Genomic DNA, 114769 nt, shown 5'->3' on the forward strand with positions numbered 1-114769 from the left:
CGCGACCAGGGAGGACATCGTCTTGATCGCGGTCTGGAAGTGCGCCGACTTCACGTGCGCCTCGCCCGCCTCCGCCGAGGCGAACGCTTCGAGCAGGACGAACTGGTCGGGGTTCTCCACGCTGTACGACCAGTCGAAGAACAGGTTTCCGGGCTCGGAGCGGGTGGCGAGGGTGAACTCCTCCATCGCGGGGAGCCAGTTGTCGCGTTCGGCGACGAGGACGGTGAACTTGACGGCGATGAAGATCATGGCTGCTCCTGGTCGGGCCGTACGGGAACGCGCCGCCGGGCGCCGGTGGCCCCGACGACACCGCGACCAGGGTGACATACGGCACCGCACCGCACCCTTCGGGCGCACCGGACCGCTGTCCGACCGCCCTCGCCGCCGGCGCGTGCGGGTCCGCGCGGTCCGCGCCACGCGGTGTGCGCCCCGGCGGACGCCTGTCGGCAGCCGCCCCGCCGAGGGCTCAGCGGCCCCCGAGCTCCCGGTACCGCGCGGTCAGCCGCCCCGCCCCCTCCTCGGTCAGGGAGCCGAAGAGCCGCAGCCGGGAGATCCCGCCGTCCGGATAGATGTCGAGGCGCACCCGGGTGCCGCGCACCGGGGTGTCCAGGACGAAGCGGTGGTCGGTGTCGGGCTGGAGCCGGGTCCGGGGCAGGAGTTCGGTCCACTCTCCGTCCGCTCCGTCCTCCCCGTCGCGCACCCGGAGGGCTGCCCAGCCGGCCGCGTTGCCCTTGAGGTAGGCGGTGTCGATCTCGACCGCCCGGATCTCCGCCTGGGCGGGCAGCGCGTAGCGGATCCAGTCGTTGCCCCTGTCCCGGCGGCGGCGGGTCTCCCAGCCGTCGTCCATCTTCTGGGAGCGGCCGGGTCGGATGCTGTTCGTGGCCGGGGAGTAGAAGCGGTCCGAGGCGTCCTCCACCCGGCCGCCGTTCTCCAGGGCCAGCAGGTCGAAGGTGCCGAGCGCGGTGAGCCAGGCGGGGTCGGGCGCGACCTCTCCGTGGACCCGTAGCCGGGCGATGCCACCGTCGGGGTACTGGCAGATCCGCAGATGGGTGAAGCGCCCTCCGGCATCGACCGTGAAGCCGTTGGCGGCGTGACCGGCGATCTGCGTGCGGGGCACCAGCGTCGTCCACGTCACGTCGGGTGCCCGCAGCTCCTCGGGCGAGGGGGCACCCGGCAGCGCGGTCGCCTCCACCGAGACGGCCCGCGGGTAGTTGCCGCGGAAGTGGGCGGTGTCGACGACCAGTCCCCGCACGAGGCCGGGGGCGCCGAGCCGTACCAGCGCCCAGTCGTGGTCGTCGTCCTCTGGGTGCGGGCGTTCGGCGCTCTCGCCGCGCCGGCGACGGGTCTCCCAGCCGTCCATGATCTTGCCCTTGTGCCCGAACCGTTCGGGGTCGAAGACCGCGGGTCCCGGCTTCAGCAGGTTCTCCCGTTCGGCGAAGAACTCGTCGTTGGCGGCGATCACCCCGCCGCCGAGCTGCCGGGCCGCGAGGTCGACGAAGTGGCTGAAGGGGAAACCGGCGGGCCCCGGGGTGCGGTAGTCGGCGTACGGATCGCCCCCCGCGTACGGGTGGGCGTCACCGGTCCAGCGCGGCGTCTCGGGCTCCGTCATGGTCAGTGGTTCCTTTCGAGCAGACGGCCGGAGGGGGCCGCGAACACGCCGTCGCCGAGGATCCGTTCGCCCCGCAGCCAGGTCGAGGTGACGACACCGTGCAGGGTCCGGCCGGCGTAGGCGGTGACCTGGTTGCGGTGGTGGAGGGCAGTGGGATCGACGGTGAAGGCCGCTTCGGGGTCGAGGACGGCGAAGTCGGCGTCCCGACCGGGTTCGATGGCTCCCTTGCGGTCCAGTCCGGCGAGGCGGGCGGGGCCGGCGGACATCCAGCGCACCACGTCGTCGAGGGTGTGGCCGCGGCGGCGTGCCTCGGTCCAGAGGGCGGGCAGCCCCAACTGGAGGGAGGAGATGCCGCCCCAGGCGGTGGCGAAGTCGGGAGTCTTCAGATCGGCGGTGCACGGCGAGTGGTCGGAGACGACGCACTCGATGACGCCGTCGGCGAGCCCTTGCCAGAGCACGTCCTGGTTGGCCGCTTCCCGGATGGGCGGACAGCACTTGAACTCGGTCGCCCCGTCCGGTACTTCCTCGGCGGTGAGGGTGAGGAAGTGCGGGCAGGACTCGACCGTGATGCGGACGCCCTCGCGCTGCGCCTCGGCGATGAGCGGCAGCGCGTCACCGGAGGAGAGGTGCAGGACGTGCACGCGGGCGTCGAGGCGCTTCGCGTGCGCGATCAGTCCGGCGATGGCGTCGTTCTCGGCCGCGCGGGGGCGGGACGCCAGGAAGTCGGCGTACGCGGGGCCGACGCGGTGCGGGGCGGCGTCCAGGTGACCCGGGTCCTCGGCGTGCACGATGAGCAGCCCGCCGAAGTCGGCGATCTCCGCCAGGGAGCGCCCCAGCCGCTCCTGGTCCAGGTGCGGGAACTCGTCGACGCCGGACGGGGAGAGGAAGCATTTGAAGCCGAAGACGCCGGCCTCGTGGAGAGAACGCAGATCCTTGGCGTTCGCCGGGATCGCGCCGCCCCAGAATCCGGTGTCCACATGGATCTGGGGAGCCGCCACCCGCTGCTTGGTCCGCAGGTGCCCGACCGTGGTGGTCGGCGGGAGGGAGTTGAGCGGCATGTCGAGAAGGGTCGTGATGCCTCCGGCGGCCGCCGCCCGGGTCGCGCTGCGGAATCCTTCCCACGCGGTGCGCCCGGGGTCGTTGACGTGCACATGGGTGTCGACGAGCCCTGGCAGCAGGGCCTTCTCGCCGAGCTCCTCCAGCCGGACGCCCGCCGGCACCTCGGTGTCGTGCGGCAGGACCGCATCGATCCTCCCGGCCAGCACCGCCACCACCGCGGGCCGGGTGCCTCCGGGGGTGACGACCCGCGTCGAGCGGAGCATCAGGCCGCCGCCCGGGCTCCCGCCGCCGTCGTGCTCGTTCCGCAACTCCGCACCAGGCACCCGTGCTCCTCGCCCCGCCGGCGCCGGAACGCCTCAGCGATGTCAACGAACTGTTGAAGGAGTCTTCATGCGCGATTCTCCTCCGTCAAGCCCCTCCCGCCCCGGCAGGACCCCGCGCGGGAGCCCACTGGAAGGCCACCGAACAGCCCTCCGGCTTTCCGCAGGGCAGAAACGACCTCTCGTCAGGTGAAAGACGAGACGGCGCGGCGGCGCCCTCCCCGGGTCGCCCGACGCACCCGCCGGCACCGGGACCGACCGTCCTGACCGGCACATACGCACGGTCGCGGGCGGTGTGCGAACGGCAACGGGCCGGTAGGCTGCTCCACTCGCCCTCCGCTTCGAAAGGACCGTTGACGTGCCGCCGTCCGACGCCAGCTCCCCCGACTCCCGTACCGCCGGTCCCAGCGGCGGGGTGCAGTCCCTGGAGCGCGCCTTCGACCTGCTGGAGCGCATGGCGGACGCCGGGGGCGAGGTGGGCCTGAGCGAGCTCGCCACGAGCAGCGGGCTGCCGCTCCCCACGATCCACCGCCTGATGCGCACCCTGGTGGTCTGCGGATACGTGCGCCAGCAGGCCAACCGCCGCTACGCGCTGGGGCCCCGGCTCATCCGCCTGGGCGAGTCGGCGTCCCGGCTGCTCGGCACCTGGGCGCGGCCCCACCTCCAGCACCTGGTGGAGGAGACGGGCGAGACCGCGAACATGGCGCTGCTCGACGGCGACGAGGTGGTGTACGTCGCCCAGGCGCCCTCGAAGCACTCGATGCGGATGTTCACCGAAGTGGGCCGCCGCGTGCTGCCGCACTCCACCGGCGTCGGCAAGGCGCTGCTCGCGCACACCTCGCCGGAGGAGGTACGGGCGTTGCTGGCGCGCACCGGGATGCCCGCCGCCACCGAGAAGACGATCACCACGCCGGACGCCTTCCTGGAGGCGCTGGAGCAGGTCCGCCGCTCCGGGTACGCCGTCGACGACAACGAGCAGGAGATCGGGGTGCGCTGCCTCGCGGTGGCCGTACCCGACTCCCCCACCGCCGCCGCGATCTCCATCTCGGGCCCGGCCGGCCGGGTGACCGAGGCGGCGACGGAACGGATCGTCCCGATCCTCCAGCGGACGGCGAAGGAACTCTCCGAGGTCCTCACGGCGAGCGGTTAGCGGCCACCGCCCTTTCCTGCACGCGCCGGGCGCGCGGAACGCGGTGGGGCGGGCATGCCGGGCGGCCACCGGCATGCGGAACCCATTGCCCACGACGGAGGGCGGCGGGGCACCCTGGCCCCGCCGCCCTCCGTCGTACGGCCTCCCGCCAGGGGCAGCAGGTGCGTCACCCGCGCGGCGGCTCCCCGAAGAGATCGACCGCGTTCCGTACCGCGCGGAGTCCGGGCGCCAGGGCGCTCACGGAGCCGATCGCCCCGGCGATCAGCAGCAGGGAACGGCGGAGCCGGGGGATCTCCGGTACCCCGCCGGCCGCCATGGCGTCCAGCGCGGCGAGTTCCTCCTCCGCGATCCCCCGGTCGGAGAACTCCGCGGGGTGGCCGGCCAGCTCGCGACGGAGCCGGGACACCACTGTCCGCAACTCCGCGACCCTGGGGTCCTCGCTGCTCCCGGTCACCCGCTCCTGCTCCACACTTCGCAACAACGCATTCCCCCTCGCACGCCGTCCTGCTGTATGCGTTCGGTCCCGGAGCGTGGTCAAGTGCGCCGGGGTGGAGGCAAGTTAACGCCATCGAAGGTGGCCGGCGCCACTCAGTGACGAGAAATCAGGGTTACCCCTGAGAGTGGTTCCGACTTCGCCCGCACCAGCCGAGCGGCGGCCTTTTCGGTGGTATGCAGGAGCCATGGTTGCTGTTCGGAAGAACTCCCTGGTCACCGGGGTGCTGCTCGCCGCCGGAGGCGGCCGCCGACTCGGCGGACGCCCCAAGGCGCTCCTCTCCCACCGGGGGCGCCCGCTCATCGAACACGCCGTTCGATCCCTGCGCGACGGCGGCTGTGACCGGATCGTGGTGGTGCTGGGCGCCGCCGCCGACGAGGTGCGGGCCCGGTCCGTGCTCACCGGGTGCGCGGTCACCGTCAATCCGCGGTGGGAGCAGGGCATGGGCACTTCCCTGCGTGCGGGTCTCGCCGCGCTGACGGACACCGGGGCGCAGGCGGCGCTCGTCCTCCTCGTGGATCAACCGGGCATCGGCGCCGAGGCGGTCTCCCGGGTACGGACGGCCCACACCTCGCGGGCGAGCCTGGTGGCCGCCGCGTACGACGGGAAGCGCGGGCATCCCGTCCTCCTCGGCGCGGAGCACTGGGCCGGCGTGGCCGAGGCCGCCGACGGGGACCAGGGAGCCCGCGCCTACCTCCGGGAGCACCGCGCGGGGCTCACACTCGTGGAGTGCGGGGACGTGGCCCGCCCGTACGACATCGACACGCCGGAGGACCTGAGACACCTGGCGGACCCCGGCACACAGGGCGGATGACCGCGCTCGCGGGGCCGTGTCCGAGGCGACGCACCACCTGCCCCCGACGATTGAAGTTCCACCATGAGGAAACTACTATCCACGCACCAGAAGCCCCAGAAGGAGTGACCGCTCATGTCCGGACCGGTGCCGTCCCCCCTGGCCGTCGTCGACGCCGAACCCCTGCCCCGGCAGGAGGAGGTACTGACCGACGCGGCCCTCGAGTTCGTGGCCGAGCTGCACCGGCGGTTCACCCCCCGCCGCGACGAGTTGCTGGCCCGCCGGGGTGCGCGGCGCGCGGAGATCGCCCGTACGTCCACGCTGGACTTCCTGCCCGAGACGGCCGCCGTCCGCGCCGACGACTCCTGGCGGGTGGCGCCCGCACCGGCGGCCCTGGACGACCGCCGGGTGGAGATCACCGGCCCGACGGACCGGAAGATGACGGTCAACGCGCTCAACTCCGGCGCCCGGATCTGGCTCGCCGACTTCGAGGACGCCTCGGCCCCCACCTGGGAGAACGTCGTCCTCGGCCAGCTCAACCTGATCGACGCCTACGAGCGGCGCATCGACTTCACCGACCCGCAGTCGGGGAAGACGTACGCCCTGCGGCCCGCCGGGGAGCTGGCGACCGTCGTCACCCGCCCGCGCGGCTGGCACCTGAACGAGCGTCACCTCCAGCTCGACGGAGACCCGGTGCCGGGCGCGCTGGTCGACTTCGGCCTGTACTTCTTCCACAACGCCCAGCGGTTGATCGACCTCGGCAAGGGGCCGTACTTCTACCTCCCGAAGACCGAGTCCCACATGGAGGCCCGGCTCTGGAACGACGTCTTCGTCTTCGCCCAGGACCGCCTCGGCATCCCGCAGGGCACCATCCGCGCGACCGTGCTCATCGAGACGATCACCGCCGCGTACGAGATGGAGGAGATCCTCTACGAACTGCGCGACCACGCCTCCGGACTCAACGCCGGACGCTGGGACTATCTCTTCTCCCTCGTCAAGAACTTCCGTGACGGCGGCGCGAAGTTCGTCCTGCCGGACCGCAACGCGGTCACGATGACGGCACCGTTCATGCGCGCGTACACCGAACTCCTGGTCCGCACCTGCCACAAGCGGGGCGCGCACGCCATCGGGGGCATGGCGGCCTTCATCCCGTCGCGCCGGGACCCGGAGGTCAACAAGGTCGCGTTCGAGAAGGTGAAGGCGGACAAGGACCGCGAGGCCGCCGACGGCTTCGACGGTTCGTGGGTCGCCCACCCGGACCTGGTGCCGATCGCCCTCGCCTCCTTCGACGCGGTGCTCGGCGGGAAGCCGAACCAGAAGGACCGGCTCCGCGAGGACGTGTCGGTGGCTGCGGCCGACCTGATCGCCGTCGACAGCCTGGACGCCCGCCCCACGTACGACGGCTGGCGCAACGCCGTCGCGGTCGGCATCCGCTACATCGAGGCGTGGCTGCGCGGCGTGGGAGCCGTTGCCATCTTCAACCTCATGGAGGACGCGGCCACGGCGGAGATCTCCCGCTCGCAGATCTGGCAGTGGATCAACGCGGACGTGGTCTTCGAGAACGGCGAACACGCCACCGCGGAGCTGGCGCGCGAAGTCGCCGCGGAGGAACTGGCCACCGTCCGCGCCGAGATCGGCGACGAGGCCTTCGCGGCCGGTCGCTGGCAGCAGGCCCACGACCTGCTGCTCCAGGTCGCGCTGGACAAGGAGTACACGGACTTCCTCACGTTGCCCGCCTACGAGCAGCTGCGCTGATCCCGTCCGCTGCGAGGCCGGTCGGGAGGCTGCTCGGTCACCCCGCCTCGCAGCGGATCTCCGCCCACACCGTCTTGCCCGGCGCCCCCGGGCGGGGCACGGTCCCCCAGCGCTCGGCGAGCCGCGAGACCAGGAGCAGCCCTCGGCCCGACTCCTCCTCGGCGTGCGGCTCGCACGGGGCGCCGGGTGAGGGACACCGTTCGGCGCGGGTGTCCGTCACCTCGATCCGCAGGGTTCGGCCCTCCACTTCCATGAGCCGCAGATGGAAATCGCGTCCTTCCACACGTCCGTGACGCACCGCGTTCGCAGCGAGTTCGGCGGCGATCAGAGAAAGGCTGTCGTTGGCGTCCGACGCGTAGGGATGCCCCCATTCGTGGAGCCGGAGCGAGACGAGCCGGCGGGACAGCCGGGCGCCGCGCGGAGTCGAGGAGAATCGCATCGCGAATTCCCTAAGCGCGGAACAGGTTTCAACCATTGCCCCGAGAGAGGTAATTGCTTCGTTCATGGGGAAAAGCCTCACGCCGTCCGCATACCGTGACCAGGACTGACACGCTGACGGCCCAGGGCTGTACGCGGCGGTACACACCCTGTACACGCGACGGCGCGTGAGGCCGCGGGGCGGAGCGATCGTGGAGGCAGGCGTCATGCCGGAGCAGCAGCAACCACCCGAGGCGTACGAGAGCGGGACGGGCATCCTGGCCGTCTTCGGACGCCAGCTGAAACTGTTCCGGGTGGCGGCCGGCCTGGAACGCGCCGAACTCGGTACCCGGACCGGGTACTCCGCCTCCACCATCGCCGCGTTCGAGCAGGGACGGCGCATCCCGCCGCCGAAGTTCATCGACCAGGTGGACGAGGTCCTCGGGGCTCACGGCGTCCTGCGCACCGGCAAGGAGGAGGTGGCGCGCGCCCAGTATCCGGCGTTCTTCCGGGACGCCGCCAAGATCGAGGCCGAGGCTGCAGAGCTCGCCGCTTACGACACCCTGGTGGTGAACGGACTGCTCCAGACCGAGGAGTACACCCGCGCGCTGCTGAAGGAGCGGCGCCCGCTCCTCGACGAGGCCACCATCGAACAGCGGGTGGCAGCGCGCCAGGCGCGCCAAGAGATCTTCCACCGCTGGCCCGCCCCGCTGCTCAGTCTCGCCATGGAGGAGTACGTGGTCACCAGAGGACTGGGCGGCCGAGAAGTCCGACGAGGTCAGCTCGAACACTTGCTGCTGATCGGCGAGAAGCGCAACGTCGAGATCCAGATCATGCCCGCGGACCGCGAGGACAACGCGGGGGTGGACGGACCGTTCACCGTCCTCACCCCGCAACACGGTGAGCCGGTCGGCTACCTCGAAGTGCAGGGCCGGAGCACACTGGTGAGCGAGCGGGTGGAGGTCCGTGCCCTCTCGGCCCGCTATGGGATCATCCGAGCCCAGGCCCTCACCCCGCGTGAGTCCCTGGCCTTCATCGAGAAACAGCTGGGAGAGGTATGAACGTCCACGTCACCACGGGTGGTTCCGTCCCCACGCTTCGCTGGTTCAAGAGCAGCCACAGCGGCGCCGAAGGCGGGCAGTGTCTGGAGGTCGCCGCCTCCACCGGCACCGTCCACGTCCGCGACTCCAAGCAGCGCACCGGGCCCACCCTGACGGTCACCCCGGACGCCTGGGCGTCCTTCGTCACCGCGACCGCACGTGACTGACGCCGGCACGGACCTGCGGAGAAGGAGGGGAGAGGGATGAACGGCCACGTCACCACGGGTGGTTCCGTCCCCGCGCTGCGCTGGTGCAAGAGCAGCCACAGCGGCGCCGAAGGCGGGGATTGCGTGGAGGTCGCCGCCTCCACGAGAACCGGCACCGTCCACGTCCGCGACTCCAAGCAGCGCACCGGGCCCACCCTGACGGTCACCCCGGACGCCTGGGCGTCCTTCGTCACCGGGACGGCACGGGACTGAGTCGCCGCCCCCCACGGGCCCTCACGACGGGCCGGCCGCTCCGCCCCCGCTGGTGTGCGGGGGCGGGGCGGCCGGTGCGACGCTCGGGGCGCCGCCAGGGTCAGGCGGTGTGCGGGTGGATCAGACCAGGTCGGGGTACTGGTTCCAGCCCCCGGTGCCGATCTGGACGCGGGCCTTGAGCGGCGTCTTGGTGACGCCGGTGCCCGCGTAGAAGAACAGCTGGCCCTTGGAGTTCGACGCCAGGAGGTCGGCGATGCCGTCCCCGTTGATGTCGCCCGGGGCGGCGAGGTTGGTGTACTGGCTCCAGGCGCTGCCGCCGACCTGGACGCGCGCGCCGAACGGCGTGGCCGCCTTGCCGGTGCCGGGGTAGAGGAACAGCCCGGCAGAGCTGCGGGCCAGGAGGTCCGCACGCCCGTCACGGTTGTAGTCGCCGGCACCGACCAGCTTGTTGTACTGGCTCCAGCCGCTGCCGCCGATCTGGACACGGCCCTTCAGCGAAAGGCCGTCGCCGTTGCCGGCGTAGAAGTACAGCGCGGTGGAGCTGCGGGCGATCAGGTCGCTCTTGCCGTCACCGTTCAGGTCGCCGGGACCGACGACGAGGTTGTACGACTTCGAACCGGCGGCGATCTCCGGGTCGTTCTCCGCGTAGACGGCCGTGTTGTACAGGTGGCCGTCGTACGTGCTGTGCTCGATCAGGTCCGAGTACCCGTCGGGCCGGAGCGCGACGCTGTGGGTGAGGCGGCTGACCGAGCGGGTCCAGCCCGTGCCGACGAGGTACTTCGTCGAGAGCTTCCCGAGGCCGGTGCCCTGGTAGTAGTACACGGTGCCGTTGCTGGTGCGGGCGAAGACGCCGGACTTGCCGAACGCCGCCATGTTGCCGGCACCGGCCAGCTGGGCGACCCCGCCCCAGTTGGTGGTGCCGGAGGTGAACCGGGCCTGGAAGAGGCCGTTGCCCTTGCCGTCGTAGAAGTACTGCTTGCCGTCGTAGCCGCGGGCGACGAGGTCCGCGGTGCCGTTGCCGTTGTAGTCGGTGCCTCCGGTGATCTGGTTGTACTGCAGCCAGCCGGTGCCGCCGATCTGGATCGAGGTCTTGAACGGGTAACCGGAGACACTGCCGTTGCCGGGATACAGGTAGAGCCCGGTGGCGTTGCGGGTCACCAGGTCGGCGATACCGTCACCGTTGAGGTCGTCCGCGCCGACCAGCTGGTCGAACTGGCTCCAGCCGGCGCCGCCGACCTGGATGCCCTTGCCGAAGTTGCTTCCGGTCCCCGGGAAGAGGAACAGTCCGGCGGTGCTGCGGGCGAGCAGGTCGGGCTTGCCGTCTCCGTTCAGGTCACCCGGAACGACGAGCTTGTTGTACGCCTGCCAGCCGCTGCTGAGCGTGGTGTACGAGCTCAGGCCGTCCTGGAGGGTCGCGTTGACGCCACTGTGGAGCCGGAGCGCTCCGGTGGGCGTGAGCGTGAGCAGGTCGGCCTTGCCGTCGCCGGTCATGTCACCCGGCAGCATCAGGTCCTTGACCTGGGCGGTCTCCCCGGAGAGGACGGCAGCACCGTCGTAGCCCCAGTCGGTCCACACGTCTCCCGAGTCCATGCGGTAGGCACTGTCGCCGGTGCCGTCGCCGTCGAAGTCGGCGCGCTGGGCAGCCCTGTTGTCGACCGCGGAACGGGCCGTCATGTTGTGCCGCTCGGGTGCGGCCGCGTTCTCACGGCCCGGGATCGTGAACGTGGGGCGCGTGTGGGTGGTGTGCGGCACGGTGACCGTGCCGGGGGTCGCGGCGTCGTTCCCGGCCGCGTGTGCGGTGATCGTCATCGAACCGCTGACCATCAGAGCGGCGCAGACGATCGCTGCCGCTGTGGCCGTCTTCCGGGTCCGCCGGGACCCGGGTATTGCGGGGTTGGGCATTCTGCCTCCTGTGGAAATGACGACTCCACGGAGAGCGGCGCACGTGCCGGAGCCGACTCACGCGTCACGCGGAGCCGGATGTGATGGTGCCGTCGACGTGCCTTCGGTGTCGGTCGTGACCACCGGAGCACGGCATGACGGAAACGGAAAACCCCCCACCAGCGGTGGCGCCCCTCCCCAGGGTCGTGCAGTAGATCTATCTCCAGAAGGGCACCTCAGGCAAGTCCGTTGTCGGGCCGGATCCCGTTCCTCACGCATTCCCGATCGGATCTCCCCGGGCGGAATTCGGGAGGGAAACGGGCAGGTCGCACGTTAACGACGGGGAATGCGCAGCCGAAGAGGCGGAGGCGTCGTGGAGAAGGGACCGCGACCGCGGGCACCCGCCGGAACGCCTCTCTCACGTCCATACCGCACCGAGGGCGACGAATCCGCAGATCAAAACGGACAGGATCGCCAGCAGCGGCCAGACGAAGCGGAGATACCTGTCGTAGCCGATCTTGGCCAGCGCGACGCCGCCGATGGTGACGGCGGTCGTCGGCACCCAGAGGTTCATCCAGCCGCTCGCCGCCTGCCACGCCGTCACCACCACCGCGCGGGGGACGCCCGCGAAGTCGGCGAGGGGCGCGAGGATCGGCATGGCGAGGGTCGCGTGCCCGGAAGTGGAGGGGATCAGGAAGGCGAGGGGCAGGTTGACGATGAACACGACGACGGCGAAGAGCCCGGACGAGACGCCCGACACCACGCCTTCGATGGAGTGCAGCACCGTGTCGGTGATCTGCGAGTTGTTCATGATGACGGTGACTCCGCGCGCCAGCACGATGACGAGCGCGGGCGAGATGAAGTCCGCCGCGCCCTGTACGAGGGTCGCGCTCAGCCTCTGCTCGCCGAACCGGGCCACCACGCCCACGACGACTGCCGCGACCAGGAAGAGCGCGGCCAGCTGCGGGAAGGACCAGCCGAGTTCGAAGCCGTACGGCGTGGCGTCGGCGTCCCCGGTGAGGGCACCGGACCACGGCACCACGGAGAAGATCATGAAAGCGAAGACCACCGCGACCAGGACGAGGATGGCCTGGTGCAGGCGGGTGAGCGGGGGCGGTTCCCCGGACTCCGCCGCCGACTGCTCGCGGTCGCCGGGCAGGAAGCCGGAGAGGGAGCGGTCGGGGTCCCTGCGGACCCGGGAGCCGTACCGGACGACGTAGGCGATGGTGACGGCGGTCAGGACGATCCACATGAGCCCGCGCAGCACGATGCCGTCGCCGAGCGAGATGTCGGCGGCGGACGAGGCGACGCCGGTGGCGAAGGGGTTGACGGTCGAGCAGAGCACCCCGATGCCGGCGCCGAGGATGATCGTGCCGGTCGCGACCATGCGGTCGTAGCCGAGGGCGAGCATCAGCGGCACGATCAGTCCGTAGAAGCCGAGTGTCTCCTCGGCGAAGCCCTCCACCGTGCCGAGCAGAGAGAAGACCAGCATGACACCGGCGATGAGGAGCGCGCCCCGCTCCCGCAGCCGGTGGGCGAGCCGGCCGATGCCGCGGTCGAGCGCTCCGGTGGCGAACACGACGGTGATGAACGCCCCGATGGCGATGACGAAGAGGAAGACGCCCGCACTGCCGTAGAGCTCGCCGGCGAGATCCGGTCCGACCTCGCCGGTCTCCGCGTCCCGGATTCCGTACAGGCCGTTGACGGGCGAGAGGAAGAGGTCGCTGAGCCGGTCGGCGAAGCTCTGGCCGGACGGGACCCGGTGGTAGGTGCCCTGGACCGGCGCACCGGCGGCATCGCGGTCGTACGCCCCGGAGGGGATGAGGAAGGCGAGCGCCCAGACGGCCAGGGTGACCAGGGCGAGGACGGTGAGGGCGCTCGGGAAGGTGAACTTCTTCTCGGCCGGGGGCTTCTCGCCACGGTCGGCGCCGCCCGTCATCGTGCTCATGCGGCGCCACCGGCGGTGCGGTGTCCGGCCGCGAACTGCCGCGGGAAGGCGGTTTCGGCGATCACCGCCGAGCGCGGTTCGCAGAAGAGCCCGCGTTCGTTCGGGGCGTGCGGGTCGCACAGGTTGTCCTCGGCGCCCAACAGCAGCACCTCCGCACCGGGCGCCGCCCGGGCCGGACCGTTCACCAGCGGGATCGAGCCGCCGCTCGCGAGGAAGGCGGGTTCCCGGCCCCAGCCCTCACGCAGCGCGGTGAGGGCCGTCCGGTGGGCGGGCCCGCCGGCCGTCAGCCGTTCCGGATCGGCGGCGGGAGCGTCCGTCAGCGCGTCGACCCGGGTGCTCAGGTCCATGGTGCACATTCCTGTTCCTCATGTACTCGCGTCCGGGGTTCCGGGTCGGGACCGTGCGCGGTCCCGCCGCGTCCGGACACGCCCCAGGGATCAATGGACCACAGGGCGGACGCTCCCGCGCGTCCGCCGGTCGTCGAACCGGATCGCAGACCGTGGCGGGAGTACGGCGCCGGGCGCCCGCACGCGCCCGGCTGCCCCTCAGCCGCCGAGGACGAGGGTGCGCTGCGCGGAGAAGTCGCCCCACTTCCCGTCCGGCAGTTTGGCCCGGATCTTGACGGAGTGCCTGGTGCCTTCCGGTTCGGTGAGCGTCAGCTCGTAGGTGGCGCGGCCCTTCGGAGGGGTGCCGCCCCAGACGACGGTCGTGGTGGCCTTCCCGTCGAGGTACAGCTCGTACGCGGGAATCACCCCGCCCACCTCGGGCTGGTCCCAGGAGAGCGCGACGGCGTAACTGCCGGGCTTGCCCGAGGTCTCCGTGCGCAGACCGGTGGGGGCGGTACTGGCGGGGGCGCCGGGAGCGGACGCGGTGGTGACGTCCACGGCCCGGCTGTCGGCCGAGGACTTGTCGGAGGCGTCGCGGGCGCGGACCGTGAAGGTGTAGACCGTGCCGGGGCGCAGACCGGTCAGCCGCGCGCTGGTCACGGTGGCGGAGACGCTGTGGATACGGGAGTCCTCCTGGTAGACGTCGTAGGAGGTGACGCCTATGTCGTCCGTGGCGGCCGTCCACGACAGGGTCACACCGTCGGTGCCGACCCCGGTGGCGCGCGGTGGTCCGGGGACCGTGGGTGCGTCCCGGTCGTCGGGCGGGGTGGGCTGGGTGGTGACCGGCACCCCGGGTCCGGGGCCGGAGAGGTTTCCGGCCGCGTCCCGGGCGCGGACGGTGAAGGCGTACGCCGTGGATGCGGTCAGCCCGTCGACGTCGATCATGCGTTTCGCGGCGGGGACGGTCCTGACCCGGGTTCCCTCGCGGTAGATCTCGTACCCGGCGACCGCCGTGTCGTCCGAGGACGGTTCCCACATGACGTGCACGGAGGTGGAACTGCTCGCTTGCGCGGTCACGCCCTGCGGGGTGGTGGGCGCCGTGGTGTCGGTGGCCTCCGCAGAGCCGCCGCAGCCGGCGAGGAGGCCGAGGAGGAGTGGGGCGGCACAGGTCGACACGACGCGCGTGGGGGGACGTTGCACGGTGCTGCCGCCTTTCGTCGGGGCATTGGTCCAGACCTGTATGGCACGGCGGGCGGGCGGATCACAAGAGGGGTGCGCGGATCGTTCCGCAATGTGCCGGTGTGCCCCGCGGCCGACCGGCGCCCGGGCACCGGCACGTGATCGTGGAGCCCGGGAATCGGGGCGAAGCGCGGCGGGGCCCGGAACGCCGGTCCCGGAGCCGGCCCGGAACCCCGCCGCGCTTCCTCCGGGCCCGTCAGCAGGCGATGGCGTACCAGACCGGGGTCCAGTTGACCGTCGTCGACTGGTAGGCGGTCGAGGAGAACAGGTAGTTCTGGTTCTTGTCGTAGAAGTAGGCCACGGTCCCCGGGGTCTGGTTGTTGACGAGGGCGCCGTTCCCGGTCAGGTTCGGGAGTTGGTAGAGGGTGTTGCACTTGGTGTAGGCGAAGCTGTTGCCGTTGGCTCCCTGTCCGCACACGTAGGTGTAGGAACAGGAGAGCGCGGCGGCGGCGGACTTCACCGCGGCGGGTGACTCCACCGCCCGCTGCCGGGCACCTGCCAGCGCCTGGGCCGCGAGGGCGGATTCGTCCGGCCGGGCGGACGCCGACGCCGGCCCCGTCAGCCCGAACAGCGAACCGGCGACGAGCGTCGCGGCGGCCGTCAGGGTGGCGGCGGTCTTCCGTACTGCCATGAGCGGTCTCCTGGATCTCCCGCCCCGGAGAGAGACGGGTACGAGGTGGTTTCGGCCCCCGGCGCCTCGTCGGCCAAGGCCGGGAGCCACCCGGGGGCGACGCGAGACCTACCCGCCGCTCCCCATGGTAACCATGAGTGACAAAGAGGTCACTCAAAGGAGTCGCGCGCACCGCGCGAGCCACCGTCCCCTCATCGTGTGAGCCGGGACCCGGCCGACGAAGTTGCATGAACATGCATCGCGGTGCATACTTTTCCTATGTCTAAGGTAATGACCTCTCTGCCCGTCGGGGAACGCGTCGGAATCGCCTTCTCCGGCGGCCTCGACACCTCCGTCGCGGTCGCGTGGATGCGCGACAAGGGCGCGGCGCCGTGCACGTACACCGCCGACATCGGCCAGTACGACGAACCCGACATCGCCTCCGTGCCCGGACGCGCCCACGCCTACGGGGCGGAGATCGCCCGGCTGGTCGACTGCCGGACCGCCCTCGTCGAGGAAGGGCTTGCCGCGCTGACCTGCGGGGCATTCCACATCCGCTCCGGCGGGCGCGCCTACTTCAACACCACCCCGCTCGGCCGGGCGGTCACGGGCACCATGCTCGTGCGCGCCATGCTGGAGGACGACGTCCAGATCTGGGGCGACGGCTCCACCTTCAAGGGCAACGACATCGAGCGGTTCTACCGCTACGGCCTGCTGGCCAACCCGTCGCTGCGCATCTACAAGCCGTGGCTGGACGCCGACTTCGTCACCGAACTCGGTGGTCGCAAGGAGATGTCCGAGTGGCTGCTCGCCCACGGCCTGCCCTACCGGGACAGCGCGGAGAAGGCGTACTCCACCGACGCCAACATCTGGGGCGCCACCCACGAGGCCAAGACCCTCGAACACCTGGACACCGGCCTGGAGAGCGTCGAGCCGATCATGGGCGTGCGGTTCTGGGACCCGTCCGTCGAGATCGCCACCGAGGACGTCACCGTCGGCTTCGAGCAGGGCCGCCCGGTGACCATCAACGGCAAGGAGTTCGCCTCCGCCGTCGACCTGGTGCTGGAGGCCAACGCCATCGGCGGCCGCCATGGGCTCGGCATGTCCGACCAGATCGAGAACCGGATCATCGAGGCCAAGAGCCGCGGCATCTACGAGGCGCCGGGCATGGCCCTGCTCCACGCGTGCTACGAGCGCCTCGTCAACGCGATCCACAACGAGGACACCCTCGCCAGCTACCACAACGAGGGCCGCCGCCTCGGCCGCCTGATGTACGAGGGCCGGTGGCTGGACCCGCAGGCGCTGATGATCCGCGAGTCGCTCCAGCGGTGGGTCGGCATGGCCGTCACCGGCGAGGTCACCCTGCGCCTGCGGCGCGGCGAGGACTACTCCGTCCTGGACACCGCCGGACCGGCGTTCAGCTACCACCCGGACAAGCTCTCCATGGAGCGGACCGAGGACTCCGCCTTCGGTCCGGTCGACCGGATCGGTCAGCTGACCATGCGGAACCTCGACATCGCCGACTCCCGCGCCAAGCTGGAGCAGTACGCCGCCATCGGCATGGTCGGCACCTCCCACCAGGCGCTGATCGGCGCGCAGTCCGCGTCCACAGCGCTGATCGGCGCGATGCCCGAAGGCAACGCCCAGGAGATCGCCTCGCGCGGGGAGGCCCCCGGCGGCGACAAGCTCCTCGACAGCGCCGCCATGGAGTTCGGCGCCGACTAGGGGTCCGGTCCAAGGGCCGGTCGAAGGCTGTCCGCGTGTGTGCGGGAGGGGCCCGGCGTGTTCCGCCGGGCCCCTCCCGCGTGCTCTCCCCCGCGCCGGGTCAGCTGGTGAAGAACTCGCTGATCTGCTGGGCGACCTGGTCCGCACGCGTCTCGTGCATCCGGTGGCCGCCGGGCACGGTGATCAGGCGGCAGTCGGGGATGCGCGACGCCACCTCCGGCAGGAGTGCCTGCGGCAGGGTGCTCTCGGGCCCGCCCGCGATGATCATGGTGGGCGCGACGATCTCACCCAGCCCTTCGGCCCACTCCGGATCCGGATCGGCCAGCTGGGCGTGGACGGCCGGTACGGCGTTCTCGTCGTAGTCGACCGGTCCCTCCGCCCGTCCGGCCGGCCCAGGGTCCCCGGGGAAGGGCGCGGGCATCTCCACCAGCACGAGCCGCTCGACCCGGTCGGCGTGCTCCTGGGCCAGCAGCAGGGCGACGGTGCCGCCCATGCCGTGGCCCACCAGTCCGACCCGGTCGAGCTCGCACTCGTCGAGGAAGCCGACCACGTCGTCCCGCATCTGCTCGAATGCGTACTCGTCCGGCCAGTCGCTCTCACCGTGCCCGCGCAGATCGAGGGCGTACACCCGCCACTCGGCGCCGAGCAGCGTCCCGGCGGCCTCCCAGTCGGCGGACGAACCGCCGAGACCGTGCAGGAGAACGACCGGCGAACCGTACTGGTCTCCCCAGGCCCGGTACGCCAGCCGCACGTCGCCCACATCCACAACAGACTGATCTTCCATACCCTGACGCTACAGCCGGTGGCCTGGGTCGAACGCCCTCGCCCCGGCCTGGCAGGCTTGGGGGGTGAACCGCACCGCCAGGGCCGCCGCCCGCCGCCTCCTTCCGTACGCCGCCTCCGCCCTGCTGGCCGCCACGCTGCTGACCGGATGCTCCGGCGCGGGCGAGGAACCCGAGAAGGGGCTAGACGACCCGGCGAAGAAGCAGATCGCCATGGAGCTGGTCTCCAGCGCCGAGAACTCCACCCTGGACTGGCGGGGCCAGTACGCGTACATCGAGGACATCCACGACGGTCGCGGTTACACCGGCGGCATCATCGGCTTCTGCTCCGGCACCGGGGACATGCTCGACGTGGTGGAGCGGTACACGGGGACGCGCCCCGGCAACGCCCTCGCCCGCTTCCTCCCCGCCCTGCGGGCGGTCGACGGCACGCCCTCGCACGCCGGGCTCGGCACACCGTTCACCACGGCGTGGACCGCCGCCGCGAAGGACTCCGCCTTCCGCGCCGCGCAGGACGCGGTACTGGACGAGGGGTACTTCGGCCCGGCGGTGGACCGGGCCGAGAAGGACGGACTCAGCGCCCTGGGCCAGTTCATCTACTACGACGCGTACGTGATGCACGGCGCCGGCGACACCGAGGGCACGGTCGGCTTCAGCAGTATCCGCCGCAAGGCGCTGGCCGCCGCCGACTCCCCGGCCGGGGGCGGCGACGAGGAGGAGTACCTCAACGCCTTCCTCGACGCCCGGGTCGCCGCCATCGGCAAGGAGCCCTCGCACACCGACACCAGCCGCGTCGAGACCGCCCAACGCCGCTTCGTACGCGAGGGGAAGCTCCAACTGGAGACCCCGCTGCGGTGGAAGGTCTACGGGGAGAGCTTCCGGATCGACTGAGGCGGTGCTTCTGGGTCCCGGTCCGTGACGAGGCCGGTCAGGGCTCCGGGCACCCCTTACTCTGCTGCGATGACGGACACCGAGCTGATCGTCGACCTGCGCGGCCGGCCGATCGGGACACTCGACGACTTCTGGGACGCGGTGAGCGGGCCGTGCGGGCTGCCGGAGTGGTTCGGCCGGAACCTGGACGCCTGGTCGGACACGATCGGAACCCGGGGGATCTCCGGGGTGATCGACAGCCACGACACCCTGACCGTGCACGTCGACCGGGAAGGGCTCTTCGACGGGAGCCGGCCGCAGGCCGATGCCCTGGCCGGCATCTTCGACGGAGAGCGCAACCGTCTCGTCGTGCATGCCCCGGCCTGACGGGCGGACCGGCGTCGGAGCCGGCCCGGCCGTGCGACGGGCCGGCGTTCCCGGCGCCCTCGGTGCGGCGGCGCCCCGCGTCTTCTTGACCCTCACACCGTGTCAGACGGTGGACTCGGAGCCATCATGTTCATCATCGGAGACTTCGCCAGGCACGGCCACGTGTCGGTCCGGATGCTGCGCCACTACGACGCGACCGGGCTGCTGCGCCCGGCCCACGTCGACCCGTCCAGCGGCTACCGCCACTACAGCGCCGGCCAACTCGCCCGGCTCAACAGGATCATCGCGCTGAAGGACCTCGGGTTCACCCTCCAGCAGGTCCGGGACATCGTGGACGAGAGGGTCGGCGCGGAGGAACTGCGCGGGATGCTGCGGCTGCGGCGGACCGAACTCCGCACCGCGGTGGCGGCCGCGGAAGCACGGCTGGTCCAGGTCGAGGCGAGGCTCCGGGCGATCGAGAGCGAGGGGCACATGCCCACGAACGACGTTGTCATCAAGAGCGTTCCGGCCATCAGGGTGGCGGAGCTGACCGCGACGGCGGACAGCTACGGTCCCCAGGACATCGGGCCGGTCATCGGGCCGCTCTACGAGGAGTTGTTCCGGCGCCTGGGTGCGGCGGACGTCACCCCCACGGGCCCCGGTGTGGCCTTGTACGAGGAGGCTCCGGAGGGCGGTGGCAGGATCACCGTCCATGCCGCGGTCCAGGTCTCCGTCCCGCTCCGGGACGCTCCCTTCCGCGTTCTCGACCTGCCCTCCCACGACCGGGTGGCGACCATCGTGCACCGCGGCCCGATGGACACGGTGCTCCCCACCGCCCAGACCCTTGCCCGCTGGATCGACGCCCACGGCTACCGGGCGACCGGGCACCCCCGCGAGGTCACCCTGGAGTGCCCCGAGAACCGCGACCACTGGGTCACCGAACTGCAGACGCCGGTGACCCGGGCCTGACGAGCGCACCCCGCACCCCGCGGGACCTGGCCGGAGCCCCCTACCGCGCGGTACGGGGCTCTGCCCGCACTTCCGGCGCCCCGGTACCGGTCGCTCTGGTCCGAGCGGGTGACGCGGCGGTCCGTGCCGGGGCCGGGCGGCAACCGGGCCGTGAAAGGCCTGATAGGAAGCTCGCGGCAGAGCAGACGATCCACATGTCTCCGTTGGAGGACAGGTGCCCCACGCCCGGTTCGACGCAGTCCGACGTGCTCGCGGAGATTCCCGTGGACCCGGCACTCCGGCCGGACCCGCCGGAATCGGGTGGAGCCTCGTCCCGGCCGTCGCCGTGGCGACCGCCCTCGGACTCGCCCTCGCCACCGTCCCGTGCGCCGCCCTGGCCGATTCCCCCTCCCGCGGGGTGTCTCCCGGCGGCCGGGCCTCCCGGACCGTCGCGGCGGTCGGACTGGACGACCCGGCGAAGAAGGAGATCGCCATGCAGGTGGTCTCCAGCGCGGAGAACTCGTCGCTGGAATGGCGGGACCAGTACCGGTACATCGAGGACATCGGCGACGGCCGCGGTTACACCGCAGGCATCGTCGGCTTCTGCTCCGGCACCGGCGACATGCTGGGGGTCGTCGAGCTCTACACCGAGCGCGCCCCGGGCAACCTCCTCGCACCCTTCCTGCCCGCGCTGCGTGAGGTCGACGGCACCGACTCGCACCGGGGTCTCGGCTCCCGGTTCACCGCGGCCTGGGAGAAGGCCGCGGTGAACGACCCCGTCTTCCGTGAGGTGCAGGACGACGAGCGGGACCGGGTGTACTTCGACCCGGCGGTCGAGCAGGCGAAGGCCGACGGGCTGGGCACTCTGGGCCAGTTCGCGTACTTCGACGCGCTCGTCATGCACGGCGGGGGCGACGACGGCGCGAGCTTCGGCGCCATCCGCCGACGCGCCCTCGCCTCCGCCCACCTGCCGTCGCGGGGCGGCGACGAGACGGTGTACCTGCACGCGTACCTCGACGCGCGGGTGTGGGCCATGCGGCAGGAGGCCGCCCACTCGGACACCAGCCGGGTCGACACCGCCCAGCGGGTCTTCCTGCGGAACGGCAACCTCCGGCTGAACCCCCCGCTCGACTGGCGGGTGTACGGGGACAGTTACCACATCGGCTGAGGACCGGCCACGGTCTACGACCGCGCGGCGCGCGCGAGGCGTCTGGCCTCCTCGCGGGTGGCGACGGCGATGGCGTCCTCGTCCACGGTCGTCAGGCGGCCGTTCTCCACGACCGGCTTGCCGTCGACCAGCGACAGGGTGACGGGCGCCGCCGCACCGAGGACGAGCGCGGCGACCGGGTCGGCGATGGAGGCGTGGGCGAGGGTGTCCATCCGCCAGAGCACCAGGTCGGCGAGTTTCCCCGCTTCGAGGGAGCCGATCTGGTCACCGCGGCCCAGCACCCGGGCGCCGCCGTGCGTCCCGAGCCGCAGCGCCTGACGTGCCGTCAACGCCCGTTGCCGGTGCGGTCCCAGCCGGTTGACGAGGAGGGCGTTGCGCAGTTCGGTGTGGAGTTCGCCGGACTCGTTCGAGGCGGTGCCGTCCACGCCGAGCCCGACCGGCACGCCGGCCGCGAGCATGTCGGGAACCCGGGCGATCCCGGCTGCCAGCCGGGCGTTGGAGGAGGGGCAGTGCGCCACGCCCGTACCGGTACGTGCGAACGCGGCGATGTCCGCGTCGTTCATGTGGACGCAGTGGGCCATCCACACGTCCTCGCCGAGCCAGCCGGTGGACTCGAAGTAGTCGGTCGGCCCCATCCCGAACAACTCCTTGCAGAACTGCTCCTCTTCGACGGTCTCCGAGCCGTGGGTGTGCAGACGGACCCCCTTGGAGCGGGCCAGTTCCGCACCGTGGCGCATCAGTTCGGTGGAGACGGAGAACGGGGAGCAGGGTGCGACGGCGATCTGGGTCATCGCGTCGAACGAGGCGTCGTGGTGGGCGTCCACGGTCGCGGCGGTGGCTTCGAGCGCGGCGTCGAGGGTCTCCACCGCGAAGTCCGGCGGGAGTCCGCCGTCGCTCTCGCCGCGGTCCATGGAGCCTCTGGCGAGCGTGAACCGTACGCCCGTGTCGCGGGCGGCGCCGATGATCGCCCCGGACAGGTCGCCGGAGCCCCGGGGGAAGACGTAGTGGTGGTCCATCGCCGTGGTGACACCGCCGCGCGCCATCATCGCGAGCGAGCCCTGTGCCGCCGCGCGGACCATCGGCTCGTCGATGCGGGCCCAGGTCGGGTAGAGCGCGACGAGCCAGTCGAAGAGGTGGGCGTCGGTGGCGAGACCCCGGGTGATCCACTGGTAGAAGTGGTGGTGGGTGTTGACGAGTCCGGGGGTGACCAGGTGGCCGGTGCCGTCGATGCGGCGGACCACACCGGTGAGACCTTCGGGGGCGCGGCCCGCGCCGACGGACTCGATGCGGTTCCCAGCGACGACGACGTGGCCGTGGGAGAACTCGGTGTCGTACGCGTCGACGGTGGCGATCGCGCAGTTCTCGATGACGAGGCGCTGGAGCCCGGCCGGATCGGTCATCGTGTGTCCTTCCGTGAGGGCCGAAATGGGCTGGTGGGCGGTGGCGGGGGCGGGAAGGGCATGGCGGAGCGGCTCAGAGGCTGGTGAGGTCGGCCGGGATGGTCTGCTCGGCGCCGGCGCGCAGCACGGTGGCCTCGATCAGTCCGTAGGGCCGGTCGGCGGCGAGGTAGACCGCGCCGTCCTCCGAGACGTTCTCGAGCCCGAACGGCTCCAGGTCCACCAGGAAGTGGTGCTTGTTCGGCAGCGAGAAGCGGATCTCGTCGATCTCGTCTCGGTTCTCGATGACCCGCGCGCCCATCTGATGGAGCGTCTGCTGGAGGGAGAGGGAGTACGTCTCGGCGAACGCCAGCAGCACGTGGGCGCGGGCCTGCTGCCAGGACTCCTCCCAGCGGGGCATCTCCTCGGTGGCGTCGGACCAGTGGTACCGCCACCGGGCGGAGACGTCGGTGGCGAGGATGCGGTCGTACGCCTCCTCGAGGGTGGTGTACCGGTCCTTGGCGAACCCCCAGAACTCGGAGTCGGTGGAGTTCAGGACGGTGAGTTCCTTGAGCCCCGAGACAACCTCCCACCGCTCGCCGTCGTAGGTGATCTGCGCGGTGCGGATCTCCTGCCCCTTGCGGACGAAGGAGTGGCGCGGGCGGTCCGGGTCCGTGGCGGCGGGGTCCTCGATGCGCTCCCAGGCGTACTCCTCGATCCGGACGCGCGCCCGGGTGATCGCCGGCTGGGAGGAGACGAAGTGGCGGGCGAGGTGGATGCCGAACTGCTCGGCGGAGTCGATGCCGTGCTCCTTGGCGAACGCGTACACCGTGTTCTTCATGGTGTCGGTCGGCAGGACGTGGGCGTTGTCGCCCGAGACGTGGACCTCCCGCAGGTCGCCGGAGAGGGAGACCGAGACGTTGAGGTCCTTGATGTGGTGGGTGCTGCCGTCCCGCACGATCTTGACGACACGGCTCTCGGCCTTGCCGTACTGGTTCTGGCCGAGGACGACGGCGCGGGAGAGGGGGGCGGTACCGCCGGAGGGTTGCTGCTCGGGAGTGTTCACGGGCTACCGAAACCTTTCTGCGGGAAGCGGGAGGCGGCGCCGTCAGGGTGCGGGCCCGGGGCGTACGGATACGGCGGTCGGGGCGTGGTGCCGACGGATACGGCGGTCGGGGCGTGGTGCCGACGGATACGGCGGTCGGGGCGTGGTGCCGACGGATACGGCGGTCGGGCGGGTGCTTCCGGCTTCGGCGGACCGCCCCGGCGATACGGGGGGCGGAGCGACCCCCTCGCGGTGGCTGAAGGAGTGGGCCGGACGCGGTGGCCCTCAGCTCCCCCGGTAGACGGAGTAGCCGAACGGGCTGAGCAGCAGGGGCACGTGGTGGTGCTCGCCGGGACGGACGGTGAAGACGATCGCCACCTCCGGAAAGAACGCTCCGCCTTCCATGGGCCCGGCGGCGGAACTTCCCTTCTCCTGTGCGGAGTAGGCGCCGGTGTCGAACTCCAGGCGCACCTGTGCGGCGTCCTCGGGAAGGGCGGGCAGATCCGCGCATCGGCCGTCCGGGTCGGTCAGCGAACCGCCGAGCGGAGTCCAGCCGGCGGTGGCGTCGGCCCGGGTGGAGACACGGACGGGGACGGAGGCCGCGGGGCGGCCGACAGAGGTGTCCAGGACGTGCGTGGACACCGTGGCGGTGGTGTCGGTACTCAGGACCGTCACTCCCCTTCGGTCAGGAGGCGGGTCAGCCGGATACGGTTGATCTTGCCCAGCTCGGTGCGGGTCGTCGCGTTCTCCCGGTCGGGCGTGTTCGTCGTCCGGGTCCGCAGGGCGTCGCGCATCTGCTCACCGGTGGCGCCGGTGGCGCAGATCAGGAAGACGTGTCCGAAACGCTCCTGGTAGGCCAGGTTCAGCTCCAGCATCTCGGCCCGGAGCGCCTCCGAGGCGTCCGTCATTCCCCGCTGCTCCCGCTCGGAGGCGGGATCGCCGGGTTTCGGCCGTCCGATCGGCGGGTGGCCGGCCATCGCCTCGGCCAGGTCGCCCGGGGAGAGCGCCGCGGTCGCCGCGTCGCTCGCGGTGAGCAGGTCGTCGGCGGTCGCGTACGGATGCCCGGTGAGCAGAGCTCTGCCCCAGGCCGTGCTGGAGCAGATCTCGTGCAGTACGCGGGCGACTTCGTCGTGCGCCAGGGCGTTGAACCGGGCCAGGCCCGGTGGCGAGCTCGACTCCACGGAGCCTCCGCGCTGTTCGTCGCTGTGCGTCGTACGGGGTGCGAACAGCTAACGCCCCTGCGCGACACCACGTCAACACTTTGTTGAAATTGACCTGACGGGCGGGCGAGCCGGTTCCCGTCCGGACGGCCCGTCAGACGCCCTTCTCCCGGTTGAGGTAGTTGTAGACGGTGAACCGGCTGACACCGAGAGCGCTCGCCACCGTCTCCACCCCGTGCCGCACGGTGAAGGCGCCCCGGGCCTCCAGGGTGCGGACCACGGACTGCTTGGCCCGGCGGTCCAACTCCGCCAACGGCCCGCCGTACGTCCGTTCCATGGCGGAGAGGATGTGGTCCAGCGAGTCGGAGAGCTGGGGCAGCCGTACCGCCAGGACGTCCTTCCCCTCCCAGGCGAGCACCACATCGTCCGGCCGGGCCTCGGCGGCTTCCAGCAACTCGGCGCCCAACGCGTCGGCCAGGGGCTGCACGGCGACGGCCAAGGGGTGGTCCGGTACGGCGGCACTCACCGCTCCCCCTCACCGATCACGTTGACCTGGAGCGTGATCCGGGTCGCGCCGGCGGCGAGAGTGCGCCGGAGCAGTTCGTCCACGGCCGTCAGCACCACGTCCGCGCCGCCCTCCGCCGTGTTGCCGAACGGACCCACGTCCACCGCGTCCAGCGGCGCCGTGCCCACGACCTCGCGGGCCACCGCCGCGTGCGCCGGGATCTCGTCGAGATCGAAGGGCTCGGTGGTGAATTCCACCCTCAGACGCACGGTGCCTCCCTGGAGTCGCGGCCGGTGTGCGGGCCGCCCCGGCCCCGACTGTAACGCGGGGCCGCGCGCGGTCTCGCCGGTCTGCAGGAGCGGCTGCCGCTCGGGCCGCTTCGGGCGGAAACAGCGCGGACCGGCTGACCGACGGCCCCTGCCGGAGGACGATGTACGGGCACGGGGAGGCCGAGGGACGCCCCCACGGACCCGACCGGGCACCGCGCGGCCCGGCCCTCGGCCGGCCCGAGCACCCCGCCCACCACGCCCGAAGCTCCGGACCCGCCCTGCCGTCATCCGCCTCCTCTGCCCGCCCCTCGCCCCTCGCCCCTCGCCCGCAGAACGCCGCGCCGGTCTCCGGGCGGCGGCCGAAGGAGACCTTGTGGAACCCGCGCACGTGCGCTGCCCCGTCTGTCTGCGCGACCACACGTTCGTGACGCCCGTCCACTCCTGTCCCTGCGGTGCCCCGACCGCCCTGCGGCCGGTGCGCGGCGCACCCGTCACCGCGGTCACCCAGCGCGTCTGGGAGGAGTGCTGGGTCGTCGCGCGGTGCTTCGCCTGCGGGCGCGACGACCACTGGCCGCAACCGGAGCTCGGATGCCCCTGCGGTACGGTCCTGCGCGTCCCGGTCGTGCGTGCGGAGTCGCCGGCCGCCCCCGGCACGGAACCGGAGACCGGAGCCGGTACGCGACGGGGGGACGGGATCGATGCGCCACCCGTGGTCGACCCCGGCACCGGCCCCGGCACGGAAGCCGGGTCCGCCGCCGGACCGGAGCCGGAGGCCGCGCCCTCCGCCCGCGTCCCCCTCCCCCGTGCCGCGGCTCGTTCTCCGCGCCCGCCGTTCCGGCCGCTGCCGATCCACACCGCCCGCGACGCGGTGACGGTGGCGGGTCTGTACCTCGGCTGGCTCGGCTTCCAGGGGATCGTCCAGCCGCCCGAACGCCCCGCCTCCCGGGTCGATCTGCGGGCCGAGGGAGCACTCGCGCAGGTGGAGACCTCGACCCTCGCGACCGGGGTGCGGGAGATCGAGTGCCTCTGGCTGAACGCGCTCAGCGAGTCCGTGACCGGTGTCTTCTTCTCCCTCTCCGGATACGAGGACGCCGCCACCCGGCGCGCGGATCTGGTGTCGATGCCGCTGTTCGCGATCGACTCCACCGGCACCCCGCAGCCGGCCAACCGCGCCGCCGAGGAGCTCCTGCGCGCGGGGGCGTAGACGGTGTCCGGCGGTGTCCGAGGAGCGCGGCGGAACGTCGCCCGGCACCCGGCCGACTTCCGGCGTCCAGGTACCCGGGCGGGCCTCCGCTCGCCATACTGGCCGTATGCGCATCCGCTCCGCCAGACGCTCCGATCTCCGCCGCCTCCAGGACATCGAGCGCGCGGCGGGAGAGCCGTTCAGAGCCCTGGGAATGGCAGACGTCGCCGACGACGAACCGCCCTCCCTCGCACTGCTGGAGAGCTACCGGGCGGCCGGGCGCTGCTGGGTGGCAGCCCATCCCCACGCCCGTGAGGACGACCGGCCCGTCGGCTATCTCCTCGCGGATCCGGTGGACGGCGCCGCCCACATCGAACAGGTGTCGGTCGATCCCTCGGCGGCCCGGCTCGGCATCGGCCGGGCACTCATCGATCACGTCGCCGCGTGGGCGGAGGAACAGGGCCTCGCCGCGCTCACCCTGACGACCTTCGCCGACGTCCCGTGGAACGCGCCGTACTACGCGCGCATCGGGTTCACCGTGCTGCGCGAGGAGGAACTCACCGACGGGCTGCGGCGGATCAGGGCCGAAGAGGTGGACAGCGGCCTGCACCTGCGGCCCCGGGTCTGCATGCGCCGCGCACCGGCCCGGATCGCCCTGCCCAGGCCCGTCGCCCCGACGGCGGTCGCCCGGCCTGCGGGCCGGGGCCAGCGGGCCGACGTTGTCAGTGGCGAACGCTAGCCTGCGAGCATGGCTTTGACCGACCGTCACCTGTCCTCCGACCGGACCCTCCCCGCCGACCCGGCGCCGGCGCCCGGCCACACCGACGACGCACGCCCCGGCGGCCGCACCGGCCCGTCCGCCGACGAGACCAACGCGGCCATCCGGGCCCTCGTCGACTCCCGCGCCGGACGCGACTGGTCCTCCGAGGCGTACGAGGTCCTGCTCATCGAATGGGCGGCCGCGACCCGGGACCCCGGGCGGCCCGAGGTGGTCGAAGCCGCCTGAGGTCCTGGCGGGCCGCCCTGGTGCCGGGCGGGTCAGCGCAGGTCGCCCTCGGCGTACTCCGTCCCCTCCGCCCGGGCGGTCCGCTCGCGCAGCTCGACCCGGCGGATCTTGCCGGAGATGGTCTTGGGCAGCTCCGCGAACTCCAGCCTGCGCAGGCGCTTGTACGGGGCGAGGACGGCGCGGGAGTGCGCGAACAGCACCTTGGCGGTGTCCGGTCCGGGTTCCCAGCCCTCGGCGAGTACGACGTACGCCTTCGGCACGGAGAGCCGGAGCGGGTCGGGGGCGGGCACGACCGCTGCCTCCGCGACCGCCTCGTGCTCCAGGAGGGCGCTCTCCAGCTCGAAGGGCGAGATCTTGTAGTCGGAGGACTTGAACACGTCGTCCGCGCGGCCGATGTAGGTGATGTATCCGTCCTCGTCGCGGGCGCCGATGTCCCCGGTGCGGTAGTAGCCGCCCGCCATCGCCTCCGCCGTACGCTCGGGGTCGCCGCGGTAGCCGGTCATCAGGCCCACCGGCGCCGCTGCGAGGTCGAGCGCGATCTCCCCCTCGGTGGCGCCGGGTTCGCCGGTGAGCGGGTCGAGCAGCTCGACCCGGTAGCCGGGGGTGGGGCGGCCCATCGAGCCGGCCTTCACCTGTTGGCCGGGTGAGTTGGCGACCTGGACCGCGGTCTCGGTCTGCCCGAAGCCGTCCCGGACGGTGACGCCCCACGCTCGCCGTACCGTCTCGATGACCTCGGGGTTGAGCGGCTCCCCGGCCGCGACGACCTCGCGCGGCGGGTGCGCGAGCTGGGTGAGGTCGGCCTGGATGAGCATCCGCCAGACGGTGGGCGGCGCACAGAAGCTGGTGATGCCCGACCGGTCCATCTCGGCCATCAGGCGGGCGGCGTCGAAACGCTGGTAGTTGAAGATGAAGACGGTGGCCTCGGCGTTCCAGGGGGCGAACAGGTTGGACCAGGCGTGCTTGGCCCAACCGGGCGAGGAGATGTTGAGATGGACGTCTCCGGGCCGCAGCCCGATCCAGTACATGGTCGCCAGGTGACCTACGGGGTAGGACACATGGGTGTGTTCCACCAGCTTCGGGCGGGCGGTCGTGCCGGAGGTGAAGTAGAGCATCAGCGGCTCGTCCGAGGCGGTCGGCCGGTCCGGTACGTACACCGGGGAGTGTTCGCCGACGCCGGCGTAGGAGCCCCACCCCTCCGGGACCCCGGAGCCGTCGCCGCGCGCCGGGTCCCCCACCGCCAGGCGCGTGTAGGAGCCCGGGACCCCGTCGAACTTGGCGGTGTCCTCCGCGCGCACGATCACGTGGCGGACCCGGCCCCGCTCGACGCGGTCACGCAGGTCGAGCGGTCCGAGCAGCGGGGTGGCGGGGATGACCACGGCGCGCAGCTTCATCGCCGCGAGCGCGGTCTCCCACAACTCGACCTGGTTGCCCAGCATCACGAGGATGCGGTCGCCCTCCCGCACGCCCTGGGCGGCGAGCCAGTTGGCCGCCTGGTTGGAGCGGGCCGACATGAGGGCGAACGACGTCTCGGTGCGGCGGCCGTCCTCCTCCACGATGTGCAGGGCGGTCCGGTCGTTTCCCCGGGCGATCACGTCGAACCAGTCGAGCGCCCAGTTGAAGTGAGCGGCGCGGGGCCAGCGGAATCCCGCGTACGCGGTCGCCCAGTCCTCGCGGTGCTGGAGCAGGAAGTCCCGGGCGGCCCGGAACGTCTCCGTCGCGCTGTCTGCCGACATGTGTCCTCCTCGGTGCGGACCGGACCGGTCGTTTCCGGTGATTCAACCAGTCACGCCGGCTTCGGGACCCCCGCGGGGGTGGGCGGTCCGCTCGGACCCGGGGTCCGCCCCGGGACCCGGGGGCCGCACGGTCCGGCCGCTCCGCTCACTCTCCGAAGTCCACGAAGCCGGCGAAGCGGACGTCGTGCTCCGCGGCCTCCGTCATCACGCTCAGCAGGTGTACGGCCTCCTCGGCGACCGCCTCCCGGTCCGCGCGGCCGAGTACGCCCAGTGGTTGCACGGTGGCGGTCGCCCGGTCGCCCGTAGCGTCGAGGCGCCAGATCGCGGCGAGGAATCCGTCGACGAGCACGGTCCCGTACGCCTGGTTCCCCTTGCCGTTGCGTCCGGCGAACCCGGCCGGGATGATCCGGGTGCGGTCGGCGTGGCCGAGGAGGACGTTGTCGAACTCGGGCAGGAAGCGCGGCGGGGCGGGGGTGTCGGGGTCCGGGCGCGGGGCGTCGGGGAGGTCGAAGAGCTCGACGCCGTTCCCGTCCCGGAAGGTGCGGAGCCCCGGCCTCAGCCGGTCGAAGACCTCGCGCGTCCGGGTGAGTCCGGCCCAGACCTGGAAGTCCTTGACGGAGGCCGGCCCGAAGGCGCCGAGGTAGCGGAGCGCGAGGGCGTCGAGATCCGGGGTCCCGGGTGCGGGGCGGCCGAGCCAGTGCTCCAGGGTGGTGAGGGTGACCTGCCCGCTCCGCCCCCAGAGGCCCCGCGGGGTGGTCTGTGCCAGCGGGAGTGCGCAGCGGGCGGCCACGGTGAGGGCGAGCGGATCGGCGCCCGGCCATGCGGAGAGGAGTTCCGTGCGCAGCTCCGCCACGGTGCGGGGCCGTTCCTCGACCAGCGCGCGGGTGATCGCCTTGAGCCGGTCGAGGTCCACTCCGGCGAGCCCCCGGCGGAAGAGTTTCAGTTCGCGGTCCCGGGCCGGCTGGACGAGCGGCCGGACGGTGAGCGCGTCGTCGGCGGTGTGGGTGTGGATCGTGGAGCGCAGGGTGACGATCCGTACGACCTCGCGCGACTCCATCAGCCCGGAGAGGCCGGCCGGGTCAAAACCTTCGAGGCGCGAGAAGAGCTGGAAGTAGGGCGGTCGGGTGTTCTGCGCCTGGAGTCCGACGAGGTGGGCGACGGCGTCCTTCGGGCCGAGCGCCGACCGGGCGAGCAGGAGCTGGCGGTGGAGCGTGGCCCGGTTCAGTGCCCTGGCGGTGAGGACGGCCGGGCGCGGGGGCCCGGCTGCGGGGCGGCGTCCGGGAGGGTTCGTCTGAGCGGCCATGTCCGGCACGGTACGCGGACTCGCGGACAGTTCCGGTCCGCGAGGAAAGATCGCGTCCGGCGCGGGTGCGCCGGCGGCCGGAGCGCACGCCGGGGAACTCCTCCGGCACGCCGGCCGTACGCGGCCGACACTCTCGGGCGGACGGGGTGACCGGGGTCAGGGCTTTCCCGCCCGCATGATGGAGGCGTGATCAGCGTTCTGTTCGCCATCCTGACCGCGCTCAGCAATGGGGCCGCCTCGGTCTTCCAGCGCCGGGCAGCCGCCACCGCGCCGGACTCCTCGGCGATGCGGCTCTCCCTCTTCCACCATCTGCTGCGCCAGAAGGTGTGGCTCGCGGGCATCGGGCTGGTGATCGTCGCGGCGGTCTGCCAGGCCGTGGCCCTGGCGACCGGGCCGATCGCGGTGGTGCAGCCGATCTTCGTGATCGAGCTGCCCTCCACCCTGCTGCTGGCCGGCGTCGTGATGCGCGTCCGGGTCCCGCGCCAGGTCTGGTACGGAGTCGCCGCGGTGACGGCCGGTCTGGCGCTGGGCATGGCGTCGGCGGCCCCGGGCGGCGGCCACGACACCGTACGCGGCTCGCACTGGGCCATCGCGCTGGTGCTGACCGGTCTCTTCGAGGCGGCGCTGATCGTGGGGGCCCTGGCATCCCGGCGCAATGTCCGTGCCGCCCTGCTCGGGCTCGCCGCCGCCTGCGGTTACGCGCTGACGGCCGCGCTGATGAAGGACGCCATGGCCCGGCTGGAGGGCTCCGGCGGGGTGTTGCGGCTGTTCTCCTCCTGGCAGCTCTACGCCACGGCCGCGGCCGGTGTCGGCGCGCTCTTCCTGCTCCAGAACGCGCTGCAGGCGGGCACGCTGGTGGCGGTCCAGCCGATGCTGACCCTCGGCGACGCGCTGATCAGCATCCTGTACGGGGTGACGCTCTTCGGGGAGACGCTGCGCACCGGCTGGTGGCTGCTGCCGGAGGTGGTCGCGCTCGTCCTGATCGCCCTGGGCTGCCTGGAACTCTCCCGGTCGCCGCTCGCCTCCGGGAAACCGCTGCCACCGTCCCGGGTGAAGTGACGGAGGACCGGCGGCGGGCGCGGGTCACGCGCCGCCGGTCGACCCGGATGCCTTCCGCGTCCGCCCGGCGTCCCGGCGCCCCGCCACCACGTCGGCGATCGCGGCCAGGAGGCCGGCGCAGACGAAGGCGACCGAGACGATGAGGCCGTGGTCGTAGGCGGTGGCCCAGCCGTCGTGGGTGACCTGGGCGAAGAAGACGGAACCGACTGCGGCGATGCCGATCGCGGAGCCGACGCGCTGGCCGGTCTGCAGGGTGCCGCCCGCACTGCCCGCGTTCGCCACCGGGACCTCGGAGAGGGTGAGCGTCTGGTTGGGGGCGATGACCAGACCGCTGCCGAGTCCGCCGAAGAGCAGCGGGGCCGCCATCGCCCATCCGGCGTTCTGCCCCGGCACCTGGTGCACGGCGAGCGCCGTCCCCGCCAGCCCGATCGCGACCATGGCCAGCCCCACGACGACCAGCGGGCGGCCGAAGCGGCCGACGAGTCGCCCGCCGATCGTGGCGGCGACTCCCGAGCCGATCGCGAACGGGGAGATGGCCAGACCGGCCTGGAGGGCGCTGTAGCCGAGGCCGGACTGCAGATAGAGCGTGGTGACGAAGAAGATCGAGGTGAACCCGGCGAAGTACAGCAGGATCAGCAGGCAGCCCAGCCAGTAGGAGCGCAGCCGGAACAGCGCCAGGTCGAGGACGGGCCGTGTCTTGCCGCCCGCGCAGCGCGCCTCCCAGGCCACGAACGCGGTGAGCAGCGCCGCGGCGAGGACGAGGAGCAGCCACTTCGTGCCGCCGTGCCACTGCTGGGACTGGACGAACGGCAGCAGCAGGCAGAGCACGCCCGTGCCGAGCAGCACCACGCCGACCGGGTCCAGGTCGCGGGCGCGCACCCGGCCGGCCGACGGGGTGTCCGGCAGCAGCCGGCGGGCCAGCAGCAGGCAGACCACACCGATCGGCAGGTTGACGTAGAACACCCAGCGCCACCCCTCGTCGGCGCCGGCCAGCTGGATCAGCAGCCCGCCGAGCAGCGGTCCCACGGCGGTGGAGATGCCGACGACGGTGCCGAACATCCCGAAGGCGCGGCCCCGCTCGCGTCCGGAGAACATCTGCTGGATGAGGGCGGAGATCTGGGGTGAGAGGAGACCGCCCGCGCACCCTTGGACCAGTCGGGCGATGACCAGCCAGAGGCTGGACTGGGCGGCCCCGCAGGCGGCGGAGGAGAGGGTGAACAGGGCGAGCCCCACCATGAACACCGCCCGACGCCCGCGGGCGTCGCCGAGGCGGCCCGCAGGGATGAGGAAAAGGCCGAAGGCGAGGGCGTAGCCGGAGAGTACCCACTGGAGGTCGGACTCCGGGGTGTGCAGCCCTTCCTTGATGGAGGGCAGCGCCACGTTGACGATCGACACGTCCAGCAGCGTCATGAATCCGGCGACCAGGCAGACCGCGAGGGCCCGCCAGCGCTGGGGGTCGGGCTCCTGCCGTCCGGCGTCGCCAGGACCTGAGGGGGAACCGGGAGGCGTACCGCGTCCCTGCGGACCGGGACGCGCCGCGCTCGGAGTCATGCTTCGGACCCTAGGCGGGCCTCCCGCATTCCTCATCCCGGCCCGCTCGGACATGCGGTCGGACATCTCTTCGGGCGTCACTTCACGGGGTTCGTCCGGCACGGGTCGCTCGTGCCCGCTCCCTCCGCCCGCACACCCTTCCGGGCGGTGTCCGGCGGATCATGGCCGGACACCTCCGGCCCCGCACACCCGTGCGGCTTGCTTCCGGCCGGTCACCCGTCCGGCCCGCACGCCGCTTCCGCCCGCCCGTCCGCCGTACGCACGCCGCTCCGGCCCTCTCGTACGCCGCTTCCCGCCTGCCCGCCCGCCGTACGCCCGTCGCTCGGCGACTCTCGCACGCATCGCCGAGGGCACGCCGCGCACCGGCAACTCACCCACACGATGCGGGGAATTAACCTCTGATGCCTTGTCATGCCTGTTCTACGCGCATAGCTTTCTGCTCTCACTACACCTTTGGGGGCAGTACCCGTGCAGATATCCAGAACCCGTTCGGCCGCGCTGGCCGGTGTCGTCGCCGTCGCGCTGTCGGTGACGGCCCTGCCCGCCGCCCTCGCCGCCCCGTCCGCCGGCGCCGTGATCTCGGAGGTCTACGGCGGCGGAGGCAACTCGGGTGCCACGCTCACCCGCGACTTCATCGAGCTGGGCAACGCGGGCAGTACGGCGTTCGACCTCTCGGGCTACAGCGTCCAGTACCTTCCCGGGACCCCCTCCGCCGGCTCGCTCTGGCAGGTCTCCCCCCTCACCGGAGCCGTCGCCCCGGGCGGCCGCTACCTCGTGGCCGAGGCCGCCGGTACCGGCGGCACGGTCGCACTGCCCACCCCCGACGCCACCGGCACCGTCGCGATGGCGGCGGGCAGCGGCACGGTCGCCCTGGTGGCGGGCACCGCTCCCCTCACCTGCAAGACGGCCGCCGACTGTGCGATCGACACCCGGATCGTCGACCTCGTCGGGTACGGCTCCGCCGTCGTCCGCGAGACCAGCCCGTCCCCCGCCCCGTCCGCGACCTCCTCGGTGGCCCGCACCGCCTCGCTGGCCGACACCGACGACAACGCCGCCGACCTCTCCGCGGGCGCCCCGACCCCCGTCAACACGGCCGGCCAGACCTCCGGCGGCGGCTCCACCGACCCGGAGGAGCCGGGCGAGCCGACCGAGCCGGGCACCGTCCGGGTGCACGACATCCAGGGCACCACCCGCCTCTCGCCGCTGGACGGCAGGACCGTCACGGCGGTACCGGGCGTCGTCACCGGCGTCCGCACGAGCGGCTCGCGCGGGTACTGGCTGCAGGACACCGCGCCGGACGCGGACCCCCGCACCGGCGAAGCCGTCTTCGTCTACACCGGCTCCGCCGCCCCGGGCGTCGTCGCCGGGGACGCGGTCCTGGTCAGCGGCACGGTGGACGAGTACTACCCGGGCACCGGAACCCAGTCCGTCACCGAGATCACCGCCCCGAGAACCACGGTGCGCTCGCACGGCAACGCGCTGCCCGCGCCGGTCGTGCTCGACGCGTCCTCGGTACCGGCGGCGTACACGCCCACCGCGGGCGGCGGCTCGATCGAGGCGCTCCCGCTGGAGCCGGCCACCTACGCCCTCGACCTGTACGAGTCCCTCGAAGGCGCCCGGGTGCGGATCGTGGACACCCGGGTCGTCGGCGCGTCGAACTCCTACGGCGAGATGTGGGTGACGGTCAAGCCGAACGAGAACCCGAGCGCCCGCGGCGGCACGCTCTACACCTCGTACACCGACCAGAACACCGGGCGCATCGAGGTGATGTCCCTGGATCCCGCGCGACCGGTCCCCACCGCGAACGTGGGAGACGTGCTCTCCGGCGCCACCACGGGCGTGCTCGACTACGTCTCCTTCGGCGGTTACGCCCTCCAGGCCACCGAGGTCGGCACGCTGACCGACAACGGGCTCCGTCGCGAGGTCACCCGCAAGCAGAGGAAGAAGGAACTCGCGGTCGCCACGTACAACGTGGAGAACCTGGACGCGCTCGACGGCCAGGCGAAGTTCGACACCCTCGCCTCGGGCGTGGCCGTCAACCTCTCCTCGCCGGACGTGGTCTCCCTGGAGGAGATCCAGGACGACAACGGTGCGGCGAACGACGGCACGGTCGGCTCCGAGGCGACCCTGCGGCGCTTCACCGACGCGATCGTCGCCGCCGGCGGCCCGCGCTACTCGTGGCGCTACATCGCCCCCCAGGACGGCGAGGACGGCGGCGAGCCCGGCGGCAACATCCGCAACGTCTTCCTCTTCAACCCGAAGCGGGTCACCTTCGTGGACCGCCCGGGCGGCACCGCGACGACCGCCGTCACCGCGGTGGACACCCGCAAGGGCGTCCAGCTCTCCGCCTCGCCCGGCCGGATCAACCCGGCGAGCTCCGCGTGGGCCGACAGCCGCAAGCCGCTGGTGGGCGAGTTCCGCTTCGGCGGCGACACCGTCTTCGTCATCGGCAACCACTTCGCGTCCAAGGGCGGCGACCTGCCCCTGCACGGCAAGAACCAGGAACCGCAGCGCAGTTCGGAGGTCAAGCGCATCCAGCAGGGCGCCGAGGTCAACACCTTCGTCAAGGCGCTGCTGGCCGCGGACAAGTCGGCCAAGGTGATCACTCTCGGCGACCTCAACGACTTCGCGTTCTCCCCGGCGGTGGCCGCGCTGACCGACGGCAGGGTGCTCAAGCCACTGATCACCACGCTGCCCGCGAACGAGCAGTACAGCTACGTGTACGAGGGCAACTCCCAGACGCTGGACCACATCCTGACGAGCCCCGGCATCCGTCGGCTCGACTACGACGTGGTGCACATCAACGCGGAGTTCGCCGACCAGGCGAGCGACCACGACCCGCAGATCGTCCGTGTGAACCTCGGCGGCGGTCCGGCCGGGCACGACGACAGGAACCACGGAAAGGACAAGGGGCACGGCAAGGGGCACTGACCCCGCGCCGTGCCCACGGAGGGCCGTCCGCTCGCGGGCTGCCCTCCGTGGGGCCCTCGGCCCACTCGGTAGGTGGCGGGTGGGAACCGGCCACTCGCCCCGCGGAGGACCGGCACGTGGTCCGCGCGGGGGAACACCGGCCCCGCTTCCGGAGCGGCTCGACCCACTGGCGAGGAGTTCGGCCGAACCGCTGGCGTTCGGCTCCGCCGTCGATCCGGCGAGCGGCTCCCCGGTCCGGCTGTCCCAGCAGCCCCAGCCGGCGGCGTAACCGGCCGGCGGTGTCTCAGGACGCGGACCGGCGTCCCCGCGCGGCGTACGCCTGCCGGCTCGACGGCCCTGGCCCGCGGTCGGCGGGGAGCGGACGGTCCGTGAAGAAGTGGGCCGCCAACTCGGCCACGTCGTCGGCGCGTTCGAGGACCACCCAGTGGTCGGCGTCGGCGAGGGTGAGGAACCGGCTGCCCTCGACGGTCGCGGCGAACTCCCGCTGGCGCGCCGGGGAGGTTACCGTGTCGTGCTCGCCGGCGAAGACGAGCGCCGGCACCCCCCGGAGCCCGCCGGAGAAGTCGGGCCGGTCCCCCAGCGCCCGTACCAGGGAGTCCGCCGCGTGCGGCGAGGTGCGCAGGGCGTGCAGGAAGGACCGTCGTACGTAGCGCTGGGCCAACGCCCCCCGGTGGACGTACCGTTCGGGGTCCGTGCACATCAGCGCCTCGGCCGCCAGGGTGGCGAGTCCGTCCGGGTCGCCCGCCGCCATCCGTTCCACCGCCCGCTGCCAGTGGTCGCGTTGGGCCGCGGAGATGTGTGTGGGGACTCCGCCCAGCGCGAGCCGGGCGACCCTGTCGGGGTGGTGGCGGGCCCAGTCGAAGGCGATCGCGGTGCCGTAGGAGAAACCGAAGAGGTTGATCCGCGGGGCGCCGAGATCCTCGACGATCCGGGTGACGGCCTCCCGCAGCAGTCCGGCGCTCGGCCCGGGCGGCAGCGCGCCGGCGCTGCCCATACCGGGGAGGTCCGCGGTCACCACGTCGGCGAGCGGGCCGAGGTGGTCGTCCATCTGGGGCCACCCGTACATCCCCTGGAGCGCACCGCCGAGCACCACGACCGGCTCGGTGACGGCGGCCGCGGGCCGGGGGGCACCGGAATCACGCGGGGCTGGCGGGCCCGCGGGGGGAGCGCCGTGCGCCGCCCTGTCCGGGCCGGCATCCGGGCCCGGCACCAGCGGCGCGGGTGCTCCCCGGCAGGTCAGCCGGCGGTAGCCGAACGGCACCCCCCGCACCGTCAGCGAGCGGATGATCTCCTCGCCCATGATCGGCCTCCTTCCGCCTCAGGCCCGGCCGAGGATGAGGGCCGCGTTGTGGCCGCCGAAGCCGAGCGAGGTCTTCGCGGCATACTCGAACGTGTGCCGCCTGGCCTCCTTGCCCACCACCTCGACCGGGATCTCCGGATCCGGGGCCTCCAGGTTGACGGTCGGCGGCACGAGCTGGTGCTGGAGCGCGAGGACGGTGAGGGCGGTCTCGATGCCGCCGGCGGCTCCCAGGGTGTGGCCGGTCATCGCCTTGGTGGAGGTGACGAGGGCCTGGTCGCCGAGGACCCGGTGGAGCACGGTCGCCTCGATCAGGTCGTTGGCCACGGTCGACGTGCCGTGCGCGTTGACGTGGCCGATGTCCCGGCCGGTGAGCCCGGCGTCGGCGAGGGCGGTGCGCAGCGCGCGTTCGACGCCCAGCCCTTCGGGCTCGGGCGCGACGGTCGAGAAGGCGTCGCTGGCCGCCCCGTACCCGCTGACCCGGGCCCGGACCTCGGCGCCCCGGGCGCGGGCGTGCTCGGGGTGTTCCATGACCAGGAGCCCGGCGCCCTCGCCCACCACGAAGCCGTCCCGGTGGATGTCGAAGGGGCGGCAGGCGGAAGCCGGGTCGTCCCGCCGGGTGGAGACCGCCTTCATCTGGCAGGCGCTGGCGATCAGCAGACGGGAGCAGACCGACTCGGCGCCGCCCGCGATCACGATGTCGCAGGCGCCGGTGCGCAGCAGTTGGTGCGCCGTCCCGATGGCGACGGTGCCGGAGGAACAGGCGGTGGAGACGGCCAGACTGGGACCGTGGACGGCGAGGTCGAGGGTGACGCTGCTGGCGGCGCCGTTGACGACGACGAGGGGGGCGAGCTTCGGTGAGACCCGGCGCGGGCCGCGCTCGCCGAGGATGGAGTGCTGTTCGTCGTAGAAGGGGAGGCCGCCGTGGGCCGAGCCGATCACGACACCGACCCGGGCGCTCTCCCAGACCGAGGGGTCGAGTCCGGCATCGGCGACGGCCTCGCGGGCGGCGATGACGGCGAGTTGGGAGAAGCGGTCCATGAGCCGCTGGGCGGCGACGCCGAGTTCGGCGCGGGTGTCCAGACCGGTGACGGTGTAGAAGAAGTCGCAGGGCAGGCCCTCGAGTTCACTCCGGTGCGGCACCGAGGGGCCGGCTCCCTCGCCGCGGACACCGAGCCAGGAGGCTTCCGCTCCGACCCCGGCGGCGGTGACCAGGCCGATACCGGTGACGGCGGCGTGGAAGGGCTCCGGGCGGGGGCGCGTCCACCGCCCGGGGGCCGGGCGGCCCGTCATGCGGTGACCTTCTCGTGCACGGCGGCGACGAGCCGGCCGACGGTGTCGCGGGAGGTGAGCTCGACGTCCTCCAGGTCGACGTCCATCCGGTCCTCGATGAGCAGCCTCAGCTCTTCCAGCGCGAGGGAGTCCAGGCGTAGCCGGCGGAGCGGCACATCCTCCCCGATCGACTCGGGGTCGGTGCCGAAGTTCGACACCAGCAGGTCGGTGATGTGGTCCGAGGTGCTCATGGCGCGCTCCTCCGCTCGGGGACGCGGTGACGCCTGCCGCGTGGGGGATGAGGTGGGCCATCGGGGGACGCCGGCTGCTCCGAAGGGCCCTTTATACGCCTTCGCGGAGCATGATCGGCCCCGCGTTCCCCCGTGCGGTGGGGGTCTGGGCAGGTGTACGAATCCCGGAGTGCCTCCGGGGCGGTGACCGCCGTCCCGGAGGTGCCCCGAGCGGTTCACGGACCGACGCCCAACGCCCCGGGTTACGACCCGCCTTGGCCCCGTACACTCCGCGATCATGACAACGGAATCGCTGCCCGTGAAAGCCTCGGCGACCGAGGACCCCGCTCTCTTCACGACCATGTCCACCATGCGCGCCATGCGCCGCCTCTCGCCGGAGCCGGTGCCCTTCCCGACGCTGGAGCGGTTGGTCCAGGCGGCCGTCTGGGGCCCCAGCGGCGGCAACATGCAGGCGTACGAGTACGTCGTCGTCACCGACCGGCTGGTGATGGCGGAGCTGGCACCGCTGTGGAAGCGGTGCGTGGACGCCTACCTGGCGACGACCGGGAAGTACGCCCCCCGGGGCATGGACGAGGCGGCGTACGGCCGGATGGTCGCGGCGATCGAGTACCAGCGCGACCACTTCGCCGAGACGCCCGCGCTCGTCGTGCCGTGTTACCGGTTCCCCGAGCCCCGCCTGGACGAGGAGGGCCTGATCGCGTCCGCGGTGGCACTGGGCCCGGTGGCGAGCGAGCGCCTGATGGCCACCCAGGAGCGCTTCCAGGCGCTGGCGGAGGGCTCCTGCGTCTATCCGGGGGTGCAGAACCTGCTGCTGGCCGCCCGGGGACTGGGTCTCGCGGCCAACGTGACCATCTGGCACCTGATGCTGGAGCAGGAGTGGAAGGAAGCGCTCGGCATCCCCGAGGAGATGCGGACCTTCGCCGCCATTCCGGTGGGGTGGCCGAAGGGGAACTTCGGCCCCGTTCGCCGCCGCCCGGTCGCCGAGGTACTGCACCGCGACCGCTGGTAGACCCGAGTTCCGCGGCGTCCGCCTCCCCCTGCGGGGGGCGGACGCCATGCTGTGCTGCCGTTACGTCAGTTCTGTTGCTCCGATGGGGTGTTGGTCCGGCGAGCCGCACACGGGCGTCGTTGTCATGCATTCTTCAGATGGATAGCCTGAGCCCGCTCGGCAGCCCCGGCCCACCCCACCGGACCGAGGGCCTCCTCTCCCCCCACACCCCTGCAGGAGCAGACATGCCCAGACGCCCCGCGGACCTGACCGGCGCCCCCTCGCCCGCCCCCGGACGCCCCGTGGTCTCCGCGCGCCGTCGCGCCTCGGCCCTGGCGGCCCTGACCGTCGCGGCCGTCGTCGCGGCGGGGCAGCCCGCCCTCGCCTCCGCCGCACCGGACCCGGCCGGCGGCTCCCTGAACCGGGCCTTCGCCCGCGCCTCCACCGAATACGGCGTGCCCCGCGACCTGCTCGCGGCGGTCGGCTACGGCGAGACGCACTTCGACGGGCACCACGGACTCCCCAGCCAGGACAACGGCTACGGCGTCATGCACCTGGTGAGCAACCCGACCAACCGGTCCCTGGAGAAGGCCGCGGCCCTCACCGGCCTCCCCGCCGCCCAGCTGCGCGAGAACACCGAGAAGAACGTCTTGGGCGGCGCCGCCGTACTCCGGGCGCACGCCGACTCCCTCGGCCTCGACCGGACCGAGCGGCTCGACGTCGACGCCTGGTACCCGGCCGTCGCCGAGTACGGCGGTGCCACCGGGCCGGCCGCCGCGCTCTACGCCGACGCGGTCTACTCCTTCCTCGCCGGCGGCCTGCGGGGGAAGACCCCCGAGGGCGAGGAGATCACCGTCACCTCGCGTCCGGTCTCCCCGGAGAAGGGCGCCCTCGCACCGTCCGACGTCAGCACCCGGTCGGCCGACTATCCCTCCGCGCTCTGGGTGCCCGCCGCCTCCACCAACTACAAGGCGGGCCGGACAGCGGACATCGACAAGGTCGTCATCCACGTCACCCAGGGGTCGTACGCGGGCTCCATCAGCTGGTTCCAGAACCCCGCGGCCGTGGTCAGCGCCCACTACGTGATCCGGTCCTCGGACGGCCAGATCACCCAGATGGTGCGTGACAGCGACACCGCCTACCACGCGAAGAGCGCGAACGCCTCGGCCCTGGGCATCGAGCACGAGGGGTGGATCGACGACCCGACCTGGTTCACCGACGCGATGTACCGCTCCTCGGCGGCGCTCACCCGCTACCTCTGCGACCGTCACGGCATCGCGAAGGACCGGGCGCACATCATCGGGCACAGCGAGGCCCCCGGGAACGACCACACTGACCCGGGCGCGTACTGGGACTGGACCCTCTACATGCAGCTGGTCGGCGGGACCACCGGCGGGGCCGCGGACGCGCTGAGCTTCCCCTCGTACACGGCCCAGCAGTCCGGCTCCAGCGGCGCCCAGGTCAAGGCGGTGCAGCAGCTCCTCAACACGCAGGGCTACGAGGCCGGTCCGGTGGACGGGGTGTTCGGCTCCGGCACCCGGACGGCGGTCCAGGCCTTCCAGCGGGCCCGCGGACTGGACGCGGACGGCATCGTGGGCGCCAGGACCTGGACGGCCCTGCTCTCGGCCGGCACCACCCCGGTCCTGCGGCAGGGCAGCACCGGGGACGACGTCCGGCGTCTGCAGCGGGCGCTGACGGCGGCCCTCGGTTCGACCGTCCCCGTCGACGGTACCTTCGGGCCGGGCACCGCCACGGCCGTGCGCAGCTTCCAGACCGGCCACGGGCTGACGGTGGACGGCATCGTCGGCGGGGCCACCTGGACGGCCCTCCAGTCGGGCAGCTGACCCCGGAGGGACATGCGGACGTGCGGAGGCGGGCCGGCGGCGGACGCCGGTCCGCCTCCGCACGTCCGCCGCCGGGGTTCCCGCGCGTGCGCTCCCGCGACCGGTCCGCGCACCGTCGCCGCGCGGACGCCGGGCGCCCCGGCGGGTGGCTCGGACTACCGCCCCGTCGGCCCGGCTCGGTAGGGTACGGCCCATGTTCCTCCTCCGTGCCTAGGACACCGCCCCGCGTCCGCTCCCACCCCGTGGCAGCGGCACTCCGGTGTCCCCGCACGCCCGCGGCGCCCTCGCGCGCGCCGCCTCTTCGAGGAACGACCATGTCTTCGCCTTCGTACGGTGCCGTCCTCGGCACGCCCCTCGTCCGTTCGGCTTTCGCCGCCTCCCTGGTGGGACGCCTCTCCTACGGGGCGGTCCCGCTCTCGCTGATGCTCGCCGTCAACGGTGCGGCCGGCTCCTACGCGGTGGCGGGGACCGCCCTGGCGCTCTTCGGCGCCGCCAGTGTGGTCCTCTCCCCCGCCCGGGCCGCCCTCGTCGACCGGTACGGAACCCGCCGGGCCCTGCCGCCGATGGCCGGGGTCTACGCCGTCCTGCTCACCCTGCTGGCCCGGGAGACGTGGCGACCGGGGGCGGCCTCCTGGTGGCTCGTCGCCCTGTCGGTGGCCGCCGGGTGCTGCACTCCCCCGATGGGACCGGTGATGCGCGCCCTGTGGAGCGGCCTGCTCACCGACCGCGATCTGCTGCGCCGGGCGTACAGCCTGGACGCGGTGTCCGAAGAACTGCTCTACGTCGGTGGCCCGTTGCTGGTCGGACTGCTGGTCGTCCACACCGGCCCGGCGGTGGGCCTCGCCCTGGCGGCCGGCCTGGTCCTGGCGGGGGCGTTGACGCTCGCCCACTCCCCGGCCGTCCGGGCGGCGGAGGGCCGGGCCGTACGGGGCGAGGAGGCGGGCGAACGTGCCGACGGCGCCGTCGCCCGGTCCTCGCCGCTCCGGGTGGCGGGGCTGCGCCACGCGATGACGGTCATGGCGGGCGTCGGGCTGGGCCTGGGCGCCATGGACCTGCTGGTCGTGGCGTTCGCGCAGGACCGCCCGCAGGCCGCCGCCCAGGTGCTGGCCGCCCTGTCGGCCGGCAGCGCCGTCGGCGGGCTCGCCCACGGCGCACTGGCCACGACGGACGGGGGCCGGACGCGGGCGGCCGTGCTGACCGGGGCGTTCGGTGCGGCGCTGGCCGTCGCGGGGCTCTCGCCGCACGTGGTCGTGCTGACGGTGGTGGCCGCGGTGGCCGGGCTCTTCGTCTCGCCGGTCCTGACGACCGCGTATCTGCTGGCCGACGCCTCGGTCCCGGACAACGCCCGTACCCGTGCGGGTGCCTGGGCCAACACCGCTTTCAACGCCGGGAGTTCGCTGGGGGCCGCCGGAGCGGGGCTGTGCGTCGACCGGCTGCCGACGACGGTGTGCTTCGCCCTGGCCGCGCTGCCCGCGCTGGGGGCGGCGGTGGCGGTCGCCGGAGGGGCGCGCGGACGCGCTCCCGCGGGCAAGGGGCGGACCGCCCCCGCCGCGTGACCGGGGCGCGGGGCACGCACGCGGGTGGGCTCCGCACCCCGGGCGAGGGGTGCGGAGCCCACCGGTCGTTCTCAGCGTCTGGCGGTCACTTCAGGCCGAAGGCCCGAATGATCTCCTCGTCCACCGCGAGGCCGTCCGGACCCTGTGCGTGCGCCTTGAGGGAGACCGAGGAGGCCCCCCTCCCGGGCGGGGTGAACGTCGTGGTCCACCGGCCGGCCGCCGTCCGGCGGAGCTTCACCGGCTTCCACGTGTCGCCGTCGTCGTAACTGACCTGGAGGGTGGCGCCGGTGGCCCTCACCGCACCGTCCAGCCAGGCCTGCGTCCCGGCGTCGAGGCCGAGTTCGACCGGGGCGCCCGCCCTGACGTCACCGGCGAGGTCGGTGTCGACGTCGAAGTCCAGTTGGATCAGCGGGATGTCGACCTGCGCGTAGCCGCCCTCACCCGCTGCGAGCGCCCCCGAGCGGAACGACCACTCGCTGTGGGTCCGGGTGGAGGTCTTCCAGGTCCCGGCGTCCCGTCGGGAGTCGAGGACCAGCCGGTAGGGCAGCTTCTCGGGCGACAGGTCCCAGGCGAAGCCCGCCCGGCCCGCGCCCTCCTTGATCAGGGTGTTCCCCTGGTAGAAGGCGAATTCGGTGGTGTCGTACTCGTCCATGGGCATCGTGCCGGAGTGGCCCTCGCCCGAGTCGGTCCACGGGGTGATGTTGAACTGCACGTCGTTGTAGGACGTACGGAACGGTCCCCAGAAGCCGGTGCCGAGGCGCGGTCCGGTCACCGGTGCGAACCACTCGTCGCGGTAGGTGCGGCCCGCCGTGTAGTCGAGCGAGGCGCTGCGCATCTCGGCGGCGATGTCGGTCCGCGTGGCGTTGAGGACCGAGTGGTCCTCGTACCAGAAGGAGTCGCCCGGAAGCGGGGTGACCCACTCCTCGCGGACCGCGGGGTACTGCTCGTACTCCGCGAATCCGACGCCCGGGCCGTACTCCGGGATGTCGTAGCGGTAGCCGGCGCCGAGCGTCTTCCGGGCTCCGTAGAAGGTGTTCTCCACCTTGGCGAGCCGGCCCGCGGCGGGGGCGAACTCCAGGGATCGGTCGGGGATGGCACCGTCGTGGCGGTCGACGAGGTCGTAGAGGTAGTCGGCGAACCGCTTCTGGTGCACGCCGATCTTCTGGCCGCGCTGGGCGGCCCTGATCAGGGACCGGCCCGCGACGGCCTGTGCGGAGACGACCGGGATCGCCGAGTCGGTGCCCCACTCGGTGTAGGACTCCATGGCGACCCCGCGCGCGTCGTTGACGACGAAGAGCACTTCGGCTCCCGCCGCGACCGCGTGGGCGAGCCGGTCGGCCGGGGCGACGGCGTCACTGCGGGTGATGACCACGGCCTTGCCCCTGGCCCGGAGTCCACGGTAGGCGGCGGTGCTTCCGTCGCCCGCGTAGACCGCGTCGAGCTTCTGCTCACGGTCCTCGGCGACGACCGAGCCGATCTGGGGGGTGACCGGGACGTCGTCGCCGTCGGCCGTGACGTCGACGTTCTCCTCGCCCAGTCGCCAGCGGGTCAGGAAGCTGAAGCTGCCTCGGGTGACCTTCCCGGTGGGCGCGGCCCACAACTCGTCGTAGGTCAGGGGGATCTGGTAGAGGTCGCGCTGGACGAGCCCGCTGGGGGCCGTCCGGGCCATGTCGTAGCGCAATTGGCGGGTCTCGGTCTCCTGCGGCGCCCTGGCACTGATCTTGCGGGCCTTCGACGCGTCGAGCGTGATGGTCCGCGGGCCGGTACCGAGGATCGTCTCGGGGGCGGCGAGGAAGGCGAGCGCCCGGGAGTCGGCACGGTCACCGTCGACGTCGAGTGCGGTCCAGGCGGTGTAATTGCCCGGGGGGAGCCGAAGGGTGGTGTCCCCGTCGACGTCGACGACGTTCAGCTGGGGGTCTTCGAGGGCCGCGTACACGACCCGGCCCGCCGCCGGTGCGCCCGCACGGTCGCGGAGCTCGATGGTGAGGTCGTAGCGCTCCTCCTCCTTGGACACGGCGAAGCCCGTGTGGGCCACGGTCGCCCCGGTCGTGTCGGTGGCGAGCACCTGGCCCGAGAAGAGGGTGCCCGCGTCGACCCAGGACGGGTCGATCGAGAGCACGGCTTCGGCGGTGGACCCCGCCGGGACGGTCAGCTCCGGGGTGGACAGGGTGTACGCCGGGGAGTCGGAGTCGGTCGCCAGGTGCAGCGTGACGTCCTGCTCACCGGAGTTGGTGTACGTGAGGGTGCGCCGGGCCACCTCGTCCGAGGCCCCGTGCGGCCAGGCGTAGTCGGCGACCTCGACGGAGCCGGTGGCCTCGATCGTGGTGTCGATCGCCGCCTTCACGTCGACGCGGCCGGTCCCCTGCTCGTACGGGGTGTGGGCGGGCAGCCGCCGGGACGAGCTCATCAGCGTGTCCTTGATGCGCGTGCCGGACCAGTCGGGGTGGCGCTGCTTGAGGATGGCGGCGGCGCCGGCGACGTGCGGGGTCGCCATCGACGTACCGTCCATCGACTGGTACATGCCCTCGATGCCGGGTACCGACTGGGAGGCGGCCGCGTTGATGCCGACGCCCGGGGCGGAGATGTCCGGTTTCAGGCCGTGGGTGGTGACCAGCGGACCCATGGAGGAGAACTCCGCGCGGTCGTCCCGCTTGTCGACGGCGGCGACGGTGAGCGCCGTGGCGGCCGAGCCGGGGGCGCTGATGGTGCCGGCGCCGTAGGAGTTGCCGGCCGCGACGACGAAGAGCGGGCCGCCGTCGGCCGACAGTGCGTCGACCGCCTGCGCCATGGGGTCGCTGCCGTCGTCCGGAACAGGGGCCCCGAGGCTCATGGAGACGACGTCGGCGCCTTCGGCCTTCGCCCACTCCATCGCCTCGATGATGCCGGAGTCGGCGCCCTCACCGGTGTCCCCGAGCACCTTGCCGATCAGCAGACCGGCGCCGGGGGCGACGCCCTTGTTGAGGCCGTCGGACGCGGCGCCGGACCCGGCGACGGTGGACGCCACGTGCGTGCCGTGGCCGTTCTTGTCGTCCACCCCCTCGCCGGGGACGAAGCTCTTCGACTCCAGGATGCGGTCCTTGACGTCCGGGTGGTCGGCGTCGATGCCGGTGTCCAGGACCGCGACCTTGATCCCCGTGCCGTCGTACCCCCGCGCCCACGCGGCGGGGGCGTTGATCTGCGGTACCGACTCCGACAGTTGCGCCTTCGCCCGTCCGTCGAGCCAGAGCTTGGTGATTCCCCCGTCCAGCGAACGCGCTTTGTCCGTACGGGAGATGGCGTCCCAGAAGGTGCGCGCCCCGGCCTTCTCCGCCGTGAGCGCCGCCCCGTGGATCGACTCCAGAGTACGTACCTTCCTCGCGCCGTCCGGCGCGGCGGGCAGCGAGCGCGCGAGGGCCGCCGGGTAGGTGGCGATCAGCGGGATGCCAACGGTGCGCTCGTCGTCGTACCCCATCTCGACCAGTGCGGAGATGTCGAAGAGCCGGCGGTCGAGCCTCCCGGCGACGAGGAGGGAGGTCGCCTCGTCGGGCAGGACGTAGAGGTGCTCCCCGGCCTGCTGCACGTGGACGCCGCCGGTGGCACCGTCCGGGCGGTCGACGGTGACGGTCGCTCCGGTTCCGGCACCCTCGACGTAGTGCACGACGTCACCGGTGACGAGGGTGATGTCGTGGCTCTGCGGTTCGGCCGGCTGCGGGGCGTGCGCGCCCGGCCCCCGGGGAGCCGCGGAAAGGGGAGCCGCCGAAGCGGAACCGGCGGCGGGGAGCATGACACCGCTCACCAGCGCGACGGAGGTCGCCATGAGCAGGAGCGTGCGTCCCTGGCGGGCGGGTCTCGCCCGGCCGGAAACGGAGGGTACTGAAAATGTCATGGTGCTGATCTACCGGCAAAGGGCTGCGACCGAGCGGTTTCCCTCTGGCAGGAAACCGCCGTGGCGACTAACCGCCAGACGGGGGACGTGCGTTCACGGCGGCAATGTCCACGCCTGCGGCATTCGGCGGGCGGCCCGGCTCGTGATGGATCGGTGTGCGGGCGCCGGTGAGCCGGGTCCCGCTGCCGCCGTGCCGCTCGGCGACGATCTCGGCCATGATGGAGAGAGCCGTCTCCTCGGGCGTCCGTGCCCCGAGGTCCAGCCCGATCGGCGAGTGCAGCCGCCCCAGTTCGCGCGCCGTGAGGCCCTCCTCCCGCAGGGCCGCCTCCCGGTCCCGGTGGGTGCGCCGGGAGCCCATGGCGCCGACGTAGCCGACTGGCAGCCGGAGCGCGGCCTTCAGCAGCGGCACGTCGAACTTCGGGTCATGGGTGAGGACACAGAGTGCGGTGCGTGCGTCGACCTCGGTCGTGGCGAGGTAGCGGTGCGGCCAGTCGACGACGATCTCGTCGGCCTCGGGGAAGCGCGCGGCGGTGGCGAAGACGGGGCGGGCGTCGCAGACGGTGACCCGGTACCCGAGGAAGGCCGCCGCGCGGGTCAGGGCGGAGGCGAAGTCGACGGCTCCGAAGACGATCATGCGGGGCGGCGGCACGCTCGACTCCACGAGCAGGGTGACCGGCCGCCCGCACAGGGAGCCGTCCGCGCCGACGGTCACCGGGCCGGAGCGCCCGGCCGCCAGCATCGCCCGCGCGTGCGCGGCGACGGCCCGGTGGAAGCCGTCCTGAAGCGACGGATCGTCCATGTCGCTGCACAGCGGTGCGTTGTGCTGAGCGGCGTCCACCACCAGTCCCCGCCCCAGGAGTTCGTCCGGCCCGTGGGTGACCCGGGCGAGGGCGGCGGGCCGGCCGGCCGCCGCCGCGGCGAGCGCCGCCGCCGCGACCGGCCGCCCGGGGTCGCCCGCCCGTACCGGCACGACCAGCACCTCGATGGTCCCGCCGCAGGTGAGACCCGCCGCGAAGGCGTCCTCGTCGCTGAAGCCGAACCGCTCGCGCACGGTGACCCCGTCGTCGAGGGCCTGCCGGCACAGCTCGTACACCGCCCCCTCCACGCAACCGCCCGAGACCGATCCGACCGCCTCACCCGTCCGGTCGACGGCGAGCGCGGCACCCGGCTGCCGGGGCGCGCTCCCGGTGACCGACACGACCGTGGCGACGGCGAACTCCCTTCCCTGCACGGCCCATCGGTGCAGTTCGGCGGCGATGTCCAGCACGGCTCTCTCCTGACGGGGTGGTGACGGCACGGGTGTGGGCTGCGGCGTGGACGGCGGCGCTGCGCCGAGGAGCGCGCTCAGGTGCCCGTGAGGTGCTCGGGTCGGACCGGGGTCCGGTCGAGCGCCAGTCCCGTGGCCGCCCTGATGGCCGCGAGGACCGCCGGGGTGGCCGAGAGGGTGGGCGCCTCGCCGACGCCCCGGAGCCCGTACGGGGCCTCGGAGTCGGCCAGTTCGAGTACGTCGAGGGGGATCGGCGGGGTGTCGAGGATGGTCGGGATCAGGTAGTCGGTGAAGGAGGGGTTGCGGACCCGCGCGGTCTTCGGGTCGACGAGGATCTCCTCCATCACCGCGACACCGAGCCCCTGGGTGCTGCCGCCCTGGATCTGACCGGCGACGGCGAGCGGGTTGAGCGCCCTGCCGACGTCCTGGGCGCAGGCGAGTTCGACGACCTTGACGAGGCCGAGTTCGGTGTCCACCTCCACGACGGCTCGGTGCGCGGCGAAGGAGTACTGCACGTGGCCGTTGCCCTGGCCGGTGTACCGGTCGAAGGGCTGGGTGGGCCGGTGCCGCCACTCCAGCTCCACCTCGATCACCTCGTCCCCCAGCACGTCGGCGAGGCCGGCGAGGGACTCACCGCCGTCGGTGACGACCTCGCCGTTCTCCAGGAGCAGTTCGGCCGTGTGCCAAGCCGGATGGTACGTACCGAACTTGCGGCGGCCCAACGCCAGCACCCGCTCCCGGACGGCCTCGCAGCTGTTCTTGATCGCGCCACCGGTGACGTACGTCTGGCGGGACGCGGAGGTGGAGCCGGCCGAGCCCACCCGGGTGTCGGCGGGCTCGACGGTGACCTGGCCCACGCCGAGTTCGGTGCGCGCGATCTGGCCGTGCACGGTGACGCCGCCCTGGCCGACCTCCGCCATGGCGGTGTGCACGGTGGCGACGGCCTCGCCGTTGATGACCTCCATCCGGACCCGGGCGGTGGAGTAGTCGTCGAACCCCTCGGAGAACCCCACGTTCTTCAGCCCGACGGCGTATCCCACGCCCCGGACGACTCCCTCGCCGTGGGTGGTGTTGGAGAGCCCGCCGGGCAGCGCCCGGACGTCGACGGGGCCCGCACTCGTCCCGCTCCCGGCCGTCAGCCACTGGCGTTCGGGCGGCAGCGGACGGGACTTCACCCGGCGGAGCAGCTCGGCGACGGGCGCGGGCGAGTCGCAGGGCTGGCCGGTGGGCAGCAGGGTGCCCTGCTCCATGGCGTTGAGCTGACGGAACTCCACCGGATGCAGGCCGAGTTCGGCGGCGAGCTTGTCCATCTGCGCCTCGTAGGCGAAGCACGCCTGTACGGCTCCGAAGCCGCGCATCGCCCCGCAGGGCGGGTTGTTGGTGTAGAGGGCCAGCGCCTCGACGTCGACGTCGTCGACCGCGTACGGTCCCACCGAGAGCGAGGCGGCGTTGCCGACGACGGCCGGTGAGGACGAGGCGTACGCCCCGCCGTCCAGCACGATGCGGCACTTCACGTGGGTGAGCTTGCCGTCGCGGGTGGCGCCGTGTTCGTAGGTGAGCCTGGCGGGGTGGCGGTGCACATGGCCGAAGAAGGACTCGAAGCGGTTGTAGACCATCTTGACGGGCTTGCCGGTGCGCAGCGCGAGGAGGCAGGCGTGGATCTGCATGGACAGGTCCTCACGGCCGCCGAAGGCGCCGCCGACGCCGGACAGCGTCATCCGGATCTTCTCCTCGGGGAGTCCGAGGACCGGTGCCATCTGCTTGCGGTCGGAGTGCAGCCACTGGGTCGCGACGTAGAGGTCCACACCGCCGTCCTCGGCGGGCACCGCGAGCCCCGACTCGGGGCCGAGGAAGGCCTGGTCCTGCATGCCGAAGACGTACTCGCCGCGCACGATCACGTCCGCGCGGGCCGCCGCTGCGGCCGCGTCGCCGCGCACGACCGGCTGGCGGTGCACGACGTTGGGGTGCGGGACGTGATCGCTGTAGTGGTCGTCGCGGTCTTCGTGGAGGAGGACGGCGCCGGGTGCGGTGGCGGACGCCTCGTCGGTGACGACGGGCAGCTCCGCGTAGTCGACGCGGATCTTCGCAGCGGCGCGGCGGGCGGTCTCGGGGTGGTCGGCGGCGACCAGCGCGACCGGTTCGCCGTGGTGGCGGACCCGGCCGTGGGCGAGGGCCGGGGTGTCCTGGATCTCCAGGCCGTACGTGGTCACCGCCGTGGGCAGGTCCTCGTGGGTCAGGACCGCGTACACGCCCGGGGTGGCGAGTGCCTCGGCGATGTCGATGGAGATGATCTCGGCGTGTGCGGTGGTGGAGCGCAGGGTGTGGCCCCAGAGCATGTCCTCGTGCCACATGTCGGAGGAGTAGGCGAACTCCCCGGTGACCTTGAGGGTGCCGTCCGGGCGCGGGGCGGACTCGCCGATGCCGCCGGGGGTCCCCGGGCCCCGGGTCGGTGCGAGCCGTTCCGGGGAGTCCTGGGCGGGGCCTGCGGGGCCGCCGGTGGTCGTCATGATCGGTCCGCCTGTCCGGAACGGGCGGCCGCGAGGCGGACCGCGTCGAGGATCTTCTCGTAGCCGGTGCACCGGCAGAGGTTGCCGGAGAGCGCCTCGCGGATGTCCTGGTCGGTCGGGGAGGGCCGCTGCTCCAGCAGTTCGTCGGCGGCGACCAGCAGCCCGGGGGTGCAGAAGCCGCACTGCACGGCTCCGGCGTCGATGAAGGCCTGCTGGACCGGGGAGAGCGGGGGTCCGTCGGGTCCGGGAGCGGCCTGCCGGCCGGGGGTGTCCTCCGGGGTGGTGCCGTTGCCCGCGCGGTCCTCCGCACGGCGGCGGGCGTGGTCGGCGAGCCCTTCGACGGTGATGACCTCACGGCCCTCGGCCTGCCCGGCGGCGACCAGGCAGGCGCAGACCGGCACCCCGTCGAGGCGTACGGTGCACGAGCCGCATTCGCCCTGCTCGCAGGCGTTCTTGGAGCCGGCCAGCCCCATGCGTTCGCGCAGGACGTAGAGGAGGGACTCGCCTTCCCAGACGTCGTCCGCCTGCTGGGGCCGTCCGTTGACGGTGAAGTTGACGCGCATGGTCAGCGGGCTCCTTCGTGGGTGCGGCCGGCGCGGTACTGCTCCCAGGTCCAGCCGAGGGTGCGGCGGGCCATGACGCCGACGGCGTGCCGGCGGTAGCGGGCGGTGCCGCGTACGTCGTCGATCGGGTTGCAGGCGCCCGCGGCGAGGGTGGCGAACTGCCGGGCGACGGACGGGGTGATGACCGTGCCGCTCTCCCAGAAGCCGCCCTCGTCGAGCGCCGCGCCGAGGAACTCCTCGGCGGCGGTGGCCCGGACCGGGGTGGGCGCCGCGGACCCGATGCCGGTACGGACCGTACGGGTTTCGGGGTGCAGGGCCAGTCCGAAGGCGCAGACCGCGATGACCATGGCGTTGCGCGTGCCGACCTTGGAGAACTGCTGCGGGCCGTCCGCCCGCGCGATGTGCACGGCCCGGATGAGTTCGTCGGGGGCGAGCGCGTTCCGTTTGACGCCGGTGTAGAAGGCGTCGATCGGGATCATCCGGGTGCCGCGTACGGACACCGCCTCGACCTCCGCTCCGGCGGCGAGCAGCGCCGGATGCGCGTCACCCGCCGGGGAGGCGGTGCCGAGGTTGCCGCCGACCCCGCCCCGGTTGCGGATCTGCGGGGAGGCGACGGTGTGCGCGGCGAGCGCCAGTCCGGGCAGCTCGGTCCTGAGGTGTTCCATGATGGCGCTGTACGGCACGGAGGCGCCGAGGCGCACGGTCCGTTCGCCGACCTCCCACTCGGCGAGTTCACCGATCCGGGTCAGGTCGAGCAGGTGGTCCGGACGGCGGTGGTCGAAGTTGATCTCGACCATCACGTCCGTACCGCCCGCCAGAGGCACCGCCGCCGGGTGCGCGGCCTTGGCGGCGAGCGCGTCCTCCCAGTCGGCGGGGCGGAGGAAGTCCATGAGTGGCCCTCTTCTCGATGGCGTGCGCACGGTGGAAGGACCCGCGGGGGGGCCGGGAGCGATCGCTCTTCATCAGTTGTTGACGCAGGGTGGTCCCCAGTACACAAGCCGTGCTCCAACCGGTGCAGTCACCGAAACAATGAAGGAGTTGGCTGGTCTCCTTCCCCGTCTTGTAGATTCGAACAAACGGCGCGGGCCGGAAACCTCGCCGCAATTCACAGGACTCCCGGCACCTACGGAAACAGATCGGCGGCAACGAGATGCGGCTCCGCGCACTGCTGGACACCGACGCGCTCGGGCTGCGGCTGCTCGGTGGCGAGGACGAGCTGGACCGTCCGGTCCGGGGCGTCATGACGACGGACCTGCGCGACCCGAGCCGCTACCTCTCGGGCGGCGAGCTGGTGCTCACCGGGATGGCCTGGCGCCGTGACGCGGCGGACTCGGAACCCTTCGTCCGCACACTCGCGGCGGCCGGCGTCAGCGCCCTCGCGGCGGGCGAGGCCGAGCTGGGCCCCGTACCCGACGACCTGGTCGAGGCCTGCCTCCGCCACCGCCTGCCGCTCTTCGCGGTGAACGAGACGGTTGCCTTCGCGACGATCACCGAGTACGTCGTGCGGCAGGTCTCCGGGGAACGTGCCGGGGACCTGGCCGCCGTCGTGGACCGGCACCGCCGGCTGATGACCTCGGGCCCGGCGGGCGGCGGACCCGAGGTGGTCCTGGACCTGCTCGCCGGCGACCTCTCCCTCTCCGCATGGGTCCTCTCCCCCACCGGGCGCCGGATCGCCGACGCCGGGAAACCGCTGCCGGGCCCGGTCGCGGTGGCGCTCGCCGGTCACCACCTGGCAGCGGCCCGGACCGGCCGCCGGGGGCCGCACGCCGCCTCGGTGGACGGGACGGCCTACGCGCTCTTCCTGATCCGGAACACCGGCCGGGGCACCGGGCCCGTCCTCCCGGACGCGCGCCGGGACGCACGCGGGTCCTCCCTCTCGGAGTGGTTCCTGGCGGTGGAGGCCGATCCGGGCGACTGGCCCGAGGCCCGGCTGGACCTGCTCCAGGGCGTCACCCAGCTGATCGCCGTCGAACGCGACCGGCGCGACGCCGCGCGGGCGGTACGGCGCCGGCTCGCCCAGGAGGTGCTGGAACTCGTGCAGGCCGGCGCTGCCCCGGCCGAGATCGCCGCCCGGCTGCGGGTGGCGGCGCCGGTGCTGCTGCCCGGCCTCGGTACCGCGCCGCACTGGCAGGTGGTGGTGGCACGGGTGGAGTGGGACGCGCCGGACGGCGGCGCGGCCGCTCCGGCCCGCAGGGACGCGCGGGACGGGGCCGGCGGTCCGGTCGCCCAGGCGCTGCTGGAGGAGATCCTGGTCGACCCGGCGGTGACCGGGCCGGATTCGGCCGACCGGATAGCGGTGGCGTACACGGACGACGAGGCCGTCGCGCTCGTACCCCTGCCGGCCGTCGGCCCGGCGGGGCCCGCCGCCGGCGCGGCGCCCGAGGGGAGCGCCGGCGGCTTCGGCGTGGACCCCGCCCTGCGCGCGGGCGCCCTGCTGGAGACGGTCCGCGAGCCGCTCTCGGCGGGGCTGGCGGAGGACGGTCGGCTCACCCTGGGCGTCAGCGCGGCCGTCCACTCGGCCGAAGGGCTGCGCGGGGCGCTGGAGGAGGCCCGGCACGCCCGCAGGGTGGCGGCGGCCCGCCCCGGACGCGTCTGCGCGGCCGGCCACGACGAGCTCGCCTCCCACGTCCTGCTGCTGCCGTTCGTGCCCGACGACGTACGCCGGGCCTTCACGGCGCGGCTGCTGGACCCGCTGCGCCTCTACGACCAGCGCCACCGCGCCGAGCTGATCCCGACCCTGGAGGCGTTCCTCGACTGCGACGGCTCCTGGACCCGCTGTGCGACCCGTCTGCACCTGCACGTCAACACGCTGCGCTACCGCGTCGGCCGGATCGAGCAGTTGACGGGCCGTGATCTCGCGCGCCTGGAGGACAAGCTCGATTTCTTCCTCGCCCTGCGCATGAGCTGACCTTCCTCGTCCGGCCGTGCCCCGCCCAAGCCGCACAAGGGCGGGGCCGGTTTGTGAAATCTTTCACCTGAACCTGCCCCGCCCTCTTGGCCGGACTGCCGATCCGTGCTGAGATGCGCCCACACTCAACAGCTCGATGGCGCGCTCGGGGAGGCAATGTGGCGTCCACCGCCATGTCTGGGTCCGGAACGACAGCCGATGACGAACCTCCTCTCCTGACCGCCGTGTGGCGGCTGCGTTCGCGCGCCTGCTGGACGGACGCGGCCGCGCTGCTCGGACCGGCGGCCGCGACCGACCCGGCGGCGGCTCTCCAGCGCTCCGCCCTGCTGACCGAGCGCTGCCTCTACACGACCGAGGGCTGGACCGACGCCGAGGAGGCACTGCGGGCCGCCGAGGCGCTCGCCAGGGACGACTCGGAGCGGGGGGCCGCCGCCTGTGAGCGCGGTTACCTGGCGTACGCCTCCACCCTGCTCGGCGTACGCGACCGGGCCGACGAGGCCTCCGTGGCGCTGAGCCGGGCGGCGGCGCTGCTCGCTCCCGGCGCGCCGGGCCGGCCGCTGCTGGACTTCCGGCGCGGGCTGATCGCCCAGAACATCGCCCAGGCGCCCGACTCCGCGCGGGCCGCGTTCCGGCGGGCGCACACGGGCGCCACCGCCCGGGGGGACGCGTTACTGCTCTCCTTCACCTGGCGCCACCTGGCGTCCCTCGCCCTCAGCGAGGGGGACCTGCCCCAGGCACGCCACGGCTTCGCGGAGTCGCTGCGGATACGGGAGGAGCTGGGTTACCTGGTCGGGACGGCGCCCGCGCTGATCTCCCTCGCCCAGACCGAGACGGAACCGGTGGCGACCCGGCTGCGCGCCGAGGCGGGCCGCCTCTTCCGGCTGCTGGGCGGCGTGCCCACCTGGCTCGCTCCCCTGCTCGACCCGCCGCCGGAACCCGAGGTCGCGGCGGCGAACTGATCCCGGTCCTCCGGCCGGGCCGGGGTGGCCCCGGCCCGGCAGGGGTCCCCGGCCCTACGCGGGTGCCCGGCCCTACGCGGGTGCCCTGCCCTACGCGGGGTCCGCCGGGCTCCCGTAGTGCTCCGCGACCAGGGCCCGTACGGCCGGCAGGTCGCCGGCGATCAGTGCGTCCAGCAGCGCCGTGTGCTGCGCCGCGTCGGCCCGCAGGCGGGCCGGGGCGCTCCCGGGCCGCGGGGCGGGACAGCGGCGGTGCAGGTCGTCGGCGAGCGCCACCAGCTGGGCGTTGCCGGCGAACGCCAGCACGGCCAGGTGGAAGGCGCGGTCGCTGCGCGCGTAGGCCGGCCGGTCGCCGGTCGCCGCCGCCGCGACCGTGGCCTCGGCCAGCGGGCGCAGCGTCTTCCAGCTGCAGGCCGGCACGGTCCGGGCGAGCCGCAGCACGACGGGGACCTCGATCAGCGCACGGACCTCGGCCAGTTCCGCCAGCTCGCGCGCGTCCCGCTCGACGACCCGGAAGCCCCGGTTCGGCACGACCTCCACCGCGCCCTCGGCGGCCAGCCGCTGCATCGCCTCGCGGACCGGGGTGGCGGAGACGCCGAAGTCCGCACCGAGGGCGGGGGCGGAGTAGACGTGGCCCGGCACGAGTTCGCCGGTGGCCAGGGCGGACCGCAGGGCCTCCAGGACCTGCCCGCGCACGGAGTGGCGTCGCACGGCCGGCGGGACGGCCGCCTCACCGTGGGCGTGCCCACCCCTGGCCGGACCGCGTCCGGCCTGCTGCGGTACGCGGGGTGCCGGACCGGCTCCGGACGCTCCGGGGTGCTCCGGGTACGCGAAGGACGACAGCGCCTCCCCGTGCGTTCTGCCCTGCTCCACCGGACCTCCTCGTCCCCGCCCCGGGCCGGCCGCGCCGGCCGTGCCACCCGTGCACGATAGGCGCAGGACCCTCACGTTCACACGTGGATCACTTCGGATAAGGTAAGCCTTGCCTGCCAACGATCGTGATTCGGTGGTCCCGCATGAACGTCCCCACAGCTCCTCCCGGCGCCGCGGCCCCGGCCTCCCCGGTGGCCTCCGCGTACGCGCGCCTCGCCGAGGTCTTCCCCGGCCTGCGCACCGACGTGCTCGCCCCCGGAGCGCCCCTGCCCTCCGGGCCGGGCTGGGTGCGCGCGGACCGGCTGGCCTCGGGCGGCGCGGTCGTCGACGCCTTCCTGGAGTGGGACGAGGCGCAGGTCCGGCGCGACTACCAGCAGAGCGCCCGCCCGGACGTCGTGGCGAGCTTCGGACTCCACCGGTACGCCTGGCCCGTCTGCCTGCTGGTGACCCTGCCGTGGTTCCTGCACCGCCGGGTGCCGCGGGTCCCCGTCGAGGACGTGGCGTTCCAGCGTGCGCTGGGGCACTTCGCGGTCCGGGCGGGGGAGTTCGCCTGTCTCCCCGACGACCCGGCGGCCTCGCACCCCGACGCGCGCGTGGTGCCGGACGAGGCGGCGCTCCGCGCCGAGGTGCTGGCCTCCGTCGCCGCCCACATGGGTCCGGTCCTGGAGGGGTTCGGCCCCCGCATGCGGCGGGGGAAGCGGGCGCTGTGGGGCATGGCGACCGACGAGATCGTCGAGGGCCTCTGGTACATCGCCCACCTGCTGGGCGAGGAGACCCGGGCGAGGACCGAGCTGGAGCGTCTCCTGCCGGGCGCCACCAAGCCCTACGTGGGAGCCGCCGGATTCCGCGAACTGACCGGTCCGAACGGCGAGTCGCTGCCCACCCGCGACCGCGCCAGCTGCTGCCTCTTCTACACACTGCGGCCCGAGGACACTTGTGTCACCTGCCCGCGCACCTGCGACAGCGACCGCGTGAAGAGGCTCGCCACCGCCTCCTGATCGACACCACCCGCGCGGGGGAGCTCCCCTCGAATGGAACTCATCGATCTCGTCCGGCAGTTCGACGCAAATGCGGTCACCTGTGCGCTCCGCGCCCCCCGAAGGCGTGCTCTTGTGCCGAATCCGCCGGAGACGGGCGGAAGTTCCGTCACGATGGCGTCCGAAAACGCCCTACGTGATCCGAGGAACCGCGCATGAGACTGACCGACATGTCGCTCGACTGGCTGCTTCCGGGCGCCGTGCTGCTCGTGGGAGTCATGGCGGCGGTGACGGTGGTCGCGCGCGGCAAGCGTGCCGCCGGCAAAGCCTCGTCCGACGACACCTGGGAACGCAGCGAGGACCGCCGCAGGCGCAAGGAAGCGCTCTACGCCACCGCCTCCTACCTCCTGCTGTTCTGCTGCGCGGCGGTCGCCGCCGCGCTCTCCTTCCACGGACTCGTCGGCTTCGGCCGGCAGAACCTCGGCCTCGGCGGAGGCTGGGAGTACCTCGTCCCCTTCGGTCTCGACGGCGCGGCCATGTTCTGCTCCGTGCTGGCCGTGCGCGAGGCGAGCCACGGAGACGCGGCGCTCGGGTCGCGGCTGCTGGTGTGGACGTTCGCCGGTGCGGCGGCCTGGTTCAACTGGGTCCACGCCCCGCGCGGTATCGACCACGCGGGTGCCCCGCAGTTCTTCGCGGGGATGTCGCTCTCGGCGGCGGTGCTCTTCGACCGTGCCCTGAAGCAGACCCGCAGGGCCGCCCTGCGCGAACAGGGCCTGGTGCCGCGGCCGTTGCCGCAGATCCGGATCGTCCGCTGGCTGCGCGCCCCCCATGAGACCTTCGACGCCTGGTCGCTGATGCTCCTCGAAGGGGTACGCACCCTGGACGAGGCCGTCGACGAGGTGCGCGAGGACCGCCGCGAGCAGGAGCAGGACCGTCTCCGCCGACGGGATCAGGAGAAGCTGGACCGGGCGCGCATCAAGGCGCTCAACCGGCAGAACCGCGTCTGGAGCAGGGGAAGGAGCGGTCGCCAGGTGGACGTGCCGGCCCTGCCTCCGGGGGCCGCGGCGGACCGGCCGGCGGTGGAGCCCGCGACCACGGAGCCGGGTCAGCTCCCCCTGAGGCCGAGGCCGTCGCTGCAGGCGGTCATCGGCGCACAGCGGACGGCGGGTGATGCGGGCCCCAAAGGGAGCACGCTGAGCGTCGACGGTGACCCCCTGACCGTCGACCTCACCGCCGAGGACGACACCCAGGCGCTCCCGCGGCTCGACTCCCTGGAGCGCAAACTCAAGGACCTGGAGCAGCAGTTCGGCTGACCGGACGGTTCGCGGGTGACTGCGGTGCTCCGCGCGGAGCCCTCGCTTCGGCCCGGGCCGGCCGGGCGGGTCGCGGCTCCGTGGGGCGTCCTACCCCTCCACCTCGAACCAGACCACCTTGCCGAGCGCCTGGGTCTCCACTCCCCAGGCGTTCGCGAGGCTCCGCACCAGGATGAGCCCCCTGCCGTGCGTACCGTCCTCGGCGTTCGGTACGTACGGCCGGGGCGACCCGGGCGCGAAATCCTTCACCTCCACCCGGAGGCGTGCCCCCGCGACGGTGGCGGTGACGGCCGCGCCGTTGCGGGTGTGGATCAGGGCGTTGGTCAGCAGCTCGCTCAGGAGCAGTTGCGCCGTCTCCACGGATTCCGCACCGACCCGGGGACGGAGGAAGTCCCGCAGATCGCGCCGGACCGCGCCGACCGCGGAGCTGTCCGTGTGTCCGAGCCGGCGGTACAGACGCGCGTCCCGGCCTTCTGCTCCGTCGCACGCCGGGCCCCCGCCGCCGCGGTGTCCGGTCCTGTCATGACGTTCCATCATGTCCCCCGCCCGCACGCCGAATCAGCCTCCCTCTGCCTCGATCCCCGATACGTTCCCCCGGGATGCATGCCCCCCGCACCGCGCGATCACGCTTGATCGCGCGGTGCGGTACCGCGAGCGGCACCGTTGGTTAACTTCCGGAAAATTCCGTGGAGTTGCCGTTGACGCCCAGGGATCTACGCGCGTCATCATAGGGCCCATGCGCATCCCCCCACGGGTCATCACACTCGGCGGCTCCGCCGCCCTCCTGTCCGCGCTCCTCGTCGGCGCCCCGGCGTCGGCGGCCGTCGCGGACCCCACCCCCACCTCAGCCGCGGCGTACGCCTCCTCCCCGGCGTACGCCGCACCCGCGCCGCTCTCCGCGGCGGTCGGCAGCATCTGCTCCTCCGACCTGCCGTCACAGGCGCACGACACGCTCGCCCTCATCGACGCCGGCGGGCCGTTCCCGTACTCGCAGGACGGCGTGGTCTTCCAGAACCGCGAGGGCGTCCTGCCGAGCCGGGCCTCCGGCTACTACCACGAGTACACGGTCATCACTCCGGGCTCGTCCACCCGGGGCGCGCGGCGGATCGTCACCGGTTCGGCGGTGGAGGACTTCTACACCGCCGATCACTACGTCACCTTCGATCTCGTCGACCACGGCTGCTGACGGATCGCTCCCACCCGGACACCCCGTGCCGGCCCGCGCCGCCGACCCCCACCGGCGGCGCGGGCCCCTTCCGGGCCCGGCTCAGGGCCGGGGCACGTTGCGCAGGTTGGAGCGGGCCATCTGGAGCATCCGGCCCACCCCGCCGTCGAGCACGATCTTCCCGGCGGAGAGTGCGAAGCCCGTCACCATGTCGGCGCTGATCTTCGGCGGGATGGACAGGGCGTTCGGATCGGTGACGATGTCCACCAGCGCCGGGCCCTTGTGCTTGAAGGCGTCCCGCAGGGCGCTTTCCAACTGCTTCGGCTTCTCCACCCGGACGCCGTAGGCGCCGGCCGCACGGGCCACGGCGGCGAAGTCCGGGTTCTTGTTCGCCGTGCCGAACGACGGGAGCCCCGCCACCAGCATCTCCAACTCCACCATGCCGAGCGAGGAGTTGTTGAACAGCACCACCTTGACCGGCAGGTCGTACTGGACGAGGGTGAGGAAGTCGCCCATCAGCATGGAGAATCCGCCGTCGCCGGACATCGAGACGACCTGACGGTGGCGGTCGGTGAACTGGGCCCCGATCGCCTGGGGCAGGGCATTGGCCATCGAGCCGTGGCTGAAGGAACCGATCACCCGCCGCTTGCCGTTGGGCGTCAGGTAACGCGCCGCCCAGACGTTGCACATCCCGGTGTCGACGGTGAACACCGCGTCGTCGTCGGCGATCTCGTCCAGCACCGACGCCACGTACTCCGGGTGGATCGGCACGTGCTTCTCGACCTTGCGGGTGTACGCCTTGACCACGCCCTCCAGCGCGTCGGCGTGCTTCTTCAGCATCCGGTCGAGGAACTTGCGGTCGCTCTTCGGCTTCACCCTCGGCGTGAGGCAGCGCAGCGTCTCCCGGACGTCGCCCCAGACCGCGAGGTCGAGCTTGGAGCGCCGTCCCAGCCGCTCCGGCCGGACGTCCACCTGGACGATCTTCACGTCGGTGGGCAGGAAGGCGTTGTACGGGAAGTCGGTGCCCAGCAGGATCAGCAGATCGCACTCGTTGGTCGCCTCGTACGCGGCGCCGTAGCCGAGCAGCCCGCTCATGCCGACGTCGTACGGATTGTCGTACTGGATCCACTCCTTGCCCCGCAGCGCGTGCCCGACCGGTGCCTTCACCTTCTCCGCGAACTCCATCACCTCGGCGTGCGCACCCGCCGTGCCGCTGCCGCAGAACAGTGTCACCCGTTTGGCCTCGTCGACCATCCGGCAGAGCGCGTCGATCTCCTCGTCGCCCGGGCGGACGGTGGGCCGCGAGGTGACGAGGGCGTGCTCGACGGACTTCTCGGGGGCGGGCTGGGAGGCGATGTCGCCGGGCATGGAGACGACGCTGACGCCGCCCCGGCCGATGGCGTGCTGGATCGCCGTCTGGAGGAGGCGGGGCATCTGCTGCGGGTTGGAGATCATCTCGTTGTAGTGGCTGCACTCCTGGAAGAGCAGTTCGGGATGGGTCTCCTGGAAGAAGCCGAGCCCGATCTCGCCGGAGGGGATGTGCGAGGCGAGGGCCAGCACCGGTGCCATGGAGCGGTGCGCGTCGTACAGACCGTTGATCAGGTGGAGGTTGCCGGGGCCGCAGGAGCCGGCGCAGGCCGCGAGGTCACCGGTGATCTGCGCTTCCGCGCCGGCCGCGAAGGCGGCCGTCTCCTCGTGCCGGACCTGGATCCACTCGATGCCCTTGTGGCGGCGGATGGCGTCGACGACGGGGTTCAGGCTGTCGCCGACGACGCCGTACATCCGCTTCACTCCCGCCCGTACGAGAATGTCGACGAACTGCTCCGACACGTTCTGCTTGGCCATGGGAATGTGCCCTCTCTGCCCGTGCTCCGTGCACGCTCGGCTGTCCGGACTCCGGAACCCGAAACTCCCGCGTCCGAGGGAATCGCGGCCGCCGGACGGTCTCCGGAATCCATCAACCCATGGCGGGCGGGGTTACGCCTCCCAGACCGCGGCCGCCGTACGGTCCTCGGCGTACCCCTCGATCTGCGGCTGGAGGTCCGCGAGGAACTCGGCCAGACCGGGCGGTCGCGCGGAGGACCAGCGGGCGGCGAGTTCCCCGGCGAGGGCCGGTTCCCCGCGCATCGGATCGGCGAACCCCGGGGAACAGAGCAGCAGGGTGTCGCCCGATCGGGCCACGGAGGCCCGGAACCTGAAGGGTTCGGAGGGCGGTGGCAGCGGGTCCTCGACGTACGGCCCCGCGGGCGTCACGATCTGCAGGTCCAGCGTCAGCCGGTCGTCCGCCCGCCCGGACCCGCCGGTTCCGGGATCACCGGTTCCGGGATCACCGGCTCCGGGGCCACCGGTGGCGTACGGCTCGCGCGGCGGCGAGCCGTAGCCGACGACCGGCTCACCGGTGGTCGCACCGCCCTCGGGAAGGGCGGGTTCGAGGTCCTGCCAGACGCCGTCGCGGAGCCGGAAGAGGCCTCCGGCGCCCACGCCGAAGAAGACACGGGTGCGGCACCGCGGATCGGCGGAGAGCAGCAGGCAGCGCAGCCCGACCGCGTGCTCCCGCGCATCCGGGCCCAGCTCGGCGGAGCGGGAGCGGAGTCTGCCGTACGTACGGTCGGTGAGCCGCTGCAGACCTGATTTCAGATCGCCCCGGCGTCCTGCCCTGATGTCCTCGGAGAGGCGCGCGTGGCTGCGGCCGACCGCACCGCCGATCCAGCGGCAGGCGTCCGCCGCCGTCAGGTGCGCCCCCTCGGCGGCGCGGACGCCCCGGGCGAGGGCGACCAGGACGAGGGCGCCCTCGCCGCTGCCGAATCGCGCGGTGAGCAGCGCGTCGCTGCGGGGTTCGCCGCGGAAGCGGGCCGCGTCGCCGCGTACGGAGGCGGTGCGGAGGGTGTACGTGCCGTACCGGGCACCGTCGAGGACGGTGTCGGGCACGAGTCCGTCGAGGTTGAGCGCGGTGGCGGCCGGCAGGGTGGCGGGCTCGGCCTCGTAGGCCGGTGAGCGGTCCCCGAGGTGGCCGGCCGGCGTGGGCCGGCGCCCCAGCGGATCGTCCGTGTCCTGGGACGCGGGGCCCCTGGCGTGCCGGCCGGTGCCCGGTTCGGGCGGACTCGGCTCCGGGGGCTGCGGGACGGGTACGGCGAAGGTGCGGGGCTCCTGCGGGCCGGCGGGGCTCTCCCAGGGCGCGGCGAACCGGACGACGCCGGGCGGCCTGGCGGGGCGCGGCCCGGACGGAGGTGGCGCCGACTGAGGCGGCACGGACGCGGGGTGCGGCTGCGGCTGCGGCTGCGGCGGACCGGACGCCGGTGGCTCCGGCACCGGGTGCGGGGGCATCGGGGGTGGGGACGTGGGGTGCGGGGGCACGGGTGGTTCGGGCAGCCGTGTTTCCGGCGCCGGGGGCCGGGGTGCGAGCGGCGGGGGACCGGGGGCCGGGGTGCGGGCGGCGGGGGGCCGGGGGCCGGGGGTCACCACACCGTGCCGGGCGTCGGTGATCACGGTGTCCTCGTGGCCTTGGTCCGCAGGGAGCGCGTCCTCGTGGCCGTGATCCGCGGGGAGCGCGTCCTCGTCGTCGTGCCCGGACACGGGTGCGGCGGTCGGGGGTGCGGCGGTCCGGAGGCCGGTGCGCGGGTCCGCCTCGGCGTCGGTGTCGGCGTCGTCCTCGTCGGGATCCGGCCCGGCCCCGTCGACGTACGGGTCGGCCTCGTACGCCGCTGTGCCCGGGGGCCCGTCGGCCTCGCCGGGTGCCGTCGGCGAGCCCACCGCGTCCGCGGCGGAGTCGAAGCGGTCGTCCAGGCTGTCCGGCGCGGCGGCTGGTCCGGTGTCGGGCGCTGCCCCTTCGTAGAGCTTGCGCCACCAGTCGTCCTCGTGGGCGGTGGGGTTCTGCTGACTCATGTCCCCAGTGTCCACCGGGAAGCGCGGCTCGAACCGTCTCCTGGGAGAAAACGTGTCGCCCCGGCCGGCGGCATGCGGGCGGACGGCACGGCTCCCCCGACGCGGTCCGCGCGGAACCCGGGAACGGCCTCGGCGGGGACCACCGTGGCCGGGGAGGCACGGGTACGTCCATGATGGGCCCGGCGGGTGCACGCCGTGGCAGCTTCTCGCCAGGGCGGGACCGGCCGGAGCAGAGGATGCGTGGTCCGCGACGCCCGGGGAGGGTCCGAGGAGAATGCTGAGTGCCATAGGTCTCGACGAAAGACAGGAAGCGGCCTACCGCGCCCTCGTCGCCCTGGGAGCCGCCGAACTCTCCCGCCTCGCCCATCGTCTGGGGCTGTCGGAGACGGAGACCGAGCGATCTCTGCGCCGGCTCGAACAACAGGGTCTCGCCGCCCAGTCGTCGGCCCGGTCCGACCGGTGGGTGGCGGCGCCGCCCGGTGTCGCTCTGGGAGCCCTGCTGATCCAACAACGCCATGAACTCGACCAGGCGGAGCTGGCGTCCGCGCTGCTGGCCGCCGAATACCGGGCGGAGGCGAGCGAACCGAGCGTGCACGACCTCGTGGAGGTGGTGACCGGGGCGAACGCGGTGGCCCAGCGCTTCCACCAGTTGCAGTTGGGCGCCGCCTTCGAGGTCTGCGCGCTGGTGACCGGAAAACCGATCGCGGTCAGCGGCATGGACAACGAGTCCGAGGAACGGGCTGCCTCCCGCGGCGTGGCGTTCCGCGTGGTCGTCGAGCGCGAGGTGCTGTCGCTGCCGCAGGGGATCCTGGAGTTGTCGGCCGCGCTGGGCAGGGACGAGCAGTGCCGGGTGGTGGAGCGGGTACCGACGAAGCTGATGGTCGCGGACAGGAGCCTGGCCATGGTGCCGTTGACCGGGCGCTCCGCGGAGCCGGCGGCGCTGGTCGTCCACGCGAGCGGGCTGCTGGAGTCGCTGATGGGGCTGTTCGAGGCCGTCTGGCGGGAGGCGATCCCGCTGCGGCTGGGCGAGCACGGGGGTCCGAAGGAGACCGGGAGCGGCCCCGACGCCACCGATCTGGAGATTCTCTCCCTGCTGCTCGCCGGCCTGACGGACGCGAGCGTCGCCAAGCAGCTGGAGTTGGGGCTGCGGACCGTGCAGCGCCGGGTGAAGGGGCTCATGGAGCTCACGGGGGTGTCGACCCGCCTCCAACTGGGCTGGCACGCCTACGAACGCGGCTGGGTGGCCCGGTCCCGGCCCTGACCGGCCCGCCCCCGCAAGGAGGAGTGCGCCTCCGGCCGGGCGAGCCTCATGTACTCCCCCTAGGCGACCCTGCCCGCGCCGGCGCCCCGGGCGCGAGGGCGTACGGCGTGAGGGATGCGTGGTCGGGCTGTGCGCTCGTCCGGTCCTCCCGGCGGGTCGTCACCTCAGTACGCGCGCCGGGGGCCGTGGATGCAGACATGAGCCGGGTCGTCCCACCGGGTGCGCGGGGCACGGGCGGTCGGCTTCGACCATGTCGAGTTCTTCGGATCCGGGCACGGGTTGTGCCGAAGCTCGACAAGTTCCACCGAGGACGATGCTGTGACCTGCGGTTCCACGGCGGCGAAGCAGGCGTGTTGACCTAGGACCAGCACTCTGCCTGTCACCGGCGGAGGCTGACGAGGTTGTTTTCACCGGGTACGCCGGCCTCCTCAAGCGGCATGATGACCCTCATGGCGCATACCCCCTCCCGCACCGTCGGGGGCTCCTCACTCTCCCTGTGGTCGAAGGACTCGTTCCTCTCCATCGGCTCCGTCGGGTCCGTGCTGTCCATCGGTTCGGTCGGCAGCGCGCTATCCGTCGGGTCCATCGGCTCTTCCCTGTCGGTCGGCTCGATCGGCTCTGCCATGTCCCTGGTTTCGCTGGGGTCTCTCCAGAGCACCGGAAGTGCGCTGTCCATCCAGGCACGGCGCTCCGTACTGGCCGTCGGCCCCTACCGCGTGGTCAGCTCGCGAGGCACGCTCGCACTGCTCGGATCGGGCGTACTCGCCCTTGCCGGCGCACTTGCCCTGCACACACGTATCAGGCGGTGACAGGGCCGACGCCATCGATCCCCCGGTGCCCTTGGTGCCAGCCATCGCGCTGCGGCTCACGGGTAATCCATGGTGACTGGGCGCTTCAGTTCGGCGGATGAGACTTTCAGCTCGCCGCTCGTGTACTCAGTGCTGCGAAAGCCTGAGCCCATTCCCTCCTACCTACGGCTTTTCTTCGAGTATGGCGTTGCTACCCCGTCGTGGCCGGGCGCGTCGAAGGATCCCTGCCTCGACAGTCCCACGGGTATCCCTGCGGCCCGGAAAGGCTCCCCCTCACTTCGGACACCAGCGACGAACTGACAGGACTCGCCGAGCTGTACCGGTCCGGGCTCGACCGGGATCATCCGGCGGGTCCTTCGCCACGGACCGGTGGGCAATGGGAATCGTTCCCGTGTGAGTCCAGAGCAGTTCTGGAGGCGGTGCGCCACGAGCTGGGTGGCGATCTGCCGGCAACGCCCGGTCCACCGTCCGACTTCCTCTGTTCGACAGGACAATCCTGACCCGAACGGGGAACCGGATGAAGGGCTTTCCAACCCCGGACAGATGTTGGCGCGTTCTTCCACCTTCTCGTTGATGACCTGGAGCTTCTCCGTGTCCCGCGAGGTGTGCATGCGGCCAACGGCCTGGGGAGGAATTGGAGAGTCCTTCTGATTCACTGAGGCACATGGGGATCGGGGTACTCATCACGCGGACGAGACGGTTGGCGGCCCACGAGGGGCGGTGGATGGCGAGCCTCGGGCTGTGGGTGGCTCGGCGCTCGCACGGGGTCGGGGACGGGGACATCGCTGTCGGGTATGCACGTGCTCAGGCGCCAACGGCCTATGGGCTGGTTTTCGTGTTCGTGATCGAGACGGTTGGGGTGTCCTTCATGCTCGCCCCGTATCCGGTCGCCCACCTGGTCATGCTGCTTGTGGACCTCTACACGGTGTTTCTGGTGCTGGGGCTGCACGCCGCCGCCGTCACACGTCCACACGTCGTGGGGCCGGGCGGGTTGCGGGTGCGGCGCGGTACGCGGCTTGATCTGCGGATACCGCTGCACCTGATCGCGTCCGCCCGTCACGATCTCCGGTTCCCGGACGCGAACAAGTCCGATGACGGCGTACTGGACGTGGCTGTCGCGTCGCAGACTTCGATCACTGTCGAGTTGGCCCAACCAGTCACCGCCGTGAGCCTGTGGGGACGACGCACGGAGGTTCGTACGATCCACTGCCACGCCGACGAACCGCAGACCGCCGTCGCAGCGATCAAAAAGCTGCTGCCCGGCGACAGCTGACCGGGGCACCTCTGTCACCGCGGGTCGGTCATACGGACTGCGGCGTGACACCAGAAGGGCCCGCACGAGTCAGGTGAGTTGTGAAGCTGACCTGGCCCGTGCCGCCTGCTCCCGGACGGGGCGGAGAACTCCTCCTCGCCCGCTGACCAACCACCAGCCGAACACCATCCCGGCTCAGAGCCCAGCTCCCGCAGGCGGGGCAAACACTGTGCGAGGCATTGCTCCACCCGCGCCGCGCGCACGTACCCAGCCTGTCACGGTGGGCCGCGCTCCAGCGGCACGCATGAGTCCACCGTCCGAAGGAAGCGCGCGGAAGTACGACCACAGGAGGAGCCCGGCCACCCCCACGGTCGCAAGGCCTCCCACATGGACGTGCCTCGGATTGCGACTTTGGCTGTACACGATGGCGACCCAGGAGCGATGTGGCAGCGCGTACCCCGCCCCGAGCATGGCCGGGTGACCGAGAACATCTTGGGACTGCACATGTCCCTTCTGGAAGTACTTCTACTGCTGGGTGCCGTCGCGCTGGTGGTGGTGCGCTGGCTTCCCCCTGCCGTCCGCCCACGCGTCACGATCACGGCGGGAGCAGTGTCCGTGCTGTCCGCGGTCGTTTTGAGCGTGGTGGGCATCCGCTGGCAACTGCTGCCCGTACTGGCAGGCACCGTCGTCGCGTTGCCATTCGCCCTCTCTCCGCTGCTGCGGCTCCGTACCGGCCGACCGGCGTGGCGGGCCCGGTGGTGGCTGGCCTTGCCCGGTTCGGTGGCCTGCGTCGGTCTGATCGCCACGGGTCCGGTGGCCGCCTGGGCCTTCCCCGTACCCGTGTTCCCCGAACCTTCAGGCCGTTTCGCAGTCGGCACCCGCGTGCTGCAGTGGACCGACCCACGCCGCCCCGAGACCTTCACCGCCGATCCGCACGACCGGCGCGAGGTCGTGGTCCAGCTCTGGTATCCCGCACGGAAGAGCCCCGCAGGCACGCAGCGGGCCCAGTATCTCGGACGCACTGAGCACGAGGCGCGCACCGTCTCCAACGCACTCGCCCGCACGGTCGGCCTGCCTGGCTTCCTGGTCGACGGCATCCCTCGTGCCCACACCCGTTCGGTCTTCGACGCCCCGGTGGCCGACGGGGGCGGACGCTTCCCGGTCGTGCTGTTCTCTCCGGGATCGGGCGGAGTGCGCACCCAGAACACCGCCTGGGCCGAGGAACTGGCCAGCCACGGCTATCTGGTCGCCGCCCTCGACCACCCGTACGACTCTGCCGCCGTCGTCCTCACCGGCGGCCGAACGATTCACACCAAGACCACCTCCACCGGCGACCGGGACAAGGACGACAAGCTGGCGGCCGCTTGGACGACTGTTCGGGGCGCCGACCTCAGTTTCGTCCTCACTCAGCTGGACCGTCTGGGCCGAGGTGAGATCGCCGGCCCGCTGACCGGACGCCTGGACACCGGCCGGGTCGCGGTCACCGGCCACTCCATGGGCGGTGCCGCCGCCCTGCAGGCAGCCCGGCAGGACCACCGGTTCGACGCCGTCATCGATCTGGACGGCTACCCCCACGGCCCCGCCTCCCCCGCCCTCCACCAGCCGACGCTCGCGCTCACCCAGGCCATCACCCCCGCGACCGACCCGCACTACATACCCCGCCTCACCCAGGCCCTCAAGCTCAACACAGCGACGAGCTACCGGCTCACCATCCCCGGCGCCACACACCTCACCTTCATGGACGGCCCCCTGTACCTGCCGCCCTTGTCCTCGGTGGTCGGCTCCCTGGGCCGCACCGAGAGCCCTCGGGTCGTCGCCGCAAGCACTCTCGCCTTCCTGGACACCACCCTGCGGGACAAGCCCGGTGACCTGGCCGGCGTCCTGTCGGCCTACGGTGACCTCAGCGTCCACCGCCCGAGCGACCACTGATCGGCCGGGCGGCGGCCGCCGATCTGTCGGCCGACAATGGCGCGCTCAAGCGGTCAGCACCCGCACCGCTGCGCCAGTAGTGGACCGGGTCGTAGCCCACCCCCGGCGGACCGCCCCCGAGGTAGAGGTCCCAGGCGTGCTGCCGGTCGGTGTCGGTCTCGACCCAATGGGAGGGCGTCGACGTGGACGGTGTTCCGGCGGGGGTTCCCGTACGAGCACGTCGTGTACGGGCTGTGGGCCAGGTGTGCCGGCTTGACCGGGGTCTTGTAGGCGGCCGGCCGGGCGGCCGTCGGCGATCTCCCGAACGGGGAGGAGGACTCTGGCGCGCGGTCGGTTCCTGCGGTCGACAGTGATCATCGTGGCGTACTCGATGTCGCGGACGTGGCTGAAGAAGGTGTCCTGGACGTGGGTGAACGTGTCGGTCCCGGTGGCGGCCACGACGGGTGCTCCTTCCCCTTGGGCGGGGTCACTCGGCGGTGGTGAGTTCGGGCGACAGCTCGCGCTCCGAGACCACCTGGCCCTTGCCCGACCGCACTCCGAAGGCGCTGACCAGCACCGCGCCCAGTGCCGCAGCGAGCGGTACCCACAGCGCGGCCTGGTATCCGTCAAGGCGTGCGGCCGCCGAATCCGACGCGGTGGCGGCGACGTCGACCGCGGCGGCCCCCGAGAGACCGAGTGCCGCGCCGAACTGGAACGCGGCGTAGAGGAGCCCGCCGGCCAGCCCCTGCTCCTCCTCCTCGACGCCCTCCGTCGCGACGATGGTCAGCGGACCGTACGTCAGGGCGAAGGCGATACCGAGCAGCAGCAGGCTCGGAAGCATCGTGAGGTAGGTCCAGTCGGCGCCGAGCGGCAGGAAGAGCGCGTACGAGAGGGAGGCAAGGACCAGGCCGCCGAAGATCAGGCGTGCGTTGCCGAGGCGGTCGACCAGCCTGGGGACGACCGTCGGCGAGAGGATCGCGTCGACACCGATGACGATCATCGCGAAGCTGGTCTCCAGGGTGGACCACCCGCGCAGCTCCTGGAGGTAGAGGACGACCAGGAACTGGAAGCCGAAGAAACCGGCGGCGAAGAGCAGACCGGCGATATTGGCCCGTACCAGGGGGGCGCTGCGGAAGATGCCGAGCCGGACCAGGGGGGCGGCGGCGCGGCGTTCGACGACGACGAACGCGGCGAGGGAAGCCAGGCCGGCGCCCAGCGTGACGACGGTCGGGACGAGCGAGGCGTGGCTCACCCGCTCCACACCCAGGACCAGGAGCAGGACGGCCGCGGTGATGGTCAGGCCGCCGGCCAGGTCGAGGCTCTGTCCGGTCCGGTCGGGCCGCGGCGACTTCGGTACGAAGGCCAGCGCACCGATCAGGATCAGCGCCGAGAGGACCACCGGCGCGAAGAACACCCATCGCCAGTCCACCGCGGCGAGGAGTCCGCCCACGACCAGGCCGATCGAGAACCCGCCGGCGGCCGTGCCGGAGTAGAAGAGCAGAGCCTTGTTACGGCGCGGACCCTCCGCGAAGCCGGTGGTGATGACGGAGAGCCCGGCCGGGGTCATGAAGGCCGCCGCGACACCGGTCACGAACCGGGCGGTGATCAGCTGCCAGCCCTCGGAGGCGAATCCCCCGAGCCCGGAGAAGACCAGGAACACCGAGAGCCAGAGAACGAACATCCGGCGCCGTCCGAAGAGGTCCGCCGCCCGGCCGCCGACCAGCATGAAGCCGCCGTAGCCGAGGACGTACGCGCTCATCACCCACTGCAGCATGCCGGTGGACAGTCCGAGATCCGCGCGGATGGCGGGCAACGCCACGTTCAGCATGGCGACGTCGATGCCTTCGAGGAAGATCGCGCCGCAGAGGACGAGCAGCACGCCCCATTCCCGGGCACTGAGCGCAGCGGCTGCCGTTCTGGACGTACTCATGGCAGGTCAACTCCTGGTGGGAGGCAGCGGGGGTAACAGGTGTGCCGTCTGCTGGGAGGGCGGCTCGTTCACCTTCGGCCGGCAGGCGCGGGCGGAACAACGGCCAATACCTGGACGTTCGTTCAGCAGGACTTACCGATCCGGCTCACCTGGGGGAACCTGTGGAACGCGACGAAGTCGAGTGCTTCCTCCTGCTCGCCGAAGAGCTGCATTTCGGGCGCACCGCCGACCGTATGCGGCTCTCCCGCGCCCGCGTCAGCCAGCTGATCCAGCGTCTCGAACGGCGTGTCGGAGCACCGCTGTTCATCCGCACCAGCCGCCGCGTCGCCATCTCGGCGATCGGCCGCCAACTGCGTGCCGACCTCGAACCGCTCCACCGTGCGATGGACGCCGCCCTGGCGCGCGCCGCCACCACCGCGCGCGGCATCGACACGACCCTGCACGTCGGATTCTCCAACCCGCTCGCCGGCGAGATCGTGATGAAGGTGACGGAGTCGCTGCGGATCAGCCATCCCGGCCTCGCGGTGGAGATCTGCGAGGTGCCGATGACCGATCCTTACGGGCGTCTGCGGGACGGTGATTTCGATGTCCAGCTCCAGGAGTTCCCGGTCCGGGAGGATGACCTGGGCGGCGGCCCGCCCCTCCTCACTGAGGAGCGTGTCCTCGCCGTACCGTCCGCGCATCCGCTTGCCGCCCGCGGCACTGTCTCCCTGGAAGATCTCGCCGACGTCCTCCTCCTCACCATCGAGGGCGAGCTGCCCGGCTACCGGCAGGAGCACCACGCCCCCACCCGCACCCCGAGCGGCAGGCCCATCATCCCCGGCCCCTCCGTTACCCAGATGCAGGAGGCCCTGATGCTGGTCGCGGGCGGCCGGGGCGCCCTCCTCACCGTCGCGCACACGGCGACCTACTTCGCGCGGCCCGGCGTCGCGTACGTCCCCGTCACCGACGCGGAGCCGACCGGCTACGGCCTCGTCTGGCGCGCCGGGAACACCACCGGCGCGCTGAAGGCCTTCGCGGACGCGGCCCGCGCGGCGGCACAGGAGATGGCGCAGCGGGACCCGCGGGCGGCCGCGCCGGTGTGAGCCGCGCGTGGACTTCCGCCATGCGGGGCTCGGACGTCCGGGACCGGGCCCGGAGCCACCGGCGCGCGGGTGACCGGCCCGTCCTCGCTCCGGCCCGTCCTCGCTCCGGGACCGGGCGGCGGGGCCCGGAGCCCCGGGGAGCGGTGTCTCCCTTCGTCTCCCCGCTGACGCGCGGGAACGCGGGGCCGCTGGCAGGCTGGGCTGATGAGTGAGTGGCAGCTCGTCGCCGTGGGCCTGGTGATGCTGCTCGGGCTGCTCGGGGTCCTGGTGCCCGGTGTACCGGGCCAGGCGATCGTCTGGGCCGCGGTGCTCTGGTGGGCGCTGACCGACGTGTCACCGCTCGCCTGGGGGGTGCTGATCGGGTCGACGGCGGTCCTGCTGCTCAACCAGGCTCTGAAACCGCTGCTGCCGCCCCGTCGGCCGAAGGAGTCGGGGGCGCCGCGCCGCACCCTGATCGTCGGCGGGCTGGCCGCCGTCGGAGGGTTCTTCGTCCTGCCGGTGGTGGGAGGAGCCCTCGGCTACGTCGGCGCTGTCTACGGCGTCGAGCGGCTGCGGCTGGGGTCCCGGAGCGCCGGATGGGCCTCGGTCAGGTCGGTGATGCGGGCGACCGGGTACGCGGTGCTGGTGGAGCTGTACGCGTGCCTGCTGGTGGCCGGGGCGTGGCTGGGCGCGGTCGTCCTGGGCTGACCCCTGACGGCCCGCGCCCCCGCGGCCGGAGGGACCGGTTCAGTCGCGGCGCCAGCCCTCCGCTTCCACCGTGTCGGTGTCCCCGGCGGCGAGCCGGTCGAAGAGCCGGAGCACGTCGTCGGTGGACGCCTGCTCGATGACGCCGGGGACGAGCCCGTCGTCCTCCACGTTCTCCCAGATCAGCAGCCCTCCCGCATAGGCGGTGAGGGACCAGCCTGACTCATGGGTGAGCGAGACGTCCGGGTTCTCCCGGTGGGTCTCGCCGAGGGCCGCCACCGCCGCCCGGACGGCGTCGGCATCGGGCTCCTCGACCGGAGTGCCCGTGATGTCGTACATGAAATAGGTCATGCCCCTCATTAGCTCATCAGGCCCGTCGGGCCGGGGCACCGGCCCGACGGGCGTGACGGGTCGTCTCTCCGCCGTGTCCAGCCCTTCCCGCCCGCCGAGCCGACGCGAAGAACCGGACACGGACTACCTGACGCGGCCCCGCTTGGCCTCCATGGCGGCCCGGCCCTCCGCTCCCCTGCGCTTCCACTCGCGGGTCATTTCGGTACGGACGCGGGCGTCGGTCTTGGCGGCGATCCGCTGGTTCTCGCGCAGCAGCTTGCGGTAGCTGTCGAGCCGCCGCACGGAGAGGCTCCCGTCCTCGACGGCCGCGATCACCGCGCAGCCGGGCTCACCGGCGTGGGCGCAGTCGTGGAAGCGGCACTCTCCGGCGAGTGCCTCGATCTCCGAGAAGACCTGCTCCACCCCCGTCTCCGCGTCCCAGAGCCCGACCCCGCGCAGTCCGGGGGTGTCGATGAGTACGCCTCCGTTCGGCAGCACCAGGAGGTTGCGGGTCGTGGTGGTGTGGCGGCCCTTCCCGTCCACGTCCCGGGCGGCCTTCACCGCCATCACCTCGTCGCCGAGGAGGGTGTTGGCGAGGGTGGACTTGCCCGCGCCGGAGATGCCGAGCAGCACGCTCGTACCGCTGGAGACGAGGGCGGTGAACACGTCGACGCCCTCGCCGGTGTGCGAGCTGACCGCGATGACCTGCGCGCCGGGGGCGACGGCCGCGACGTCCTCGGTGAGGTGCGCCAGCGTCGCCGCGTCGGGCACCAGGTCCGCCTTGGTCAGCACGACCACGGCCGCGGGCTGCTCCCGGCCGCCCTCCGAGCCGCCCAGCAGGGCGTCGCCGCCGGAGCTGGAGAGGGCGAGCGCGAGGAAGCGTTCGAGCCTCCCCAGGTCGAGTTCGACCGCGAGGGAGACGCAGATGACGATGTGGTCGATGTTGGTGGCGAGCACCTGCCCCTCGGAGCGTTGCGAGGAGGTCGACCGGACGAAGGCCGTGCGCCGGGGCAGCAGCGTACGGACGAACCGCGGGTCGCCGTCGGGGTCGACGGCCACCCAGTCGCCGGTGCAGATGATCCGCATCGGGTCGCGCGGGACCACGAAGGCGGTGTCCGCCCGCAGGGTGCCGGAAGGGGTGATCACGTCGCACCGGCCCCGGTCCACCCGCACCACACGGCCGGGCAGGAGTCCCTGCGCGGCGTACGGGGCGAAGGCGGTGGCCCAGGCGTCGTCCCAGCCGTAGGGCGTGAGCGGGTGCGAGAGGGCCGGGAGGCCGGAGTGAGCGGTGGGGAACGAGGAAGACAAGGGGAGACCCTTCGGAGGGTGGCCCCGGCAGCGCGCGTACGGCGCGGAGAAGGTGAAGGTCAGCCGGTGGCCACGGAGAAGTGGAGAACAGTGCTCGTCCGATTGCGGGCAGCGCCCGTCGCAGCGACAGTCATCAATGTCCTCACCTCCTGCTTCCTCACCGACTCGGTGTCCCCCGCGGTGCCGCACGGGAACGGTTCCCACCCTAGCCAGCCACCCCCCGCTTCCGTCAACGGAATTACCGGCCGCCGACGCGCGGGCCCTCCCCGGGCCGTCCGCTTCACCCGCTCCGGGCTTCCGCCCGCACCACCACACGTACCCGTGCGGCGAACTTAACCGAGATGTCCCTCGTTCAGGTGATAAGCATGCATGGCACCCGGTCCGCCACGGTTAGGGTGCCGAGCATGACCTCACCGCAGACGTCCACCCACCCATACTCACCCGCCCAGTTGGGCACCCAGATCGTGATCGGCTGGAGCGGCGAAAATCCCGAGAGCGGACGGGACGCCGCCTTCCTCCTGACCTACTCCCTCGGGGACGGACAGGACGGCCCCCACGCCGGGGAGGCCGCCATGCGGACCGCCCTCGAACGAGCGGGCCTCCAGGTCGGCGGCGGCGTCGCGAACGCGGCCGAGCAGCCGGGACTCCAGGTCAAGCTCCTCGTCCAGGCCGGCCAGGCGGTCCTGACGCTCCCCCACTTCACGGCGCAGTATCCCGCCCCCGCGGAGTGGCTGGCCGCCGCCCGGGACCAGGCCCAGGTGTACTGCATGTTCGCGACCCGCCCCTGGCCCGAGGCGGTACCGGGCCGGCCGGTGACCGAGGACCAGCTGCGCGCGTTCGCCGCCAGCCCCGACACCGTCGCCACGGCGGCCCACTGCCTCATGCCGGTGCGCTCCCTCGGCTGACCCGGCCCCGGACGGACATGACGATGCCCACCACCCCCCGTGGGGTGGTGGGCATCGTCGTGGGCGGTGCCTCACCGGCGGGCGCGGGCGGCGGCGGAGAGGGTCCCGCCGGCCGCCCGGCCGCGCGCGGGTCAGTTGTTGGCGACGCCGTTGCCCGAGAGGACCGGGATGTCGTCCAGGACGTGCGACAGCGGCTCGTCGCCCTTCGCCTGGGTGGAGTTGTCCGCGCACTGCTGGTTCTGCGGGTTGGACAGGACGTTGACGTCCTGGACCGTGATCGGGACGAGCCCGATCAGCGAGCCGACGTTGGCCTTGACCGGCACGCCGAGGCACAGCTTGTTCAGGGTGCCCTGGATGAGCTGGTTCTGAGGGCTGAAGGCGCCGGCGGTCTCGCTGTTGCCGAACTCCGACTCGGCACCGTTCCCGTTGACCGTCGTGGTGCCTCCGTCGTTGCCGATCGCCATGGCCATGGGGGCCGCACCGACGGACAGACCGATCAGGGACACAGCCATCGCCGCGCCGGTCATCATCTTCTTCATCACGCTTCACCTTTCGGAGCGTTCCGTTGTGGAACGTATTGATCAACCCCCTGCGACGGATTCGGTTGCGCAGTACCACTCAAATGGGTTCGATCTGGCGTGAAATAGACGCCATCGGCCTACCTTCCGGGGGCTTTGCGGTGATTTCGCGCCGCTGGAATGCGGTGGGCAGAGGCCGCATGGAAGGGTGCGGCAGGTTGGGGGACCCGGTGTGCCGCCTGCCATTCGGCGAACAGCCGGTCGTAGATGGGGGTGTCACTCTCCGCGGGTCCCTGCCCGTGCGGCGGATTCTGACTGTCGTACTGGTCCATGGAAGAGCCCTACCCGCGCCCGCCCGGCGCCCGGCCGGCGCTGCGGCATCCGGCCCAACCGCCCTGCCGGGACGGCCCCTCGGGCCGGACGTCCGGCCTTTCCCCGGGCTCCTGGGCCCCGGCGGCCCGGTCACCGCCGCTCGGGCGCGGCCGGTCGGGTGCCGACTCCCCGGGGCGAAAGGCCCGGGCGCCGCGCCCGGGCACGGCGAAAGGCCCGCCCCGCCGCACGGCCGAAGGATCGGTCGTGCGGAGGAGCAGGCCCCGCGCGTGGTCGAGCACCGGTGACGAGCCGGATGCGGGAGGTGCCCTGAGGGCGTCATCTCCGCACCCGCACGAGTCAGTTGTTGCCGGCGCCGTTGCCCGAGAGGATCGGGATGTTGTCGAGGATGTGCGACAGCGCCTCGTCACCCTTCGCCTGGGTGGAGTTCTCGGTGCACTGCTGGTTCTGCGGCGAGGACAGCACGTTGATGTCCTGGACCGTGATCGGGACGAGCCCGATGAGCGAACCGAGGTTGGCCTTCGCCGGCAGCGCGATGCAGGGCTTGTTCAGCGAACCCTGGATGAGCGCGAACTGCGGGCTCCAGTCGCCGTGGGTGGCGGAGTTGCCGTAGGACTGCATGGCACCGTTGCCGTTGACGGACGTGGTGCCGCCGTCGTTGCCGATGGCCATGGCGGACGGCGCGAAGGCGGCGGAGACGCCGACGACGGAGGCCGCGACCGCGGCGGAAGCCATAATCTTCTTGAACATGGAAATGCCCTTCGTGAAATGTCTACGTGTCCGCCTGTCCGGAGCGACCTGATCAACTCTCGGGTGCGGGATTGGTTGCGCCGGTTCACTCAAATGGTGTTCCGGCATGAGAAGTCGGTGCCGTCGTCGCCGGTGCCCGCGTGACGCGATGGCCCGCGCGTACTCCCGGTCCCAGGCCCGCGGAATGGGAAGCCGGCCTTCCGGGAGAACGGTGCCGCGCGGAGTACGAGGGCTCAGCCGCCGAGCGAGAGGCCGCCCAGCAGGGGCGTCGCGCCCTTGGCGGCGCTCTTGGCCTCACCCGCGAGCTTGCCGACGGTGCCGTCCTTCTTCATCGTCTCCGTCGCGCCGTCCACCGTGCCACCGACCGCGTCGACCACCTGCGGAGCGTTGTCCATGACCTGGTTCAGACCGGTGTCGAGACTGAAGACGGGGGCCGTGGTGGCCTCCGCGACGGCGAACGCGGGGGCGGCCGTTCCGAGGGCGGCCACCGAGCCGGCGAGAAGAGCGGCGGTCTTCGCGAACTTCACTTTCTGCTTCCCTTCCGGAGCGGCAGCCTTGTCGGCCGCACATGGCAGCCGCACCCACGCCTTCTTTGGCTGCGGTTCCTGCCGCTCGTACCGGAACAACGAGCCCGGATCGGCCCGGAAACTGTGTGCGGAGCGAATTTTCCGCACCCGGATCCCGCTTTTCCCGGCGATGCCGGAGTCCGTCCCCCGCCGATTCCGCCGGGCGTTCTCGGGCATGCTCCGAAAAAGACGACGGCCCCGGTTCACCGAGGTGATCCGGGGCCGGTCATGGGTGAGCCGAGGGCTGTCCGGCCGTGCGCGGCGCCATCAGTGCGCGGCGCCCGATACGGTGCGTCGCGCGGCGGGGGCACGCCCACCCGCGCGACCCAGGGGGACGTGCCGGCGACGCGAGGAGGTGTCGTCGCCGTCGCCGTGCATCCGCCACGCGCCGCGGCGCAGGCCCTGGGCTCTCACCCGGTCCTTTGTCAGGCGTTGACGCAGGTGTTGCCGAAGGCGGGGTTCAGCAGGCCGATCACGCTGATCGTGTTGCCGCAGATGTTCAGCGGGATGTGCACCGGCACCTGGATGACGTTCCCGGAGAGAACGCCCGGGGAACCGGCGGCCACGCCCTCGGCGCCGGCGTCGGCCATGGCGGGAGCGGCGGCGCCCAGCGCCATCAGGGTTCCGGCGGCGATTGCGGCGACCTTGGTGTACTTCATTTTCATCCCTTTCTCGCGGCGGAGTCCGAGGCGGTCACGTATTTCGTGCCGCACGAGCGTTCTGTCGATCGCCCGTGACTCCGGCGCTTTCCTTCGTAACGAGGAGCGGCCGGAATCGAAACTCTCTCAGAGAGATTTTCTGGAAATCCGTCCGCGCGGTGCGATGATCCGACGACCACCCACGCCGTGACAGGCACACGGAAGGGGACAGGTCGCCGCGCACTGCCGAGGAACGGCAGCGGACGGGCCCGGTCCGACGAGGAGGAGGGCCGTCGGCCCGGGCCCTCACGAGGGCGCGAGGATCAGTTGTTGCCGGCGCCGTTGCCGGAAAGGATCGGGATGTCGTCCAGGATGTGCGACAGCGCCTCGTCGCCCTTCGCCTGGGTGGAGTTCTCGGTGCACTGCTGGTTCTGCGGCGAGGACAGGACGTTGATGTCCTGGACCGAGATCGGAATGAGGCCGATGAGCGAACCGACGTTGGCCTTGAGCGGCAGACCGACGCAGGGCTTGTTGAGCGAGCCCTGGACGAGACCGAACTGCGGGCTCCAGTCGCCACGCGTCTCGGCGTTGCCGAACGACTGCGAGGCGCCGTTGCCGTTGACCGAGGTGGTGCCGCCGTCGTTGCCGATGGCCATGGCCTGCGTGGCCCCGAGACCGAGGATGGAAGCGGCAACGGCACCCGTTGCCAGAACCTTCTTGATCACGATTAACCCTTCTCGTACTCGTTGCCCCGTACAGGAGCGCACTGATCAACTCGGCGTTCGCGGTTTGGTTCTCCGCGTTCACCCGATTGCCGCGCACTCCTCTGCGCCACGTGGGGAAACGCCAGGGCCATCCCCCCGTCCGAGTGGGCTCCCGAGCGCGTGTACGAGCACGGGTAGGGCCCCGCCCGTGCTCGGCGGATCGGGATGCCGCCGGACCGGCAAGAGGCGGGGCCGAGGAGCGGAGCCGACGGGCACGAGGGCGCACTCCGCGTGCGCACGAAGACTTCCGGCCGGAAGGCAGCGGAGGTACGGGTCGGGCCCACGGCCGCCGGAAGGCGCCGCGGGCCCGACCCGGAGGCGACCCCGGGGACGCCGGTCACCCCTCGTCCGCGCCGAGCGCCTCCCGCACCTCGTCCCGCAGCACCGTCACGTACTCGCGGGTCCATTCCTCGATGGTCTCGCGGTCCCACAGATCGGCCGAGTACTCCACGTCTCCCCGCAGCGCCTGCGGAGTGGGGGTCAGCACCACGATGAGCTCCCCCCGGGAGGCGGCCGGGGCGATCTCCCGCACGGTGGTGGTCAGTCCGGGCAGTTCGACGCCGGTGTCCAGCGAACTCTCGTACGCGAGGCCCACGGCCAGCGCGTCCGGGATCTCGGTGCCCTTGCGTTCCCGCATCGCCGGCGCGACCAGCCTCGGCGGCATGGCGTGCTCCATGCCGCGCACGACGGACCGGGACACCTGGTCCGTCAGCGAGGCGAAGGAACCGTTCGCCGCCTCACGTACCCGCAGGGCGAATCCGGTGGCCGTGCACGCCACCAGGGACTCGGATTCCCTGGTCTCCCTGGCCGCGTACGAGATGTTCATCAGTACGTCCGGCTGTCCCGCCCTGGTCGCCAGCATCCGGCCGAGGGCCGCCGCCGTGACCACGAACGGTGTGGTTCGGCGACGTGCGGCCAGTCTCTCCACACCCTCCCGCACCTCGGCGGGCACGGTGAAGCTGACGACACCGCCCCGGCCACTGAGCTTCTCGGGCCTCGGCCGGTCGAGCGGCAGGTCGAGGGTGAAGGGTGCGCCGTCGAGCTCCTCCACCCAGTAGTCGATCCGCCGGGGGCCGGTCTTCTCCTGGTGGGCCGCCCGCCAGTGCGCGTACTCCACTTGCTGCGGCACGTCGGCCGGCAGGCAGTGGGCCGTCCCGGAGGCGGCCGCGTGGTAGAGCGCGGCGAACTCCTTCAGAAGCACCGTCACGGCCCACCCGTCGCACGCGCAGTGGTGCAGCACCAGGAGGAGCGTCCACTTCTCGGCGCCGACGTGCAGCAGACGGACGGACAGCACGTCCCCGGCGAAGGGGTCGTGAGGCGTTTCGGCCGCCTCCTGAGCACGTCGCCGCACCTCCTCCTCCCGCTCCGGCTCCGGCTCCGGCTTCGACGTGAGGTCCTCGACCGGCATCTCCACGGGACGGGGTTCGAGCACCTCCTGCCGCCACGACCCGCCTTCCTCGGCGACGATCCTCGTACGCAGTGACTCATGGCGTTCGGTCAACTGCTGCACCGCGGCGCGCACCGCACCGGGGTCCAGTGGTCCGGTGAAGTCGATCCGCAGCGCCACGTTGAACACCTGTGGTCGCGCGTGGCGGAGGTGCTGGAGCGCGAACCGCGCCTGCTGGTCGGTGACCGGGCCCCGCCTGAGGACCTTCCTCGGCGCGCTGCCGAAGAGGAGTTCGTTCACGGCTCTCAGCGTGGGTTCCTGGTAGAGACGGGAGAGCGGGTATTCGGTGCCCCACTCCTCCCTGATCCGATTGACCAGCCGCATCGCGGTGATCGAGTGGCCGCCCTGGTCGAACAGCGAGACGTCCGGGGATGCGTCCTCGGGAGCGATGCCGATCTCGGCGGCCCAGATCTCCCGCAACCGGTCGGCCCCGGGCCGGAGGTCCCCGGGCAGGAGGCCGTCCCCCGTGGGCCTGCTCCTGCGGTCGGGACGGCTGCCCGGTTCCGGCTGCGGCGAGGCGAGGGCGGGGGCTGCGACCGCAGCCGCCGGGAGGACGAGGTCGGCCGGCGGCAGTTGGGCCCGGTCGAGCTTCCCGTTGGCGGTCAGCGGGAAGCCGGAGAGGACCTGCCAGGCACGCGGCACCATGTACTCCGGCAGCCTGCGTGCCAGTTCTCCGGCCAGCCGCCCGGCGTAGGCACGCTCCGCCCCGGGGGCGGCGTCCAGGGGCGCGGCCGGAACCACGTGGGCGGCCAGGTACACCTCGCCGTTCTCCCGCCGGGTTCCGAGGACGGCTGCCCGGCCGACGCCCTCCAGGCCACTCAGTACCCGGGCGACCTCCTCGGGCTCGACCCGGAACCCGCGGATCTTCACCTGGTCGTCGGTGCGGCCCACGAAGACGAGCTTCCCCTCGGGGGTCCAGCGCACCAGATCGCCCGTACGGTAGCGGCGCGCGCCCGGGCCGGCCTCCGGGTCCGCCACGAATCTCTCCCGGGTGAGGTCGGGCCGGTGCAGATAGCCCCTGCCCACCCCCGGCCCGCCCACCTGGAGCTCCCCCGTCGCACCGACGGGGACCGGCTTGTCGAACTCGTCCACCACCCGCAGGCGCACGTTGTCGACCGGGCGGCCGATCGCGATCACGTCCTCGCCCCGGCACGCCCCGTCCCCTGGAGCCGGTGACGCGCTGGAGCCGGGTGCGACCGTCTCGCTGACGCACAGGACGGTCGCCTCGGTCGGACCGTAGACGTTCACCGCCTCATAGGGCGCTTCGGGCCGGGGACGGGTACGCATCTGCTCCCCGCCCAGAACGAGATGACGCAACGGCGGCTGGTCGGCCGCCGGCAGGCGCAGCACCTCGTGGCCCAGCGCCGTGGGCACGATGCTGAAGGCGATGCCCTGGTCCGCGTACCACCGGGCGAGCGCGAGCGGGTCCTTGCGGACGTCCTCACCGGCGATGACGACGGTGCCGCCCGCCGTCAGGGCGGGCCAGATCTCCAGGAGCGAGGCGTCGAAGCTCTGGCCGCACACGGCGGCGCTGCGGTCCTCGCCGGTGAAGGCGAATCGCGCGTGGTGCCACTGGCAGGTGTCGACGAGGGAGCGATGGGTGAGGACGACGCCCTTCGGGGCCCCGGTGCTGCCCGAGGTGTAGATGACACAGAACGGCGAGTCCCCGACCACCGGGCCGACCGTGCCGACCGTGCCGCCGACGCTCACCGGGGCCGGGTCGGGCGGCACCACGGTCACCGCGTCGGACAGCCTGAGGCCGACGGCCCCGCTGCGGTCGCTGATCACCGTGCGGGCTCCGCTCTCGGCGATGACCTGGGACGCGCGGACCGCGCCGAGGGACGGGTCCAGTGGCACGAAGGCGTGTCCCGTCTTCAGGACGGCGAGCTGCGCCACGACGGACTCCGCCGATCTGGGCAGCCACACGGCCACCACCTCGTCGGGCCGGCCCTCCCCCGACCGCTCGCGGAGCACGGCGGCGAGCCGGTCGGCGCGTTCCTCCAGTTCGCGGTACGTGAGCACGGTGTCCCCGGCCACCACGGCCGGGTGCTCGGGGCGTCGCGCCGCGCGCCGGGTGATCCAGGCGTGGACGGTGGTGTCCGCCACAGTCCGCTCCGGGCCCTTCTCCCAGCTCTCCGGCACGTCGTCCCCCTCGGCCACCGCGCGGGTGAGGAGGGACAGCGGGGTGGAGGGGGCCTCCGTCCCGGCGGTCAGCAGATCGCGGAAGGTGAGGAAGAACCGCTCGACGGTGCCCGCGTCGAACAGGTCGGAGTTGTATTCCAGATGACAGCGCACGCCCTCCGGCGTGTCGGTGAAGTAGACCGTCAGGTCGGTCAGGGACTTGTCCGGGCCCGCGTCCAGCGGGACGGCCTCGATTCCCGGGAGATCGAACCGGAACGGCTCGGCCGACTGGAACTCGGCGCACACCTGGAACACCGGGGTCCGGTCCGTTCTGCGCGGAGGGGCGAGCGCGCGCACCACCCTCTCGAACGGCACACCCGCGTGGTCGTAGGCGTCCAGAGCGACCGAGCGGACCCGGTCCAGGAGAGTCGCGAAGTCCGGGTCGCCCGTGAGGTCCACCCGCACGGCGAGGGTGTTCACGAAGAAGCCCACCAGGTCCTCCGCGCGTTGCGGACGGTCCGACACCGGGACGCCGATGACGATGTCCTCCTGCCCGGTGACCTGCCTCAGCATGGCCGCCCAGCCGGCGAGGAGGGTCATGAAGAGGGTGGCGCGGTGACCGCGCCCCAGCTTCCTCGCGTTCTGTGACAGTACGGGGTCGAGTGAGCGGAAGACGGCGCGTCCTTCGGAGGTCATCTCCGGGGGACGGGGCCGGTCGGTGGGCAGTTCGAGCACCGGCAGCTCACCACCGAGCGTGGTCAGCCAGTGGTCCAGGTCCTTCGCCGTGTCCGGCCCGTCCGCCGCGGCGCGCTGCTCCTGGGCGTGCAGGGCGTAACTCCACGTGAGGACGGGAAGACCGGCTCGCGTGCCGTCGCGCTCCGCGCGGTACAGGGCGGAGAGGTCGCGGCTCAGCACGGTGGCAGAGGCGGCGTCGACGACGATGTGGTGGAAGGAGAGGATCAGCACGTGCTCGTCGCCGCCGGTACGGACGAGTCTGCTCACGAAGAGCGGTCCGTGCTCCAGATCGAAGCGACGGGTGCTCTCCGCCGTCAGCACCTCCCGGACGGCGGACTCGGTGCCGGCGATACCGTCCACCACAGCGAAGTCGGGTTCCGCCACGGGCAGTACCACCTGGACGGCCGAATCGCCCTCCGCCCTGAAGACGGTGCGCAGCCCTTCGTGACGGACGACCAGACCACGCAGGGCGGCGCGGAGCGCGCCGGTGTCGAGCGGACCTCGCAGCCGGATCGCCTTGACCTCGTTGTAGGCGGTGCGCCCGGGGAGCAGGCGCTCCAGGAACCAGATCCGCTCCTGGCCCGGGGAGAGCACGGTGCCGGGCAGATCCTCCTCTCCCCGCGCCGGCGCCCGCTCCGGTGCCGGCGCCCGCTCCTGTGTCCGCGTCCGGGCCGTGGGCGACTCGCGGTGCCGTCGCCTCAGGTCGTCCAGGCGGGGAAGACCGGCGCGCAGCTGATCCGCTGTGACGCCGAAGTCGACCAGCGCGACGATCTCGTCGGCGCCCGCTCCGGTCACCGCCTCGACCACCGGCAGGACGCTGTCCACGCTGCCGATCAGGGCGCGCTGGTCGCAGTAGCGGCCGTAGGCGCGGCGGAAGACGACGTCGAGGTCGTCCTCGCTGAGCGCCGCCAGGTCGGCGGTCATGCCCAGGCTGTTGCTGACCCCGCTGAACAGGGAGAGGGAGGCCCGCATGTAGCGGGACATCGGCTCGAAGGCCCCGGTACGGGCGCTCTCGTGGTCTTCCGCGAGGTACGTGTGGAGCAGTACGGCGACCCGCCCCGCGTCGGGGTCGAATCCGTGGCGCGCACGGGCCCGGCGGTACAGGTCCACGTTCTCCCGGAGCTGTTCGACGCTCTGGGTCATCAGGTTGGTGACCACGCCCAGATCGTGCCGGGCCGCGAGTTCGTACGACTCCGGGTTGCCCACCACTGCCGTGTAGAGCGGTGGCATGTCCTGCACGGGCTTCGGGAAGAGCCGGATCTCGCGCACCCCGTCCCCGGTGGTACGGCGCACCGCCTCGCCCCGCCAGAGGCGCCGTACCTGCTCCACCTGTTCGTACATCTCCTGTTTGTGGCGCCCGAAGCGGTCGGGGAAGAAGACGAAGTCGTTGGCGTTCCATCCACTCGCCACACCGAGTCCGACGCGTCCCCCGGAGAGGTTGTCCGCCATGGACCATTCCTCTGCCACCCGGACCGGGTCGTGCAGCGGGAGCACCACCGATCCGGCGTTGAGACGGATACGCCGCGTCTCCCGGGACAATGCGGCAGCCAGCACGGCGGGGTTGGGGAAGAGGCCGCCGAACGAGTCGAAGTGCCGCTCGGGCATCCACAGCGCCTGGAAGCCGTGTTCGTCGGCGAACCGGGCCGCCTCCATCAGCAGTTCGTACCGTCCGCCCTCGGTGTCCGATGGTTCCCGGGGGTAGTCGCCGAAGAAGTACAGGCTGAAGTCGGCCGTGCGGACGGCGGTTCCTCGCGCCGGCTCACGCACCGGCTCGGCTGCCGGCTCCCGTACAGGCGCGGAGGCGGGAGCCGGTACGGACGGGGTGCCGGGGGCGGGGACCCCGGTGGCTTGGCGGGCGGGCCTCGGTGCGGGGGCCGGAGGACGGGCGGCCGGGAAGAAGCCGGCCCTGCGCAGTTCCCGGAGCGACTCGCGGACGGCGTGCGCCACGTGCTCGATGTCGCTGTCGGAGTGGGCGGTCGAGAGGAAGAAGTTGCGCCACTCCCAGACGTGCACGCCTCGCAGCATCAGGTGGTAATACAGCAACTCCATGTCGGCGCGGTGCTCGAAGCGGAACTGCGAGCCGAACCAGGCGACCCGCAGGGGGAATTCCTCTTCCTCGAAGAAGGTGTTCAGTCCCGTGGCCAGTTCGGTGGTGCGGTCGTTGAGCTGCTGCTGCAGCCGGGGACTGCGCTCCTTGAGGTGGGTGAGGACGGCACGTGCGGCGGTCATCGACACCGGGTGCTGGAGGTAGGTGCCGCCGAAGAAGGTGGTGTCGGCCGGTGGGCCGCTGGTGTCGCCGTAGCTCCAGTACCCGCCGTCGACCCCGTCCATGATGTCGGAGCGGCCGGCGACCGCGCCGATCGGGAATCCGCCGCCGAGCAGCTTGCCGTAGGTGGCGAGGTCGGGAGCGACGCCGTAGAGCTCCTGCGCGCCCCGGAGCGCCGGGCGGAACCCCGTCAGCATTTCGTCGAACATCAGGACGATTCCGTGACGTGACGTCAGGTCGCGCAGTCTGCGCACGAACTCGACCGGCTGGAGAAGGGGGTTCCTGCTCTGCACCGGCTCGATGATGACCGCCGCGATCTGTGCGGCGTCCCGCTCGATCGCCTGCAGCGCCTCCTCGCTCCCGTAGGTCAGCACCGTCAGCTCGGCGACGGCACTCTGCGGGATGCCCCGGGACACGGGGACGGTCCCCGCGCCACCGCCCCGACCCGCGAAACGCCCCAGCACCTGGTCCGCGTGGCCGTGGTAGGCGCCCTGGAAGGTGACGATGCGGTCGCGGCCGGTGGCGGCGCGGGCCAGCCGGATCGCCGCCGCGTTGGCCTCCGTACCGGAGTTGGCGAACGCCACCCGGTCCATCCCCGTCAGCTCGGTCAGCAGCTCCGCCGCCTCACCGGTCTCCACGCTGCGGGGGCCGAGCCGGATGCCCCGGGAGAGGTGCTCGCGCACCGGCTCCCGGACGAACTCGGGCTCGTGACCGAAGAGCAGGACACCGAAGCCCATGGTGATGTCGACATAGCTGTTGCCGTCGATGTCCTCCACCCGCGAACCCTCCGCGCGCCGGGCGGCCACCGGGTAGAGCATCTCCTTGGTCGACCCGCGGAAGCCGACGACCGCCCTGCTGTCGGCGAGTCTCCTGCGGTGGCTCTGAGCCAGTCGTTTGGAGCTAGCGGTCCGTGCGGTGTAGCGGCGTACCAGCTCGTCCAGATGTTCCTGCTGCCCGCGCGGGGCCGTGCGGCCCACCATGCCGGAGCCGGGGGCGACCACCACGCGGGGGCCGTGCGCCTGGGGCTGTTCCACCGGCGGCGGCGCCGGGGACTGCTCCGCCGGCGCCGCGGCGGGTACCCGTGCCCCCATCTGCTCGGCGATGCGCTCAGCCAGCCCGGCCATGACGGCCAGATCCTGGTCCAGATCCTGGGCGAATCTACCCCCGTCGTTCATCGGACCGCCTCACCGTCGAGCCGTTCGACCGCCGAGGCGTTCTGCGCGGCGAGCAGCTGGGACAGTTGCGTCATCAGCTGGAGCTGGATCTGGGACATCTGCCGCACCTGGCGGGCCAGCTCGTCGAGCTCCTGCCGAGTGACGAACCCGGCGGGAGGGGCGACCGAACTCGACGGGTCGACTCCCGCGGGGGACGGCGGCCGCACCGCCGTCGGAGCTTCGAGGGCGGGCGGGGCGAGGGTGGGCGGGACCGAGCGCTGTGGCGGAACCGCGAGCGGGACCGGTGCGGCGGCGGGGGTTGCGGGGGGCACCGCGTGCGATGCGGGGGCGGTCGGTTCCGGGGCCGCTGCCTCGGCGGTGCGCTGCGGCCCGGAAGCCGCTCCGGACGCCCGGGGCAGTCGCGCGGCGATCAGCTCCGCCAGCAGGCGGGGTGTCCCCGTGTCGTCGAACAGCTCCCTCATCGTCACCTTGACCTGGTGCTGCCGCTCCAGCTCACGCAGGACGTTGATCATCAGCAGGGAGTCCGCGCCGAGATCGAAGAAGGGGGTGTCGACCGGCACGGAGGTGAGATCCTCTCCGAAGCTCTGCGACAGCACCCCCAGAATGCTGTCGAGTATGTGCCCGGCGTCTGCCTGGTCCGCTGCCACGATGGCTTCCTCTCTCACTCGTATTTCGGGTCCCGGGGCCATGGGTGGCGCCCCCGCCCAGTGGTGTCGGTGCTGGAAGCGGTAACCGGGCAGCGGGATCCGCCGCCCCCCGGTGCCCGCCAGGAACAACTCCCAGTGCACGTCCGCGCCCGCGCAGTGGAGTTCGGACGCGGCGCCCCAGAGGGGGGCGAGCCCGCTGCCCCGCCGCAGGGACGGGACCGCCCGCACCGCGGGCAGGGCCCGTCGGGCGAGACCGCTGAGCGTGCTGTGCGGCCCGATCTCCAGCAGTACGTCGGGCCGCAGACCGGCGACGGTGCGCAGGGCCTCGTCGAAACGGACCGGTTCGCGGGCGTGGCGCACCAGGTGATCCGGGTCCGGGACCCAGCCCGGTGCGCGGGTCCGCCCGTCCAGGGAGCTGATGAGGGGGATCCGGAGAGGGGCGAAGGGCATCTTCTCCGCCAGTGCCCGGAACTCATCGAGCATCGGTTCCGTCAGCGCGGTGTGGAAGGCCCGGTCCACCGCGAGCCGTTCGTACGGGGTGCCGCGTCCGTCGAGCAGGGTGCATGCCCGGTCCACCGACGCCACGGGCCCCGCGAGCACCCGTGCGAGCTCCCCGTTGGTCACGGCGAGCTCCAGACCGGGCACCGCGGCGACGAGCGAGGCGGCGGACTCCTGATCGACGGCCGCGGCCACCATCGCGCCGGGCGGGCAGAGCCGCCGCATCAGCCGCCCCCGGGCCGTCACGAGCTCCAGCCCGTCCGCGAGGGTCAGCGCCCCGGCCGCGTACAGTGCCGCGTACTCACCCACGCTGTGGCCGGTCACGGCCTCAGGGGCGACGCCCGCCTCCTGCCAGAGCCGGACCAGGGCGCACTGCAACGCGTACAGGGCGGGCTGGGCCGTCCCGGTCGGCCAGACGCCGCCCTCCGCACCGCCCCCGCCACCCGGGACAGGACCGTCGGTGAGCAACCCCGCGAGCAGCGGTTCCCCGGTGAGCTCGCGGTGGAGCCTCTCACAGTGGTCCAGCACCTCGCGCACCACGGGGAACCGCTCGTACAGATCTGCCGCCGCTCCCGGGTACAGGGCGCCCTGTCCGGTGAACTGGTGGACGATTCCGGGTTGTTCACCGTCGCGGGATGCGGTTCCGGTGACCGTGTCCGCGGACGCGGTACCGGCGAGCCACCCGTCCAGGGAGTCGGCGAGTGCGGACGGGGTGGCGCCCCGGACGGCAATCCGGTGACGTCCGTGGGAGCGGCCGAGCGCGGCGGTGGTGACGAGATCGGCCGGGGAGAGCGCGGTCCGCCGGCGCAACTCGTCGCGGAGCGTGCGGGCGTTGTCCGCCAGGGCGTCCTCGGAGGTCGCGGAGACCAGGAGCACGTCCGGCGGAGCGGCCGAGCCCGAGCGGGGAGCCGGTTCGGGCGCCTCCTCCAGGATCAGGTGCACATTGGTGCCGCCGATGCCGAGGGAGGTCAGACCCGCGCGGCGGGGGGTTCCGGTCTCCGGCCACGGCTGGGGCGACCGGGGCGCGTAGAACGGGCTGTCGTCCAGCCGGAGCAGGGGGTTGGGTTCTTCGAAGCCTCCGATCGGCGGGATGACGCCGTGCTTCAGCACCAGCAGGGCCTTGACCAGGCCTGCCAGACCGGACGCCACGTCGAGGTGCCCGATGTTGGTCTTGACCGCTCCGAGGGCGCAGTAGCCGGTGCGCGCCGTGTCCTCCCGGTACGCGGCACCGGCACCCTCCAGTTCGATGGGATCGCCCTTCAGCGTGCCGGTGCCGTGGGTCTCCAGGTAGCCGATGGTCTCCGCGCCGACACCCGCGTGGTCCAGCGCCCGGCGGACGGCGATCCGCTGGCCCTGTGCGCTGGGCGCGGCGAACGCCCTCTTTCCGGAGCCGTCGTTGCAGATGCCCCAGCCCCGGATCACCCCGTGCACGGTGTCGCCGTCCACGAGGGCGCGGTCGAGCCGCTTCAGCACCACGGTCACCACCCCGGTGCCGCCGACCGTTCCGTTCGCCGCGGCGTCGAACGCCCGCAGCCGGCCGGTCTTCGAGAGGATCGAACCCTTCACGTAGTGGTAGCCGAGCACTTGGGGCACGTGGATGGCGGCGGCTCCCGCCAGCGCGACATCGCACTCACCCGTCAGAAGTGACTGCGCTGCCAGATGAACACCCACCAGCGAACTGGAGCAGGCCGTCTGCACATTGACGGCGGGGCCGGTGAGGCCCAGGCGGTAGGCGACCCGGGTGGCGTTGAAGTCGGTGAAGTTGCCCACCAGGATCTGCATTCCCGCCAGCCAGTCGGTGACATCCTCCTCCGGGAGAACGTTGTTGAGCAGGTAGGACTGCATGTTGTACAGGTGGTAGCCGGTGCTGGCGTAGACCCCCACGCGGGTGCCGTCCCGCTCGTCAGGACGCCCCGCGTTCTCCAGGGCATGCTGCGCGCACTCCAGGAAGATGCGCTGCTGGGGATCGGTGAGACGGGCCTCGCGGGCACTCATCCCGAAGTGCCTGGCGTCGAATCCCGCGATGTCGTCCAGGATCCCGGAGGCGCCGACGAAGTCGTCCCGCCCGTACAGCTCCTCCGGAACACCGGCGGCCGCCAGCCGGCTCCGCGAGAAGCGCGTGATGCGGTCCTCACCGTTGCGGACGATGCGCCAGAGCTCCTCGGGCGTGTCCGCTCCCGGCAGACGGAAGGCCGTTCCGATCACGGCGATGCGCGGGTCCATCTCGTCGGCGCCCATCAGTCGCGTCCCTCCGTCACCGGGTCGTCACTCTTCTCGCGCCGCTTCCCGGGCCCCGTGTCGACATGTCCGGCCACAGGGCCCGGTGCACGGCGCACCATGACCGTCCCCAGCAGTGCGAGGCACAGGACGATGGCCAGCCCGTGCAGCGAGGCAACCACCCCGAACGGTGAGAAGGACTCCAGCAGCGACCCGCTGACCAGCATCCCGAGACCGAACCCGGCGTTCTCCGTCGATGCGGAGAGCCCGAAGAGGCGGCCGCGCTGCTCGTCGGGGACGTCCTGCAGCCGGGACACGTAGACGACCTCGGTGACTCCGTCCGCAGCGCCCGCGACGAGCGCCATGACGAGTGTGGGTACGGTCGGCAGGCCGCTGAACACGAGGATGAACGCTCCCGACATGACGCAGGCGCCGAGCGCGAAGGCCCGCTCGCCCGGCGTGCGCCCGGTACGGCCGGTCCAACGGGCCAGCACCTGCTGGGCGATGATGGTGCCGACCGCCCAGGTCGCCCAGAACTGGCTGATGAAGGTGGCCGGATGATCCGGGTCGAGCAGGCTGGAGTAGACCGGAAGCGCGACGTTGTGGGAGGACGATCCCAGTCCGTCGACAGCCCGCACCGCGATCATCGCCATCAGCAGCGGCGCGGAGGTGAGCAGCATCCGGATCGTCCACGGCGGAGCGGCCGGTGCCCCGCCCGCACCTCTTTCCGTCTCTTTGTCCGCGTGCGACTCGGCGTGGCCGGGAACCGATCTCGTACGGATCGGCAGCAGGAGCAGGATCGTCGCCGAAACCAGGAAGGTGGCGGCGTCCAGCGCGAACGCCGTGCGGTATCCGAGCTGCGCCACCACGATGCCGGCTGACGAGAATCCCGCGACCATGGCGAGTGAACGGCCGATGACGAGGAGGCCGTTGGCACGGGTACGGAGATCGGGGCCGACGATCTCCGGGATGCTGCTGCGCAGAGCCACCTGGGAGAGGGTCGAGCAGGCCCCCGTGATCACGGCCAAGCCGTAGAGCAGGGTGACCCGGCCCGTCTCCGGTGCGAGCAGCAGGGCCAGGAGCGCCAGCGCCTGACAGGTGTCGGCGCCGACGATGAGGCGCTTGCGATCGTACGTCGAGACCAGGTGGCCGCTGAAGAATCCGGCACCGACGCTCGTGCCCAGCCGCACCGCCATGAAGAGTCCTGCGGCGAGGGCGCTCCCGGTGACGTGGTAGACGAACACGTTGAGCGCGACCATGTTGAGATAACTGCCGTACGCGGATATTCCGTTGCCGAGAACGAGCAGCCGGAAATGCTTCATGCGCACCTTTCCCTGGTCGACGAGAGAGAACCGGCGCACCGTGTCCCCCACGGACTCCGTCTGGCCACCTGTGTACCTGCCAACTCCGTCAAGCCTTGCCCGTCCGTCGCTCGCTTCACACCAGGAGTTGACGGTGGTTCCGGGGACGGTCCGCATGCGGAACGGTGGTGCGGGCGGTTCCCCCGGGGTCCGCCCATCGGTGTGAAGGCCGTTTGCCTGAACGGTGGTTGATCCCGGGTGTCCTCGGGAAGACCGATCGGCACGCACCGGAGCGACGGAGGGCCGCCAACCCGCGCAGCCCGTCGTAGGGTCGACCCGGCAACCGGACCACCCTGTCGGCCCCCGTCGCGGCCCAGCCACGACCCGGGATCAGCCCTCCGAGCCTCGTCTCATCGGCTCGGTCGGGGGAGGACGGCGACAGGGCGAGCGCTCCTCGCGCGGCACCGCTCGCCCGGGGCAGCCGTCTCCCCCACTCGCACGTCACCTTCGCGGGACGTACACGACTGGATTCAGCCAGTTCGGTTGTCCGTCCACGGCTCGTCCCCCGGCGCGTCGTGCACGCATCGGCGAAGCGGCCTCATCCCTCGGCGCCCGGTGGAGCTTGGCCGCCGACGGGGCGCCGCGGCAGCCGCTCTACTGGCGCTCCGGCTCTCCGCGCCCTTCTCGGCAAAGGCTCTCGGGCCGCGCTGGACCACCGGCCCGAGGCGTGGGCGGCTCCCTCGCGAGGACGGGCGCCGGTACGTCGGCGGGCCGCCGTCCCAGGTGCCGTTCGGCCGGGCGGAGGGCCCGTCGCTGTGCAGCCACTGTCCACGGGATCGCGTGACGAGCTCCCAGGTAGTCCGTTCGAGTGATTGGGACTTATCCGGACCTTTGCGAGTTTCCATCAAGGGCCCGCTTCGTTAGGGCTGTTATCCAGCGCGCACGTGGGACGTCTGTCCGCCAAGGTCTCCGGCCCCGGTCGCACGGTGTCGCCCGTCCGGCCATTCCTCGGGCGAGTCCATGCATACGGAAATTCCAAGGAAGAGCAGAAAATGCGACAGGTTCTGAAGAAAAACACGGTGCTCATCGCCGCCGCAACGGGGCTCCTGTCCGTCGCGGGTGGGCAGGCGTACGCCGATGCCGGCGCGTCCGGTGCGGCCGTCGGCTCCCCCGGCGTCGCCTCCGGGAACGTGGTCCAGGTCCCCGTGCACGTCCCGGTCAACCTGTGCGGCAACACGGTGAACGTCATCGCTCTGCTCAACCCGGCGTTCGGCAACACCTGCGCGAACACCAGCACGCCCGACGCACCGCCGGTGGACCAACCCCCGGTGATCCAGCCGCCGGTGGACCACCCCCCGGTGGACCACCCCCCGGTGGACCACCCCCCGGTGGACCACCCTCCCGTCGACCAGCCGCCGGTCGACCACCCCCCGGTGGACCACCCCCCCGTCGACCAGCCGCCGGTCGACCAGCCTCCCGTCGACCACCCCCCGGTGAACCAGCCGCCCACCGACCAGCCGCCGGTGGACCAGCCGCCCACGGACCAGCCGCCGTCGGAGGAGCCCCCGGCCGACCAGCCGCCGGCCGACCAGCCGCCGTCGGGTACGCCCGTGGCGCCGGCTCCGCCGGAGCTGGCCGAGACCGGTGCGGCCACCACCGGCCTGGCCGCGGGTACGAGCGCCGCGATGCTGCTCGGCGGTGTGCTGCTGATGCGACGCGCCCGGGACGCCCGTAACTGATCTCACGTCACACCGGAAGGTCCGGCGGACAGCGTGTGTTGCGCTGTCCGCCGGACCTTCCTGTCGTCGAGGGCTCCCCGGCCCGGGGGCGCTCCGATTGCTCGGGTCGGATCAGGGAGCGGGGCCCGGCCCGTACCGCGCGGGATGCCGGATCCGCGCTTCCCTCCGGTGGCGCCGGTCAGCCGGTGACGCGCTCGAAGACCGCGGCCAGCCCTTGGCCGCCGCCGATGCACATGGTCTCCAGGCCGTAGCGGGCCCCGGTGCGGTGCATCTCCCGGCTGAGGGTGGCGAGGATGCGGGCGCCGGTGGCGCCGACGGGGTGGCCGAGGGAGATGCCGGAGCCGTTCACGTTGATCCGCTGTTCGTGGTCGGTCGCGCCCAGTCCCAACTCGGTGGTGCAGGCGAGGACCTGGGCGGCGAAGGCTTCGTTGATCTCGATGAGGTCGAGGTCGGCGAGGGTGAGTCCGGCGCGCTCCAGAGCCGTCCTCGTGGCCGGGACCGGGCCGATCCCCATCGTCGAGGCTGGAACCCCGGCGCGGGCGAAGGAGACCAGCCGGACCAGCGGGGTCAGGCCCAGGCGTCGGGCGGTGGCCGCGCTGGTGACGAGGCAGGCGGCGGCCGCGTCGTTCTGGCCGCTGGCGTTGCCCGCGGTGACCGTCGCCTCCGGATCGGACCCGCCCCTCACCGGTCGCAGCGCGGCCAGTTGCTCGGCGGTGGTGTCCGGCCGGGGGTGCTCGTCGGCGGTGACGGTGTGCTCGCCCTTGCGGGTCCTGACGGTGACGGGAACGGTCTCGGCGTCGTACCGCCCCTCGGCGGCGGCGCGGGCGGCCCGTTGCTGGGAGCGCAGCGCGAGCGCGTCCTGGTCCTCGCGCGTGATGCCGTACGTCCGGCGCAGGTTCTCGGCCGTCTCGATCATTCCGCCGGGGACGGGGTGGTGGAGGCCGCCGGCGGTGGCCCGGCCGCGCGCGAGGGCGTCGTGGAGCTGGAGACCAGGCCCCTTGATGCCCCAGCGGCCTTCGTGGGTGTAGTAGGGGGCGGCGCTCATGACGTCGACCCCGCCCGCGATCACCACCTCGCTGAAGCCCGCGCGGATCTGCATGGCCGCGTCGAGGACGGCCTGGAGACCCGAACCGCAGCGCCGGTCGATCTGTGTCCCCGTGACGGTGACGGGGAGCCCCGCGTCGAGTGCGGCGACCCGGCCGATGGCCGGGGCCTCGGAGGTCGGGTAGGCGTGCCCGAGGATGACTTCGTCGATCCGGTCCGGGTCGACGCCGGTGCGCGCGACGATCTCGGAGATGACGCGGGCGGCGAGTGCCGCGGGGGTCTGCTGCGCGAAGGAGCCGCCGAAGCGGCCGATCGGGGTGCGCAGCGGTTCGCAGACGACGACATCCTGGGGATCGGGCACGGCGGGGCCTCTCGGTACGGGTACGAGCCGGACGCCGCACGGCCCGGGCGGCGTACGGCGCGGGGGCGCGCAGTGGGCCGCGCGGTGCGGAACCCGGTGCGCTCCCCCGCCACGACCCTCGCATCCGGTGACTGAGTCGGTCCAATACCGAAATGGCCCGCGGTTGAGACGAAGGGCGTCCTAATCGCTCGCGGTCGGTGTCGGCAGTGCCTCCTCGGCCACGGCGAGTACCGCTCTCAGCGCGGCGGAGGGGTTGTCCTCGCGCCAGGCGAGCGCGGTCCGACGGCGGACCGGAGGTCCGGCGAGGGGCCGGTGGACGAGCCCGTTCTGCTGGATGTGGCCGCAGGAGCTCACCGTCAGGGTCACGCCCACTCCGGCCGCGACCAGCGCCATGATCGTGTACGAGTCGGGGGCTTCCTGCACCACGCGCGGGGTGAACCCGTGCCCCGCGCACGCCTGTTCCATGGCGGCGCGGACGGTGGAGCCGGCGTCGGCCGGGAAGGAGACGAACGGCTCGTCCGCGAGGGCGCCGAGGGGTACGGCGGGCAGGGACGCGAGCGCATGGTCGGAAGGAAGAGCGCAGAGGAGCTCCTCCTCCCCGATCACCCGGTGGACCACGCCCGGCCTGTCCGCCGGCAGCCGGACGAACCCGAGGTCGAGCGAACCGTCCGCGACCCTGGCCAGCGCGACGTCGGCATAGGTCTGGCCGGTCATGGCCAGCTCCAGGCCCGGGTGGGCGGCCCGGACGGCGCGGGTGAGCCGGGGCAGGGTCTCGTGGGAGGAGGCCCCCGCGAAACCGATGGTGACCCGGCCGTACTCGCCCCGCCCGGCGGCGCGGGCCACCCCCGCCGCGGCGTCGAGTCCGGCCAGGGCTGTCCGTACGGGGCCGAGGAAGGCCTCCCCCGCGCTGGTCAGCCGCACGGAGCGGGTGCTGCGCTCGAAGAGCTGGACGCCGAGCTCCTTCTCCAGCCGGCGGATCTGCTGGCTGAGGGGCGGCTGAGCCATCCGGAGCCGCCGGGCGGCGCGGCCGAAGTGGAGCTCTTCGGCCACCGCGACGAACCCGACCAGATGACGCAGTTCCACGGAGTCTCCCCCTCTCGATCGAGCGGGCCGACCGGGTCCGCGGAGCCGGACGGTCTCCGGCTCCGAGAGTAATCGGGTGGTGTACCGCTCTCCAACGGTCCGTCCCGTACGCCGCAGGGGCGGGCGCCGGGCGAGGCGCCCCGCTGTCCGCTCCCAGGGTTTCCGCGGCTTCGGCGACGGGGAGACCGTGGCTCCGTGGTGCGGGGGAGGCGGTCCGCGGTGGTCAGGCGGCGGCGCGGGGGCGACGCAGTTCGGCCTGTCCGAACAGGAGGGCGTATCCGTCGGGGAGCCGGCGGATGACCCGGTCGAGGAGGTCGGGCCCGGCGAGGCGGGCGACGACGGCGAGCACGGCTCCGGTGTCCCAGCGTGCCGTGGCCGCGGTGGTGCCGGTACGGGTCGCCAGGTCCGCGACGAAGTTCCATCCGGTGAGCGGCTCTCCGGCGGGGACCTGACCGCTCAGGGTGAGCGCGGCCTCGACGGGCAGGCACTGCGCGAGATCGACGCGTTCGCCACCGCGGATCTGGCGCCCGAGGGCGCCGAGAACGGCGTGGACGACTTCCTCCGCACGTTCGACGGTGGGGTACGCGCCCTCGTCGCGGACTCGTTCGAGCAGCTGGTCGAACGTCATGGCCACAGCGGTCGGGTGGGCTCGGAGTCGGTCGTGCATGGTGCGGCGCTTGCCTTTCTGTTAGAGGGCCGGGCCGGGGGCGAGGGCTGGGTGGGCGGGTGGGTGGCGAGAACGGGGCCGGGGCGAGCACGGGGACGGAGGAGGTCCGGGACGCGGGCGTGGCGGGACGACCCGACGGGCCATCGGCTCTTCCGCGGGACGCGCGGGGCGCCGCGGTGCGTGGTCCCGGGCGGAGGGCGGGGGCCGGGGGGACAGGTGTGTCCCGCCCTCCGCCACGGGGTGCCGGACGGTTCAGCCGGAGATCTCCCGGCGGTCGGACTGGCCGCCGATGGTGATCTTGCGCGGCTTGGCGCGCTCGGCGATCGGAATCCGCAGGGTCAGGACACCTGCGTCGTAGTCGGCTTCGATGTGCTCGGTGTCGAGGGTGTCGGCCAGCATGATCTGGCGGGAGAAGACGCCGAGGGGCCGCTCGCAGAGCTCCATCTGGACACCCTCGGACCGCTCCGCGGGCCGTCGCTCGGCCTTCACGGTCAGCATGTTGCGCTCGACGTCGACATCGATCGCCTCGGCGGGCACTCCGGGGAGGTCGAGGGCGATCACGTAGGTGTCGCCCTGTCGGTAGGCGTCCATCGGCATCACGGACGGCTTCGACCAGGTTCCCGAGGTGCCGGACAGCTGCTGGACGATGCGGTCCATCTCGCGGAACGGGTCAGTGCGCATCAACATCGCGAAACACCTCCAGTTGGCTCAGGCAGGAACTGCCAATGCGCTTCCAGGTGCTTCCGTTGTAGCATGTCATCGAAACGATGACAAGCAGGATGTCATCCATAGGGTGACAGACGTCAGGAGACTGCCATGGACGACGCTCACGGCACCGCCGAGCCGGACCTCCCCGTCCCGTTCCTGGCCGCCGCCGCGGCGCTGGAGGCCATCGACCGCGCCGTCAAGGACGCACGGGACCCCTCCGCGGCGGGGCGCGGGGCGAACGGCGGACCGGGAGACGCGGCGGCCGACCGGGCCCAGGTTCCGCCGGCCGGCTCGGGTCCCCACCCCGCTCTCGCCGCTCTGCTGATGCTGCGCGAAGTCCGGGAGCAGCTCGCCGGTTGGGAGAGCGGGCTGATCGAGACGGCGCGCGACCAGGGAGCGAGCTGGGCCGATCTCGCCGGACCGCTCGGGGTGGCCAGCCGGCAGGCCGCCGAGCGCCGTTACCTGCGCCAGCGCCCCGGCAAGGCCGGCAGCACCGGCGAACAGCGCGTCCAGGCCACCCGTACCACCCGGGCCGCGGACCGCACCGTCACCGTCTGGGCCCGCGACCACGCGGCCGACCTCCGTCGTCTCGCCGGCCGGGTCACCGCGCTGACCGGGCTGCCCGAAGGGGCCGCGGACGCCGTCGACGAACTGAACCGGGCCCTCGCGCACTCCGACCCCGCCCGGCTCATCCGCCCGCTGGCCGACTCCCGCCCTCACCTGGGGGCCCGGGACACCGACCTCGCCGCACGCATCGACGCCCTGACCGAGCACACCGAGCGCCTCCGCCGTGACACCCGTCACCAGCGCGACGCCTGACGCACCGAGTACCGCGCGCCGCCGAGAGGCCGCCGGACACCGGGGGGACAAGGAGCCGTGGGAAGCGGTGCGGGGCCGGCGCTACGCCATCGTCCTGGACCCGGACGGGTGCGGCGTGCAGCCCTTCGGCGACGCGGCCTGACCGGCGCGTACCGCCCCGGGCCCCCGGGTCGGGGAAACCCGTCCTACTCGGGGGGTCCCGGCTTCCAGGTGGATCCGCCGACCGGCCCGTCGGCGGCGTCCCTGTGCTCCTCCGGCTTCTTCGCCTCCTTGTCGCGGGCCGCGTGCAGCCGGGACCTCAGGTCGTCCGGGGGCAGGAAGCGGGACCAGCGTTCCGGGTACTCGGAGGGCATGTCGCCGCCCTCGTCGGCGCCGTCCTCGTCGTCCGCGTACATCGCCCAGGCCGAGGGCCGGGTCCGGGCGACGAACTCGGCGGCCTGCGCGGCGCGGGCGAGATCGTTGGCCTCACGGGCGGCGGCCGTCGCCAGCGACGGCCACACCCGGTCGATGGCGGCGTTGACCGCGGCGCCGACGAGCACCGCGAAGGCGGAGACTCCGATCCACAGGAGGACGGCGATGGGTGCGGCGAGCGATCCGTAGATCGTCGGGCCCTCGACGGTGCTGGTCAGGTAGAACCGCAGGACGAAGCTGCCGATCACCCACATCGCCAGAGCCACCAGCGCGCCCGGCACGTCCTCCATCCACGGCGACCGCACGGGAACGGAGACGTGGTAGAGGGTGGTCAGGAAGGCGATGGTGAGCAGGATGACCAACGGCCAGTAGAGGACGGCGAGGACCTCGGTGCCCCAGGGAACGAACTCGACCACCCGGTCGGGTCCGGCCACCAGCAGGGGCAGCACGACGGCCCCCAGCAGCAGGGCGACGACGTACAGCAGGAAGGCGAGCAGGCGGGTCTTGACGATGCCGCGCTGGCCGTCGAGGCCGTACATGACGGTGATGGTCTCGACGAAGACGTTGACCGCGCGGGAGCCGGACCACAGGGCGATGGCGAAGCCGATGGAGATGACGTCGGGGCGCGCCCCGTTGGTGATGTCGTCCAGGAGCGGCTTGGCGAAGTCGTTGACCCCACGCTGGGAGAGGACCGCCTGCGCGGCGTCGAGGATGTTGTGCTCGATGGAGGCGACCGTGGCGGTGGAGGTCCACTCGTCGACGTAGCCGAGGAGACCGATCAGGCCGAGCAGCAGGGGCGGCAGGGACAGCAGGGTGAAGAACGCCGCCTCGGCCGCGAGCCCGAGGATGCGGTACTCCATGCACGAGTTGACGGTGTCCTTGAGCAGATGCCACGCCATCTGCCGCTTGGAGACGTTGCGGTAGAGAACTCGGGCGCGGTGGAGCCGGCTCGATCTCCGCTCGGGTGTTTCCTTTGCTGCCTGCACCTCCTTACCGTAACGGCATGGCAGCCACCACCCACACAGTGACCAATCAGGTACCGCCGCTGGTCGGCTACGACGTGTTCGGCGCGGACCGCGCCCTGTCCGAGGCGGTGGAGCGACATCTCGCCCCCGGGGTCCTGGCGGAGGCCCGGCAGGAGTTGACCACGCTCGGACAGGCGGCCGGATCGGCCCAGGCGCGGGAGTGGGGGGCGCAGGCGAACGAGAATCCACCGAAACTGCGCACGCACGACCGATACGGACACCGTATCGACGAGGTCGAGTTCCATCCGGCCTGGCACCGGCTGCTGGGCCACGCCGTGACCGCGGGGCTGACCGACGCCTGGGGCAGGGAGGGCGGTCACGTGCGGCGGGCGGCCGGCTTCCTGGTGTGGACGCAGGCCGAGGCGGGACACGGCTGTCCGCTGTCGATGACGCACGCCGCGGTGCCCGCGCTGCGGACCGATCCGGCGCTCGCCGCCGTGTGGGAGCCGCTGCTGACCTCGCACGTCTACGAGGAGGGGCTGCGGTCCCCCGCGCAGAAGCCGGGCGTCCTCTTCGGGATGGGGATGACCGAGAAGCAGGGCGGTACGGACGTCCGCTCCAACACGACCCGGGCCGAACCGCTGGCCGCCGAGGGCGAGTACCTGCTCACCGGTCACAAGTGGTTCTGCTCCGCTCCGATGTCGGACGGCTTCCTGGTGCTGGCGCAGGCCCCGGGCGGGCTGACCTGCTTCCTGGTGCCGCGGGTGCTGCCGGACGACACCCGCAACGTGTTCGCGCTCCAGCGGCTCAAGGACAAGCTGGGCAACAGGTCCAACGCGTCGGCCGAGGTCGAGTTCGACCGGACGTGGGGGCGCCGGGTCGGCGAGGAGGGGCGGGGGGTGCGCACCATCATCGAGATGGTCGCGGCGACCCGCCTGGACTGCGTCGTCGGTTCCGCCGCGCTGATGCGGCAGGCGGTGGCGCAGGCGGTCCACCACAGCAGCCACCGGAGCGCGTTCGGCGGGCTGCTGGTCGAGAAGCCGCTGATGCGCAACGTGCTCGCCGATCTCGCGCTGGAGTCCGAGGCGGCGACGGTGCTGGGGATGCGGCTGGCCGCCGCGTACGACGCGGACACCGAGGAGGAGCGGGCGTTCCTGCGGCTGGCGGTGCCGGCCGCGAAGTACTGGGTGACCAAGCGGTGCACCGCCGTGGTCGGCGAGGCGCTGGAGTGCCTGGGCGGCAACGGGTACGTGGAGGAGTCGGGGATGCCCCGGCTGCTGCGGGAGGCGCCGCTCAACTCCCTCTGGGAGGGGTCCGGCAATGTGCAGGCGCTCGACGCGCTGCGCGCGCTCCAGCGGGAGCCGAAGGCGCTGGACGCGTTGCTGCGGGAGGTCGGGAAGGCGCGGGGCGCCGATCACCGCCTGGACGGGGCGATCAAGGATCTGCTGACCGACCTGGCCGACCTGGACGGGGTGGAGGCACGGGCCCGGCGGATCGTCGAGCGGATGGCGTTGGTGCTCCAGGGTTCGCTGCTGGTGCGCTGGGCGCCGCCGGAGGTCGCCGACGCCTTCTGCGCCTCGCGGCTGGGCGGTGACTGGGGTTCGGCCTTCGGGACGCTGCCGCACACCCTCGGTCTGAAGTCCGTCGTCGCCCGGGCCCGGCCGGTCGTGGACCCGTCCTGACCGCGGGGCCGTCCCGTCCCCGGCCCAGGAGGCGTCACGGGGCCGGGCGCAGCGAAGGAGGGTGGTGCTGCGCCGACACGGCACCACCCTCCCCGCCGGTGCTGCACCGAGCGGCGCCGGCGCGAAGCCACGCCGAACGGTGTGGTGCCAGTCTCACCGTTCGCCCGAGGCTTGGCCAAGAGTTGCAAAGGGTTGCAAGCGGGCGTACGCGGGGGCGGCAGGGGCCCGCCGCGACGGCAGGATGAGTACCTCGGGTCCCCGACCGGGGCCGAGGCACCTTTTGTGGGGGGGAAGATCCGTGATGGAGAGAGGCCCTGCCCGGACGGCACCGCCGGTTCCTCCGCCGGGACAGGCGGACGCGGTGCGGGCGCTGCGCCGGGCGCGTGAGGCGCGGCTGACGGGGCGGCGCACCGGCGCCGCGCCCCGGGCGGAGATCGACGCCTCCTGGTCCCGGGCGCTGCGCAACGGGATCGATCCGGAGCGGGCGCCGGACGGGCCGTTGATGGAGGCGGAGGAGATCGAGCACCGGCGGCGGTCCACGGCGCTCGGCGCGGTGATGCCGTTGCTGCGCGAAGGGCTGGCCGCCTTCGCGGACTCCACGCGGCAGATCATGGTGGTCAGCGATGCGGAGGGGCGTGTGCTCTGGCGGCAGGGCGACCGTTCCGTGCTGCGGCGGGCGGAGGGCATCCTGCTGGAGGAAGGCGCCACGTGGACCGAGCCGGTGAGAGGGACCAACGCGATCGGTACCTCGCTGGCCGCGCGTACCCCCGTTCGGGTGCACTCCGCCGAGCACTTCGTGGACGCCCTGCAGAGCTGGACGTGCGCGGCGGCGCCGGTCCGCGATCCGCGTGACGGCCGGCTGATCGGCGTCGTCGACATCAGCGGTCCGGAGTCGACCTTCCATCCGGCGACGCTGGCCCTGGTGGATTCGGTGGCGAAGCTCGCCGAGAGCGAGATACGCAACCGCCACCTGTCGACGATCGAGCGGCTGCGGTCCGTGGCCGCTCCGATCCTCTGCCGGATCGGCGGCCGGGCCCTCGCCGTGGACGCCCACGGCTGGCTGGCCGCGGTGGCCGGGATGCCGCCGGTGGACCGGCTGCCGCTGCCGAAGTCGCTCGCGCCGGGCCGGGCGTGGTTCCCGTCGCTGGGGATGTGCCGGGTGGAGCCGCTGCCCGGGGGCTGGCTGGTGCAGGTGGTGGACGGGGCGTCGGGAAACCCGTCGGACGGGCCGCCGCGGCGGGTGGTGCTCGACCTGGGGCGGGCCGGGCAGCCGGTGGTGCACGTGGCGGGGCCGGTGGGCACCTGGACGCAGCGGCTCTCGCCCCGCCACGCGGAGCTGCTGTACGCGCTGGCCCTGCGCAGGGACGGGTGCACCGCTTCCGAGCTGGCGCGGGACATCTTCGGCGACGGCACCCGCACGGTGACGGTGCGCGCGGAGATCTCCCGGATGCGCCGTCATCTCGCCGAGGTGCTGGCCCACCGCCCGTACCGTTTCCGGGAAGGGGTGGACGTGGAGATCGTGCACCCGGAGAAGCCGGCCGATCTGCTGCCGCACTCGACCGCGCCGGTGGTGGTCCGGGCCAGGACGTCGGCGGAGGGCGGCTGAGTCGCGGTCCTCCCGGCGGCGGCGCCTCCGGAGCACGGGCCGCCGTCGGCGCGGCCGGGGCCCCGCTTCGCCGGCTCCGGGGGCGTCGTGGTTCCCTGACGCCCATGAACAGCCCCGATCGCCCCGCCGCCACCACCGACGTGACCACCTGGTCCCTGGAGCAGACCTCTCCCGACGATCTCGAACCCGCGAAGGCACCCGACGGTGACGTCCGGATCGTGCGGGCCGAGGTGCCGTCGCCGGAGTTCAGCCGCTTCCTCTACACGGCGGTCGGCGGGGACGTCCGCTGGACGGACCGGCTCGCGCTGACGTACGCGCAGTGGCAGGAGATCGTGGACCGGCCGGGGGCCGAGACGTGGGTGGCGTACGTCGACGGGACGCCGGCCGGGTACGTCGAGCTGGACCCGCAGGACGACGGTGCCGTGGAGATCATGTACTTCGGGCTCCTGCCCGCCTTCCGGGGCCGCCGGATCGGGGGCCATCTGCTCGGTGCGGGTACCGCGCGGGCCTGGGACCTCGCCGAGCGGTGGCCCGGCCGGCCGGCGACCCGGCGGGTGTGGCTGCACACCTGCTCGCTGGACGGTCCGCACGCGCTGGCCAACTACCGGCGCCGCGGGTTCCGCCTCTTCGACACGAAGGTGAGCCAGGAGTCCGTGGGCGCGGCGCCCGGACCGTGGCCGGGGGCGTTCCCGTCCTGAGCAGGGAGTCCACCAGTTGAACCACCCGGGGAAGAGGGTCCGTCACCACCTTTCGGACATACGGGACCGATGGGCGCCCATCGGAGAAGGAACGGGGTGACGGGGGCCACACCATCTCGCCGTACGAGACGATCTCGTCCGCATGGTGGATAGCTATGGACTGCCCGGAGACGCGCATGACACGCTTCCGTCATGTCTGGAACTGGGATTGCCTTGGTGAGTCGACGCCACGTCGACCTCTGCCGCATGTCCAGCGCCATCTGTCCGGCGGGCTGACAGTCCCAGCACCGCCGCGCTCCCCCTTCCTCTGCAAGCCCCGCCGCACCACCGCGTCCACGCGAGTGCGCAGCTCAGAGCCGCCCTCCCGCAGTCCCGAAGGACGTATTGTCATGGCCGCTACCCCTGAACAGCCTGCGACCACCACTCCCCGCCGCAAGACCGGACGCCACCGCGGCGAGGGCCAGTGGGCGATGGGGCATCACACCCCCCTCAACGGGAACGAGCAGTTCAAGAAGGACGACGACGCTCTCAACGTGCGGGCACGCATCGAGAACATCTACTCCAAGCGCGGTTTCGACTCCATCGACCCCAACGACCTCCGCGGACGCATGCGGTGGTGGGGCCTGTACACCCAGCGCAAGCCCGGGATCGACGGCGGCAAGACCGCGGTGCTGGAGCCGGAGGAGCTGGACGACCGCTTCTTCATGCTGCGGGTGCGTATCGACGGTGGCCGGCTGACCTCCGCACAGCTCCGCGCGATCGGTGAGATCTCCCAGCAGTACGCCCGCGGCACGGCGGACATCACAGACCGTCAGAACATCCAGCTGCACTGGATCGCCATCGAGGACGTCCCGGCCATCTGGGAGAAGCTGGAGGCCGTCGGGCTCTCCACCACCGAGGCGTGCGGCGACTGCCCGCGAGTGATCATCGGTTCGCCGGTGGCGGGCATCGCGGCCGACGAGATCATCGACGGCACCCCGGCGGTGGACGAGATCCACGAGCGGTACATCGGCAGCAAGGAGTTCTCCAACCTGCCCCGCAAGTTCAAGACCGCGATCTCCGGTTCGCCGGTCCAGGACGTGGTCCACGAGATCAACGACATCGCCTTCGTCGGCGTCGAGCACCCCGAGCACGGGGCCGGGTTCGACCTCTGGGTCGGCGGCGGGCTCTCCACCAACCCGCGGTTCGCCGAACGCCTGAACGCCTGGGTGCCGTTGGACGAGGTGCCCGACGTGTGGGCCGGCGTCGTCGGGATCTTCCGGGACTACGGCTACCGCCGCCTGCGCACCCGGGCCCGTCTGAAGTTCCTGATGGCCGACTGGGGGCCCGCCAAGTTCCGCCAGGTGCTGGAGGACGAGTACCTGAAGCGTCCGCTGCTCGACGGCCCCGCCCCCGCGCAGCCCACGTCCCGCTGGCGCGACCACATCGGGGTGCACGAGCAGAACGACGGCAACTTCTACGTGGGGTTCGCACCCCGCGTGGGCCGCGTGGACGGCTCCACCCTCACCAAGATCGCGGATCTCGCCGCCGCGCACGGTTCCGACCGGCTGCGCACCACGGTCGAGCAGAAGATGATCGTCCTCGACGTGGCGCCCGACCAGGTCGACTCGCTGGTCGAAGGGCTGGAGGCACTGGACTTCCAGGTGCGCCCCTCGTCCTTCCGGCGCGGCACGATGGCCTGCACCGGCATCGAATTCTGCAAGCTGGCGATCGTCGAGACGAAGGCGCGCGGCGCCGCGCTCATCGACGAACTGGAGCGCCGCCTGCCGGAGTTCGACGAGCCGCTGACCATCAACATCAACGGGTGCCCCAACGCCTGTGCCCGTATCCAGACCGCGGACATCGGTCTCAAGGGGCAGCTGATGCTGGACTCCGAGGGCAACCAGGTGGAGGGCTACCAGGTGCACCTGGGCGGCGCGCTCGGTCTGGAGGCCGGCTTCGGTCGCAAGGTCCGCGGTCTGAAGGTCACTTCGGCCGAGCTTCCGGAGTACGTCGAGCGGGTGCTGAGCTGCTACCAGGACGAGCGCGAAGAGGGCGAGCGGTTCGCCACCTGGGCGGCGCGGGCCACCGCGGAGTCGCTGTCATGAGCGAGCGAGCCGCTCCGTTCTACTGCCCGTACTGCGGGGACGAGGACCTGCGTCCGCACGAGACCGGGCACGGCGCCTGGGAATGTGCGTCCTGCAACCGCGCGTTCCAGCTGAAGTTCCTGGGTCTGCTGGCCCAGGGGCTGCTGCGCAACGACGGTGAAGGGGAACGGACATGACGAACACCCTGAGGGACGGCGGGCGCACCGACGCCGAGTTGGAGGAACTCGCCGAGCGGGCCGGCCGGGAGCTGGAGGACGCCTCGGCGCTCTCCATCCTGACGTGGGCGGCGGACACCTTCGGCGAGCGGTTCTGCGTCACCTCCTCGATGGAGGACGCGGTCGTCGCCCACCTCGCCTCCCGGGCCCGGCCCGGCGTGGACGTGGTCTTCCTGGACACCGGCTACCACTTCCCCGAGACCATCGGGACCCGGGACGCGGTCGAGGCGGTGATGGACGTGAAGGTCATCACGCTGACCCCCCGTCAGTCGGTGGCCGAGCAGGACGCCGCGTACGGACCGCAGCTGCACGACCGCGACCCCGACCTGTGCTGCGCGCTGCGCAAGGTGAAGCCGCTCGAAGAAGGGCTGACCGGATACAGCGCCTGGGCGACCGGGCTGCGCCGCGACGAGTCCCCGACCCGGGCCGGCACCCCGGTGGTCGGCTGGGACGCGAAGCGCCGCAAGGTGAAGGTCTCGCCGATCGCGCGCTGGACGCAGGAGGACGTGGACGCCTACGTGCTGGAGCACGGGGTGCTCACCAACCCGCTGCTGATGGACGGTTACGCCTCCGTCGGCTGCGCGCCCTGCACCCGCCGGGTGGCCGAGGGCGAGGACGCGCGCGCCGGCCGCTGGGCCGGTCGGGGCAAGACCGAGTGCGGGCTGCACGGCTGATGACGACTGATCAGGAGATATCGATGAGCGTGACGGAGACGGGAGCCACCGTCTGGCTGACCGGTCTGCCGAGCGCGGGCAAGACCACCATCGCGTACGAACTCGCCGGCCGGCTAAAGAGCGACGGCCACCGGGTGGAGGTCCTCGACGGGGACGAGATCCGGGAGTTCCTCTCCGCGGGCCTCGGCTTCTCCCGCGAGGACCGCCACACGAACGTGCAGCGCATCGGCTTCGTCGCCGAACTGCTCGCGGCGAACGGCGTGAAGGTGCTGGTACCGGTGATCGCCCCGTACGCGGACAGCCGCGACGCCGTCCGCAAGCGGCACCACTCCGAGGGCACCCCCTATCTGGAGGTGCACGTCGCGACACCGGTGGAGGTCTGCTCGGAACGCGACGTGAAGGGGTTGTACGCCAAGCAGGCCGCCGGCGAGATCAGCGGCCTCACCGGGGTCGACGACCCCTACGAGGCGCCCGAAGCACCCGACCTGCGCATCGAGTCGCACCAGCAGACCGTGCAGGAGTCCGCAAGCGTGCTCCACGCGCTGCTCACCGAGAGGGGCCTGGCGTGACGTCCGTCGCCACCGTGCCGGAAGGCACCGTCAACCCGTACGCGCTCAGCCACCTCGACTCGCTGGAGTCGGAGGCGGTCCACATCTTCCGTGAGGTGGCGGGGGAGTTCGAGCGGCCGGTGATCCTCTTCTCCGGCGGCAAGGACTCCATCGTGATGCTCCACCTCGCGCTGAAGGCCTTCGCCCCCGCCCCGATCCCGTTCACGCTGCTGCACGTCGACACCGGGCACAACTTCCCCGAGGTCCTCGACTACCGCGACCGCACGGTCGCCGCACACGGGCTGCGCCTGCACGTCGCCTCCGTCCAGGAGTACATCGACGCCGGCACCCTGCGCGAGCGCCCCGACGGCACCCGCAACCCCCTGCAGACCGTCCCGCTCACCGAAGCGATCCAGCGCCACCGCTTCGACGCCGTCTTCGGCGGGGGACGCCGCGACGAGGAGAAGGCACGCGCCAAGGAACGCGTCTTCTCCCTCCGCGACGAGTTCTCCCAGTGGGACCCCCGCCGCCAGCGCCCCGAACTCTGGCAGCTCTACAACGGCCGCCACGCCCCCGGCGAACACGTCCGCGTCTTCCCGATCTCCAACTGGACCGAACTCGACGTCTGGCAGTACATCCAGCGCGAGCGCATCGAACTCCCCGAGATCTACTTCGCCCACCACCGCGAGGTCTTCAACCGCCACGGCATGTGGCTCACCGCCGGCGACTGGGGCGGCCCCAAGGACACCGAACCCACCCAGACCCGCCTCGTGCGCTACCGCACCGTCGGCGACATGTCCTGCACCGGAGCCGTCGACTCCGACGCCACCACCCTCGACGCCGTCATCACCGAGATCGCCGCCTCCCGCCTCACCGAACGCGGCGCCACCCGCGCCGACGACAAGATGAGCGAAGCCGCGATGGAAGACCGCAAGCGTGAGGGGTATTTCTAAATGACCACCACCACGGACCAGTCGGCCGACCCACTGGCGGAGACCACGCTGCTGCGCTTCGCCACCGCCGGCTCCGTCGACGACGGCAAGTCCACCCTCGTGGGCCGCCTCCTGCACGACTCGAAGTCGGTCCTCACCGACCAGCTGGAGGCCGTCGAGCACGCCTCCCGCAACCGGGGCCAGGACACCCCCGACCTCGCCCTCCTCACCGACGGGCTGCGCGCGGAGCGCGAGCAGGGCATCACCATCGACGTCGCCTACCGCTACTTCGCCACGCCCCGGCGCCGGTTCATCCTCGCCGACACCCCGGGCCACGTGCAGTACACCCGCAACATGGTCACCGGCGCCTCCACGGCCGAGCTCGCCGTCGTCCTCGTCGACGCCCGCAACGGCGTCGTCGAGCAGACCCGGCGCCATGCCGCCGTCGCCGCCCTGCTCCGCGTCCCGCACGTCGTCCTCGCCGTCAACAAGATGGACCTCGTGGGGTACGAGGAGCCGGTCTTCGCCGCGATCGCGAAGGAGTTCACCGCGTACGCGGCCTCGCTCGGCGTCCCGGAGATCACCGCGATCCCCATCTCGGCGCTGGCCGGGGACAACGTCGTGGAACCGTCCGCGCACATGGACTGGTACGGCGGCCCGACGGTCCTGGAACACCTGGAGACCGTGCCGGTGAGCCACGACCTGACCGCGTGCCCGGCGCGCTTCCCGGTGCAGTACGTCATCCGCCCGCAGAGCGCGGAGCACCCCGACTACCGCGGCTACGCGGGCCAGATCGCCTCGGGCGTGCTGCGGGTCGGCGAGTCCGTCACCGTGCTGCCCTCGGGCCGTACCTCGACGATCGCGGGCATCGACGCGCTGGGCGAGAGCGTGGACACGGCGTGGGCGCCGCAGTCGGTGACCGTGCGCCTCGCGGACGACGTGGACGTCTCGCGCGGCGACCTGATCGCCCCGAGCGGTGACCTGCCGGCCTCCACGCAGGACGTCGAGGCGACCGTCTGCCACGTCGCGGACCAGCCGCTCACGGTCGGCCGGCGGGTGCTGCTGAAGCACACCACGCGCACGGTCAAGGCGATCGTGAAGGACATCCCCTCGCGGCTCACCCTGGACGACCTCTCCCAGCACCCCGCCCCGGGGCAGCTGGTCGCCAACGACATCGGGCGGGTGGTGGTGCGTACCGCCGAACCGCTCGCGCTCGACGCGTACGCCGACTCCCGGCGTACCGGATCGTTCCTGCTGATCGACCCCGCGGACGGAACGACCCTCTCGGCCGGCATGGCGGGCGCCTCGTTCGCCGAGGCCGCCCGGGCCGGGGCAGCGGCACCCGCAGCGGGCGACGACGACGCCGAATGGGACTTCTGATGAGAACCGATTTCTTCTCCTCCTTCGCCAAGGAGGGCGGTCGCGTGGGCAGCGGTGCTCTCGGCAGCGGCCAGGGCGGGGTGGCGCGATGTGCGTGATGACGTACGCGCACTGCCTGCGCGCCCTCCCGCACCACACGCACGGCCCGTACAGACGAAGACCTGCCGACCGCCCGGCCGCGTCCCCTCGCACCCGAGGGACGTAGAGTCCGGCCAACGAGAGGAAAGCCTCCCGTGCCAGCCACCCGTACCACCGTCCGCCGCAGCCTCGCCGCTGCCGCCGCACTGCCGCTGCTCGCCGTGGTTCTCACCGCCTGCGGCTACGGCTCCGAGTCGACCGACGACGACTCGAAGAAGGCGGACGTCACCGCAGGGGAGAAGAAGCTCTCCGCGGACACCGTGAACATCGGGTACTTCCCGAACCTCACGCACGCCACCGCCCTGGTCGGAGTCCAGGAGGGCACCTTCCAGAAGGAGCTCGGCGGGACGAAGGTCAAGACCTCGACCTTCAACGCCGGCCCGTCCGAGATCGAGGCGCTCAACGCCGGTTCGATCGACATCGGCTTCATCGGCCCCTCGCCGTCCATCAACGGCTACACCAAGTCCGAGGGCAAGGGCCTGCGGATCATCGGTGGTTCGGCCTCCGGCGGCGTGAAGCTGGTCGTGAACCCGGACAAGATCAAGACCGTGGCGGACCTCAAGGGCAAGAAGATCGCCACCCCGCAGCTCGGCAACACGCAGGACGTCGCGTTCCTCAACTGGATCTCCGAGCAGGGGTGGAAGGTCGACGCGCAGAGCGGCAAGGGCGACGTGTCCGTCGTCCGCTCGGACAACAAGGTGACCCCGGACGCCTACAAGGCCGGTTCGCTGGACGGCGCCTGGGTCCCGGAGCCGACCGCGTCCAAGCTGGTCGCCGAGGGCGCCAAGGTGCTGCTGGACGAGACGTCGCTCTGGCCGGACAACAAGTTCGTCATCACCAACATCATCGTGTCGCAGAAGTTCCTCACCGAGCACCCCGACGTGGTCGAGGCGGTCCTGCGCGGTTCGGTGAAGACGAACAAGTGGATCAACGCGAACCCGGACGCGGCCAAGGCGTCGGCCAACAAGGCGCTGGAGACCCTGAGCGGCAAGGCGCTCGCCCCCGAGGTCCTCGACCCGGCCTGGAAGTCGATCCTGGTCACCGACGACCCGCTGGCGGCCACCCTGAACGCGGAGGCGGAGCACGCGGTCAAGGCGGGCCTGCTGGAGAAGCCCAACCTCGACGGCATCTACGACCTGACCCTGCTCAACAAGGTCCTGAAGGCCGAGGGCGAACCCGCGGTCGACGACGCCGGCCTCGGCGTCAAGTAACCCGCCCGCCCATCCGAACCAGGATTCCCAGGAGGTGACGACCATGGCGATCAGTACCCTCACCAAGGCCGAGGACCGTGCGTCCGTCGAGCACGCCGCTCGTATTTCCCACGTCTCGAAGTCCTTCGCCGGGCCCACCGGTCAGCAGCTCGTCCTGGACGACATCACGCTCGATGTCGCTCCGGGCGAGTTCGTCACCCTCCTGGGAGCCTCCGGGTGCGGCAAGTCGACGCTGCTCAACCTGGTGGCCGGACTCGACCGCCCGTCCGCGGGGTCCATCGAGACCCCCGGCGGGCGGCCGGCCCTGATGTTCCAGGAACACGCCCTCTTCCCGTGGCTGACCGCGGGCAAGAACATCGAACTCGCCCTGCGACTGCGCGGGGTGACCAAGACCGAGCGCCGCCAGGAGGCGGAGCGGCTGCTCGACCTCGTACGCCTGGGCGGGGCGTACGGCAAGCGGGTGCACGAACTCTCCGGCGGCATGCGCCAGCGGGTCGCGATGGCCCGCGCGCTCGCCCAGGACAGCCAACTGCTCCTGATGGACGAGCCGTTCGCGGCTCTCGACGCGATCACCCGGGACGTACTGCACGACGAACTCACCCGGATCTGGCGGGAGACCAACGCCTCGGTCCTCTTCGTGACCCACAACGTGCGTGAGGCGGTGCGCCTCGCCCAGCGGGTCGTGCTGCTGTCGTCGCGGCCCGGCCGGATCGCCCGCGAGTGGACGGTCGGCATCGAACACCCGCGCCGCATCGAGGACTCCGCCGTCGCGGAACTGTCCGTAGAGATCACCGAAGAACTGCGTGGGGAGATCCGCCGTCATGGCCAGCACTGACATCGAGTCCGTCGGGAAGACGGCGGGCGGGGTCACGAAGTCCGACGACCTCGCGGGCCTGGAGGCCGGCCTCGACGCGCTGGACGCCGTCCAGGTCCGCCGCACCCCCGTCCGGGAGGTCTTCGGCAAGAAGGTGCTGCCGCCGGTCCTCGCGGTGCTGCTGGTCGTCCTGGTCTGGCAGGTGCTGGTCTGGGCGAAGGTCACCGACGACTACAAGCTGCCGCCGCCCGCCGCCGTCTGGGACAGCGCGCGGGACATGTGGATCAAGGGGACCCTGCTGGAGGTCGTCTGGACCAGCGTCTCGCGCGGTCTGCTCGGCTTCGTGCTGGCGGTCGTCATCGGCACACCGCTCGGTCTGCTGGTCGCCCGGGTACGGTTCGTCCGCGCGGCGATCGGCCCGATCCTCTCCGGTCTCCAGTCGCTGCCCTCGGTCGCCTGGGTCGCTCCGGCCGTCATCTGGCTCGGGCTCCAGGACTCGATGATGTACGCGGTGATCCTGCTGGGCGCCGTCCCGTCGATCGCCAACGGCCTCGTCTCCGGCGTCGACCAGGTACCGCCGCTCTTCCTCCGGGCGGGCCGCACCATCGGCGCCACCGGACTGCGCGGCACCTGGCACATCGTGCTCCCGGCGGCGCTGCCGGGCTACCTCGCGGGGCTGAAGCAGGGCTGGGCCTTCTCCTGGCGGTCGCTGATGGCCGCCGAGATCATCGCCTCCTCCCCCGATCTCGGCCTGGGACTGGGGCAGTTGCTGGAGAACGGCCGCAACAACTTCGACATGCCCGGCATCTTCCTGTCGATCCTGCTCATCCTCTTCGTCGGCGTCGCGATCGACCTGCTGATCTTCAGTCCGCTGGAGCGGTGGGTCCTGCGCAGCCGCGGTCTCCTCGTCACGAGCTGAGTCGCTCCATGCCCGCACCCGTCCTCCTCGTCGTCGCCCACGGCAGCCGTGATCCGCGGCACGCGGCGACCGTGCACGCGCTCACCGCGCGGGTTCGGTCGCTGCGGCCGGGGCTCCGTGTCGAGACGGGCTTCCTCGAATTCAACGCGCCGTCCGTGCCCCGGATCCTCGAACGCCTGAACGCCGAAGCGGCGGGGAGCACCTCCGGCGCGACGGAGGTCGTCGCGCTGCCACTGCTGCTCACCCGGGCCTTCCACGCCAAGACCGACATCCCGTCGGTACTGCGCGAGGCCCGGTCCCGGCTGCCGCGGCTGCGTATCCGGCAGGCTGGCGTCCTCGGCCCGTCCCCGCTGCTGCTGACCGCTCTGGAGCAGCGGCTGTACGAGGCCGGACTCACCGCTGCCGACAAACGCTCGACCGGGCTCGTACTGGCCTCGGCGGGCTCCACCGACCCGGAGGCGATCGCAGTGATCGCTGAAATCGCGCGGGAGCTGCGGCACACCGGCTGGTGCGCCGTGCGGCCTGCGTTCGCCTCCGCCTCTTCGTCCGCCGGGTTCCCGCCGACCGGGGACGCGGTACGCGCCCTGCGCGCCGAGGGGGTGAGCCGGGTGGCGGTTGCCCCGTACGTCGTCGCGCCCGGCCGCCTCCCGGACCGGATCGTGGCGGGTGCGGCCGAGGCCCGCGCGGACGTGCTCTCCGAGGTGCTCGGCGCCTCCCCCGCCCTCGCCCGGCTGCTGCTGAGGCGTTACGACGAGGCGCTGACGGCACGCACGCTCCTCCTATCCGCGTGAGACCGCCTCGTCGGGCGACACCCCACCCCGCGGCATGCTCCGCTCCGGCCGGCCTCGGCGCCCGCCCGTCCGTCCGTATGGTGGACGGATAGGGTCCACTGGCCGGATACAAGGATGCAAGGAGCAGCCATCGTGACCCCCACCTCCCTCGCCGGGCCCGCACCCGTGCCCGGCGAGCGGCACCCCGCTCCCGCCGCCGACCGGTCCGCACCCGTGGTCCACGCCGACGGGGTGGCCGTGGTCCGGGGCGGCCGGACGATCCTGGACGACGTGTCGCTCACCGTCCGGCAGGGCGAGCACTGGGCGCTCCTGGGTGCCAACGGCGCGGGGAAGAGCACGCTGCTGGGGCTGCTCGGGGCGGTCACCCACCCCAGCCGGGGCACGGTGGAGGTACTCGGCAGGACACTGGGCCGGGTGGATCTGCGGGAGTTGCGGACCCTGCTGGGCCACGTGAATCCGCGCCACCCGCTCCAGGCGTCGCTGACGGTGCGCCAGGTCACCCTGACGGGTCTCACCAACTCGATCATGCCGTTGCCGCGCTGGTCACCGACCACCGACGAGCGGGCACGGGCCGACGCCCTGCTGGCGATGCTCGGGATGGGCGGCAAGGAGGCGTCCCGCTGGCCCGATCTCTCCCAGGGCGAGCGGGGCAGGACGCTGATCGCCCGCAGCCTGATGCCGAGCCCCCGCCTCCTCCTCCTCGACGAGCCGGCCACCGGCCTGGACCTCGCGGCCCGGGAACAGCTGCTGGACAGCCTGGACGACCTGCGCGAGGAACATCCGGAACTCGCGACGGTGCTGGTGACGCACCACCTGGAGGAACTGCCCGCATCCACGACGCACGCGATGCTGCTGCGGGGCGGTCGGTGCGTGGCCGCGGGGCCCGCCGACGAGGTACTGACCACGGACCGGGTCAGCGACTGCTTCGGCCACCCCGTGCGCATCACGCGCACGGAGGGCCGGTGGGCGGCGCGGGCGCAGCGGGGGCGACCGTCAGGACTCGGTGAACGGGTCGTCGACGAACGGCGTGGCCTGGTGGAAGTAGAGCAGCCAGCCGCTCCCGGTCAGCCGCCAGAGTGAACTGCGGTGCGAGCGGCGGCCCTTGTACTCGGTGTCGAAGGTGAGGTGGACGAGTCCGGGCGAGAGTTCGACGCCGGCCATCCGGGAGACGGTCAGCGGGCCGGGCCGGGTGGTGGCTTCGGCGGTGAGCTCCGCGATGATCGTGTCGCGGTCCCACAGCCGGCCGCTGGTGCCGATCTCCCGGTAGCCGGGGTCCAGCATCGTCGCGAGAACCGGCGCTGAGGAACGTACCTCGGGGTCGATCAGCCGCAGCTCGTTCTCGATGGCTTCGGCCACCGCGTCGAGGGGTTCAGTCACGGGTGAGCTCCACCAGTTTGACCACGGTGTTCCAGTTGCGGCTGGTGGCGACGAGGCCCTTGGTGACGGCGGGCCGGGCGAGGGCGGTGGCGAGACCGGAGCGGCCGAGACCGTCGGGGGCGTAGAGGTACAGCGCCCGGTCGCCGAGCCGGAACTCCTCCGGGAGGTGAGCGGCGGGGTCCACCGGCGCGAAGCGGTCCCCGGTGACCGGACCGTCGAAGAAGGTGACGTGCAGCTGCTTCCCTTCCAGCTCGGCGGCGGGGAAGGGGCAGGCGTCCACGACGGCACGCAGGTACGCGCCCGAGCGGACGAGGCAGTCGACGGCGAACCCGAAGTGCTTCTCCACGGCCCGCGCGATCCCGTCCGCCACCTCGTCCTCGTCGTCGCTCGCCGCGGTGAGGACGGCGTTGCCGCTCTGCAGGTACGTGGACACGCCGCTGTGGCCCAGTTCCGAGAGGAGCGTGCGCAGTTGCGGCATGGGCACCTTGCGGTGGCCCCCCACGTTGATGCCGCGCAGCAGGAGTGCGTACGTCGTCGTCATGGGGCTCACCCTAATTCCCCGGGGACCCGGAGACGGGCACACCGCCCAGGTCCTCACCCCGGCCGGCCACTGTCCGGCCGGGGGTGCGTGCGCTGCTGGACGCGGACGGTCTGGACGGGCCCGCGCCCGGGAAGCCGAGCGTGAGGCGGCCCGTGCCACCGCCCGGGAGCGGGCGGAGCTGGAGCGCCAGGCCGCAGCCGTCGCCGTCGCCGTCGCCGAGACAGTGCGCCAGGGGCTGGCGTGCGCGGACTGCGGGCAGACTGGGGCTGGCGGGATGTGCGAGGCGTGTGGCTGCCGCCGCGAGACCGAGACGCTCACCATGCGGACTGTG

Annotated in this window: 98 protein-coding genes and 1 pseudogene (1 of these 99 only partly in view); 49 read left to right on the top strand and 50 right to left on the bottom strand. The window is 72.4% G+C overall.

All coding sequences use genetic code 11. From position 1 onward, the window contains the following. The 3 genes from PZB77_RS04650 to allB all read right to left on the bottom strand — a co-directional run. Window positions 1-249, bottom strand: the 5' portion of a protein-coding gene (locus tag PZB77_RS04650; protein WP_275491250.1) for a putative quinol monooxygenase. It extends 81 nt beyond the left edge of the window; the window shows 249 of its 330 coding nt (coding positions 1-249); the start codon lies at window positions 247-249; the stop codon falls past the left edge of the window. 217 nt (window positions 250-466) lie between these two features. Further along, on the bottom strand, window positions 467-1609 hold the full coding sequence (alc, locus tag PZB77_RS04655) for an allantoicase (protein WP_275491251.1): 1143 nt from the start codon (window positions 1607-1609) through the stop codon (window positions 467-469). 2 nt (window positions 1610-1611) lie between these two features. Then, a complete protein-coding gene (gene allB, locus PZB77_RS04660) occupies window positions 1612-2931 on the bottom strand; it encodes an allantoinase AllB (protein WP_275495915.1) in 1320 nt (439 codons plus the stop codon). Between the two features lie 415 nt (window positions 2932-3346). On the opposite strand from allB, the gene PZB77_RS04665 reads away from it, so the two are divergent. Beyond that, window positions 3347-4138: an IclR family transcriptional regulator gene (locus PZB77_RS04665; RefSeq protein ID WP_275491252.1), complete on the top strand. Its 792-nt coding sequence runs from the start codon at window positions 3347-3349 to the stop codon at window positions 4136-4138. A gap of 166 nt (window positions 4139-4304) precedes the next feature. On the opposite strand, the gene PZB77_RS04670 is transcribed toward PZB77_RS04665, so the two are convergent. Continuing rightward, a complete protein-coding gene (locus PZB77_RS04670; RefSeq protein ID WP_275491253.1) occupies window positions 4305-4619 on the bottom strand; it encodes a DUF5955 family protein in 315 nt (104 codons plus the stop codon). A gap of 199 nt (window positions 4620-4818) precedes the next feature. Here PZB77_RS04670 and PZB77_RS04675 point away from each other — a divergent pair, with 199 nt between their 5' ends. Together PZB77_RS04675 and aceB are read left to right on the top strand one after the other, a co-directional pair. Continuing rightward, a complete protein-coding gene (locus tag PZB77_RS04675; RefSeq protein WP_275491254.1) occupies window positions 4819-5445 on the top strand; it encodes a nucleotidyltransferase family protein in 627 nt (208 codons plus the stop codon). Window positions 5446-5559: 114 nt separating this feature from the next. Continuing rightward, window positions 5560-7179 (top strand): malate synthase A, encoded by a 1620-nt coding sequence (aceB, locus tag PZB77_RS04680; protein ID WP_275491255.1) that lies wholly within the window; start codon window positions 5560-5562, stop codon window positions 7177-7179. A 37-nt stretch (window positions 7180-7216) separates the two neighbouring features. Here aceB and PZB77_RS04685 read toward each other — a convergent pair whose 3' ends face one another. Next, a complete protein-coding gene (locus PZB77_RS04685) occupies window positions 7217-7618 on the bottom strand; it encodes an ATP-binding protein (protein ID WP_275491256.1) in 402 nt (133 codons plus the stop codon). 205 nt (window positions 7619-7823) lie between these two features. Between PZB77_RS04685 and PZB77_RS04690 the strand changes: the two genes are divergently transcribed. Genes PZB77_RS04690 through PZB77_RS04700 form a run of 3 tightly spaced genes read left to right on the top strand, consistent with a single transcriptional unit; the run spans window position 7824 to window position 9115 of the window. Next, a complete protein-coding gene (locus PZB77_RS04690; RefSeq protein ID WP_275495916.1) occupies window positions 7824-8657 on the top strand; it encodes a helix-turn-helix transcriptional regulator in 834 nt (277 codons plus the stop codon). Then, window positions 8654-8863, top strand: coding sequence for a DUF397 domain-containing protein (locus PZB77_RS04695; RefSeq protein WP_275491257.1), 210 nt, complete (start codon window positions 8654-8656; stop codon window positions 8861-8863). The genes PZB77_RS04690 and PZB77_RS04695 overlap by 4 nt, the downstream gene beginning before the upstream one ends. Window positions 8864-8899: 36 nt before the next feature. Then, a complete protein-coding gene (locus tag PZB77_RS04700) occupies window positions 8900-9115 on the top strand; it encodes a DUF397 domain-containing protein (protein WP_275491258.1) in 216 nt (71 codons plus the stop codon). A 120-nt stretch (window positions 9116-9235) separates the two neighbouring features. On the opposite strand, the gene PZB77_RS04705 is transcribed toward PZB77_RS04700, so the two are convergent. The 5 genes from PZB77_RS04705 to PZB77_RS04725 all read right to left on the bottom strand — a co-directional run bounded on the left by PZB77_RS04705 (window position 9236) and on the right by PZB77_RS04725 (window position 15140). Beyond that, a complete protein-coding gene (locus PZB77_RS04705) occupies window positions 9236-11017 on the bottom strand; it encodes a VCBS repeat-containing protein (protein WP_275491259.1) in 1782 nt (593 codons plus the stop codon). A 397-nt stretch (window positions 11018-11414) separates the two neighbouring features. After that, window positions 11415-12944, bottom strand: a complete 1530-nt coding sequence (locus PZB77_RS04710; protein ID WP_275491260.1) for a YfcC family protein — start codon at window positions 12942-12944, stop codon at window positions 11415-11417. Next, window positions 12941-13291 (bottom strand): hypothetical protein, encoded by a 351-nt coding sequence (locus PZB77_RS04715; protein WP_275491261.1) that lies wholly within the window; start codon window positions 13289-13291, stop codon window positions 12941-12943. The genes PZB77_RS04710 and PZB77_RS04715 overlap by 4 nt, the downstream gene beginning before the upstream one ends. A gap of 198 nt (window positions 13292-13489) precedes the next feature. Continuing rightward, window positions 13490-14470 (bottom strand): fibronectin type III domain-containing protein, encoded by a 981-nt coding sequence (locus PZB77_RS04720; protein WP_275491262.1) that lies wholly within the window; start codon window positions 14468-14470, stop codon window positions 13490-13492. A 235-nt stretch (window positions 14471-14705) separates the two neighbouring features. Next, complete coding sequence (locus tag PZB77_RS04725) at window positions 14706-15140, bottom strand: hypothetical protein (RefSeq protein WP_275491263.1); 435 nt, start codon at window positions 15138-15140, stop codon at window positions 14706-14708. Between the two features lie 258 nt (window positions 15141-15398). Between PZB77_RS04725 and argG the strand changes: the two genes are divergently transcribed. Beyond that, on the top strand, window positions 15399-16844 hold the full coding sequence (argG, locus tag PZB77_RS04730; RefSeq protein ID WP_275491264.1) for an argininosuccinate synthase: 1446 nt from the start codon (window positions 15399-15401) through the stop codon (window positions 16842-16844). 100 nt (window positions 16845-16944) lie between these two features. Here argG and PZB77_RS04735 read toward each other — a convergent pair whose 3' ends face one another. Next, window positions 16945-17628 (bottom strand): alpha/beta hydrolase, encoded by a 684-nt coding sequence (locus PZB77_RS04735; protein WP_275491265.1) that lies wholly within the window; start codon window positions 17626-17628, stop codon window positions 16945-16947. A 64-nt stretch (window positions 17629-17692) separates the two neighbouring features. Between PZB77_RS04735 and PZB77_RS04740 the strand changes: the two genes are divergently transcribed. The 4 genes from PZB77_RS04740 to PZB77_RS04755 all read left to right on the top strand — a co-directional run bounded on the left by PZB77_RS04740 (window position 17693) and on the right by PZB77_RS04755 (window position 20978). Further along, a complete protein-coding gene (locus PZB77_RS04740; protein WP_275491266.1) occupies window positions 17693-18517 on the top strand; it encodes a chitosanase in 825 nt (274 codons plus the stop codon). Window positions 18518-18586: 69 nt separating this feature from the next. Further along, the gene (locus PZB77_RS04745) at window positions 18587-18883 is read left to right on the top strand and encodes a barstar family protein (RefSeq protein WP_275491268.1); all 297 of its coding nucleotides are present in this window, start codon (window positions 18587-18589) and stop codon (window positions 18881-18883) included. Between the two features lie 126 nt (window positions 18884-19009). Then, a complete protein-coding gene (locus PZB77_RS04750; RefSeq protein WP_275491269.1) occupies window positions 19010-19831 on the top strand; it encodes a MerR family transcriptional regulator in 822 nt (273 codons plus the stop codon). Window positions 19832-20204: 373 nt separating this feature from the next. After that, entirely contained in the window at window positions 20205-20978 is a 774-nt protein-coding gene (locus tag PZB77_RS04755; protein WP_275495917.1) for a chitosanase, read from the top strand. Between the two features lie 14 nt (window positions 20979-20992). Here PZB77_RS04755 and PZB77_RS04760 read toward each other — a convergent pair whose 3' ends face one another. From PZB77_RS04760 to PZB77_RS04785, 6 genes are all read right to left on the bottom strand, one after another. Then, a complete protein-coding gene (locus PZB77_RS04760) occupies window positions 20993-22378 on the bottom strand; it encodes an 8-oxoguanine deaminase (RefSeq protein ID WP_275491270.1) in 1386 nt (461 codons plus the stop codon). A gap of 73 nt (window positions 22379-22451) precedes the next feature. Further along, window positions 22452-23420, bottom strand: coding sequence for a factor-independent urate hydroxylase (gene pucL / locus PZB77_RS04765; RefSeq protein WP_275491271.1), 969 nt, complete (start codon window positions 23418-23420; stop codon window positions 22452-22454). A gap of 264 nt (window positions 23421-23684) precedes the next feature. After that, window positions 23685-24065 carry a hydroxyisourate hydrolase gene (gene uraH, locus PZB77_RS04770; RefSeq protein WP_275495918.1) on the bottom strand — a complete coding sequence of 127 codons (381 nt, stop codon included), beginning with the start codon at window positions 24063-24065 and terminating at the stop codon, window positions 23685-23687. A gap of 5 nt (window positions 24066-24070) precedes the next feature. Continuing rightward, the gene (gene uraD, locus PZB77_RS04775; RefSeq protein WP_275491272.1) at window positions 24071-24580 is read right to left on the bottom strand and encodes a 2-oxo-4-hydroxy-4-carboxy-5-ureidoimidazoline decarboxylase; all 510 of its coding nucleotides are present in this window, start codon (window positions 24578-24580) and stop codon (window positions 24071-24073) included. A 133-nt stretch (window positions 24581-24713) separates the two neighbouring features. Then, window positions 24714-25085, bottom strand: coding sequence for a helix-turn-helix domain-containing protein (locus PZB77_RS04780; RefSeq protein ID WP_275491273.1), 372 nt, complete (start codon window positions 25083-25085; stop codon window positions 24714-24716). Then, window positions 25082-25333: a hypothetical protein gene (locus PZB77_RS04785; RefSeq protein WP_275491274.1), complete on the bottom strand. Its 252-nt coding sequence runs from the start codon at window positions 25331-25333 to the stop codon at window positions 25082-25084. Before PZB77_RS04785 ends, PZB77_RS04780 begins: the two co-directional genes overlap by 4 nt. A 373-nt stretch (window positions 25334-25706) precedes the next feature. Here PZB77_RS04785 and PZB77_RS04790 point away from each other — a divergent pair, with 373 nt between their 5' ends. From PZB77_RS04790 to PZB77_RS04800, 3 genes are all read left to right on the top strand, one after another. Next, on the top strand, window positions 25707-26537 hold the full coding sequence (locus tag PZB77_RS04790) for a hypothetical protein (RefSeq protein ID WP_275491275.1): 831 nt from the start codon (window positions 25707-25709) through the stop codon (window positions 26535-26537). A 106-nt stretch (window positions 26538-26643) separates the two neighbouring features. Further along, window positions 26644-27255 carry a GNAT family N-acetyltransferase gene (locus PZB77_RS04795; RefSeq protein ID WP_275491276.1) on the top strand — a complete coding sequence of 204 codons (612 nt, stop codon included), beginning with the start codon at window positions 26644-26646 and terminating at the stop codon, window positions 27253-27255. A gap of 30 nt (window positions 27256-27285) precedes the next feature. Further along, the gene (locus PZB77_RS04800; RefSeq protein ID WP_275495919.1) at window positions 27286-27522 is read left to right on the top strand and encodes a hypothetical protein; all 237 of its coding nucleotides are present in this window, start codon (window positions 27286-27288) and stop codon (window positions 27520-27522) included. Window positions 27523-27554: 32 nt separating this feature from the next. Here PZB77_RS04800 and PZB77_RS04805 read toward each other — a convergent pair whose 3' ends face one another. Together PZB77_RS04805 and PZB77_RS04810 are read right to left on the bottom strand one after the other, a co-directional pair. Beyond that, window positions 27555-29255 (bottom strand): AMP-binding protein, encoded by a 1701-nt coding sequence (locus PZB77_RS04805; RefSeq protein WP_275491277.1) that lies wholly within the window; start codon window positions 29253-29255, stop codon window positions 27555-27557. 145 nt (window positions 29256-29400) lie between these two features. Continuing rightward, on the bottom strand, window positions 29401-30558 hold the full coding sequence (locus PZB77_RS04810; protein WP_275491279.1) for a winged helix DNA-binding domain-containing protein: 1158 nt from the start codon (window positions 30556-30558) through the stop codon (window positions 29401-29403). Between the two features lie 186 nt (window positions 30559-30744). Between PZB77_RS04810 and PZB77_RS04815 the strand changes: the two genes are divergently transcribed. Continuing rightward, complete coding sequence (locus tag PZB77_RS04815; protein ID WP_275491280.1) at window positions 30745-31617, top strand: DMT family transporter; 873 nt, start codon at window positions 30745-30747, stop codon at window positions 31615-31617. A 24-nt stretch (window positions 31618-31641) separates the two neighbouring features. Here PZB77_RS04815 and PZB77_RS04820 read toward each other — a convergent pair whose 3' ends face one another. Beyond that, a complete protein-coding gene (locus tag PZB77_RS04820; protein WP_275491281.1) occupies window positions 31642-33168 on the bottom strand; it encodes an MFS transporter in 1527 nt (508 codons plus the stop codon). A gap of 468 nt (window positions 33169-33636) precedes the next feature. On the opposite strand from PZB77_RS04820, the gene PZB77_RS04825 reads away from it, so the two are divergent. Continuing rightward, window positions 33637-36099, top strand: a complete 2463-nt coding sequence (locus PZB77_RS04825; protein ID WP_275491282.1) for an endonuclease/exonuclease/phosphatase family protein — start codon at window positions 33637-33639, stop codon at window positions 36097-36099. Window positions 36100-36382: 283 nt separating this feature from the next. Here PZB77_RS04825 and PZB77_RS04830 read toward each other — a convergent pair whose 3' ends face one another. From PZB77_RS04830 to PZB77_RS04840, 3 genes are read right to left on the bottom strand one after another with little or no spacing between them, the layout of a single operon-like run. Beyond that, window positions 36383-37399 carry an alpha/beta hydrolase gene (locus PZB77_RS04830; RefSeq protein WP_275491283.1) on the bottom strand — a complete coding sequence of 339 codons (1017 nt, stop codon included), beginning with the start codon at window positions 37397-37399 and terminating at the stop codon, window positions 36383-36385. Window positions 37400-37417: 18 nt separating this feature from the next. Then, window positions 37418-38689, bottom strand: a complete 1272-nt coding sequence (locus tag PZB77_RS04835; protein ID WP_275491284.1) for a beta-ketoacyl-[acyl-carrier-protein] synthase family protein — start codon at window positions 38687-38689, stop codon at window positions 37418-37420. Beyond that, window positions 38686-38919: an acyl carrier protein gene (locus PZB77_RS04840; RefSeq protein ID WP_275491286.1), complete on the bottom strand. Its 234-nt coding sequence runs from the start codon at window positions 38917-38919 to the stop codon at window positions 38686-38688. Before PZB77_RS04840 ends, PZB77_RS04835 begins: the two co-directional genes overlap by 4 nt. A 277-nt stretch (window positions 38920-39196) precedes the next feature. Between PZB77_RS04840 and PZB77_RS04845 the strand changes: the two genes are divergently transcribed. The 3 genes from PZB77_RS04845 to PZB77_RS04855 all read left to right on the top strand — a co-directional run bounded on the left by PZB77_RS04845 (window position 39197) and on the right by PZB77_RS04855 (window position 43307). Beyond that, window positions 39197-39928 (top strand): nitroreductase family protein, encoded by a 732-nt coding sequence (locus PZB77_RS04845; protein WP_275491287.1) that lies wholly within the window; start codon window positions 39197-39199, stop codon window positions 39926-39928. Between the two features lie 224 nt (window positions 39929-40152). After that, window positions 40153-41751: a peptidoglycan-binding protein gene (locus PZB77_RS04850; RefSeq protein ID WP_275491289.1), complete on the top strand. Its 1599-nt coding sequence runs from the start codon at window positions 40153-40155 to the stop codon at window positions 41749-41751. 314 nt (window positions 41752-42065) lie between these two features. Further along, entirely contained in the window at window positions 42066-43307 is a 1242-nt protein-coding gene (locus tag PZB77_RS04855; protein WP_275491290.1) for an MFS transporter, read from the top strand. Between the two features lie 85 nt (window positions 43308-43392). Here PZB77_RS04855 and PZB77_RS04860 read toward each other — a convergent pair whose 3' ends face one another. The 5 genes from PZB77_RS04860 to PZB77_RS04880 all read right to left on the bottom strand — a co-directional run bounded on the left by PZB77_RS04860 (window position 43393) and on the right by PZB77_RS04880 (window position 52399). Beyond that, window positions 43393-47103: a S8 family serine peptidase gene (locus PZB77_RS04860; protein ID WP_275491291.1), complete on the bottom strand. Its 3711-nt coding sequence runs from the start codon at window positions 47101-47103 to the stop codon at window positions 43393-43395. Between the two features lie 136 nt (window positions 47104-47239). Continuing rightward, window positions 47240-48439: an XdhC/CoxI family protein gene (locus tag PZB77_RS04865; RefSeq protein WP_275491292.1), complete on the bottom strand. Its 1200-nt coding sequence runs from the start codon at window positions 48437-48439 to the stop codon at window positions 47240-47242. A 77-nt stretch (window positions 48440-48516) separates the two neighbouring features. Then, complete coding sequence (locus tag PZB77_RS04870) at window positions 48517-50946, bottom strand: molybdopterin cofactor-binding domain-containing protein (protein ID WP_275491293.1); 2430 nt, start codon at window positions 50944-50946, stop codon at window positions 48517-48519. After that, entirely contained in the window at window positions 50943-51509 is a 567-nt protein-coding gene (locus tag PZB77_RS04875) for a (2Fe-2S)-binding protein (RefSeq protein WP_275491294.1), read from the bottom strand. Before PZB77_RS04875 ends, PZB77_RS04870 begins: the two co-directional genes overlap by 4 nt. A gap of 2 nt (window positions 51510-51511) precedes the next feature. After that, complete coding sequence (locus tag PZB77_RS04880; RefSeq protein WP_275491295.1) at window positions 51512-52399, bottom strand: FAD binding domain-containing protein; 888 nt, start codon at window positions 52397-52399, stop codon at window positions 51512-51514. A 260-nt stretch (window positions 52400-52659) separates the two neighbouring features. Between PZB77_RS04880 and PZB77_RS04885 the strand changes: the two genes are divergently transcribed. Both PZB77_RS04885 and PZB77_RS04890 read left to right on the top strand, forming a co-directional pair. Further along, the gene (locus PZB77_RS04885) at window positions 52660-54417 is read left to right on the top strand and encodes a PucR family transcriptional regulator (protein WP_275491296.1); all 1758 of its coding nucleotides are present in this window, start codon (window positions 52660-52662) and stop codon (window positions 54415-54417) included. 173 nt (window positions 54418-54590) lie between these two features. Then, window positions 54591-55376, top strand: coding sequence for a hypothetical protein (locus PZB77_RS04890; protein WP_275491297.1), 786 nt, complete (start codon window positions 54591-54593; stop codon window positions 55374-55376). Window positions 55377-55466: 90 nt separating this feature from the next. On the opposite strand, the gene PZB77_RS04895 is transcribed toward PZB77_RS04890, so the two are convergent. Continuing rightward, the gene (locus PZB77_RS04895) at window positions 55467-56216 is read right to left on the bottom strand and encodes a GntR family transcriptional regulator (protein ID WP_275495920.1); all 750 of its coding nucleotides are present in this window, start codon (window positions 56214-56216) and stop codon (window positions 55467-55469) included. A 173-nt stretch (window positions 56217-56389) separates the two neighbouring features. Here PZB77_RS04895 and PZB77_RS04900 point away from each other — a divergent pair, with 173 nt between their 5' ends. Continuing rightward, window positions 56390-57244, top strand: a complete 855-nt coding sequence (locus PZB77_RS04900) for a (2Fe-2S)-binding protein (protein ID WP_275491298.1) — start codon at window positions 56390-56392, stop codon at window positions 57242-57244. A gap of 194 nt (window positions 57245-57438) precedes the next feature. Continuing rightward, entirely contained in the window at window positions 57439-58536 is a 1098-nt protein-coding gene (locus tag PZB77_RS04905) for a DUF2637 domain-containing protein (RefSeq protein WP_275491299.1), read from the top strand. Window positions 58537-58626: 90 nt separating this feature from the next. On the opposite strand, the gene PZB77_RS04910 is transcribed toward PZB77_RS04905, so the two are convergent. Next, window positions 58627-58992, bottom strand: a complete 366-nt coding sequence (locus PZB77_RS04910; protein WP_275495921.1) for an ATP-binding protein — start codon at window positions 58990-58992, stop codon at window positions 58627-58629. Window positions 58993-59272: 280 nt separating this feature from the next. Between PZB77_RS04910 and PZB77_RS04915 the strand changes: the two genes are divergently transcribed. Then, on the top strand, window positions 59273-59722 hold the full coding sequence (locus PZB77_RS04915; RefSeq protein WP_275491300.1) for a ribonuclease domain-containing protein: 450 nt from the start codon (window positions 59273-59275) through the stop codon (window positions 59720-59722). Between the two features lie 81 nt (window positions 59723-59803). On the opposite strand, the gene PZB77_RS04920 is transcribed toward PZB77_RS04915, so the two are convergent. Both PZB77_RS04920 and PZB77_RS04925 read right to left on the bottom strand, forming a co-directional pair. Then, on the bottom strand, window positions 59804-61546 hold the full coding sequence (locus tag PZB77_RS04920; protein WP_275491301.1) for a pyruvate dehydrogenase: 1743 nt from the start codon (window positions 61544-61546) through the stop codon (window positions 59804-59806). Window positions 61547-61678: 132 nt separating this feature from the next. After that, window positions 61679-63583 (bottom strand): protein phosphatase 2C domain-containing protein, encoded by a 1905-nt coding sequence (locus PZB77_RS04925; protein ID WP_275491302.1) that lies wholly within the window; start codon window positions 63581-63583, stop codon window positions 61679-61681. A 274-nt stretch (window positions 63584-63857) separates the two neighbouring features. On the opposite strand from PZB77_RS04925, the gene PZB77_RS04930 reads away from it, so the two are divergent. The 4 genes from PZB77_RS04930 (at window position 63858) to PZB77_RS04945 (ending at window position 68834) form a co-directional block, all read left to right on the top strand. Further along, on the top strand, window positions 63858-64844 hold the full coding sequence (locus PZB77_RS04930; protein ID WP_275491303.1) for a helix-turn-helix domain-containing protein: 987 nt from the start codon (window positions 63858-63860) through the stop codon (window positions 64842-64844). 449 nt (window positions 64845-65293) lie between these two features. Beyond that, entirely contained in the window at window positions 65294-65653 is a 360-nt protein-coding gene (locus PZB77_RS04935) for a hypothetical protein (RefSeq protein WP_275491304.1), read from the top strand. 835 nt (window positions 65654-66488) lie between these two features. Further along, window positions 66489-66926: a hypothetical protein gene (locus tag PZB77_RS04940; protein ID WP_275491305.1), complete on the top strand. Its 438-nt coding sequence runs from the start codon at window positions 66489-66491 to the stop codon at window positions 66924-66926. Window positions 66927-67346: 420 nt separating this feature from the next. Then, window positions 67347-68834, top strand: a complete 1488-nt coding sequence (locus PZB77_RS04945) for a dienelactone hydrolase family protein (RefSeq protein WP_275491306.1) — start codon at window positions 67347-67349, stop codon at window positions 68832-68834. A 466-nt stretch (window positions 68835-69300) separates the two neighbouring features. Here the strand turns inward: PZB77_RS04945 and PZB77_RS04950 are convergent, their stop codons facing one another. Continuing rightward, entirely contained in the window at window positions 69301-70743 is a 1443-nt protein-coding gene (locus PZB77_RS04950) for an MFS transporter (RefSeq protein ID WP_275491307.1), read from the bottom strand. Between the two features lie 161 nt (window positions 70744-70904). Between PZB77_RS04950 and PZB77_RS04955 the strand changes: the two genes are divergently transcribed. After that, on the top strand, window positions 70905-71828 hold the full coding sequence (locus PZB77_RS04955) for a LysR family transcriptional regulator (protein WP_275491308.1): 924 nt from the start codon (window positions 70905-70907) through the stop codon (window positions 71826-71828). 204 nt (window positions 71829-72032) lie between these two features. Next, window positions 72033-72515: a DUF456 domain-containing protein gene (locus tag PZB77_RS04960; RefSeq protein ID WP_275491309.1), complete on the top strand. Its 483-nt coding sequence runs from the start codon at window positions 72033-72035 to the stop codon at window positions 72513-72515. 39 nt (window positions 72516-72554) lie between these two features. Here PZB77_RS04960 and PZB77_RS04965 read toward each other — a convergent pair whose 3' ends face one another. Beyond that, window positions 72555-72863 (bottom strand): hypothetical protein, encoded by a 309-nt coding sequence (locus tag PZB77_RS04965; protein ID WP_275491310.1) that lies wholly within the window; start codon window positions 72861-72863, stop codon window positions 72555-72557. A gap of 123 nt (window positions 72864-72986) precedes the next feature. Next, window positions 72987-74150, bottom strand: a complete 1164-nt coding sequence (gene rsgA, locus PZB77_RS04970; protein WP_275491311.1) for a ribosome small subunit-dependent GTPase A — start codon at window positions 74148-74150, stop codon at window positions 72987-72989. A 404-nt stretch (window positions 74151-74554) separates the two neighbouring features. On the opposite strand from rsgA, the gene PZB77_RS04975 reads away from it, so the two are divergent. Beyond that, a complete protein-coding gene (locus tag PZB77_RS04975) occupies window positions 74555-75055 on the top strand; it encodes a DUF5949 family protein (RefSeq protein ID WP_275491312.1) in 501 nt (166 codons plus the stop codon). A gap of 131 nt (window positions 75056-75186) precedes the next feature. Here PZB77_RS04975 and PZB77_RS04980 read toward each other — a convergent pair whose 3' ends face one another. The 8 genes from PZB77_RS04980 to PZB77_RS05015 form a co-directional block, all read right to left on the bottom strand. Further along, the gene (locus tag PZB77_RS04980; protein WP_275491313.1) at window positions 75187-75594 is read right to left on the bottom strand and encodes a rodlin; all 408 of its coding nucleotides are present in this window, start codon (window positions 75592-75594) and stop codon (window positions 75187-75189) included. A gap of 648 nt (window positions 75595-76242) precedes the next feature. Continuing rightward, window positions 76243-76653 (bottom strand): rodlin, encoded by a 411-nt coding sequence (locus PZB77_RS04985; RefSeq protein WP_275491314.1) that lies wholly within the window; start codon window positions 76651-76653, stop codon window positions 76243-76245. 233 nt (window positions 76654-76886) lie between these two features. Beyond that, a complete protein-coding gene (locus tag PZB77_RS04990) occupies window positions 76887-77180 on the bottom strand; it encodes a hypothetical protein (RefSeq protein ID WP_275491315.1) in 294 nt (97 codons plus the stop codon). A gap of 464 nt (window positions 77181-77644) precedes the next feature. Next, entirely contained in the window at window positions 77645-77878 is a 234-nt protein-coding gene (locus tag PZB77_RS04995) for a chaplin (RefSeq protein ID WP_275491316.1), read from the bottom strand. A 302-nt stretch (window positions 77879-78180) separates the two neighbouring features. Continuing rightward, window positions 78181-78582: a rodlin gene (locus PZB77_RS05000; RefSeq protein ID WP_275491317.1), complete on the bottom strand. Its 402-nt coding sequence runs from the start codon at window positions 78580-78582 to the stop codon at window positions 78181-78183. Between the two features lie 376 nt (window positions 78583-78958). Continuing rightward, on the bottom strand, window positions 78959-86365 hold the full coding sequence (locus PZB77_RS05005; RefSeq protein ID WP_275491318.1) for a MupA/Atu3671 family FMN-dependent luciferase-like monooxygenase: 7407 nt from the start codon (window positions 86363-86365) through the stop codon (window positions 78959-78961). Further along, a complete protein-coding gene (locus PZB77_RS05010; protein ID WP_275491319.1) occupies window positions 86362-89748 on the bottom strand; it encodes a beta-ketoacyl synthase N-terminal-like domain-containing protein in 3387 nt (1128 codons plus the stop codon). The genes PZB77_RS05005 and PZB77_RS05010 overlap by 4 nt, the downstream gene beginning before the upstream one ends. Beyond that, on the bottom strand, window positions 89748-91049 hold the full coding sequence (locus tag PZB77_RS05015; protein WP_275491320.1) for an MFS transporter: 1302 nt from the start codon (window positions 91047-91049) through the stop codon (window positions 89748-89750). Before PZB77_RS05015 ends, PZB77_RS05010 begins: the two co-directional genes overlap by 1 nt. A 1031-nt stretch (window positions 91050-92080) precedes the next feature. Between PZB77_RS05015 and PZB77_RS05020 the strand changes: the two genes are divergently transcribed. Next, window positions 92081-92767 (top strand): chaplin family protein, encoded by a 687-nt coding sequence (locus PZB77_RS05020; RefSeq protein ID WP_275491321.1) that lies wholly within the window; start codon window positions 92081-92083, stop codon window positions 92765-92767. A 178-nt stretch (window positions 92768-92945) separates the two neighbouring features. On the opposite strand, the gene PZB77_RS05025 is transcribed toward PZB77_RS05020, so the two are convergent. The 4 genes from PZB77_RS05025 to PZB77_RS05040 form a co-directional block, all read right to left on the bottom strand. Then, window positions 92946-94172: an acetyl-CoA C-acetyltransferase gene (locus PZB77_RS05025; protein ID WP_275491322.1), complete on the bottom strand. Its 1227-nt coding sequence runs from the start codon at window positions 94170-94172 to the stop codon at window positions 92946-92948. Between the two features lie 180 nt (window positions 94173-94352). Further along, complete coding sequence (locus PZB77_RS05030; protein WP_275491323.1) at window positions 94353-95255, bottom strand: LysR family transcriptional regulator; 903 nt, start codon at window positions 95253-95255, stop codon at window positions 94353-94355. A gap of 223 nt (window positions 95256-95478) precedes the next feature. Beyond that, window positions 95479-95922, bottom strand: a complete 444-nt coding sequence (locus PZB77_RS05035) for a DUF2267 domain-containing protein (protein WP_275491324.1) — start codon at window positions 95920-95922, stop codon at window positions 95479-95481. Window positions 95923-96174: 252 nt separating this feature from the next. Further along, entirely contained in the window at window positions 96175-96609 is a 435-nt protein-coding gene (locus tag PZB77_RS05040) for an Hsp20/alpha crystallin family protein (protein ID WP_275491325.1), read from the bottom strand. A gap of 129 nt (window positions 96610-96738) precedes the next feature. On the opposite strand from PZB77_RS05040, the gene PZB77_RS05045 reads away from it, so the two are divergent. Next, entirely contained in the window at window positions 96739-97449 is a 711-nt protein-coding gene (locus PZB77_RS05045) for an HSP18 transcriptional regulator (protein WP_275491326.1), read from the top strand. Window positions 97450-97480: 31 nt separating this feature from the next. Next, window positions 97481-97591, top strand: a pseudogene (locus tag PZB77_RS05050) (glyoxalase); the annotation flags it as partial. A 43-nt stretch (window positions 97592-97634) separates the two neighbouring features. On the opposite strand, the gene PZB77_RS05055 reads toward PZB77_RS05050, so the two are convergent. Then, the gene (locus PZB77_RS05055; protein ID WP_275491327.1) at window positions 97635-98846 is read right to left on the bottom strand and encodes a YihY/virulence factor BrkB family protein; all 1212 of its coding nucleotides are present in this window, start codon (window positions 98844-98846) and stop codon (window positions 97635-97637) included. 17 nt (window positions 98847-98863) lie between these two features. On the opposite strand from PZB77_RS05055, the gene PZB77_RS05060 reads away from it, so the two are divergent. The 15 genes from PZB77_RS05060 to PZB77_RS05125 all read left to right on the top strand — a co-directional run bounded on the left by PZB77_RS05060 (window position 98864) and on the right by PZB77_RS05125 (window position 113600). After that, window positions 98864-100507, top strand: coding sequence for an acyl-CoA dehydrogenase family protein (locus PZB77_RS05060; RefSeq protein ID WP_275491328.1), 1644 nt, complete (start codon window positions 98864-98866; stop codon window positions 100505-100507). A 301-nt stretch (window positions 100508-100808) separates the two neighbouring features. Further along, the gene (locus PZB77_RS05065; protein ID WP_275491330.1) at window positions 100809-102113 is read left to right on the top strand and encodes a helix-turn-helix domain-containing protein; all 1305 of its coding nucleotides are present in this window, start codon (window positions 100809-100811) and stop codon (window positions 102111-102113) included. Between the two features lie 104 nt (window positions 102114-102217). Then, on the top strand, window positions 102218-102811 hold the full coding sequence (locus tag PZB77_RS05070; RefSeq protein WP_275491331.1) for a GNAT family N-acetyltransferase: 594 nt from the start codon (window positions 102218-102220) through the stop codon (window positions 102809-102811). Window positions 102812-103003: 192 nt separating this feature from the next. After that, a complete protein-coding gene (locus PZB77_RS31225) occupies window positions 103004-103087 on the top strand; it encodes a putative leader peptide (RefSeq protein WP_309544410.1) in 84 nt (27 codons plus the stop codon). A 113-nt stretch (window positions 103088-103200) separates the two neighbouring features. Next, window positions 103201-104898, top strand: a complete 1698-nt coding sequence (locus PZB77_RS05075; RefSeq protein WP_275491332.1) for a nitrite/sulfite reductase — start codon at window positions 103201-103203, stop codon at window positions 104896-104898. Next, window positions 104895-105074, top strand: a complete 180-nt coding sequence (locus PZB77_RS05080; protein ID WP_275491333.1) for a hypothetical protein — start codon at window positions 104895-104897, stop codon at window positions 105072-105074. The genes PZB77_RS05075 and PZB77_RS05080 overlap by 4 nt, the downstream gene beginning before the upstream one ends. After that, window positions 105071-105787: a phosphoadenylyl-sulfate reductase gene (locus PZB77_RS05085; protein ID WP_275491334.1), complete on the top strand. Its 717-nt coding sequence runs from the start codon at window positions 105071-105073 to the stop codon at window positions 105785-105787. The genes PZB77_RS05080 and PZB77_RS05085 overlap by 4 nt, the downstream gene beginning before the upstream one ends. After that, the gene (gene cysC / locus PZB77_RS05090; protein ID WP_275491335.1) at window positions 105787-106356 is read left to right on the top strand and encodes an adenylyl-sulfate kinase; all 570 of its coding nucleotides are present in this window, start codon (window positions 105787-105789) and stop codon (window positions 106354-106356) included. Before PZB77_RS05085 ends, cysC begins: the two co-directional genes overlap by 1 nt. After that, window positions 106353-107288 carry a sulfate adenylyltransferase subunit CysD gene (gene cysD, locus PZB77_RS05095; RefSeq protein WP_275491336.1) on the top strand — a complete coding sequence of 312 codons (936 nt, stop codon included), beginning with the start codon at window positions 106353-106355 and terminating at the stop codon, window positions 107286-107288. Before cysC ends, cysD begins: the two co-directional genes overlap by 4 nt. Further along, a complete protein-coding gene (locus PZB77_RS05100) occupies window positions 107289-108647 on the top strand; it encodes a GTP-binding protein (protein ID WP_275491337.1) in 1359 nt (452 codons plus the stop codon). Window positions 108648-108880: 233 nt separating this feature from the next. After that, complete coding sequence (locus PZB77_RS05105) at window positions 108881-109996, top strand: aliphatic sulfonate ABC transporter substrate-binding protein (protein WP_275491338.1); 1116 nt, start codon at window positions 108881-108883, stop codon at window positions 109994-109996. A 43-nt stretch (window positions 109997-110039) separates the two neighbouring features. Continuing rightward, window positions 110040-110831 (top strand): ABC transporter ATP-binding protein, encoded by a 792-nt coding sequence (locus tag PZB77_RS05110; protein WP_275491339.1) that lies wholly within the window; start codon window positions 110040-110042, stop codon window positions 110829-110831. Beyond that, window positions 110818-111729: an ABC transporter permease gene (locus tag PZB77_RS05115; protein WP_275491340.1), complete on the top strand. Its 912-nt coding sequence runs from the start codon at window positions 110818-110820 to the stop codon at window positions 111727-111729. Before PZB77_RS05110 ends, PZB77_RS05115 begins: the two co-directional genes overlap by 14 nt. Window positions 111730-111737: 8 nt before the next feature. Further along, the gene (locus tag PZB77_RS05120; RefSeq protein ID WP_275491341.1) at window positions 111738-112520 is read left to right on the top strand and encodes a CbiX/SirB N-terminal domain-containing protein; all 783 of its coding nucleotides are present in this window, start codon (window positions 111738-111740) and stop codon (window positions 112518-112520) included. A gap of 165 nt (window positions 112521-112685) precedes the next feature. Then, window positions 112686-113600 (top strand): ATP-binding cassette domain-containing protein, encoded by a 915-nt coding sequence (locus PZB77_RS05125; protein WP_275495922.1) that lies wholly within the window; start codon window positions 112686-112688, stop codon window positions 113598-113600. Here the strand turns inward: PZB77_RS05125 and PZB77_RS05130 are convergent. Both PZB77_RS05130 and PZB77_RS05135 read right to left on the bottom strand, forming a co-directional pair. Continuing rightward, the gene (locus PZB77_RS05130; protein WP_275491342.1) at window positions 113514-113897 is read right to left on the bottom strand and encodes a nuclear transport factor 2 family protein; all 384 of its coding nucleotides are present in this window, start codon (window positions 113895-113897) and stop codon (window positions 113514-113516) included. The two genes, PZB77_RS05125 and PZB77_RS05130, sit on opposite strands and share 87 nt — an antisense overlap. Next, a complete protein-coding gene (locus PZB77_RS05135) occupies window positions 113890-114438 on the bottom strand; it encodes a DUF1697 domain-containing protein (RefSeq protein WP_275491343.1) in 549 nt (182 codons plus the stop codon). The genes PZB77_RS05130 and PZB77_RS05135 overlap by 8 nt, the downstream gene beginning before the upstream one ends. Window positions 114439-114769 lie beyond the last annotated feature (331 nt).

This window comes from Streptomyces sp. AM 2-1-1, from assembly GCF_029167645.1.
In the GTDB taxonomy this organism is placed as follows: Bacteria; Actinomycetota; Actinomycetes; order Streptomycetales; family Streptomycetaceae; genus Streptomyces.

Coding starts and splice junctions, on each gene's coding strand:
- cysC (WP_275491335.1), top strand. CDS start 105,787: ATGACGACTGATCAGGAGATATCGATGAGCGTGACGGAGACGGGAGCC.
- PZB77_RS04880 (WP_275491295.1), bottom strand. CDS start 52,399: ATGGACTTCCTCCGCCCCGCCGACTGGGAGGACGCGCTCGCCGCCAAG.
- PZB77_RS05045 (WP_275491326.1), top strand. CDS start 96,739: ATGGACGACGCTCACGGCACCGCCGAGCCGGACCTCCCCGTCCCGTTC.
- PZB77_RS04835 (WP_275491284.1), bottom strand. CDS start 38,689: ATGACGGGCCGCCCGGCCCCCGGGCGGTGGACGCGCCCCCGCCCGGAG.
- PZB77_RS04995 (WP_275491316.1), bottom strand. CDS start 77,878: ATGAAGTACACCAAGGTCGCCGCAATCGCCGCCGGAACCCTGATGGCG.
- PZB77_RS04965 (WP_275491310.1), bottom strand. CDS start 72,863: ATGACCTATTTCATGTACGACATCACGGGCACTCCGGTCGAGGAGCCC.
- PZB77_RS04750 (WP_275491269.1), top strand. CDS start 19,010: ATGTTCATCATCGGAGACTTCGCCAGGCACGGCCACGTGTCGGTCCGG.
- PZB77_RS04885 (WP_275491296.1), top strand. CDS start 52,660: ATGCGGCTCCGCGCACTGCTGGACACCGACGCGCTCGGGCTGCGGCTG.
- alc (WP_275491251.1), bottom strand. CDS start 1,609: ATGACGGAGCCCGAGACGCCGCGCTGGACCGGTGACGCCCACCCGTAC.
- PZB77_RS04875 (WP_275491294.1), bottom strand. CDS start 51,509: ATGCGCGTCAACTTCACCGTCAACGGACGGCCCCAGCAGGCGGACGAC.
- PZB77_RS05115 (WP_275491340.1), top strand. CDS start 110,818: ATGGCCAGCACTGACATCGAGTCCGTCGGGAAGACGGCGGGCGGGGTC.
- PZB77_RS05005 (WP_275491318.1), bottom strand. CDS start 86,365: ATGAACGACGGGGGTAGATTCGCCCAGGATCTGGACCAGGATCTGGCC.
- PZB77_RS04675 (WP_275491254.1), top strand. CDS start 4,819: ATGGTTGCTGTTCGGAAGAACTCCCTGGTCACCGGGGTGCTGCTCGCC.
- PZB77_RS05010 (WP_275491319.1), bottom strand. CDS start 89,748: ATGGGCGCCGACGAGATGGACCCGCGCATCGCCGTGATCGGAACGGCC.
- PZB77_RS05070 (WP_275491331.1), top strand. CDS start 102,218: ATGAACAGCCCCGATCGCCCCGCCGCCACCACCGACGTGACCACCTGG.
- PZB77_RS31225 (WP_309544410.1), top strand. CDS start 103,004: ATGTCTGGAACTGGGATTGCCTTGGTGAGTCGACGCCACGTCGACCTC.
- aceB (WP_275491255.1), top strand. CDS start 5,560: ATGTCCGGACCGGTGCCGTCCCCCCTGGCCGTCGTCGACGCCGAACCC.
- PZB77_RS04840 (WP_275491286.1), bottom strand. CDS start 38,919: ATGAGCACCTCGGACCACATCACCGACCTGCTGGTGTCGAACTTCGGC.
- PZB77_RS05085 (WP_275491334.1), top strand. CDS start 105,071: ATGACGAACACCCTGAGGGACGGCGGGCGCACCGACGCCGAGTTGGAG.
- PZB77_RS05120 (WP_275491341.1), top strand. CDS start 111,738: ATGCCCGCACCCGTCCTCCTCGTCGTCGCCCACGGCAGCCGTGATCCG.
- PZB77_RS05040 (WP_275491325.1), bottom strand. CDS start 96,609: ATGTTGATGCGCACTGACCCGTTCCGCGAGATGGACCGCATCGTCCAG.
- PZB77_RS05080 (WP_275491333.1), top strand. CDS start 104,895: ATGAGCGAGCGAGCCGCTCCGTTCTACTGCCCGTACTGCGGGGACGAG.
- PZB77_RS04710 (WP_275491260.1), bottom strand. CDS start 12,944: ATGAGCACGATGACGGGCGGCGCCGACCGTGGCGAGAAGCCCCCGGCC.
- PZB77_RS05060 (WP_275491328.1), top strand. CDS start 98,864: ATGGCAGCCACCACCCACACAGTGACCAATCAGGTACCGCCGCTGGTC.
- argG (WP_275491264.1), top strand. CDS start 15,399: ATGTCTAAGGTAATGACCTCTCTGCCCGTCGGGGAACGCGTCGGAATC.
- PZB77_RS05020 (WP_275491321.1), top strand. CDS start 92,081: ATGCGACAGGTTCTGAAGAAAAACACGGTGCTCATCGCCGCCGCAACG.
- PZB77_RS04695 (WP_275491257.1), top strand. CDS start 8,654: ATGAACGTCCACGTCACCACGGGTGGTTCCGTCCCCACGCTTCGCTGG.
- allB (WP_275495915.1), bottom strand. CDS start 2,931: ATGCTCCGCTCGACGCGGGTCGTCACCCCCGGAGGCACCCGGCCCGCG.
- PZB77_RS04920 (WP_275491301.1), bottom strand. CDS start 61,546: ATGGCCAAGCAGAACGTGTCGGAGCAGTTCGTCGACATTCTCGTACGG.
- PZB77_RS04725 (WP_275491263.1), bottom strand. CDS start 15,140: ATGGCAGTACGGAAGACCGCCGCCACCCTGACGGCCGCCGCGACGCTC.
- PZB77_RS04900 (WP_275491298.1), top strand. CDS start 56,390: ATGAACGTCCCCACAGCTCCTCCCGGCGCCGCGGCCCCGGCCTCCCCG.
- PZB77_RS04820 (WP_275491281.1), bottom strand. CDS start 33,168: ATGACTCCGAGCGCGGCGCGTCCCGGTCCGCAGGGACGCGGTACGCCT.
- PZB77_RS04850 (WP_275491289.1), top strand. CDS start 40,153: ATGCCCAGACGCCCCGCGGACCTGACCGGCGCCCCCTCGCCCGCCCCC.
- PZB77_RS04935 (WP_275491304.1), top strand. CDS start 65,294: ATGGCGCATACCCCCTCCCGCACCGTCGGGGGCTCCTCACTCTCCCTG.
- PZB77_RS04975 (WP_275491312.1), top strand. CDS start 74,555: ATGACCTCACCGCAGACGTCCACCCACCCATACTCACCCGCCCAGTTG.
- PZB77_RS05100 (WP_275491337.1), top strand. CDS start 107,289: ATGACCACCACCACGGACCAGTCGGCCGACCCACTGGCGGAGACCACG.
- PZB77_RS04700 (WP_275491258.1), top strand. CDS start 8,900: ATGAACGGCCACGTCACCACGGGTGGTTCCGTCCCCGCGCTGCGCTGG.
- PZB77_RS04960 (WP_275491309.1), top strand. CDS start 72,033: ATGAGTGAGTGGCAGCTCGTCGCCGTGGGCCTGGTGATGCTGCTCGGG.
- PZB77_RS04735 (WP_275491265.1), bottom strand. CDS start 17,628: ATGGAAGATCAGTCTGTTGTGGATGTGGGCGACGTGCGGCTGGCGTAC.
- PZB77_RS04805 (WP_275491277.1), bottom strand. CDS start 29,255: ATGTCGGCAGACAGCGCGACGGAGACGTTCCGGGCCGCCCGGGACTTC.
- PZB77_RS04855 (WP_275491290.1), top strand. CDS start 42,066: ATGTCTTCGCCTTCGTACGGTGCCGTCCTCGGCACGCCCCTCGTCCGT.
- PZB77_RS04980 (WP_275491313.1), bottom strand. CDS start 75,594: ATGAAGAAGATGATGACCGGCGCGGCGATGGCTGTGTCCCTGATCGGT.
- PZB77_RS04870 (WP_275491293.1), bottom strand. CDS start 50,946: ATGACGACCACCGGCGGCCCCGCAGGCCCCGCCCAGGACTCCCCGGAA.
- PZB77_RS04985 (WP_275491314.1), bottom strand. CDS start 76,653: ATGTTCAAGAAGATTATGGCTTCCGCCGCGGTCGCGGCCTCCGTCGTC.
- PZB77_RS05035 (WP_275491324.1), bottom strand. CDS start 95,922: ATGCACGACCGACTCCGAGCCCACCCGACCGCTGTGGCCATGACGTTC.
- PZB77_RS04905 (WP_275491299.1), top strand. CDS start 57,439: ATGAGACTGACCGACATGTCGCTCGACTGGCTGCTTCCGGGCGCCGTG.
- PZB77_RS05110 (WP_275491339.1), top strand. CDS start 110,040: ATGGCGATCAGTACCCTCACCAAGGCCGAGGACCGTGCGTCCGTCGAG.
- PZB77_RS04930 (WP_275491303.1), top strand. CDS start 63,858: ATGCTGAGTGCCATAGGTCTCGACGAAAGACAGGAAGCGGCCTACCGC.
- PZB77_RS04795 (WP_275491276.1), top strand. CDS start 26,644: ATGCGCATCCGCTCCGCCAGACGCTCCGATCTCCGCCGCCTCCAGGAC.
- PZB77_RS05065 (WP_275491330.1), top strand. CDS start 100,809: ATGGAGAGAGGCCCTGCCCGGACGGCACCGCCGGTTCCTCCGCCGGGA.
- PZB77_RS04685 (WP_275491256.1), bottom strand. CDS start 7,618: ATGCGATTCTCCTCGACTCCGCGCGGCGCCCGGCTGTCCCGCCGGCTC.
- PZB77_RS04810 (WP_275491279.1), bottom strand. CDS start 30,558: ATGGCCGCTCAGACGAACCCTCCCGGACGCCGCCCCGCAGCCGGGCCC.
- PZB77_RS04760 (WP_275491270.1), bottom strand. CDS start 22,378: ATGACCGATCCGGCCGGGCTCCAGCGCCTCGTCATCGAGAACTGCGCG.
- PZB77_RS04950 (WP_275491307.1), bottom strand. CDS start 70,743: ATGAGTACGTCCAGAACGGCAGCCGCTGCGCTCAGTGCCCGGGAATGG.
- PZB77_RS04860 (WP_275491291.1), bottom strand. CDS start 47,103: ATGGCGACCTCCGTCGCGCTGGTGAGCGGTGTCATGCTCCCCGCCGCC.
- PZB77_RS04690 (WP_275495916.1), top strand. CDS start 7,824: ATGCCGGAGCAGCAGCAACCACCCGAGGCGTACGAGAGCGGGACGGGC.
- PZB77_RS04925 (WP_275491302.1), bottom strand. CDS start 63,583: ATGAGTCAGCAGAACCCCACCGCCCACGAGGACGACTGGTGGCGCAAG.
- PZB77_RS04705 (WP_275491259.1), bottom strand. CDS start 11,017: ATGCCCAACCCCGCAATACCCGGGTCCCGGCGGACCCGGAAGACGGCC.
- PZB77_RS05075 (WP_275491332.1), top strand. CDS start 103,201: ATGGCCGCTACCCCTGAACAGCCTGCGACCACCACTCCCCGCCGCAAG.
- PZB77_RS05135 (WP_275491343.1), bottom strand. CDS start 114,438: ATGACGACGACGTACGCACTCCTGCTGCGCGGCATCAACGTGGGGGGC.
- PZB77_RS04845 (WP_275491287.1), top strand. CDS start 39,197: ATGACAACGGAATCGCTGCCCGTGAAAGCCTCGGCGACCGAGGACCCC.
- PZB77_RS04715 (WP_275491261.1), bottom strand. CDS start 13,291: ATGGACCTGAGCACCCGGGTCGACGCGCTGACGGACGCTCCCGCCGCC.
- PZB77_RS04745 (WP_275491268.1), top strand. CDS start 18,587: ATGACGGACACCGAGCTGATCGTCGACCTGCGCGGCCGGCCGATCGGG.
- PZB77_RS04915 (WP_275491300.1), top strand. CDS start 59,273: ATGCGCATCCCCCCACGGGTCATCACACTCGGCGGCTCCGCCGCCCTC.
- PZB77_RS04830 (WP_275491283.1), bottom strand. CDS start 37,399: ATGGGCGAGGAGATCATCCGCTCGCTGACGGTGCGGGGGGTGCCGTTC.
- PZB77_RS04945 (WP_275491306.1), top strand. CDS start 67,347: ATGTGGCAGCGCGTACCCCGCCCCGAGCATGGCCGGGTGACCGAGAAC.
- PZB77_RS04890 (WP_275491297.1), top strand. CDS start 54,591: ATGTCTGGGTCCGGAACGACAGCCGATGACGAACCTCCTCTCCTGACC.
- PZB77_RS05015 (WP_275491320.1), bottom strand. CDS start 91,049: ATGAAGCATTTCCGGCTGCTCGTTCTCGGCAACGGAATATCCGCGTAC.